The following is an 87,596-nucleotide window of genomic DNA, read 5'->3' as shown; positions in this document are numbered from 1 at the left end:
GAGCCCGCCCGCGCCGGCGCCCCCGTGCCGCCGGCGACGGGCGGGCGAGCCGCCGGGACCAGCAGGAGGGTCGGTAGCAGGAGCAGCGGTACGACCAGCAGCGCCCGCAGCGTGCCGACCCGGTCACCGAGCAGACCCAGCAGCGGCGGTCCGGCCAGGAACGCCGTGTAACCGATCACCGCGACCACGCTGACCCGTACGTGCGCGTGCTTCTCCTCGTCGGCGGCGGCACTCATCCCCACCGGGAAACCGAGCGAGGCACCGATCCCCCACAGCGCCACGCCGACCACCGCGACCGGACCGGACCCGGCGAGCACCGCCAAGCCGGCGCCGAAGATGGCGAGCAGGATGGTCGTGGTCAGCACCGGCCCCCGTCCCCAGCGATCCAGCGCCACCGTGCCGGCGGTCCGGCCCAGCGTCATCCCGACCACGAAGACGCCGAAGACCGCCGCGCCGGAGGCCTCAGTGAAGCCGTAGCCGTCGATGAAGGCGACCGCGAGCCAGTCGTTGGCGCTGCCCTCGGCGAACGCCGCCGCCAGCACCAGCAGGCCGATGAGCAGGGTGCGCGGCTCCCGCCAGGCGGCCAGCAGTCGACCGCGACGCCCGGCCGAGCTGCCGGCCGCCGCCGGCTCGACCGGCAGGAACGCGCGCGCCCCGAGCAGCGTGCCGCCGAACACCACCACGGCCAGCACACCGAGGTGCAGCGCGACCGGGACACCCAGTCGGGCGGCCCCCGCGCCGACGCCCGCGCCGGCCACCGAGCCGAGGCTCCAGGCGGCGTGGAAGCGCGGCATCACCGTCCAACCGAGCCGCCGTTCGACCGCCGCGCCCTCCACGTTCATCGCGACATCGCACGTGCCCGAGCCGTAGCCGAGCGCGAACAGGCCGACCGCCACCCCGGGCAGCCACCCCGCGACACCGGCCGAGACCCCGGTGATGGTCAGCCCGAGCGCGACCAGCAGGGTGGAGGCCGCCACCGCCCGGGCCGCGCCGAGCCGCTGGCTGACCAGGCCGGCGGTGGGCATGGCGAGGATCGCCCCGAGCGACAGGGCGAACAGCAGCAAGCCGAGACGACCCGGGCTGAGACCGAGTCCGTCGCGGACCGCCGGCACCCGGCCGAACCAGGTGGCGACGGCCAGCCCGTTGAGCGCGAAGACGACCGCCACACCGTTGCGGGCGGCCAGGACGGCGCGGGACGGGCCGCCGCTGGTCGGCGGGGTGGCGGGGGTGGTGACGGCGGGGTCCACGTCCGTTCGGGTCCTCTCCTCGGGCAGTACGACGATCACACACCTGGGAGCGCTACCAGCACAATCCATCTCCGGTCCTTACCAGCGGCAGCCACGCACGGCATGATGCTGATGGGCGCCCAGGGGGGCGACAGCGACAACGGAAGAGACGTTGATGACGACGACAGCGCGCCGCCCGGCCACCCTCGACGACGTGGCCCGGATCGCCGGGGTATCCCGCTCGACGGCGTCCCGGGTCCTCGCCGGCAACGGCTTCGCGTCACCGACCGCCCGCGAGCGGGTACGCACCGCCGTGAACCTGCTCGGCTACGTACCGAATCCGGCGGCCCGGGCCCTGGTGCACGGTTCCGGCGTACGGCTGCTGATCGCGGTGGTGGGCACCGGCCCAGATGTCCTCGACGACCCCTACGTCGACCAGGCGGTCGCCGCAGTGGCCCGGGCCTGCGCGCCGCACGGTCTGGGCGTGGCGGTGCAGTGGGTGCCGTTGGGAGCACCGGAGCGGCTGACCCGGTTGACCGACGATCGGGGCGTGGCCGGCCTGGTCCTGCTCAACACGACTCCGGCGCTGCTGGGTCTGGTGCCGCGCCGGTTGCGCGGCCGGGCCGTGTCGATCGGGATCGGTTCGGCCACGGTGCCGTCGGTCGACATCGACAACGGCGGCGGCACCGCGGCGATCGTCCGTCACCTGTACGACGCCGGGCGGCGTCGGATCGCCATGGTCACCGGTCCCCGCTGGCTGGCCTGCGCCAACCGATCCGTCGGGGCGTACCGCAGGCTGCTGAACGATGCCGGCCTGCCGGCCCGCGAGGCGGTCGGCGATTTCAGTGCGGCCCGGGGTTACGCCGCCGCTCGAGAGGTGCTGCGACGCTGGCCGGACACCGACGCGATCGTCGGGATCAGCGACGCGACCGCGCTCGGGGTGATCGGTCGGCTGCGGGCCGACGGCATCCGGGTGCCTGAGGACGTCGCGGTGACCGGATTCGACGACATCCCGCTGTCCGCGACGATGGCGCTGACCACGGCCAGTCACCCGGTACGGCAGATCATCACCGCAGCCACGACCATGGTGCTGGAGCACAGCGAGGTGCTGGAGACGACCGTCTTCCCGTCGGCGTTGGTCGTGCGCGGCAGCGCCTGAGCCGTCAGCCGGTCTCCTCCCGGTCGACGAGGGCACGCAGCAGGTCGCGGTGCGGGCCACGGCCGCTCTGCGCGCCCAACCGGACCCGCACGGTCGAGGCGGATGCCGTTACTGGCCGCGTCGAGGCGCGCGGCGATCTCCCGGACGCCCCGGTGGCGGGGGCCGGATATGGTTGCCCTGTGATCGGGCTCGGCCTGCTCTGGTACCTCGTCGGCGTGCTGGCCGACGTCGGTGCCACCAGCATGTTCTCCGGCACGGCGGCGGTGACCGGCGTGCTGCTGGCCGCCGTGCTCGCTGCCGGGGTCCTGCTCGCCGGGGCGGTGACCGATCCCGACCTGCGGATCACTCGCCGGATGCTGCGGGAGCGCTCGGGCCGTACCGGCGTACCCCGTCACCGTGATCCGGACGCTGCCGGCCGGGCCCGGCCCAGAGCCCCGACCGCCGCGACCCTCGCGGTCGTCTGAGCGTCTCTTCACTCACCCACCTCTGCCGCTCGTCGGCGACCGCTGGTGACCGTTCCTGCTCACATCAGCCGTAGTCGCGTCCGAGGGGTTCTTCATGTCCATGATCTACCGCGCCATCTCCGAGATCCTGTTGTTCTGGCACACCACCTGGCAGCGGCTGCTGGGCGACCCGTCCGCGCTGGGCACCGACTGGTCCTGGGTGCTGGGCATCGTCTTCCTGGTGCTCACCGTCCGGATCATCCTGTTCCCGGTCTTCGTCAAGCAGATCCGGTCGCAGCGGGCGGTGCAGGCGTTGCAGCCGAGGATCTCCGAACTCCAGGCCCGGCACCGCGACGACCGGGAGACCCTACAGAAGGAGCTCGTCGAGCTGTACCGGGTGGAGAAGGCCAATCCGCTGATGGGCTGCCTGCCGATGGTGGTGCAGATTCCGGTGTTCCTCGGCCTGCTACACGTGTTGCGTCACCTCAAACCGTCGATGCCGGAACACCTCAGGACCTTGTACGGTTGGTCGGTCACCCAGTTCGACAGCGCCTCGTCGGCCACGCTGTTCGGCGCGCCGATCGCGGGTACCTTCGGCTCGACCGGGCGGGAACTGGCCCTGCTCGGCGCGGACGGCACGACGGTCAGGATCGTGGCCGCCGTGCTGATCGCGACGATGATCGCCACGACCTACCTGTCCAGCCGTCAACTGATCCTGCGTAGCGGCTGGGCCACGGATCCGCAGCAGCGGCTGGTCCAGCGGCTGATGCTCTACGGCATCCCCGCCTCGCTGCTCGTCTCCGGGCTGATCTTCCCGATCGGCGTGATCATCTACTGGGTGACCACGAACCTCTTCTCGCTCGGCCAGCAGACCTGGGTGCTGCGCCGTTATCCGCCACCGGCCAGCGGCGCCAGCGGCCCGGGGCCGCGAGCCGACACGTCGAAGGCCGTCACGAGCGGAGACGGCGACGAGCCTGGCCGCCCGGCCGCACCGAAGGTCGGGGCGAAGCCGACCAACCGCCGCCGGAGGCGTGCCACCTGAGTCGTGCGCCGTAAGCGCCAGGGCAGTTCCCGATCATCGGGAACTGCCCTGATCGCGCGGTCGGCCACCATCGCGGTGGCCGGCTGTCACGGTGTCAGCTGATCTCGGCGGTCGTCCAGCGGGCAGAGGCGTTGGTGACCGGTGCGACGTCGCCGGACAGGGTGGTCGACGCCGCCACGTCGCGACGCGCGCTGGTGCCGACCCACAGGTCGACCTCACCGGGCTCCACCACCCGGGTGAGCGTCCGGTCGGAGAAGGCCAGCCGGGTGGTAGGCACCGTCAAGGTGACCGTGACGGACTGGCCCGGCGCAAGGTGCACCCGCTGGTAGCCGAGCAGCTGTGCCACCGGTCGGGTCACCGACGCCACCCGGTCCCGGCCGTAGAGTTGCACCACGTCGTCGCCGGCCACCGCGCCGGTGTTGGTCACACGTACGCTCACCGTGAGCGCCCCGTCGGTCGGCACCGTGGCCGGTGCCGTCAGGTTCGTGTATTCGAACGTCGCGTAGGACAGGCCGTGACCGAAGGGCGCCGCGGGTGTCGCCAGCAGGTTGGTCACCTCGTTGCCGTCGCCGAGCGTGGGATGCAGGTACGAGTACGGCTGCGCGCCCGCCGACCGGGGCAGGCTGACCGGCAGCCGCCCCGACGGGTTGACCCGCCCGGAGAGCACACCGGCGATCGCACCGGCGCCCTCCTCGCCAGGGAAGAACGCCTGCACCACCGCCGCGCAGCGGCTCAGTGCCCAGTCGATCGCGTACGGCCGGCCGGTGAGCAGCACCAGCACGACGGGCCGACCCGTCGCCAGCACGGCCTCGACCAGGTCCTGCTGCACACCGGGTAGCTCCAGGTCGTCCCGGTCGCAGCCCTCGCCGACCGTGCCGCGACCGAACAGTCCCGCGTGGTCACCGACGACCAGCACGGCGACGTCCGCCGCGGTGGCGGCGGCGACGGCGGCGTCGAAGCCGGAACGGTCGTCGTCGTCGACCTCGCAGCCGTGGGCCGAGGTGACCAGATCGGCACCGAACTCGACGCGTAGCGCGTCGAGCACCGTCGGCACCTCGATGCCGGTCTCCACGTCGGGATGCTGCACGAGCACGTGGTTGAGGAAGGAATAGCACCCGAAGAGGGCGCCCTGCCGGTCGGCGTTCGGCCCGATCACCGCGATCCGCCGGCCCGCCGGCAACGGCAACGTGTCCTGATTGGCGACCAGGACTATCGACTTCTCCGCGAGACTGCGGGCGATCACCCGGTGCTCGGGCGAGTCGAGGTCGACCACCTGGGCGGGCTCGTCGGTGAAGGTGGCGTCCAGCAGCCCGAGTTCCAGCTTCTGCCGCAACACCCGCAGCACCGCCTGGTCGATCACCGACTCCTCGATCCGGCCGGCGCGCACCGAATCAGCCAAGGTCAGGTACGCGTCGCCGGTCGGCAACTCGATGTCGACACCGGCGGTCAGCGCCTGCACGGCCGCGTCCGCGTGGTCACCGGCGACCTGGTGCAGCAGATTCAGGAACGCGACACCGTAGTAGTCGGCCACCACCGTGCCGTCGAAGCCCCACCGGTCCCGGAGCAACCCGGTCAGCAGCGTCGGATCGGCAGCCACGGGCACGCCGTCGATCTCGGCGTAGGAGTGCATCACCGAACGCGCGTCGCCGTCGAGGATCGCCATCTCGAACGGTACGAGCAGCACGTCGGCGAGTTCACGCGGACCGGCGTGCACCGGCGCGAAGTTGCGCCCGGCGCGGGAGGCGGAGTAGCCGACGAAGTGCTTGAGCGTGGCATGCACGCCCTGCGACTGCAGGCCGCGCACGTACGAGGTGCCGAGGGTGCCGACCAGGTAGGGATCCTCGGCGATGCACTCGTCGACCCGCCCCCAGCGGGGATCACGGATCACGTCGAGCACAGGGGACAGCCCCTGGTGGATGCCGAGCGCCCGCATCGACGCCCCGATCGCGGCCGCCATCTCGGTGACCAGGTCGGGGTCGAAGGCGGCCCCCCACGCCAGCGGGGTGGGAAAGGTGGCCGCCTTCCACGCCGAGAGACCGGTCAGGCATTCCTCGTGCACGATCGCCGGAATGCCGAGCCTGGTCCCCGTCACCAGGTCGGACTGGAACTTCCACAGCCATGACGCCCGCGATACCGCCTCGACGGGCCGGGTGCCGTACGCGCGGGTGAGGTGACCGAGCCCGTGCCGGGAGAAGTCTTCGAGCCGGCTGATGTCGCCGAACTCGCCCTGCAACGGCGCGACGGCCTCGCCCTCCGCCTTCTCCCAGAAGCCGACGAGCTGAGCGATCTTCTCCTCGATCGTCATCCGACCGAGCAGTTCACGCACGCGCGTCTCGCCATCGGACCCGTACCTGTCGGGCCGGTCGTGGCTCGACCCTGTCTGGGCCGGCACGGGCGCCGGCCCGCCCACGACCTCGCGGACCTCAGTCATGCTGTGTTACCCCTTTGTGTTGGTGCCGCTGTGGCTCAGCCCTTGACCGCGCCCTGGAGGCCACCGACGATCTGCTTCTCGGCGAACGTGAAGAAAATAAGTGCCGGCAGCATCGCCAGCGAGGTGAAGGCGAGGATGCCAGCCGTGTCGGAGGTGTACTGGCTGGAGAAGTTCTGCACGCCCAGCGGCAGGGTGTGCAGGCTCGCGTCACCGAGCACGAGCAGCGGCAGCAGGAACGCGTTCCAGCTGGTGACGAAGGCGAGGATACCCACGGTGACCAGCGCAGGCCGCGACAGCGGCAGCAGGATGCGCCAGAGGAAGCCGAGCCGACCGGTGCCGTCGATGGCCGCCGCGTCCTCCAGCTCGCGGGGAATGGCGGTGAGGAACGGTCGCAGGATCACGATCGTCAGCGGCAGCGCGAAGGCGACCTGCGGCAGGATCACCGCGTAGTACGAGTTGATCAGGTTGAGGTCACGCAGCATCAGGTAGAGCGGCAGGATCGCCGCTCCGGCCGGGAACAGCAGACCGAGGGTGAAGAAGGTGTAGAGCACCTCACGGCCCCGGAAGGTGTAGCGGGCCAGCACGAACGCGGCACAGACGCCCAGCACGACGACGCCGATCGTGGTGCCCAGGGACACCACGGCGCTGTTGAAGACCTGCCGCCAGAAGTCGCTCTGGGTCAGCACCCGGGAGTAGTTGTCCCAGACCCACGGGTCGGGCAGCCCGGCCGGATCCGCCACGATCTGCGGCGTGGTGCGGAAGCCGCCGATGATCACGTAGACCACCGGAGTGATCGACACGGCGGCGACCGCGAGCGCCAGCGCGTAGGTGAGCGGGTTTCCCCACGACACCGGGCGGCGCTTGGCGGTTGGAGACAGGACGGCGTTCGCGGCCACGATCAGTTTGCCCTTCTGGTGATGGCGCCCTCGATGTCACGACGTAGGAGGAAGCGCTGGAACAGCACCGCCGCGACGAACGAGATGGCGAACAGGATGACCGCCACCGCGTTGCCGTAGCCCCACAGGCGGGCGAAGAACCCGTTGTCCACCATGTACGTCGCCATGGTGGCCGACGCGCCCAGCGACCGGACCGCGGGCACGGAGGTCACCCAGATCACGTCGAAGACCTGCAACGAGCCGATCATGGAGAGGAATATCCAGATCCGGATCGTTGGCCCCAGCAGCGGCAGCGTCACGTGCCGCTGGATCTGCCACCAGCTCGCGCCGTCGATGGCGGCGGCCTCGTTCAGCTCCTGCGGCACGTTCGACAGGCCGGCCAGCAGGAGGATGATGGCGAAACCGACGTACTTCCAGGTCAGGACGGCCAACATCGTCCAGATAACGATATCGAGATCGGCAAGCCACGCCTGCACGAGGCTGCCCAGCCCCAGCGATTCCAGCATCGCGTTGACCGTGCCGGCGTCGGACAGCAGCAGCTTCCACATGATGCCGACGGTGACCTCGGCGAGCACGTACGGCACGAACGCCAGCAGGCGGAACACCGTACGGCCGCGGAAGTTGCGGTTGAGCAGCAGGGCGACGCCCAGCGCGATGGGTCCCTGGATCAACAGTGACCCGAACACGATGATCGCGTTGTTGCGCAGCGCGTCGAGGAAGATCGGGTCCTGGAAGGCCAGGACGTAGTTGTCGAAGCCGACGTAGTCGGTGGGCGGTCCGACGCCACGCCACCGGAACAGGCTGTAGTAGAAGGCGAAGCCCATCGGGACCAGCACGAACATCACGTAGACGATCACGGCTGGTGTCGTGAGCCCGATGATCTCGTACCACTTGCGTCGCGTCTCGGCGGCCCGAGCGGACGAGCGCCGGGCAGGCCGAGGTCCCGCCGGCGGCGCGGATGCGCCGCCGGCGAGGTCCAGGGTCGGGTTGGTCGACGTCACTTGCGCGCGGCCGCCTTCATGGCCTCGACAACCTGCTCAGGGGTGCCGCTGCCGGCGAAGATGGCGACGATCGCGTCGTTCATCGCGTTACCGACGGTGCTACCGAACGCCGTGTCCAGCCAGAGCTGCACGTAGGTGGCGTTGGTGGTGGCCTCCAGGATGGACTTCAGGGCCGGGTCCTTGACGCCGTCCTCGGCACCCTTGGCGACCGGCAGGCCGGTGCCGGTCTCGGCGTAGCCCTTCTGCACCTCGGGGCTGACGATGTACTTGAGGAACTCGACGCACTCGGCCGGCGCGTTCTTGGCGCAGGCGAAGCCGTCGCCGCCGCCCAGGGCCGCCTTCGGGTCACCGGCGGAACCGGTGATGGCCGGAACCGGGAACCAGCCGATGAACTTGTTCAGCGCCTCCTGGTCCTCGGTCACGGTGTCCAGGGTGCCCTTGTTCCAGTCACCCATCAGCTCCATCGCGGCCTTACCGTTGGCCAGCAGGCCATTGGCGCTGGTCGGGTCGTTCTGGCCCGGCGTGGCGATGAAGTTGGGCTGGAACGGCTCGGTGTCGATGAAGGCCTTCAGGTCCTGACCGGCCTTGACGAAGCACGGGTCGTCGAAGACGAGTTCGAGGGAGGCCTTCCGCAGGGTGTCCACCGAGCAGGCACGCAACGCGAAGTTGTACCACCAGTGCGCGGCGGGCCACTTGTCACCGGCACCGACGGCGATCGGAATGACATTGATCGCCTTGAGCTTGGTGACCGCGTCGTTCAGCTCGTCGAAGGTGGTCGGCGGAGCGGCGATGCCGGCCTGCTGGAACAGCTCCTTGTTGTACCAGATGCCCTCGATGCCCATCCGGTACGGCAGGCCGTACTGCTTGTCGTCCACCTGCCAGATCTCGGCCGCGCTGCCGATGTTGGCAACCTCGTCCTTGACCTGGTCGGTGATGTCCTTGAGGTAGTCGGCCTCCACCTGCTCGCGGATCTCGCCGCCGCCCCACGACTGAAAGATGTCCGGCGGGTCGTTGCTCAGCAGCGCGGCGGGGAGCCGGGTGCGCTGGAGCTGGTTGGTCTCGATACCCTCGATTTCGATCGTGACCGTGGGGTGTAGTGCATTGAAGTCCTTGGCGACCTTTTCCCAGTAGGTCTTACCGGGCCCGTCCTGGGAGGCGTTGTGCCACCAGGTAAGCGTCACCGGGTTCTGGTACAGCTCGCTCTCGTCAGGCGCCTCGTCCTCACCGCCGCCACCGCAGCCGGCGACGAGTAGTGCGGTTGTCATGGACAGCGCTAGAAAGGTGGTTGCACGGCGCTTTATAGCCATCGATGTCTCCTCGACCAGTCAGTCGGGTGCTCGGCCTGAGCGAGTTTTTCAGTCGGGTAACCCAGTGTCAATCGGTGTCGATAACGTTTTCGACTCGTCTCCGTAACCGGCCCGACGGCCCTCTATCATCATCGACGTGGCGTTTCCCCAGCGTGTCAAGATGTCGGACGTAGCCCGCACGGCCGGTGTCTCCGTGGCGACCGTTAGCAAAGTAGTGAATGGCCGTTACGGAGTGGCACGGGCGACCGTGGAACGGGTCCAGCAGGTCATCCGTCAACTCGGCTACGAGGCCAGCCTGGGGGCGCAGAGCCTACGCAGCCATCGCACCAACGTGCTGGGCATTCTGGTCGCCGAGTTCGAGCCGTTCTCGACCGAACTACTCAAGGGCGCCAGCGTGGAGGTCGCCGGCACCGGCTACCAACTGCTGGCATACTCCGGCGGCGACGGCGCCGGGACCGCCGTCGGTTGGGAACGCCGCTCGCTGGCCCGGTTGTCGGGCACGCTCATCGACGGGGCCGTGATCGTCACGCCGACCGTGGTGGAGACCAAGCAGGGCTTCCACGTCGTGGCCGTCGACCCGCACACCGGCCCGTCCGGGCTGCCGACCGTCGATTCCGACAACTTCGCCGGTGCCGTCCTGGCGACCAACTACCTGCTGTCCCTCGGCCACCGCCGGATCGGGCACATCAGCGGACGGGCCGACCTCGAATCGTCCCGGCTGCGCGAGGCGGGCTTCCGCCAGGCCATGGCCGACGCGGGCGTGACGGTGGACGAGCGGCTGGTCCGGGTCGGAGGGTTCCGCGTCGAGAGCGCCGCCGAAACCGCCGCCGAACTGCTCTCGTTGCCCGACGGCCCGACCGCCGTCTTCGCCGGCAACGACCTCTCCGCGATCTCGACGATCAACGTCGCCCGGAGCATGGGCCTGTCGGTCCCCGACGACCTGTCCGTGATCGGCTTCGACAACATTCCGGAATCGGCCCTAGTCAACCCGCCACTGACGACGATAATGCAGCCGTTACAACGGATGGGCGCCGAGGCGCTGCGCCTGCTGGTCGACCTGATCGCCGGCGTCGAGCGGAACACCCACATCCGGCTGCCCACCGAACTTGTCGTCCGCTCCTCCTGCCGTCCACTGCGCGGTTGATCAGCCGCCCCTTTGCCGCTTCTCGCGCCATCTGACGGCGCGCTCCCCCACCGACGGTATTTTCCCGGCCCCGCCCCCGCTCTGTATTTGGCGTAACCAGGTCGACACCGGAGCGTAACGGGCCGGCGTCGACCACGGCTCCGTCGATGGGAGACACCTGTCATGAGCAGTGTAGGGAGACGGCTCCGCCGGGCCGTGTGGGTCGGGTTCGTGGGGGCGGCGCTGACCGGCCTGTTGGCGACCGGCGCAGCCGCCGCCGTGCCGGTCGGGCACGGGTCGGACCGCGCCACCCCGGTGGCCCGCACCGACGTCCACATCCGGGATGTCGCCGCCGACACCGGCGTCCAGCCGCACTCGCTCGACCCGCTGTGGGCCAGCCCCGACATCAAGGTCTGCCCGACAGCGGTGGAGTGCGCCGTGAGCCAGAAGCGGTGCTGCTTCGCGACGGCCGCGCCAGTCTGCACGACCTGGGTCCACTGGACCAGGCGGCCCAGCTGGCGCGCTGGCACCGTTTCGGGCTACGCCGGCAGATCGTCGGCGGGGACTCGGCCGCCGCGCGAGCGGGCGCCGAACACGCCGCCGCGGCGCTCGACCGTCAACTCTTCGACCCGATACGGCGGCAGGTGGCCGACCGTCCGCTGGTGATCGTCCCGGTCGGCCCGCTGCGCGGCGTCGCCTGGGCCGGGTTGGCCACCTGCGCCGGCCGGGCCGCCACCGTCGCCGCGCTGACCTCGGCGATGGATCGGGCCGCGCTGGTGCACATCGCGGCGCACGGCGCGTTCCGGGCGGACAACCCCCAGTTCTCCACCCTGGAACTCGCCGACGGGCCGCTGTTCGCGTACGAGTGGGAACGGCTCACCCGTCCGCCGTCCTGTGTGGTGCTCTCCGCCTGCGAGTCCGGGCTGCACGGGGTACGCCAGGGCGACGAGATCATGGGCTTCGCCGCAGTGCTGCTGGCGCTGGGTACCCGGTGCCTGATCGCCACCGTGCTACCGGTGCCGGCGGAGCCCACCACCGCTCTCATGGTGGACCTGCACCGACGGATGCGAGCCGGTACCCGACCGGCACAGGCGCTCGCCAGCGCCCAGCGGGTGTTCGCCGCGGGCGGCGACGACACCGCGCGGGCCACCGCGGCGGCGTTCGTCTGCCTCGGCGCCGACTGACCTGGTTCGACCACCCGGGGCCGCCAGCCCGGCAGCGGTTTCCGGGTCGAGCCTGCCGTCGGCCACGATCACCTGGTGACGGCCGTGACGGCTGGTGCCGGCCGGGACGGTCACCGTTTGCGCGAAGGCGTAGGCCACGCACACGCCCGGGTACATGGTGGTCCGGACGAACCACCGGTCCCCCGGTCCGAGGCCGCCGAAGATGAGGGTGTACGCCCCGCGCTCGGGAGCCTGTCCGCGCAGCGCCACCCACGGTCGGTCGCAGCCGTTGACCGCCTCCTCGCCGGTCAGTTCAGCGGCGAACACCTCGGGCGGTTCGGTCGCCACCGCCCGCCAGAAGAACCCGCCGTAACCGGCGCCGCCGGGGCGCCCGTTGGTGGCCGGGCTGCCCAGCAGGATGTCCCGCTCGGCGGGTGCGGTGAGGGTGCTGGCGAGGTCGAGTCGCCAGGCGCTCGGGTGGCCCGACACGGCAGAGGCGCTGATGGTGCGCCGTTCGGAGAGCAGCACGTCACCGGCCGGATCACACCAGTGCAGCCGGTGGTCGAGCCGGTCGGGCGTCCGCTCCTCCCACCCCACGTGGACGATGCGTCCGTGGTCGCCACGCCAGCTGTATCCGACGTCGCGGACGTAGGTGCGCCCGCCCCAGAGGTTGGTGCCGTCGACGTCCTGCACCGCCAACGACGCGCCGAGGTGCCAGACATGGTCGGCGGGCAGAGCGTCGGTGACCGGGGTGCCGGCCAGGGTACGCACCGGGTGCAGGTAGGGCCGGGGCCCGTGTTCGACGCCGAGGTCCGGGGCGAGCACGTAACGGGCCACCGGCGTACCGCCGACCAGCAGGTGCGGGTCCGCGCGGCCGTCGGAGGCGTGATCGGTGGCCCGGCCGAGGGCGCCGTCCCGTCCGTTCACGACAGCTCCACCTGGATGATCGGCCGGCGGCGGGCGACGGCGTGCACGGCGGCCAGCGCGTACCCGGCGAGGATCGGCACCGCCACCGGGGTGACCAGCACCGACAGCAGGACCACAGGCACTGTGGTGCCGGCGAGGGCGGCCCAGCGCGCGGGGTGGTCGAGGCAGGCGCGGGCGGCCCGGGTGACCGCCGACCGCCACCCGGTGCCACCGGTGCGCCCCACCTCGACCACGATCGCGGCGGCGTAGCCGAGCAGGGCCGCCGCCACCACGCTGGTGACAGCCAGTCCCACCGTCCCGCCCGGTACCCGGCCGGTGCCCAGCGCCACCAGGTTGGTGACGAGCAGCCCGACGCCGCCCAGTCCCAGCAGGGTGACGGGCAGGCCGGGCAGCAGTCCCCGGCCGAACCGCGACATCGTTCGGCGGGCGGTCGGCCAACTTCCGGTGTCGAGCCAGTCGTGCAGCGCCGCGCTGGCGGTGCCGACGGCGGCGCCGGCGGTCAGCACCGGCGCCGAGGCGAGCACCGTCAGGATACCCAGCAACGCCAGGTCGGCGGAGTCACGTACGGTGTCGCGCCAGTCCCGGCGCTGGTCGCTGCGGTCGTCAGCCCTTGAGTCCACCGGTGTTGATCCCCTCGACGAGCATCCGCTGGAAGGCGACGAAGAACAGGAAGACCGGCAGCAGGGACAGCACCGCCATGGCGAACATCGGCCCGACGGCGCTCTGGCTGGTGGAGTCGATGAACAGGGTCAACGCCACCGGGACGGTGTAGTCGCTCAACTCGGACAGGAACACCAGTTGCCGGAAGAAGTCGTTCCAGGTCCAGATGAACGAGAAGATCGCGGTGGTGACCAGGGCCGGACGGCTCAGCGGCAGGATCACGTGCCGGAAGATGCCGAACGCGTTCGCGCCGTCGATCCGCGCCGCCTCGTCCAGCTCTCGGGGGATGCCGCGTATGAACTGCACCATCAGGAAGACGAAGAACGCCTCCGTGGCCAGGAACTGCGGGATCAGCAGCGGCAGGTAGGGCCACTCCCCGCCGACCAGGCCGAGGGTGCGGAAGAGGATGTACTGCGGCACGATCAGCACGTGCCCCGGCAGCAGCAGGGTGCCGATCATGACGGCGAACCACAGCCCACGCAGCCGGAACCTCAGCCGGGCGAAGGCGTACGCGGCCAGCAGGCAGCTCACCGCGTTGCCGACCAGGGTGAGCAGGCTGACCATCGCGCTGTTGAAAAAGAAGCGGGCGAAGCTGACGTCGAAGTTGGTCCACCCGTCGGGATAGTTGCCCGGGGTGAAGTTCCGGGGCAGCAGGCCGACGTTGTTGACGATCTCCTCCGGCGACTTGACGGAGGTGCCGATCATCCAGAACAGCGGGTAGAGCACGACCGCGACGATGGCCAGCAGCACGAGCAGCCGCAGCCAGGAACGGCTGCGTGGACGTTGCGGGCGGGTCGCCACGGTCGGGGCGACGGTATCGGCCACCATCAGCGTTCCTCCCCGTCGGAGTAGTGCACCCAGAACCGGCCGGTGCTGAAGAAGATCGCCGTGATGATCGCGATGGCGATCAGGAACACCCAGGCCATCGCGGAGGCGTAGCCCATCTCCAGGTTGGTGAAGCCGGTGATGTAGAGGTTGAGCGTGTACATCAGGGTCGAGTCGACCGGCCCGCCGGTGCCGTTGCTGAGCACGAACGCGGCGGTGAAGCCCTGGAACCCGTTGATGGTCTCCAGCACCAGGTTGAAGAAGATCACCGGGGAGAGCATCGGCAGGGTCACGTTGACGAACTGCCGGAACTTGCCGGCCCCGTCCACCGCGGCGGCCTCGTAGAGCTCCGTCGGCACCTGCTTGAGCCCGGCCAGGAAGATCACCATCGGTGCGCCGAACTGCCAGATGGCCAGCACCATCAGCGTCTCCAGCGCCCAGTCCGGGTCGTTCACCCAGGGCTTGCCCTGAATACCGAAGAGGGCGAGGAACGAGTTGAACGCACCGTCCCGGTTGAACATGTTGACCCAGACGATGGCCAGGGCCACGCTGCCACCGAGCAGCGACGGCAGGTAGAACAGCCCGCGGAACAGCCCGACGCCGCGCCAGGCCCGGTTGAGCAGGAGAGCCACCCCGAGCGCCGCGGCCAGTTTCAGCGGTACGGCGATCAGGGCGAAGCTGAGCGTGACCCGCACCGAGTGCCACCACGACGTATCGCTGGTGAACATCCGTTCGTAGTTGGCCAGCCCGACCCACTCCACCTCGGACCACGGGGTCAGGATGTCGTAGTCGGTGAAGCTCAGGTAGAGCGACAACAGCATGGGTATCGCCGTGACGCCCATCAGGCCGATGAGCCAGGGCGACAGGAAGACGTATCCGGCCAGACCTTCCCCGTGCCGGATCCGTCCGGTCCCACGCCGGTTGGCGTCGGGCCGAACGGATCCGGTGCCGCGTCGAGTCGGGTCGGGCGTCGTGGTCAAGGCCACGAACTGCTCCTCTCCGGGTGGTGCGGCGGATCAGGAGGCGATTGCCGCCTTGCACGCCTCGACGAGCCGGGCGGCGGCCTCGGCGGGGGTGGCCCGGCCGTACTGCGCGTTCTCGGCGGCCTTGGTCAGCTCGGCGCGAACCTTGCTGTGCCCCTTGATCGGCACCTGGGGCGCCTCGCCGAACGTCCTGGCCAGCTCGGTCTCGACGGCGATGGACTGCTTCATCGCCTCGTCGGTGGTGCCGTCGCTGACCACCCGGCGCAGGTCCAGGTTGGACGGCAGGCCCCGGTCGGTGCCGAGCAGCTTGACCGCGTCGGCGTCGTTCGCCAGGAAGTTGATCACGTCGACCGCGATGTCCGCGTTCTTGCTGCCCCGGAAGACCGACCAGTACATCGAGGCCCGGGCCCACTGGCCGCTGGGGTCACCCGGGTACGCGATGACACCGAGCTCGTCGGAGGTGTTCTTTTTCAGCTCCGGCATCTGGTTGACCCACACCCAGGAGGTGGCGGCCTTGCCGGTGACCACCAGTTGCTTGGTGATGTCGGTGGCGTTGCCCTCGTGGATGACGTCCGGGGTGGGGGTCGCGCCCCGCTCGCGGGCGTCCCTCCACAGCTCGAACCACCTGGTCACGTCCTCCACGGTGAAGCCGAGGTCGTTGCCGGAGTACAGATCCTTGCCCTGCTGACGCAGCCACACCCAGAACGCCTTGTCGATGGCGCTCGCGTCCATCGTGCCGGGGACGCCTGTCTCCTTGCTGACCTGCTCGGCCCAGGCGATGTGCTCCTCCCAGCTCATCCCGGTGGTCGGCTCGGGCAGGCCGTGCTTGGTCACCAGCGTCTTGTTGTAGACCAGCCCCTGGGTGTTCTCCCCGGCGGCCAGGCCGGCGAGCTTGCCGTCGACCACGCCGTACTGGAGCAGGCTGGGCGGGAACTTGGAGGTGTCCAGGTCACCGGATTCCTGGTACGGCTTGAGGTCCAGGGTCGCGTTGCGGGCCGCGTACTCGGTGAGGAAGTTGTCATCGATCTGGAAGATGTCCGGCGGGTTGCCGCCGGCGGTCAGGGTGGCCAGCTTGTCGAAGTAGCCCTGGTTGGCCTGCCAGACCTTCTCGAAGACGACGTCCGGGTTCTTCTGGGTGTAGAGGTCCAGCGCCTGATCGGTGAGCCCGGCCCGGGCCTCGCCACCCCACCAGAAGATCGAGATGGTGGTCTTGCCGTCGGACCCGGCGTCGTCGCCGCAGGCCGCGGCCGCGCCGACCAGCGGCAGGGCCACGGCCGCGGCGAGCAGGCCGCGCAACAGCCGGCGACGCAACAGGGGGGTACGGTAGGTGCGCCCGTCGGGCGCACTGGCGGTGGGGTGCGTTGCGGGGTGCATGCGCTCACTCCTTGGCGTTAGGAGGCGACCACGTCACCGGCGGCCACGACCGGGTTGCCCGGGTCCGCACGGCGATGCGGACCCGGGTCAGCGGCAGCGGTTCCGGGACGTTCCCGGCCGGCGTAGGGGCCCGGCGCGGTGGAGTCGCGGATGACCAACTCGGTCTGGAGCATTACCTGTGCGGTGGTGCGACGGACGCCGACTGCCACGGTGGCATCGCCGCCCCGCGCGGTGCGCGGAAAATCGGTGTCCTGCTGTAGCAACATGTCGACGGCCGTCCGGCCGGCGGCCGCGGTTGGCGTGGCCACCGTCGTCAGCTTGGGGCGGGTGAGTCGGCTCAGGGAGATGTCGTCGACGCCGACGACACTGACCTCCTGCGGCACCCGCACCCCGAGTGCGTCGAGTCCTTCGAGAAGCCCGATCGCCATCAGGTCGTTGTAGGCGAGCACGGCGGTGACGCCGGCCCGGCGGACCTGCTCCGCCTGGGCCAGACCGCCGGTCTCGGTGGGCGGATTGGGACCGAGCACGGTCAGCTCCGCTCCGGCTGCCCGGGCGGCGGCGCTGGCGGCGCGCCGGATCTCCCGGCTGGTCCACGAACCACGTGGGCCGCCCAGCAGTGCCATCTCCCGGTGCCCCAGCCCGGCGAGGTGCTCGACGGCCGACCGCGCGCCCTGCCCGACGTCCATCAGCACGCACGGCAGCCCGGCCAGCTGTCGGTTCACCACCACCAGTGGCACCTCCCGGCTGAGCTGCTCGATCAGGCTGTTGCTCATTCGGGGGCTACACAGCAGCACCCCGTCGACCTGCTTGGCCAGGGCGTGGACCAGTTCCTCCTCGGCGGCGGCGTCCTCGTTGGTGTCGGCCACGAAGACGTGGTAGTCGCGGTGGCGGGCCTGGCTCTCCGCCGCCTTGATCAGTGGCGGGAAGAAGGGGTTGGCGATGTCGGCGATGATCAGCCCGATGTTGTGGGTACGGCCGGTGATGAGGGCGCGGGCGGCGCGGTTCGGCCGATAGCCCAGATCCTCGGCGCAGGCGAGCACCCGTACCCGGGTATCGGGGTTGACCAGATGGGGCGCCGAGAAGGTGCGGGAGACGGTGGAGATGTGCACGCCGGAGGCCCGGGCGACGTCCCTGATGGTGACTGGCATCCAGGCCCCCTTCGTCGATGTGTCGGCGGTCACGGGTGCCGCCAATTAATGCAAACGGTTGCGCCACTGTCAACGGTGGATGGTTACGGCTTCGTTTCGGTGGGTGACGCACCATGCCCAGTTAAGCCCACCAAATGGGACAGAAGTCGCCGATTTACCGGCCTTCGTTGACGAGAGCCGATCGACCGTGGTTACTTCAATGCAAAGGTTTGCAGATAGATCGAGGAGGGTCGGTCCGTGTCACCGCAATCCGGCAGCCGGGCCCGGTACGCCGTGGTCGGCACCGGCGCCCGCGCCGAGATGTTCGTCCGGGCGCTGGTGCGCGACCACGCCGACACCGCCGAACTGGTCGCCCTCGCCGACGTCAACCAGGCCCGGATGGACGCCCACAACCGGTGGCTCGGCGAGCTGGGCCACCGGCCCGTGCCGACCTACCACGCGGGCGACTTCGCCACGATGCTGACCAAGGAGCACGTCGACGTGGTGTTGGTGACCTCCGTGGACGTCACCCACGACGAGTACGTGGTGGCGGCACTGCAGGCGAGCTGCGACGTGGTCACCGAGAAACCGATGACCACCGACGCCCGGCGCTGCCAGCGCATTCTCGACGCGGTACGCCGCACCGGCCGGCGGGTGACGGTGGCCTTCAACTACCGCTACAACCCGCTGCACGAACAACTGCGCCGGTTGCTGGCCGACGGTGTGGTCGGCGAGATCGGCTCGGTGCACTTCGAGTGGCTGCTCGACGTGCGTCACGGCGCCGACTACTTCCGCCGCTGGCACCGCGACAAGGCCAGCTCCGGCGGCCTGATGGTGCACAAGGCCAGCCACCACTTCGACCTGGTCAACTGGTGGCTGGACGCCACACCCGTGCAGGTCTACGCCGTCGGCCGGCTGTTCTTCTACGGTGACGCCGGCCGCCGGCACGGCTACGCCCGCGACTACGACCGGGCGCACGCGTCGCCGGCCGCCGACGACGACCCGTTCGCGTTGCGGCTGGCCGAGCACCCCCGACTGCGCGAGCTGTACCTCGACGCCGAGGCCGAGGACGGCTACCACCGCGACCAGAACGTCTTCGCCCCCGGGGTCAGCATCGAGGACGACATGGCGGTGCTGGCCACCTACTCCACCGGGGCGACCATGACCTACCACCTCACCGCGTACGCGCCCTGGGAGGGATACCGGGTGATGGTCAACGGCAGCCGGGGCCGCCTCGAACTGGAGGTCACCGAGAGCGACTTCGTCAGCCCGGCCGCCGCCGGTGCGCTCAAGGGCGCCGCGCTGCACGGTGACCGGGCCGCCGACGAGGGTGGCGCCGCCACACTGACCCTGCGTCCCTTCTGGTCACCGCCGCTACGCATCGACGTCGACGGCTACACCCGGCACGGGCACGGCGGGGCGGACGCCCGGATGACCCAGGTGCTGTTCGGCGGCGTACCCGATCCGCTGCACCGCGCGGCCAGCGCTCGCGACGGGGCGCTGGCCCTGCTCACCGGCCTGGCCGCCAACCACTCCTTCGACACCGGCGCCCCCGTGCGGGTCGCCGAACTGCTCGCCCTCGACTGACACCGATCACAGGAGCCGCTCCCCGTGCCCACCTCGACCAGACCCGACCTGCTCCTCCCCGCCGAGCCGGGCCAACGCGCGCTGGCCCGGGAGCTGTACGCGCTGGTGGCGCAGCTGCCCATCATCTCCCCGCACGGGCACGTCGATCCGGCGCTGCTGGCCGAGGACCAGCCGTTCCCCGACCCGTCCCAGCTGCTCATCGTGCCCGACCACTACGTGACCCGGATGCTGCTCAGCCAGGGCGTCTCCCCCGGCGAGCTGGGTGTGCCCAGCCGCGACGGCAGCCCCGTGGAGACCGACGGGCGGCGCATCTGGCGTCGTTTCGCCGACGGGTGGCACCTGTTCCGGGGCACCCCGTCCCGGCTGTGGCTGGAGCAGACCCTCACCGAGGTGTTCGGCGTGCACACCCGACTCGCCCCGGGCACCGCCGACGAGGTGTACGACGCCCTCGCCGCCCGGCTCGCCGAGCCCGACTTCCGGCCGCGGGCGCTGTTCGAACGGTTCAACATCGAGGTGCTCGCCACCACCGAGTCACCCCTGGACGACCTGGGCCGGCACGCCAAGCTCGCCGCCGACGGCTGGGGCGGCCCCGGCGGGCGGGTGGTCACCACCTTCCGTCCCGACAACGTGGTCGACCTGGACTCCGACGGCTGGTCGCGCAACGTCGACCAGCTCGGCGAGATCACCGGGGAGGACACCGGGACGTACGCCGGCTACCTGGCCGCCCTGCGGACGCGCCGGGCCGCCTTCATCGCCGCCGGCGCCACCTCCTCCGACCACGGCCACCCCACCGCCCGTACCCTCGATCTCGGCGCCGACGCGGCGGCGCTGTTCGACCGGGCGCGGCGGGGCGCGGCGGAGCCGGGCGACGCGGAGGCGTTCCGGGCGCACATGCTGCTGGAGTTCGCCCGCATGTCGCTCGACGACGGCCTGGTCATGCAGTTGCACCCGGGGGCGGTGCGCAACCACAACCGGTGGCTGCACGCCCGGCACGGCCGCGACGTGGGCGGCGACATCCCCCAGGTCACCGAGTACGTGCACGCCCTCGCCCCGCTACTCGACGCACACGGCAACGACCCCCGGCTGCGGGTGGTGCTCTACACCCTCGACGAGGACACCTTCACCCGGGAGCTGGCGCCCCTCGCGGGCGGGTACGCCGCCCTGCTGCTCGGTGCTCCCTGGTGGTTCCTGGACTCCCCCGAGGTGCTGCGGCGCTTCCGCGAGTCGGTGACCGAGACCGCCGGCTTCTACAACACCGCCGGGTTCGTCGACGACACCCGGGCGTTCTGTTCCATCCCGGTCCGGCACGACGTGGCGCGCCGCGTCGACGCCGGCTTCCTGGCCCGGCTGGTCGCCGAGCACCGGCTGCCCATGGACGAGGCCGCCGAGACCATCGTCGACCTGGCGTACCGCCTGCCGAAGCAGGTCTTCAAGTTCGGGGAAGAGTCATGACCAGCATCACCGAGGTGACCGTGCACGACGTGCGGTTCCCCACCGCCGCCAGCGGCGACGGCTCCGACGCGATCAACCGCGGCGACTACTCGGCCACCTATGTGGAGCTGAGCACCGACGACGGGCCGACCGGCGCCGGGTTCACCTTCACCAACGGCCGCGGCAACGAGATCACCTGCACCGCCGTCGACGCCCTGGCCCATCACGTACGGGGACGTAGTGTCGCGGAGATCACCGCCGATCCGGTGGCGTTCTGGCGCTCGCTCGTCGCCGACGTGCAGTTGCGCTGGCTCGGCCCGGAGAAGGGGGTCATCCACATGGCCACCGGCGCGCTGGTCAACGCGGTGTGGGACCTGCGCGCCAAGCTGGCCGGCAAGCCGATGTGGCGCTACCTGGCCGAGCTGCCCACCGACGAGCTGGTGGCAAACGTCGACCTCACGCACATCACCGACGCGCTCACCGCCGACGATGCCGCCGCCATCCTGGACAAGGGGCGCGACGGGCTCGCCGACCGGCTGGCGCTGCTGGAACGCGAGGGCTTCCCGTCGTACACCACCTCGGTGGGCTGGCTCGGCTACCCCGACGACAAGGTCCGCGCGCTGACCCGGGAGGCGTACGCGCAGGGGTGGCGGGCGATGAAGATGAAGGTCGGTGGTCCGCCCACCGACGACCTGCGGCGGGCCCGGATCATCCGGTCGGAGATCGGCCCGGACGCGCTGCTGATGATGGACGCCAACCAGGTCTGGGACGTCGACGAGGCGATCACCAACATGACGGCGCTGGCCGAGGTCGACCCGTACTGGATCGAGGAGCCGACGCACGCGGACGACATCCTCGGCCACGCCCGGATCGCCCGCGCGATGGACGAGCTGACCGGCGGACGGTGCCGGGTCGCCACCGGCGAGGTGGCCGCCAACAAGGTCATCTTCAAGCAGCTGTTGCAGGCCGAGGCGATCGGCGTGATGCAGATCGACGCCTGTCGGGTCGGCGGGGTTGACGAGGTGCTCGCCGAGATCCTGATGGCGGCGAAGTTCGGGGTGCCGATCTGCCCGCACGCCGGTGGTGTCGGCCTCTGCGAGTACGTGCAGCACCTGGCGATCTTCGACTACCTGCGGGTGGGCACCGGTCTGGAGGGACGGATGGTGGAGTACGTCGACCACCTGCACGAGCACTTCGTCGACCCGGTACGCACCCGCGACGGGCGCTACCTGCTGCCGACCGCTCCCGGCTACAGCGCCACCATGCGCCCCGAGTCGATCGCCACCTTCCGCTTCCCGGACGGCCCGGCATGGCGGTGACCGTGGGCGCGTCCCGACTCGGGCTGGGCGCGGTACGCCGGTTGCCCGCCGAGACCCGTCCCCTGGTCCGTCCGGGCACCGTGCCGGCCGGTGTGGTGCACCTCGGGCTCGGCGCCTTCCACCGTGCCCACCAGGCCATCTACACCGAGCAGGCGATCGGCCTGGCCGGCGGCGACTGGGGCATCATCGGCGTGGCCCCCCGCAACGCGTGGATGGTGGCGACCCTGGCCGCCCAGGACAACCTCTTCAGCGTCAGCACGCTCTCCGCCGCCGACCAGCACACCCGCGTGGTCGGGTCACTGGCCGGGGTGCGGCTGGCTGCCGCCGACCCGCAGGCGGTGGTGGCCCTGCTGGCCGACCCGGCGATCCGGGTGGTCACCCTGACCGTGACCGAGAAGGCGTACCAACTCGACCCGGCCGCCGGCACGCTGCGCCCCGACACCGACCTGGTCGCCGACCTGACCACCGACCGACCGCCGGCCACCGTGCCGGGACTGCTGGTGCGCGGCCTGCTGGCCCGCGCCACCGCCGACGCCGGACCGATCGCCCTGGTCAGCTGCGACAACCTGCCTGCCAACGGCCGCCGGCTGCGCGGCCTGGTGACCCAGTCCCTGGCGTACGCCGGCACACCGCAACAGGTGCTCGACTGGGTCGAGGGGCAGGTCGGTTTCCCGGGCACCATGGTGGACCGGATCGTCCCCGCCAGCACTCCGGAGACCCTCGCCGCGGCCGAGCGGGCGCTCGGCGTCGAGGATCTCGCGGCGGTGGCGGCCGAGCCGTACACCCAGTGGGTGATCGAGGACGACTTCCCCGGCGGCCGACCGGCGTGGGAGCGCGCCGGGGCGGTGCTCTGCGCGGACGCGGGGCCGTGGGAGCGGCTGAAGTTGCGCGCCCTCAACGGCGTGCACTCGGCGACCGCGTATCTCGGCGCGCTGGCCGGCTGCGAGACGATCGCGGAGGCCCTCACGCTGCCGCACCTGGACACGGTGCTGCGCCGGCTGATCGCCGAGGACGTGGCCGCCAGCTTCGCTCCACCCGACGGGGTGGACGTGGTCGGCTACGGCGAGCAGGTGCTGGAACGCTTCGGTAACCCGGCGATCCGGCACCGTACCCTCCAGGTGGCGATGGACGGGTCGCAGAAACTGCCGCAGCGCATCCTGCACACGGTCGCCGACCTGCGCGCGGCCGGGCGGCCGGCTCGCTGGGCGGCGCTGGTCGTCGCCGCCTGGATCCGGTTCGTCCAGGGCAGCGCCGACGACGGTCGCGCCCTGCCGCTGGACGACCCGCTGGCCGAGCGGCTCCACGCGGCGTTGGCCGCCGCGCCGCAGACCCCGTCGGGGGCGGTGGATGCCGTGCTCGGCCTCGACGAGGTCGTCCCGCCCGCGGTGGCCGCCGACGCGCAGGTCCGCGCCGACGTGGTCGCCTGGCTCACCGACCTGCACCAGCACGGTGTACGCGCCACCCTGGCCGGTTCGGTGTGACGAGTCCCCGGGTGGCGCTGGTGGGGGCGAACGGGCACGGGCGCTGGCATCGCCGCGTGATCGGGCCGCTGCACGATGCCGGCCGGGTACGCCTGGTCGCCCTGGTCGACACCCGGCCGATCGAGTGCGAACCGGCGGCGCCGGTGCCGGCCGGCGTCCCGGTGTTCCCCGATCACCGGGTGATGCTCGCCGACGTCACGCCGGACGTGGTGGTCATCTGTACCCCACCGCACACCCATCTACGGATCGCCCGGGACTCGGTGACCGCCGGGGCGGACGTGCTACTGGAAAAGCCGCCGGTGCTGTCCACCGCCGAGCACCAGGAGCTGTCCGGGGCGGTGGCCACCACCGGTCGGATCGTCCAGGTCGGGTTCCAGGCGCTCGGTTCGGCGGCGCTTACCGCGTTGACGGATGCGGTGTCGGCCGGGCGGTCGGGGGCGGTCAGCGGCATCGCCACGGTGGCCGCCTGGCAACGCCCGGACGCCTACTACGCCCGCGCGCCCTGGGCCGGGCGTCGGCTGCTCGACGGGCGGCCGGTGCTCGACGGTGCGCTGGCCAACCCGCTCGCGCACGCGGTCATGCAGTGTCTGGCGGTCGCCGAGGTGGTCGGCGGCGGACCGGTGGAGCCGGTCAGCATCGAGGTGGAGCGCTACCGGGTGCGGCCGATCGAGGTGGACGACACCGCAGCGCTGCGGGTGCGGCATCGGCACGGCCCGCCGATCGTGGCCGCGGTGACCCTGGCCGGCGAGGACTTCATCGCCGGCGAGGTGATCGTCACCGGCGACGCCGGGCGCGCGGTGCTGGAGTACCCGACCGATCGACTGCTGTTGCCTGGGGAACCCACCGCCCGTGCGGTGCCCGGACGGCGCGGGCTGCTGGAGAACCTGCTGGCCCACCGGGCCGATCCACGGGTACCGCTGATCGCGCCGCTGGCCCGGACCGCGCCGTTCACCGCCGTCCTGACCGCCCTGCAGGCGGCACCCGAGCCGGCGCTGCTCGATGGCGCGCTGGTGGACGCCGTCGGTGCCGGCGCGCAGCGGGTGCTGCGGGTGCGCGGCGTCAATGAGGTGCTACGTCGGGTGGCCGACGAGGGCCGACTACCGTCGGAACTCGCCGTGCCGTGGGCGATAGCGCCTTGGCGGACCGAACTCGGTCGGCAAGAAGAGGAAATGCCGGCATTCCGGGGCCAGTGAGCCTGTGAAGCGGCACATCCTGGATCAGCTCGACCTGGCCGAGCAGCGGTTCAGCGCCATCCTCGACCAGCCCGCCTGAGCCGCACCCGGCCCGCGCGCCGGGCCGGCGGTCACCGTTGGGCCGGGGCTCCGGTGGGTGGGGTGGTTGGCAGGTTGAGCCTGCTCACCAGCAGTTCGGCCTGGGCCACCGACCCGCCGCCGACCCCGAGTCCGCCACGCGCGGCACGGTAGAACGCGTCGCGTGCCTCGTTGGCGCGGTGCAGCAACGTGGACCGGTCGGCATCGGCCTGCCCGTCCCGGGCCAGCCGCTCGACCTCCCAGACGGTGTCCCGCCACGCCCGCGCCGCCGTCACCGTCGGCGCGTCGCCGAGCAGTAGCGTGTTCTCCCAGGCCAGGGTGTGCCGGAAGTCGGCCTCCGCGAGCGCGGCGAGCGCCGCGTCCCGGTCGACGTGACCGCCGGTCAGCCGGCTGGCGATGGTGTGTGCCTCCTTGAGCGCACGGGCGAATTCGGCGTACGCGTCGAGTCGGCGCTCGTCCCAGCGCACCGTCTGGTTGCGTCGCCACCGCGACCGGTCGGCCAGCGAGGTGGCGACGATCGTGCCGACCGTGCCGATCAGCACACCGAGTAGTGCGGGTAGCTGCGCAGCGATACCGTCCATGGCCGGACAGCCTGGCAGCAGCCGACGGCCTTCGTCCACCGTCGACAATCGAGCTGCGATGGGTACGATGCGATGATCTAGGCCCTTTCCAGACGACGACCAGTCCGACAGGAGCGCGGCATGGCCAGCTCAGTGGCCCGCGAGGCTCGACCGACCGTGCCGATGGTGAATCCGCTGACCCAGCTTTCCCTCGCCGAACTGCGCCGCCGCACCAGCGTCAAGTGGCGCCAGTACGCCGATGACGTGCTGCCCCTGTGGGTGGCCGAGATGGACGTGCCGTTGGCCGCGCCGGTCGCCGAGGCGCTGCACGACGCGGTCGGGCGTGGTGACACCGGATATGCCTACGGCACGGGGTACGCCGAGGCGCTCGCCGACTTCGCGGCCCGCCGGTGGGGCTGGTCCGACCTGGCGGTCGACCGCACCGCCCTGGTCCCGGACGTGATGCTCGGCATCGTCGAGGTGCTCCGGCTGCTGACCGCTCCCGGCGACGCGGTCGTGGTCTGCGCACCGGTCTACCCGCCGTTCTACGCCTTCGTCAGCCACGCCGACCGGCAGGTGATCGAGGCACCGCTCGGCGCGGACCAGCGGATGGACCTGGCGACGCTGGGCGAGGCGTTCCGCCGGGCCCGCGCGGGCGGCCGCCGGGCGGTGTTCCTGCTCTGCAACCCGCACAACCCGACAGGTGTCGTGCACCGGCGTGCCGAACTCGAAGCGGTCGCCGACCTTGCCGGCCGGTACGGGGTACGGGTGGTCTCCGACGAGATCCACGCCCCGCTGGTGCTGCCCGGGGCGCGGTTCGTTCCGTACCTCACGGTGTCCGGCACCGAGGACGCCCTGGCCGTGCTGTCCGCCTCCAAGGCGTGGAACCTGGCCGGGCTGAAGTCGGCGCTGGTGGTGGCGGGCCGGCACGCGGTCGCCGATCTGCGGCGGATGCCGGAGGAGGTCTGCCACGGGCCGAGTCACCTGGGCGTCGTCGCGCACACCGCCGCCTTCCGCGACGGCGGTGAATGGCTGGACCGCCTGCTGGCCGGTCTCGACCGCAACCGCGAACTGCTGGGGGTGTTGCTGGCCCGGCATGCGCCGGCCATCCGGTACCACCGCCCCGAGGGCACCTACCTCGCCTGGTTGGACTGCACCGCCCTCCGCATCGACAGCGTCCCGGTCGGCGACGAGCCGGGCGTGGTGACCGACATCGGCGGGCCGGCGAGGCTGTTCCTCGACCGTGCACGGGTCGCCCTCAGCTCCGGGCACGTCTTCGGCACCGGCGGTGCCGGCTTCGTACGGCTCAACTTCGCCACGTCGCCGGAGATCCTGACCGAGGCGGTGACCCGGATGGGACACGCCGTCACCGAACACCACACGTCGCACGCCTGACCGACCCGGAACGGGTCAGACGAAGAACCCTTCACGCAGGTTGATGCCGTGTTCCAGCCACGCCTTCATACAGCAGAGCATGTTGGTCCAGCCCTCACAGTTGCCGTACGAGGCCGCCTGGCCCTCGGGGGTGGGCCGCCACCCCTGCTCGGCGATGGTGACCAGGGTCCGATCGTCATCGAGTGACTCGAACTCCATGGTGACGGTGGTGAAGTAGGAGGCACCGGCGACCGGTGCGTCGTTTGTGGACTGGGCGCCATCGGCCGCCTCCCAGCGCAGCACGATCCGCCGGTCCTGTTCGACCTCGACCACCTCGACCGGGAAGGCCCCGGGGAAGTCGGCGAAATCCCAGCTGACGGTGGCGCCGGTGACCAGTCTGCCCTTCGCGCCACCGGTGGTGAAGTACCGGGAGAGCTGGTCGGGATCGACCACCGCCTCGAACACCTCGTGCAGCGGACGGCTGATCCGCCCGGCGATCTTGAATCGCAGGTCCATGGCGGTCCCCTCTCGCATCGTCAACACGTTATAGTTTTATAACATGTCGAGCCTTCGTGGCGGACGCGTCAGCCCGGAACAGGTCGACGAGGACCGCGTTTTCAAAGCGCTGGCGTCGTCGACCCGGCGGCAGATCCTCGACGCGCTCAAGGACCAGGCCCGGACCACCGGTGACCTCTGCGAACGGTTCCCGCACCTGGACCGCTGCACGGTCATGCAGCACCTGCGGGTGCTGGAGGCGGCCGGGCTGGTCATCGCCCAGCGCAAGGGCCGCGAGCGGTGGAACCATCTCGACCCGCTACCGATCAAGCACATCCACGACCGGTGGATCGGCGAGTACGCCAGCGCCGCGGTGGGCATGCTGGCCACCCTCAAGAGCGACCTCGAAAGTCGTACGCCGTAGTCGCGGCAGCGGTCGGCGACGCGGAGCCGACGGTCCCTCTGGGCACCCGCACACCGGCGAATGTGTGGCCACCCGTGCCGTCTGACCGCCAGAGTCGAGCGGGCCGCCCGAACCGGCAGCCGCCAGTAGGGCCGACGGTCGACCGGAGGCGACGGCGACCGTCCATCGGCCGGGCAGCAGCAGCGAGGCGTCGCGATCCAGGGGCGGGCTCCTGGATCGCGACGTCGCGCCGCCCCTACCCGTTGAACCGCACGGTGCCGTCGGTGACGGTCAGCGCTGGGCCGGCTCCCACCACACCAGATTCGCGGCGACCTGGGCGACCGGCTCGATGATCTCCCACCCTTCGGTGATCAGCCCGTCGTCGATCCGCCAGATGTCGACGACCGCGATCTCCGGCCCGGCGTCCGGAAGCCAGCGCCGTGAGTACACCACGACGTGATCACCGTCGGCCAGCACCTGGTGAATCTGGACCTGCATACCGGCGAGCGGCACCAGCGCGGCACGGACGGCCGCGAGCCATTCCCCCTTGGTCGAGGTGGTCGAACCCGGCCGGTGGTGCACGAAGTCGTCACTCAGCGACTGCGCGAGCGCATCGAGGTCACCCGTCTCGATCAGCCCTGCCAGCGCCCGTTGGACGATGGTCTTGTTCTGCGTGGTCATGGACGCAGTGTTTCCACATCCGCGACGTCTGTCGATGACATCGGATTTCATGGCGCCCGGCCCATCGATGGGTACGCTCCATGATCGTGCACACGGTCGGAGAACTCCTACGGCAGTGGCGACAACGCCGGGGACTCAGCCAACTCGATCTCGCTATCGCCACCGACGTCTCGGCCCGTCACGTCAGCCTGGTCGAGACGGGCAAGTCCAGACCGAGCGCGGACATGATCCTCCGGCTCGCCGCTCAACTCCACGTGCCGCTGCGCGATCGCAATCGGCTCCTGCTCGCCGGCGGCTTCGCACCCCGCTACACCGAACGTCCACTCGACGACAATGCGCTGACGGCCGCCCACGACGCGATCCGCCGGGTGCTCCACGCCCACGAGCCGTACCCAGCGGTGGTCTTCGACCGCCGATGGAACATCGTGATGACCAACCGCGCCGTCGACCCGTTCTTCGCACAGGTAGCCCCCGACCTGCTGCGACCACCGGTCAGCCTGGTACGGCTGGGACTGCATCCACGCGGGCTCGCCCGCCTGGTCGTCAACCTCGCCGACGTACGCGCGGCGTTCCGCACCCGGATCGCACGCCAACTCGCCACCGCTCCCGACCCTGACCTCACCGCACTCTACGAAGAACTCCTGGCGCCCGAACCCGACGACACGTCAGACCAACGGATCGACGCCGACGTCGTGCTCCCGATGATCCTCAACGTCGACGGACGAGAACTGCGGCTGTTCTCCACCATCACCACATTCGGCACCCCGATGGACATCACCATCGACGAGATCGCGATCGAGTCCTACTACCCCGCAGACGCGGAGAGCGCCACCTACTTCACCGAGTAGCGGGCAGGCGGCGGCAGGCGGCTTACGCACCCGCCGCCTGCCGCGTCGCCAGGGCAGACGCTCAGGGTGCCGGCGTACTCAACCCTCGGACGCGACGGCGGACAGCCAGTCCTCGACCGGGGTGAGCGGGACGGCAGGGGGGCGTTCGACCGCCGTCGTCAGCTCGATCCGCCGGCCCTCGGCGGCCGACCGGAGCAGGCTGCTCATGATGTCGAGTACGTGCAGCCCCACGTCGCCGCTGGCCCGTGGTGGACGCGTCTCGTCGGCCCGGACCAGGTCGATCAGGCCGACTCCCCGGGCGGCGGCGACGTAGCCGGCCTGCGGTTCAAGGGTGCGCCACTCGGAGCCGCCGAGCGCGAGGTGGCGGACCTCGCCGTCGAAGTTGTTCGGATCGGGCACGGCGAGGGTGCCCTCCTCCCCCTGTACCTCGATCGGCACGGCCGTCGTGGCGACACCGTCGAAGGTGGTCGTGAGAGTGCTCAGGGCACCATTCGCGTGTTCCAGCACACCGCTCACGTGGGTCGGGACCTCCACCGGGATCCGCTGCCCGAGGCGGGGTCCCGAGCCGATGACCCGGGTGTCCCGCAGCCGGCTCGCCGCTCCGATGACCGCGCGGACCGGCCCGAGCAGGTGGACCAGAGCGGAGAGGTAGTACGGCCCCATGTCCATGAGTGGGCCGCCGCCCGGGGCGTAGTAGAAGTCGGGGTTGGGGTGCCAGCGCTCGTGTCCCGGGGTGACCATGACGGCCGACGCGGAGAACGGGCGTCCGATCAGGCCACCGTCGATGGCCGCTCGGGCGGTCTGCGTACCGGTGCCCAGAACGGTGTCCGGCGCGCATCCGACGCGGACGCCGGCCGACGCCGCCCGGTTCATCAGCGACAGGCCCTCCGGGAACGTGACGGTGAGCGGCTTCTCGACGTAGACGTGCCTGCCGGCGTCGAGCGCCGCGCACGAGATCTCGGCGTGCGCCGCCGGGATGGTCAGGTTGAGCACCGTTTCCACGTCGGGGTGGTGAAGCAGTCGCTCGACACTGACCGCCTCCGCGCCGGGAATCGTGGCGGCGGCTGCGTCGGCCCGGGCCGCGTCCAGGTCGGCCACCGCGACCACGCGCACGGTCGGATGGTCGGCCAGCGTGTTCAGGTACGCACGGGAGATGACCCCGAGACCTACGATGCCGACGCCGTGCGGGTCGCCCACACCATTCCCCTCTCGATGACGGTACGGACGCTCGGGTGCTCCAGCACGTCGAGGCTGTGCCCCGGAGTCGTCACCACGACCCGCCCAGCGCCCCAGCGTCGGGTCCAGATCGCCGGTGAGGTGACCGGCCGGTGCCACGGGTGCCACTCCCGGGTCGGGTGGGTGGTGGTGGCCAGGACGTCGATCAGGTCGTCGTGCAGTACCCAGTACTGCTCGGTGACCAGGTCGAAGTCCTCGATCCCGGCGGTGATCGGATGCTCCCGGCCGAGGTCGGTGATGGTGACCGCGTGGGGCAGGAAGTTGTCCGCCTCGCCGCCGGCACGGTCGCACGGCTGGACCCCCGGATGGGTGGCGAACTGGCCGCCCACCAGGTGCAGGTAGTCCGAACAGACGCGGAACGAGTCGACGATGCCGCCGTGCCAGCCGGTGAGACCCGTGCCGGCGACGACCGCCGCGGCCAGGCCCGCCACCTGCTCGGCGGTGATCTGCGACATCGTCATGCACTGCACGATGAGGTCGGTGTCGGCCAGCTCGGCGGCGTCGGCGTAGATCTCGGTCGACCCCTCCACCCGTACCGCGTATCCGCTGCGTTCGAGGAACGGGATGAACAACTCTGTCGCCTCGACCGGCCGGTGGCCCTCCCACCCGCCTCGGACCACAAGGGCTTTCCGCCGCGTCACACCCACTCCTTCCCGGCCGCCGCACCGGGCCACACCGCTGCCTCCCGGGTCGACACCTGCACATCCGACCGCCGCCAACCGTACCCGGGCCGACAGCCTGACTCAGCCCTTCACCCGAGGCACCGCAATCCGCACCTACCTGCCATGCACCGGAGTAATGGTTCCGCTCCCAGTCTGCGCCCGCTGTTCCCGGGTTCTCCGCCGCGGCCGAGGCGCTGTCCCACGGCGGGGTGGCCCGCGCTGGTCCGACTGGTACCGGCTCCGCGTCGTGCTCGATCGCGGCTGGCGCGGCGCACAATGAGACGATGAAGACGACCCGGGTCGCCCTCTACCGTTTCCGGCTTCCGCTGCCACGCGGCGACATGATTGTCCGCCGGCAGGGCAGGACGATGAGCATCCGATGGGACGACGAGCCGGTCGCGGTGTTGACCGTGGTGTGGGTCGATGACGAGTCCCGGCACCGCTACTTCGTCGACCGCGATCTGGCCGACCGGTTCGACCTACGCCCCGCCGAGCGGGACTGGCAGTTCCTGTGGGTGGACCTTGAACCGGCCACGGCCGCGCAGTGGCGGGCCGCGGCGGAGAACTACCTGACCCTGATCCAGGTTGCCGAGCGCGACCGGCACGCGGCCCGGGATCACCCACCGTGGTTCCGGCGCAAGGCCGCCGCCGAGCGTGCCCTGGCCCGGCACCGCACGGCGCTCGACGCCGCCGACAACGCCTACGCGCCGGTACGGGAAGCGGCCTCGCGAATGCTCGACGAGTGGTACGCCCCGATCGAGGCGCGGGAGCGAGCCATCGCGGCAATCATCGGCAAGCCGCTGTGGAGGTACGTGCGCAGGGGCGACATCGCTCATGTGCACGCGGCCGAGTCAGGCGGGTCGACCGCCGAACAGCTCATCTCGGCGATCACGCGGCAGAAGGGGATCACCGCCTTCCGGTGGGAGCCCGATGCCGTGGCGAAGGCCGTGGAGTTGCTCGGTGAAGACGGATTCGAGGTGTGGTGGCACCGGTTCGCCGGGAATTGGCAGTACCGGCTCCAGCAGAACGATGAATCACGGCGGGCCGGCGGCACCGGCCTCGCCGGCACCGGCGGCTTCGGAATCTAAGCGCGCGCCGTCCCCCGGATCCGCGTCGATAGCGGCACGGGCCAGCGCCGCACCCGCTCCCCTGCCCTCGTACGCCGGCGAGACCTCGGTGTGCACGAACGCCACGAGTTCCGCAGTGCGGATGTACTGCGCGAAACCCGCGACCGTCGACTCTCCCTCGACCCGAGCCTCGTACCGATTGGCCTCGGGGGCCTCGCTCACGTTCACAACCATGTGTCCTCCAGCTCGCTGTGCTGCGCATCGACGCCGCTCCGCGATCACCGGATGCTGCGGATGCGTAGTATCAGCAGCCCGGATGCCACAGCGCACAGGAATCCGAAGACGAACAGCGCCGGGTAACCGCCGAACCAGGTGATCAACGCACCGGCCACCGCTCCGGCCAGCAGCTGCGGCAAGCCGGTGGCCACCTGCAGGATGCCCAGGTCACGGCCCTCGCTGTCGGCATCGGGCAGGACCAGGGACATGACTGCCAGGTCGACTGCGAAGTAGGTGCCGATCGAGGCGCCCAGGCAGGCTGCGTAAATCAGCATTCCGGTCCAGGTGGGCATCGCCAGGGGGATGGTCATCGACGCGGCGACGCCGAGGGCACTCACCCCGACGACCATCTTCCGGCGATCCACCTTGTCGGCGATCCAGCCCGTGAGGCCAGCCACGACCACCCACACCAGGATGCTCAGCGTCAGCATGGTCGTCACCGCCGCCGCCACATTCTCGCCGGGCACGTTCTCGGAGCCGATGTAGTCCTGCAAGGTGTAGTAGAGGTAGCCGCTGACCACGTAGTAGGACGCGAAGAGCATGAACCGGCTGGCGAATGCCAGCCGAAAGTCGCGGGCGGCGAAGGCGGCGAAGAACGAGTGCAGCAGCTCGCCGAGACGCCTGCGCTCACGCACGACGAGCGGCAGGTCCCGCGCCGACCCCTCCCGGGCTCCGACCAACAGCAGCGCGGTGGTGACCAGCAGCACCCCGGCGATGACCGCATAGGCGGTCAGTTGGCTCACCCGGCTGGCGACCTGCACGCCCAGCACGACGCCGGCCGGGGTGCCCATCCCGATGACTCCGGCCGCCAGGCCACGACGGTCATCGGGAACCCGGTCGGGCAGGATCGCGGTGATCGCGCCGGAGTAGAGGTTCGCCGCGAACCACAACACCAGGGTGGTCGCGATCAGCCCCAGCAGGCTGTCGGCCAAGCCCATGAGGATGCAGGCGACAGCCGAGACCACTGCGGCCCCGGCGATCCAGGGCGTCCGACGACCGAACCGGGAACGCGTGCGGTCGGACAGCGCACCACCGAGGGGAATCGCCACCATCGTCGCGACGGCGGCAAGCGTATTGAGCAGGGCGAGGTTGCCGACCTTCGACGCCGGGTCCACCGCCTCGACCTGCGCCGGGAGGATGACCGCCGAGATGCCGTTGAAGAGCGCGTACATGGCCGCCGTGGCCGGAAAGAGCAGGACCAGCAGGCGGCCGACACGTGGTCGGGACGCCGATGCGTGCGGGGGGCGGCGTACGTCGGTCACGAGGTCTCCGGTCAGGTCGAGCGGAGTAAGGATCATGCCAGAATCGCCGGGCTGGCTTCGACAGCGTGGATGGTATCGTCCGCCTGTGGAAGGCGCTCCGTACCGTTTTGACGGGTTCGAGCTTGACACCTCGCTCTACGAACTGCGGCTCGCGGGCAAGCGTGTCCCGCTGGAGCCACGGGCCTTCGACGTCCTGCTGCACCTGATGAGGAATCGCGACCGAGTCGTCTCCAAGGAGGAGCTTCTCGACTCGGTCTGGGGCGACCGTTTCGTGACCGAAGCCGCGGTCACCACGGTGCTCCGGGCCGTCCGGCTGGCGATCGGCGACGCCGGCAAGGAACAGCGGCTGATCCGTACCGTCTATCGCCGGGGCTACCAGTTCATCGGGCCCGTCACCCAGACGCCGGCCAGCTCGGCGGCTGGAGATGCCGGGCCGCTACCCGCACGGTTGGCGATGTCGTCAGGTCTCGGATTTTCCGGACGGCAGCACGAACGTGCGGCACTCACGGACGCGTGGAAGGAGGTGCTCGCCTCGCGGCAGCGTCGGATGGTGCTGCTGAGCGGCGAGGCGGGGATAGGTAAGACGACGCTGTGTTCGGTGTTCGCGGCCTCGGTGCAGCACGAGGCGGTGGTGCTGTACGGGCGTTGCGACGAGGAGTTGTCGATTCCCTATCAACCCTGGCGGGAAGTGCTGACGAGTCTCGACCGCGATGCCCACGATGTCGTCGACGGCCGCCGCGACGCGCTCGCACCGCTGCTGGGCGGCGCGAGCGCGATGAACCTGGAATCGGATTCGGCCCGGTTCGCGCTCTACAACTCGGTCCTCGACATACTCGATGCCGTCTCGGTGCGCGGTCGACCGGCGCTCGTCGTGCTCGACGATCTGCACTGGGCGGACATGCAGACGCTCGCTCTGCTGCGGCACGTCGCCGAGCGGGCCCTGACGACGCCGGTCCTGGTGATCGCGACGTTGCGCGATTCCGACTTCGACGCCTCGCATCCGCTGAACGCGTTGCTGGCCGCCACCCATCGCGAGCCGGGGACCACCCGGCTGGCCCTGCGCGGTCTCGACAACAGCGAAATGCTCGGCCTGCTGGAGACGATCGCCGGCCACGAGATGGACCAGAACGGGCTCACGCTGCGGGATCTGTTGCGCGCCGAGACCGAGGGCAACCCGTTCTTCGTCACCGAGATTCTGCGTCATCTCGCCGAGACCGGGGCGATCAGCCGCCAGCAGGACGGTCGCTGGGCGACTCCGACACGGCTGCTGACCCGGGGCCTGCCCGTCAGCGTCCGGGAGGTCGTGGGCCGCCGCGTCCAGCGCCTCGGATCCGAAACGCGGCGAGCGTTGGACACCGCGTCGGTGCTCGGCCGGGACTTCGAACTCGATCTTCTCTCCGAACTGCTCGGCGAAGCTCCACTGCAAACATTCGAACGGCTGGCACCGGCGGTCGACAACGCTCTCGTCACCGACGCCGTCGGGCGATTCGCGTTCACGCACGCCATCGTCGCTCACACGCTGTACGCCGAGTTGAACCCCACCGCGCGGGCGTTCATCCATCAGTCGGTCGCGAAGGCGATGGAGCGACGGGTCGGCGATGACGCGGGCGAACGGGCGGCCGAGATCGCCCACCACTGGATCCATGCCGTCGCACCTGCGAACCGGGCCAAGGCAGCGGAATATTCACAGCAGGCGGGGGCCTACGCGCTGACTCACGTCGCGCCGGACGAGGCGGTCAACTGGTATCGCCACGCCCTTGGGCTCCTTCCCGCCGGTCCCACGGTGCAACGCGGTGAATGCCTCGTCGGTCTCGGCACCGCCCAGCGTCAATCCGGTGACCCCGCGCACCGTGAGACGCTGCTCGAAGCCGGTCGCCTCGCGATCGAACTCGACCACGACGGCCTTCTCGTCCGTGCCGCACTCGCCAACAACCGGGGCGACGTCAGCGGATTCGGGACGACAGACGACGACCGGGTCCAGATCCTGCGCCGTGCGATCGCCGCGCAGCCCGACCCGGCGGACGGCGCGCTGCTCCACGCGATTCTCGCCATCGAGATCCATGCCACCGCCGCCGAGGACCTGGAAGAGGCCGCCGCCCGCGCGGTGACGCTCGCCCACGAGGCCGGCGACGACCACGTCCTCGCGCACGTCGTGCGGCTCACCGAAAGCGCCCTGCGCACGCTGGACGCCCTTGATCGTCGTGAGCAGTTGTTGCAGGTGGGCATCACGGCCGCGGAGCGAACCGGTGACGCGCGGTTGCGCGGCATCCTCTCGATGTCCCACCACGAGATCGCGCTTGAGCGCGGCGACCGCGAGGCGATGAACCGGGAGAGGGACATCCGCCACGCATTCGCCCAGCGCAGTCCGGAACCCTTCGTCCGCTGGACCGACGCCCAGACGTCCTCGATGCACCATTTCCTGGACGGTGACCTGGCGGAAGCCGAGGCCGCCGCGAACGCCGCCCTCGAACTCGGCGTGGCGACCGGTCAGCCCGAGGCGTTCTTCGGTTACGCGGGCCAGCTCTTCCAGATCCGCCGGGCCCAGGACCGGCTGGCAGACGTGGCCGAGGCCATGGGGCAGGTCCTCCACCAGAACCCGACGCTGCAGGTCTTCCGGGCGGGCATGGCCTACGTGTGGTGCGAACTCGGCCGGGCAGCCGACGCCCGGGCGCTCACCGACTCCCTCGACGTCTCCGCAGGCGGCGCACCCCAGTTCTGGTCGACCTCCCTGATGCTGTGGGCCGAGGTCTGCCACCGGCTCGTCCTTCCCCTCCCCGCCTCCCGGCTCGTGCCACTGCTCGACGGCTGGCGCGACCGGGTCGCCAGCACCGGCGCCACCACCGAAGGTTCGATCGCCTACGGGCTCGGCCTCGCACTGGCCACCGTCGGGCACCGCGAGGAGGCGGCGGCCGCCTACGACCTCGCCCTGACCGTGAACCGGCGGCTGCGCTCCCCTCTGCTCGTCGCCCGCACCCAGATCGCCTATGCCGAACTGCTTGCCGGGACCGAACCCGACCGGGCGCACTCTCTCGTCACCGACGCGCAAGCAGCCGCCAGGCGTTTCGGGCTCGCATTCGTCGACCGTCGTGCCCGGCAACTGCTCGATCGCCCCCGCTGAGACTCACACCCCCAACCGGAACGCCTCGACATGCCGCTGGCGGGCCGGAACCCGCAGCGCGCGAAGGCTGCGCTGCACAGTGGTGGCCATCGCCGCCGGACCGCACAGATAGACGTCCCGCTCGGCGATGTCGGGGACCAGGCCGCGCAGGCTCTCCGGGCTGAACGGCTGGCTGCCGTCGGCGGTGCGACCGGTCAGCAGATGCAGGCGGGCGCCCCTGGCCTGTACGAGATTGCGCAGCTCACCGATCAGCACCGCGTCGGCGGCGGTGCGGGCCCGGTAGAGCACCACGACGTCTCCGGTCAGCTCCGGGTCCTCCAGCAACGCCCGGATCGGAGTGATGCCGATGCCGCCGGCGATCAGCAGGGTGTTCTCCCGGGTGCGGCTGGCGGTGGTGAGGGCACCGTACGGTCCTTCGGCGTAGACCCGGGTGCCCACCGGCAACTGCCGTAGTCCAGCGCTGGTGGAGCCGATCGCCTTCGCGGTCAGCCGCAGCGTGCGGCCGTCGGGTGCCGCCGACAGCGACCACGGGTTGACCTGCCACCAGGAGTTGTGCCCAGGGAAACGCCACCAGAAGAACTGGCCCGGACGGGCGCGCAGCCGGTCGAGGCGGTTGCCGGCAATGTAGACGGACACGGCGTTGTCGGTCTCCGGCACCACCGCGACGACCCGCAGCCGGTGCCGGACGTTGCGCACCAGCGGCACGAACAGGCGGTTGATCAGCAACGAACCGACCGCGAAGGCCCACAACCCCCACCAGTACGCCTTGGTGACGTCGCTGTTGGCGAACGAGGCGCCCTCGTAGATCTGGTGGATCACCGAGAGCACGATCACCACGTACACCACCAGGTGGATGGCGTGCCAGGTCTCGTAGGACATGCGCCGGCGGGCCATCCGTACCGAGGTGAACGCCATGACGCCGATCAGGACTGCGGCGATCATGCCGAGTAGTACCGGCATCTGCTTGGCCAGGTTCGGGATCTCGGCGAAGAACGAGATCCGGTCGAGCTGTGCGTAGCCGAGCATCACGAAGGTCGGATGCAGCACGACCAGCCAGAAGATCGCGAACCCGGTCCAGCGGTGCCAGTTGGTGAGTTTGTCCATGCCGATCCGTCGTTCCAGGAACGGCACCCGACCGATCAGCAGTAGTTGCAGTGCCACCACGAAACCCAGATGCAGGCCGAGGAAACGGCCGATCCCGGTCAGGGTGTTCGGCACCGGCCGGCTCGGGTGGGCGAACATGACCTGGAGGATCACCAGGTTGACCAGGAGAAAGATCCAGAGCAGCAGGTACGCGACCCGGGCCTGGCCGATGCGGCGCACCGGTGCTGCCGGGGCGGCGGTGAAGGTGGTCGTGGACATCGCGAGCCTTCCTGAAGTGGTCCTGTTCGGGCCGGCGTGAGATTTCGTTCGGTGGCCTAGCGGGACGGCGCGGTCGCCGTCACACCGATCTCCGGCAGGCGGACCTTTCCGTCCGCCTCAGCGTGCCAGCGCCACCGCGCGCCCGGAAGATCGCCGAGCACGATCGCGACCTGCCCGGTGCCGGGCCCACAGGCGGCGAGCAGATGCGCTGCCTCGTCGGCCGGCGGCGTCTCGGCGATCACCGCCAGGGCGGTGAGCGAGCGACGGCGGGCGGCAAGGCGCACCATCCCGTCGTCGGTCTCCTGGCCAGAGTCATTTATCCGCAGCTCAGTGACGGATCGCAGGCGTAGTGCGGACTGTGGCAGGCCGGGTGGCTGGCCGCCGAGTCCCGGCACCGACAGCACCGGCAGATCCGGACGGAAGCGGGTCAGGTCGGCCATGAGGTTGGCCAGGACGTCGATGGCGACCCCGGCCGATCCACCGATCGCCAGCACTCCGTCGAGCCAGGTGAGATCCACGAACAGGGTTCCGTTGTCGTCTCCGCCAACCCGCACCAGGCACGGCGTGACCGCGTCACCCCGGGTGGGCCGTCCGGCGGCGGCGTCGGCGGGGCGCGTCCACACACCGTCGGCCTCGGCCAGCCAGGGCGTTCGCGGGGTGTGGTCGGCGGTGACCCAGGCGGTCACCGCGCCAGTGTCCACGCGCAGAGCGTACGCCTCGACCTGATCGGCGGTCAGTTCGGCGGACGCCTGCCAGGCCAGCGCGGGACGATTCTGGTCGGCGGTGAACTCGGCGGACAGCTGCGCGCGCGTACGCATTCGTTCCTGGATCTGGCGGTGCCAACGGGCGTTGTCGGCGTAGGCGCGGCGACGTCGGCGAAGCCAAGAGACGAGCCGGCGGCGGAAGATCACCAGGAGGCTGAGCAGGGCCAGGATCACCGCCCCGAGCAGCGCGGCGGCGACCTTCCAGGTGAGCAACGGCGTGCTGTCGGCGGCCGCGGTGGAGCCGATCCGGCCGAGCCGGACGTCGGGCCCCGTCGCATCGGCCGGCAGCAACAGAACCCATCCAGGGCGTACCTCGCCGGAGTCGGTGAGGGTGCCGCCGTCGCTCTGCGGGCGGGACCGGTTCAGGTCGAGAATCTCGGCGGCGCGGGCCGGGTCGCCGAGCGTTCGCTGGGCGATCTGTGCCAGGGAGTCGGCGCGCCCGCCGTTCTCTCCGGGGCTTCGCACCACGGCGACCTTGACCACCTCGTCGGGGGCTGCCGAGACGGCTGCCGGTACGGCCAGGACGGCGGTGAGCGCCGCGAGCAGCAGCAGGACGGCACGGCGGATCATCGGGCCGCCGTCCAGCCCTGGGTGGCGGCGCTGGTGATGATCGTGTCGGTGCTCTTGTCGGCGACGTTGCGGTAGAGCGGCGATCCGTCCAACGTCACCTGTTTGGTCCCATCCTTGCGGCTCAGCCACCAGACCCGGCCGTCGTCGATGCCCTTGAGCTCGACCTTGCCGCCGTTCCTGGCGACCACGGGTTGCCACAGTGCGGCGCACGCGTCCGTGCAGTTGCTGGCCGGCGGTTCGGTGTCGTCCCCGTCGAAGCGGTAGATCGTCGCGCCGTCGTCGTCGACGACGATCGGGCCGTCCCTGCCTTCCTTCGCGGTCAGCGTGCTGGTGCGGTCCGGTTTCGCGGCCTTCAGCTCCGCCGTCGTGATCAGTGCGTCGATGGCCTCTCCGTCGGACCCGAAGGCGAACCAGGCGTTGTCTACGCCCTGTCCATTCAGGTCGCCGGGCACCGTGTCGCCGCCGAAGCGGTAGGCCGGCCGGCCGACGATGGTGACCTGCACGCCACCATCGGGCCGCCGGATCGCACCGATGTCGTCGGTCTGCAATCCGTCGACGAAGACCCGGCCCCCGGGCTGGACCAGTACCGGTGGCCAGCTCTCGGCGCACGTGCCGGTGCAGGCCGAGGCGGGCGGCTCGGCCGGGTCCCGGGCGAAGCTGTAGAGGGTGAACCCGGTTACGTCCGTCACCGTTTCCCCGATGGTGGCCTTGTTGGTGGAGAGCTGGACCCACTTGGCCGGGGCCTGCGGGCTGGGCGCCGTCGGGTCAGGCGCCGGAGGCGTCGTGCCGGCCGCCGGAGATGCTGGGCTGGCGGCAACGGCATTGTCGCCGCGGCCGTCGCCGGTCAGGCCGGCGCTGGAGGCCGGTGCGTCCACCAGCTTGATCTCACCACCGGCGAGAACGGGCGCCGCCGCCGGATCGGCGGCTTCGTTCCCGGCGCAGCCCGCCAGGAGCAGGGCCGCGGCAAGTGGGGCGGCCAGAGTGCGGACCGGGGTGCGGGACACGATGACACCTCCGTTTCGATCGGGCTCGACAGGTGCGGTCTTCACGACCGGGACACCGATCCGGTTCGAGGCTTGTGTTCCAGGTCACATTCGCCGAACCGTTGCGGGATGTCCGACGTAACGGGCTCATGGCCAGATCAGACATCGTCATCCCGGGTGAAGATCTTCAACAGGCAGCGGACGCGATGCGCCAGGTGCTGCGGACCATCAGCGTCAAGCGCAGCTCGGCGGACTTCAACCGGACCGTCGGACCTCCGGTCCGCGACGCGGCGGAGAACTTCGAGGACCGCTGGGACGCCGGCCGCAAGCAGCTGCGCAACGAGTGCGACGACATCATCGAGGCGATCGACGTGATTCTCAACGCCTTCACCGCAGTCGATGACCAGAGTGGCGACAGCCTCGGCGGTGGCCGGTGACCGCCCCCGTACCCACTGGATCATTTACCTTCGAGGTGCCGGAGGGTTGGCTCGACTACGACCTGGCGGGGCAGGACTTCAGCCGGCAACAACGCGAGCTACGGGCTGCCTTGTCCACCACCGAACAGCGCAGCGCGGTCGACGACGCGCTGCGCCAGGCACGCCGCCTGCTGCGGGCGGCTCGTCAGCAGGGCGCCGCGGCCGCGGCCGGCATGATCGCCCGCGACGACGACGGCGGGCTGCTGATGGCGTTCGTGGCGGCCTTCGGGATCACCGTCCCGGACGGTACGCAACCATCGGTGGCCGACATCGCCCAGCAACTGACTCGCCCCGCCGGGATCAACGGCCATGGGGATCGCACCGTCGCCTCGGCCACCCTGCCCACGATCGGCACCGTCGCCCGGATCACCGGAACCGAGGTCGTCGAGCTGACCGAGAGCACGTCCGCGGTGATGGTCGCCATGCACACGATCATTCCCGTGCCGGGACAGCTCGGATCGTACCTCGTGGTCACCGGAATGAGTCCGAACCTGCCGCTCGCCGACGCTCTGTACGACGTCTTCGACGCAATCACCGGAACGCTGCGCTTCACCTGACCGGCCGCCCGAACACCACGGGATCCGGCGACGCCGAGCCGGCGCCACCGGATCCCGTACTGTCAGTCCGCCTTCGGCACCTGCACAGCCGTCAGCACCCCGTCGCCCAGATGCAGGTAGGCACGCCCTGGCCGGGTGGCCTGCCCGACGATCCCCCGGGGGATCCGCATCCCGATCAGCTCCCCGTCGGTGATGCTCTGCGGTGCGACCAACATGCCAGCCCGGTTGCGTTTGAGCTGAGTCAGCCAACCGGCCAGGCCGAGACTGAGCGCCTCGGCGTTGCCCGCGACCACCAGACCCCACCCATTGCCTGCCGCACCCCGGGCCAGGGTGTTGAGGTCTCCGTCGATGTCCGACTGGGCGAGCAGTTCGGCGTCGTCGATGACCACCGTCCCGGTGTCCTCCGGAATGCTCTTCAGTAGATCCCGGAAGTCCATCGCGGCGATGCCCGCGTCGGTCACCACCGCGGCCACCCCGGGCTGCCCGGCCAGGTCACGCAGTGGCGAGCGCCGCGGCGCCACCACGAGCAGCCCGGTGCCGTTGGCCAGCAGCGTCCGTGCCACCGACAGCAGCGCGGTGCTCCGGCCGGAACGCAGTGGCCCGCCGATCGCAAAGGTCGGAATGTCGGCGAGGTCCGGGCCGAGGGGGACGACCTCGTCGCCGCCGACCCCGACGATCGCGGTCAGGGCACGGCCCGGCTCCGGCAGCATCCGGCGCACCTCGGCGTACCCGATCAGGTCGGGCAACGCCGCGAACCGGCGCGGCCGGGCGGTCCCCGGCACCGTGGCGTCCCGCACGGTGATCTGCCTGGCGATGTCGGTCAATGCCGCCGCCTGTCCCTGCCCGCTGAGGTCCGGACCGAGGACCGCGATCTGCGCCTCCGCGTGGTCGGCCAGCTGGATCGCCCGGCCCGGTGCCTGCTCCGGGGGTACGTCGCGCAGGTTGAGACCCAGCAGGGAGTAGTCGCTGCGGTCGTTGAGGCGCAACACCAGCTTCTCCTCGGTGGCACCGGCGAACCGGCCCGAGCCGAGCACCTTGTCACCGGCCAGCACGACGTGGACACCGACGCCGGCACCGTCACGCAGCAGGCGGGTCAGCCGTTCCAGATAGCTGGCGTTGTCGTACGTCGCGAAGTCTCGCTCGAACACCTCGAAACGATCGACCAGCAGCACCACGTGTGGCAGTCGCCGATCGGCGGCGGCGTTGCGCCGCTGTTCCGCCAGGTCCGCGACGCCCTGTTCACCGAACCAGGCCTGCCGTCTGGTCAACTCACTGTTCAACCAGGTCAGCAGGCGATCGAGGCGCTCGGTCTGTAGCCGGTCCACCACCGCGCCGCAGTGCGGCAACCCGACCAGCGGCAGCAGCGCACCGTTGCCGCAGTCGACGGCGTACAGGTGCAGGTCGGCACTGGAGTGCCGGGCGGTCAGCGCGACCGCCAGGGTGCGCAGCGCCTGCGAACGGCCGCTGCGGCCGGATCCGATGAAGAACACGTGCCCGGTGCGGTCGGTGTCGAACAGCAGCGGCTCGCGGCTCTGCGAAGCGGGCAGATCGACGATGCCGTAGGCGACCGCGCCCAGGTCGCCCGGGATCGTGGCCGGGGGCGGCTGAGGGAGATCCGCCCACTGTGCCACCTCGGTGAGCGCCGGCAGCCACGGGCTCGGCTGCCGCGGCGCCCCGAGCCTGTCGGTCGCCGCGACGACGGCCGCGACGAGTTCCCGCAGGTCGGTGTCGGCCGGTCCACCGGAGGTGGCAGTCGACGAGCGGCGGGCCGGAACCGGGTCACCCAACCGTGACCAGTTCACGTGGCTGACCTCGACGCGCACCTCGTCGGCCCGGTCCCCCAGCACCGGCCGTCGGCCGCCGATGCGGCCGGCCTGGAACGGCAGCAGCGCGGCGTACCCCAACCGGGCGAACGCCCGACCCGGCGTGCGCGGCGACAGTTCACCCGCGTCGGGTGCGTCGATGATGTCCCGGCTCTCGCCCTGGTCGGTGGTGCGCAGGGCGATCCGCAGGTTCGTGTTCGCCCGGATGTCCGGGGTCACCGCTCCGGACGGCCGCTGCGTGGCCAGGACCAGGTGAATCCCCAAAGATCTGCCGCGCTGCGCGATGTTGACCAGCCCGGTGACGAAGTCCGGCAGCTCGCGCACCATCGACGCGAACTCGTCGATCACCAGCACCAGCCGCGGCATCGCGGGCATGCTCGCGTCCCGGGCTCGGCGTTCCTGGTAGCGGATGATGTCGGAGGCGCCGGCCGCGGCCAGCACGTGCTCGCGACGGCGCAACTCCGCGCCGAGCGAGGTGAGCGCCCGCTCGACCAGGTGGGTGTCCAGGTCGGTCACCATGCCGACGGTGTGCGGCAGCTGTTCACACTCGGCGAAGGCACTACCGCCCTTGTAGTCGACCAGCACGAAGGTCATCTCGTCCGGCCGGTTCGCCACCGCCAGCGTGGCCACCAGGGTCTGCAACAACTCCGACTTGCCGGCGCCGGTGGTTCCCGCGATCAGGGCGTGCGGGCCGTCGCGTACCAGGTCGATCGCGAACCGTCCGTCCAACCCGACGCCGAGCACCGCCTCGGTGCTGGCCGGCCGGACCGCCCAACCCGCCGCGATCCTGTCCGGCGTCGGCGGCTCCAGGTCGAGGACGTCGAGCAGCCGTGCCGACGGCGGCAGCACCGCCTCGTCGCCGTCGCCGGACACCCCCAACGGCGCCATCCGCCGGGCCGCCCGCTCGTACCATCCGGCGTCCGGTTCGTCGGCGCGAATGCCGGCGACCAGCGCCATCTTTGCGGTCCGCAGCGACGCGCCGTCCGCGCCGGACACCACCACCGCCCGGCACTCCTCGGGCAGCAGCCGTTCCTCCGGCTCCAGGCACATCACGTAGACGCCGACGGCGGGACCGTCCCGCAGCAGCGGGACCGCGCCGGGCATCGACCGCATCCGCCGCGCACCGTCGAACACCACCAGGATGTCCGGATCGCCGGCTGCACCGCCCCGTTCCGGCCCGCTCGCCTGGTCACCGGCCGACCGCGCCGCGATCACCCGGTTGAGCTCGGCGATGCGCCGCGACACCGACTCGGCGCTGGTGCCGATCCGGACGTACGCCTCCTCGCCGTCGGCCCGGGTATGCGGCAGCCAGCGCAGCCACGACCAGCGCTTTTCACCCGCGGCATCGGTGAGCACACAGATACGCAGATCGTCGGGGCTGTGCAGCACGGCCGCCTGCGCCACCAGCCAGGGAGCCAGCCGGGCCAGGCGGTCCCCGGCCACCCCGACCACACCGCTGTCGCGAACGTCCACGGCCACCGGCACCTGGCCCAGCTCGGGCACGGTGATTCGGCGGTGCTCGTCCAGCGCCGGATCCTCCACCCGCACCCCCGAAGGCATCGAACAGGAACCGACCCGCAGGGCGAGGAAATCGTCGTCACGCCAGCGCCGCTCCCACAGTCGTTCACCCGGAAGGGTCGCGATCCGGCCGGTCAACGCCGGATCCGGGTAGGCGTACCGGCGGGCCCGCTGCTCCTCCAACACCGCCTCGTCGATGTCGGCACAGACCCGGAGAAGCTTCTCCTCGTACTCCTGCATCCGCTCGGCCAGGCTCTGCCGGCCGCGTCGCTTGGCACCGAACTGGGTCAGCAACGCACCGAGCGGAGAGACAAGCGCGAGGAAGATGAATCGCCAGTTGCCCGTCGCGAGAATGCCCACCAGCGCGCCGATCGCCGGGGCCAGCAGCAACGTCACCAGCCCGATCGGGTTTCGGTCGGGTTCGGTCGGCGCGGCAGGGAGCCGGAACTGTCCGCCCGGGACGTTCGGGAAGAACCGCGGCGGACGGTTGAACTCCCAGGTGAAGCCATCCGCCGCACGGGTCACCGGGGCGCGTACCGGCACGCCGGTAGCCAGTTCGAGCAGGATGCCCCCGACCGCCAGTTGCCGGCCGGCCAGCCATTCAGCGCTGCCGTCCAGCGCAACGCCATCCAGCTCGGCAGCGGTCACCGCGGTCACCGTGACCGTACGATCCACGGTGACCAGCAGTCGGGCTGCGACCGGCGGCACAGCACCGGCAAGGCGCACCCGGCACGTGGACGCGCTGCCCACCTCGTACTCCCCAGGTGGGAGGAGCACGATCCCGCCGGCTCCCGGGCCGCCCACCAGGCGCACCTCCACCGCACCCGCCCTGCCGGCCATTGGCCGGGCCGGACGATTCAGGCCCAACTCGGCGCCGGCACCCAGCCGCGCTGCGGCCAGCGAGAGTCCCGGGTCCAGGGGTTGGGCACCGTGGAACAGCGTCCCGGGACGACCGCCGACGGCGTCGGCCAGCTCCGTGGCGAACGTCCCCACCGAGGTCCCCGGTTCCGCCTCCACGACCAGCGGCTCCGCCGCAGGTGAGGCGTCGGAGACCAGACTGACGTTGAGCCGCATCTCGACCCTCCTCCTTTCTTCTCAAGCGGACACGCCCAGCGCTTGCGCACGCCGGGCGTGTCCGTTCCGTTTGAAACGGCGATCAGCCGAGACGCGAACCGAGATCCTGGTCGGTGGAGGCGAATGCCTCGCCGACCGAACGGACGTAGTTGCCGATGCCCTGCAGGCCCTGGTTCACCTGGTCGAATCCCTTGGCGAACTCGTCGAAGAACGGCTGGAACTTCTGCTGGGCGGCCGGGGTGCGATAGCCCTGCGCGAGCAGGTTCTGCACCTTGCCACGTACCTCGACCAACTTGTCCTGAAGCTGCGAGAAGTCGTTCAGCAGCGCCGCCGAGGTCTGGGCGGTCTCTTCACTGTTGACCGCGAAATCCGGCATGGTGACACTCCTTGATCTCTTGAACAGCCACCGGCGGGCAGCCGGTGGGCCCTTACCTGCGGAACTTCCTGGTGATGCCGGTGTCGTGGTCGGACGTTGACGCCCCCGTGGCGGCATCAGCTGCGCCCAACACGAATCCCGCCTTCACTGCCGCCTCGACCAGCGCGTCGGTCGGCGGATCCTCGGCTTCCTCGTTCTCGATGGCGGCCGATGCCGCGTCGCTCGCACCGCTGGAGACGATCCCCGTCACCGCCTCGCCCGCGCGCTCCTCGATGGACTTCTCACCGGCCGGCTCCTCGTCGACCTTGCGGGCGTCCAGTGCGTCCTCGCCGTTCGGGGGCGCGTCCGGCTGTACCGGGCCGGCGCCTACCGGTTTGACCACCGGTTCGGTGACCGCCTCGGGCTGGTCCGATCCCGGTAGCGCATCCGCCGTGCCGCCATCCGCCACCGGTCCCTGCGGCGTTGCTCCCCCGGTGGTCGGTCCGCCGGCGGCCGCCCCCGGCGGTGAAGATCCTCTGGTGCCGGAGAGCGTCCCCTTCGGGGAGCCAGCCTCGGGCACGGAACCCGACGTGCCGGGACCCTGTCCTGCCGGAGCGCCCGTTCCTTGCGGTCGCGTCGGCGCAGGAGCAGAGGTGGCCGGATCGGCAACGCCGGCCCCACCGCCGGCAGCGGGTGCGCCGCTGATCACCGGTGCTGGAGCCGGCTGCGGTGGAGCAGCAGGCGGTGCCGGGACGTCGCCGGCAGAGCCGTCGCCGCCGGAAGCAGACGACGGTGCCGGGCTACTGGTCGGTGTGTCGATGACGGTGGACGCACCCGGCGGCCCGCTACCCGCGGCGACAGGTTCGGTGGCCGATGCGCGATCCCCGCTGGGACCGTCACCGGCGGGCACACCGTCACCACCACGTGCGGTGTTCACCCCCGACAAGCCCTCGGTGCCTCCACCGGGAGAGTGATCGAAATCCGGGTCACCGGTGAAGCCCTTCCGGAAGCCGTCGGCGAGCCCTCCGGCGGCGGCACCCGCCGCCGCACCGCCGAAAATCGAGGCGGCGTTGAAGTCTGCGTCGTTGGCCTTTCCGAGCTTGTTGAGGCCGACGGTTGCGACCTCCTCCACCACGCCCTTACCGAAATCGGTCACCACCTGGTTGCCGAAGCCACCACCGCGGCCACCCAACCGGAGCAGGCCGCTGATGACGGTGTTGCTCCGGCCGATCTGGCCGAATGCCGCGGCTCCGCTGCCGGCCGTCTTCACCAGGCCGGGCGCTACCGCTTTCCCACCTCGCACGAACGGACCGAACAGCTTCGCTCCGGGGACGAGAGCCACCAGGCCCACCACGAGCGTGCCCAACTCGAAGTTTCCGTTCGCGGCCTGGACCGCCACCGTCACCACGAGGGCTACTGCGGCGAGCACGATGCCGACCACCGGCAGCAGCACCCCGACGACGGCGATCGCGATATCGATGATTAAGCGGAGGACTGGATTGTTCCGGAAGAAGTCGCCGATGCGCTGGAAGAAGTTGCGCCGCGGCGGTGGCTTGATTGCCTTCGATGCGGCGTCGTCGAGCGCCCGATTGCATCGCGCTGACGCGGTCTCCCGCAGTCGGCGGGCGTCGGCGGCTAGCCGTTGCGCGGCCGAGAGCTGGTCCCGTGCGCCGGCGATGTCGTCGGCCGACGCCCGCGCCGCCGCAGCCTGCTCCGATGTGGCATCGACGGCCACTCGCGGCACGGCAAGCCGTACCACCTGCACGGCCTCGGTCGCCTGATCCATCGCGGTGTCGATGCGGGTCTGCTGCTCGCGCAGCGCCCGGCTGTAGATGCGGTACGCCTGGGCCGCCGTGTCGAAGGAGTCGACTGCCTGCTGCAGCTTGCGTGGCAGGCTGTCGAGCATGTCCCGCAGCTTCTCCATCGATTCGCCGCGCGCTCTCGACAATGATCCGCCCCGCCCGAGGACCCGCACACCGGTCTGGGCGTCGTCCCGGATCTCCTCGTAGAAGCGGGCCAGCTGATCGATCTGATCCGGGTCTCCGGGGGTCGGATCCCGGTCCATGCCGAGAATGCTGAATCCGGAGGTGTGCCGCCGGCTCATGAAGGGCTTCCCGAACCGGACGAAGCGGCCGACACCAGCTCGGCCCGCAATGCCCGGACGGCATAGTGAGCACGGGATTTGACGGTTCCCGGCGGAATGCCGATGGATCTCGCGGCCTCGGTCACCGTACTGCGACGGTAGTAGAGCTCGAAGATCACGTCACGGTGCTCCGAGGTCAGCCGGCGTAGGGCCGGCATGAGGCAGGCACTGGCCACGACCGCATCGGCATGGTCCGGAACGGGCTGCTGGATACTGTCCCAGACATCACCGCCCACCGGCTGCGACCGTCGTCCACGCAGCTGGTCCACGGCGGCGTTGTGCGCGACCGTGTACAGCCAGCTCCTGATCGAGCCCTCCCGGCCGACCAACCTCTGCCGGTGACGCCACGCCCGTAGCAGGGTCTCCTGATAGACGTCCTCGGCGATGCTCTGGTTGCGGGTCAGACGGAGCAGGTACGCACGAACGGACGGGCCATTCTGTGCCACCAGGTCGGTATAGACCTGCTCGGCGGTCGCTGACTGAGCCGGGGCACGCACGACATCCGGTGACCGCCGCCCGCCCCGGCCCGCCGTGTCACAGCTGTTCCGGATGATCTCTTCGGATCTCTTTCTCCAGCCCCGTCGGCTCTGTTCCTGCGGACCGCCCTGACCCATGCCAACGACATCGGCGGTGCTATGACCCGTGGTCACTGCGGCAGCTCTCCCTCTGCTCCGGGGCCGCCGGTGCGGACCCGGTTCAGAGCCTGCGGGAACAGCCGGGCCGAACCTTTTCGAATGTCTGAGGACTTATTGAGGACACCGGAAGGATCCCCCGGGCGGGTCCGCGAGGTCGCCCCGGCGCCGCAGCGGGAGACACCACACAACCCCTGGCGGGTTGTTCACTGGTGTCGCTCGACCTGCGGGGCGGCGAAACGCGCAGAGGCATGGTCAACGGAGCCGCCGATCGCGCGGGAGCTCTTCGCCGACGTGGTCACCGCGGCCGGTGCCGCCGTGGTGCCGTACAAGTCCGAGTTCGACACGTTCCACGTACCCGACGCCCGGCCGTCAGCGGCGGGCGCCGTGGGTCACCGTACGCTTCACCGTGCCGTCAGGGTTGAAGGTCGTCCACTCACCGACCTTCTTGTTGCTGGCGTAGTCACCCCGGTCGATCAGCTCACCGGCGGCGTTCCACCTCGTCCACGTGCCGTGCTTGCGTCCGTGGTCGAATCCACCTCGCTGCATGATCCCACCGGACGAGCGATACCACACCCACTCGCCATGCACGGTCCCGTTGTCGAAGCCGCCCTCCGCACGCAACCTGCCGTCGGCGAAGAAGTGCCGCCAGTTGCCCTGCCGCTCGCCCTCGACATATTCGCCGACCATCACACCGCCGTGCGGATCCGGGTCGGTCCAGAGGCCCGTCTTGCGGCCCTGCGCGTCCTTCTCGTCCGGAGTCGATGGGGTACTCACGTGCGTTCTCCTATTCGCTCAGTGGCCACCGCTCGATGATCGAGCGCAGTGGTGTGGTGTGGTGTGGTGTGGTGTGGTGTCGAGATGATGGACCTTGGTGCGGCCGACCCGTTCGGACCAGACCAGGCCAGACTCTTCCAGTACGGCCAGATGCTGGGAGATCGCCTGTCGGGTCGAGGTGGTGCCATGCTCCGCGAACAGGCGGCTATGGATCTCGAACAGGCTCAGACCGTCGGCGAGGGCGAGCTCGTCCATGATCCGCCGCCGCGTCAGGTCGGCCAGCGCTCGGTAGAGCACCTGCACCCATCACCATAGGCAATCCGGCGCTTACCTAACAAGGTTTCGTCTTCTCGCATCATGCGCCATCGCAGGCGTGTTCTGTCGAGTGCCCATCAGCCCAGCGCCGTACCGGATCGAGGTCGCAGCTGCTGCCGCCGGCCGGTGGACAGGCGCGGAACCACCGACCATCCGCCGTCGCGGGCGGCGATGTCGTCGGCTCCGTCGCCACGGCCTACGGCTTGCGGGTGAGTAGTCCAACGAAGGTGTGGTAGGTGTCGGTCTGTTTCGGCGCGGGCGTGCCCGGATCGGGACGCCACTCGGCCAGCGGCACCAGGCCCGGCTCCAGCAGCGTCAGCCCGTCGGCGAAGGAGAGGATCTCCTCATCGGTACGCCAGCGACCGGTGCCCAGCGACTCGTTGAAGACCCGTTCGACCTCACGGGCCTTACGGGAGCCCTCCGGATCCCGCTCGCCCGGATCACGGAAGTGTGAGATCGCCACGTAACTGCCCGATGGCAGCGCCTCGATCAACTCGGCCGACACGGCGCGCGGCTCTTCGTCGTCGCCGAGGTGGTGCAGGATCGCGAAGAGCAACAACCCGATCGGTCGGTCGAGATCGAGGATCTGGCGGACGTCCGGATGGTTGAGGATCTCCTGCGGTCGCCGGATGTCGGCCTGGATCACCGTTGCCGTGCCCTCGGCGGCGAGCAGGGCCCGCCCGTGCGTCAGGACGATCGGGTCGTTGTCCACGTACACCACCCGGGCGTTCGGGTTGCGCTCGGCGGCGACCTCGTGCACGTTGCCCTGGGTGGGTAGCCCCGAACCGATGTCGAGGAACTGATCGATGCCGGCCTCGGCGACGAGGAACCGGATCACCCGGCGCAGGAAGGCCCGGTTCGCCTGGCCGGCGGCCGGCCCGTCCGGAGTGATCCGCAGGGCGTGTTCGGCGACCTTCCGGTCGACCTCGAAGTTGTCCTTACCGCCCAGGAAGTAGTCGTAGACCCGCGCCACGCTGGGAACGGTAAGGTCGATTCCGGGGGGTGCGGCCTCGTCGCGGGTCAATGGCATCTCCATCCGATTCCGATCATTGCCGGGTTCTGTGCGCGGCCCCGGACCTCGTCCGGGAGTGTAGCGATCGGACGGTGCAGACCGCCGCCCCAATGATGTCGCTCCCAGCGAATCGGCCCCGCGAACGGGCGACCCGCCAAATGGCGATGGCCGACGTGTCCGACCGAGCGGAACGATCCGGGCGGCATCGACGCGCGGACGCCGCCAGCCCAGCGGTGCGCGGACCGGCTGGAATCGACAGGGCGTGTCTCATCGCGACGTCATGGGCAGGACGGTCCCCTCGGTCGGGCCTGCTGCGAAGTCAACGCGTGAAGAGCCAATTTGATCATGGCGGCGTCACCGCTGGCCTCCTCCATCGTCAGCAGTTCTTGCAGACCTTGCTCGTCGAACCAGCGTCCCTCGGTGAATTTGCGGGCTTCCAGGCGGGGCTGGCCGAGGTCGCCATCGGCGGTCGCCAGGACGTCGACCTCCCTGCGGCGTTGTCCGTCAGCACCGGTCCAATCGAACACGTGAACCACATCGGTGATCCGGCCGAGCCGCCAGCCAGTCTCCTCGGTGACCTCGCGAGCCAACGCAGCGGGTAACGTCTCCCCCGGTTCTACGTGGCCGCCGACGATGTCCCAGCAACCCGGAAAGAGACGGACGTGAGGCGCGCGGCGTTGCAGGTACACCCGCCCGTATGCATCGCCGATGACCGCGCCGACGACACAGGTCAGACCTTCTTGCGCAGCAGTTCTGCCCAGTTGGTCAAGGCTGGTCAGGATCGCGTCCATTGGCGTAGTCCCGCCTCTCGTCCGGTCTGCTGATGGGCGTAGTAGCTGGCGTACAAGTCGGTGAAGTGACCACCCGCGGCAAGAAGCGTGTCGAAGTCACCCTCCTCGACCACCCGCCCGTGGTCGAGCACCAGTAGCCGGTCCGCGTGACGGATGGTGGCGAGCCGGTGCGCGATCACCAGAACCGTCCGGTCGGCCATGAGCCGCGTCAGCGCCTGCTGGATTCCAGCCTCGGTCAGCGGATCGATGCTCGCGGTCGGCTCGTCGAGCAAGAGGATTGCCGGTTGTTTGAGGAAGATGCGGGCCAGCGCAATGAGCTGGCGCTGGCCGGTCGACAGCTCCCGTCCGAGACTGGCCATCTGATCGTCCAGAGCGAAGGGTATGCAGCGGGCCCAGACTTCACCGAGCTGGTCAACCGCCCGTTGCACGTCGGCCCGGTCGGCGCCGGGCCGGGCGTAGGCGATGTTCTCGGCGAGGGTGCCGGCGAAGATGAACGGGAGTTGCGGCACCACGCCAAGCCGGTGCCGATATTCGGCCAGGTCCAGTCGGCGGATGTCGCGGCCGTCGATGAGCAACGCGCCCTGCTGAAACTCGTACCCGCGAAGGATCAGTTTGGAGAGGGTTGATTTGCCCGCGCCGGTGCGTCCCACGACGGCCACCGTCTCACCTGCGGCTATATGCAGGTTGAGCCGTTCGAAAACGGGTGCCCCGACGCCGTACCCGAATCGCAGATCGCGGATCTCGATCTCGCCGCGCAGGTTGGCGGCTGGCTCGGCGGCGGTCTGCCGAACGCTGTCCTCGCTGTCGATGAGCGCGAACACCCGTTCGCTGGCGGCCAGCCCCTGCTGGAACAGGCTCCAGAACGAGGCGGCCTGGGTGAGTGGCAGCCACAACAGCCCGAGCGCGTGCAGCGCGAAGTACCAGTCCCCGGCGGAGAGGCTGCCATCGATGGCAAGGCTGCCGCCGCCGACGAGTAGCGCGGCGGTGCCCAACACCGAGATCATCGTTAGCACCGGCAGGATGACGGTGTAGATCAGGCCCTGCCGGACGTAGACCAGATACGACAGTCGGTTCACTTGCCGGAAGTCCTGGTAGAGGCTCTCCTCGCGGCCGAAGCTCTTGGCTATCAGGATGCCCACCATCGACTCGTGCACGGTCGAGTTGACCTGGGCCATCACCTGCCGGGTGCGCAGGGCGGCGACGCGGGCGATTCGGCGGAACAGCAACGCGACGCCTACCAGGAGGGGCGTCACGACCAGCAGGATCAGGCCGAGACGAAGGTCGACGGCGAACACCACCGACCCGAGTATCACTACCAGCACCAACTGGCTGAAGAAATTCAGCGTCAGCGTCATGACCGCGCTGAAGGACTCGGTGTCGCCGGTCACCCGGCTCAGCACCTTGCCCACTGAATGCCGGTCGTGGAAAGAGGCGTCCCGAGCCAGCGCCGCCTCTGCCACCTCCCGTTGCAATCGCAGCACGAGATCACCGACCAGCCAGGCGATGAGCCGCTGCCGGCCCCAGTTCATGGCCCACGCCGCCGCCGCGGCGACGATAACGAACGCGCCGATCGACCAAGTGAGACGGCTGCCATCACGGACCTGGTCGATCATCCGGGCGATGGCCACCGGAACCGCTGAGGTCAGTACCGAGGCACCCACTGTCAGGACGACGGCGAGCGCGATACGCCGTGAACCCGGGCGCAGCCGGCGGCCGATCCGGGCGATCAACTCGCGGTTACGGTAGACCCGGTCGTAGTCGTCAGGATGCAACCCGGCGAAGAGGTCGCTCATCGGTATATCTCCTGATACAACGCACAGTGATCGATCAGCTCGGCGTGGCTGCCGAGGCCGGCCACCTCTCCCCGGTCGAGCACCAGGATCAGGTCGGCCCGCCGAATCTGGTCAGGGCGGTGCGACACGAGGATGGTGGTCCGCCCGGTGGTCAGGGTGTCGATCGCGTCGGTGATCTCTTGAGCGGTGCGCGCGTCGATCGCGCTGGTCGCGTCGTCCAGCGTGAGGATGGGTGGGTCGGCGATCAATGCCCGGCTGATCACCAGACGTTGCCGCTGGCCACCGGAGAGGGTGTTACCGCCCTCGGTGAGTACGGTGTCGTAGCCCTGCGGCAGCTGGCGGATGAATCCGTCCGCGCGGGCAAGTTGGGCGACCTTGGACACCTCCTCGGAGCTGACTGGTCGGTGGACACCGAAGGCGACGTTGTCGAACACGCTCTTGGAGAACAGGAACGCGTCCTGGTGCACGTTTCCGATCTGCCGACGCAGCGCGCCCGGCTGCCAGTCCGAGATGTCTCGCCCGTCGACGAGAACCCGCCCGCCGGTGACGTCGTAGGTCCGATTGACGAGTTTCGTGAGCATGGTCTTTCCGCTGCCCGTCGGGCCGACCACGGCGAGTGTCCGGCCAGCTGGCAGATGGAAGGACACGTCCCGCAGGATCACCCGGCCCTGGTAGGTGAAGCTCACTCGGTCGAAGGTCACGCTGCCGGTCACCATCACGGTGGTGCCGCCGGTCGGTTCACGCTGGTCGGAGTCGGCATCAGTCAACTCGTGCATCCGGGCGCAGGCCACGTACCCCTCCTGGATCACCGGGACGGACTGCTCCGACATCGCGATAGGCACCGCGAACAGGCCCAGCCAACCGAGGTAGGTGATCACTTGGGCGAGGGCCAGCTCACCGGCGGAGTACAGCGCCAGCGAGTGCACCGATCCTGCCGCCATTCCCAGCCCGAAACCCAGGGCCGGCAGGTACACGGCCTGTGCGTGACCGCGCCGGACATAGGCGTCTCGGTACGCCGTGGCCGCGGTGTCGAACTTCGCGAGCTCGTTCCGCTCTTGCCCGGACGCCTGCACCGTGGCCATGCCGGTCAGGGTCTCGGAGAACTGTTCATTGATATCGGTGAACCTGCGTCGCAGCCTGCGGGTCAACGGATGCAACCGGCGCACGTGGCGCCACAGCGCGAAGGCGAACACGGCGACGAGCAGCGCTGGTGCCAGTAGCAGCTCAGCGCGCATCGTGGCGATGAAGATGATCGGTATAGCGAGCGCGACCACTCCGTTGAAGGCGGTCGCGATGCCGGGACTGATCAGGTAGTCGACAAGTCGGGCGTCGTTGATGGTGCGGGCCAGGATGTCCCCGATGCGCTGCCGGTCGTGGAATGCCTGGCCCTTGTCCAGCAGGCTGCGGAAGAGTTGATCGCGGGCGTCCCGCTTGACCCGCTGCGCGACGATCTCCATCGATCCAGCGGAGAGCAGGTCCGCCAGGAGCCGTCCGACGCCCAGCGCGGCGATCACCAACGCAGCGTTCACCACCACTGTGAGGGCCGGATCTCGACGAGTCAGCTCGTCGAAGGCACGGCCCACGTACAGCGGTATCAGCGTGGCAAGTAGGTGCGCGGCCACCGTGGCAACGGTGAAGAGCAGCAGCAACCAGCCCTGCGGCCGAAGATGGACCGACAGCCAGCCCAGAGTGTCAGCTCTGCCGGTCCGGTCGGCCATGCTAGCGCACCTCCACACGATCGGTTCGGCGGCTCTTTCCATTTCCGCCTGCCGGGGCAGTCAGGTGTGGTGCTGTACCGAGCTGAGCCAGCGCCTGGTCGATGAGAATCGAAGCACCGAGCGCGTCACCGATCATCGGCGCGGCCTTGTCCGTCGGCGCCTCGCCGCGGCAATTGCCGAGGAAGGCAGCGAGTTCCGGCCCGAAGCCGCTGCGCGCCCAGCCATCGTCGAGATTGCGTGTGCTGTGCAGCAACGTTCCGGAAGGACGTCCGGCATCGACGTCGAGCCTGATCTGCTCCAGCGATCCGGCAGTGAACCGGCTGCCGTCGACCGTGTGCACACTGAGCCCCATCAGGAAACTCCTGGTGTGATTGCCCATCCGCAAGGTGGTCAGCGAGCCGTCCTCGTGTCGCAGGGTGACGTTGATGAGGAAGCGATGCTCTCCGTTGCGGATCGCGTGCGCGTCCACCCGCCGTACCCGCGCGGGCGAGAACCAGCGAGCCAGATCGAAAGCATGCACCCCGTTCTGCCGGAGCCAGGATTCCAGGGTCGTGTCGCACCCCCATTGAGGCGCGGACGGATGCCGACTGTAGAAGTCGATGGTTGTCTCGACCGGCGCGCGCCGCGCCGTGGCGGTGAGCGCGTGCAGATGCTGCAGGGTTTCGGCATACCGGAAGTTGAAACCCACCTGGACGTGCAGACCGGAACCCCGGATCACCTCGTCGAGTTTCCTCAGGGTGGAGGTCGACGGAGCCGCCGGCTTCTCCACGAAGCAGTGGACGCCCCGCCGCACGAGGTAGTCGGTGATCTGGAAGGACGGTATCGGGGGGACCGCGATCAGGGCGGCGTCGATGGTGCTCAGATCGAGTTCCTCTACCGCACCGGCCAGGACGGTCGCCCGGGTGACGGCACCCATCGAGGCAGCCAGGTCAGGATCGGGGTCGACGCAGGCCACCGTCTGGTGGGCGGGCAGGCGATGAAGGAACGGTTGGAGATTCTGGCGCATCTGGCGGCCGCAGCCGACTAGCGCGAGACGCAGCGGGTCACTCATCAGCTGCCTCGCCATCAGTCGACCACTGGCGCAGCGCGCGCGTGGCTCGGTCCTCGAGGTCCGCCCAGTCGGTCTGGCCGTGGGCGAGGCAGACGAAGGACGGATGCCCCTCCAGCAGCAGGATTCCGTTGGCCGCGAATGCGGCGAGCAGGTTCTCCCGGCGGATCTTGTCCCCGAGAACGTCGTCGGCATAGACCAACTCGAACATGCCTCCACCGAGCACCGGCTGGGCCCACACCGAACCGGCCACGCCCGCCGACTTGGCCGCCTGGGAGAACGTCTCCGCAACTCTGGTGCCGATTCGCCCCAGTTCGGCCCAGCCGTCGGGAGAATCCCCGATCGGCTGTTCCAGGATGTCCCGGGTGGCCAGGGCGGCATAGGCTGCGAGCATCTCCTTGGAGAAGGTGCCACTGAGCCGGGCGCGTTCGGCGTGGATCAGTAGTTCGGGCCGTCCGAGCAGGACGCTGACCGGCGCTCCGTTCGCCAGCGCCTTGCCGATGACGATGAGGTCTGTCTCCAGCCCGAGATCGTGCGCATAGCCAAGAGGGGAGATCCGGCCACCGGTCTTGGTCTCGTCGAAGACAGTGAGAAGTCCCGCTTCGTGGCACATCGCGAGTGCCTGGGCGAGCACCGTCGGAGTCGTGAACGACGCCAGGTAGGCATCGAAGACGAAGCAGCCCAGCCGGTCCCGATGAGTGTCGATGATCTCGGCGAGGGATTCCAGTCGCAGATCGACCCAGTTGTGCACGGCCTCGTCACCACCGACTCCGCGCATCCCATCGACGTAGCGGAGCTTCTGGCGAAACGGTGAATGCAGCGGCTCATGCCACTTGAGCGAATTCGCGACCTGTGAGTCGTGCCAGCCTATGTACCCACTGCGGATGACACCGAGCCGACCGGTTTCCATCGCGGCGATGCGCAGTGCGCCCGTTATCGCCTCCGAAGCGGTCTTGAAGAAGGCCCCTCGCGCGCCCGGTCGTGGCGCGAGCAGTCGATCCAGATATTCTTCATGAAACCGCGAGTACCCGGGCATCATGACACCGTTGCTCAGGTAGCGACTGAACCGCTCCACAAATTCGGATGTCGCGTGGCCGAGAATGACTGGCCCGTAGCCCATGACGAAGTCAAGGTAGGTCGCTCCATTGACATCCTCGACCTCACCCCCCTTACCTTCGGAGAACAAGAGCTGCTTGTTGTTGGACCGAAATTTCTTGGTGATCTTCGAATGGGCAATTCGCTGGCTCACGATTATGCGACTCCTCCACAAGAGAAATGATCCACGGTTCAATCGAGGTATCGGTGGGCTCAAGATCGTTACGTGGCCACGACACCGAATCAGGTTAACGTACGGTTACTGGGGCGTGACGCTAGTAGAAACATCGGCTGATGTCAACGTTCAAGAATGTTTGTGCATCGACACCATAAGGGTGGTTTTATCGTATTTTGACTACGCATCAACGAAGCCGGCCGCCGCCTGAGCTGCGGCCGGGTTCGTTGATGCGCATAAGTGGCGCTTGGGCGAATCGACGTGATTCGCCTTGATTTTCCTTGTCTTATCGGAAACGTAGATGATCATTGATCTCGGAGCCGATCTCGGATATTTTATCTGACGAGGAGTGTGATATGTTTCGTTATCCCCGGTATGCGCACGAGCTGACCGATGACCATCTGACGATGGCAGCCGATGAGTTGGCAAAGGCTTCCCGCTACCCGCTGACAATCCGCCTAGACACGACCGACCTGTATGAGCGACTTGCCCGAGAAATGGCGGATGAGCTACGCACCAACAATGATCGGGGTGCACCCACCCGGTGGATACTTCCGGTCGGCCCCAAAGCGCAATACCCAATCCTGGCAAACATCTGCAATGCCGAGAAAATCAGCTGGGCCAACGTTTTCGCGTTCCACATGGACGAGTTCCTGGACTGGCAGGGCCGGCCACTGCCGTCCACCCATCCGTTCAGCTTCCGTGGCTTCTGCGACCGCAATCTGTACGACCTGCTCAGACCGGACCTGCGGCCGAGTCCTGACCAGATCATCTTCCCGGACGTGTTCGCCCCGGATCAATTTGCCGCCCGGCTGGCAGAGGTCGGCGGCGCTGACACGTGCTTCGCCGGCTTCGGATACCGGGGTCACCTGGCTTTCAACGAGCCGCCGTCGAGCCGCTGGCACCACTACAGCGTGGACGAGTTCGCCGAGTCCACCACCCGCGTGGTCACCTTGCTGGAGGACACGATCGTCGCGCACTCGCACCGCACCACCGGTGGTTACACCCAGGCCATCCCCCGGATGGCGGTGACTGTGGGGATGGCCGAGATCCTGTCCGCGCGACGGCTGCACCTGATTACCGATGGCGGCGCCTGGAAACGCTACATCGTACGCGTGCTGCTCCTGACCACTGAGCCGGACGTGTCGATGCCGGTCACGCTCGCCCACCGCCATCCCCGGGTCGAGGTCACGGTCGACGCGAGCAGCATCGCACCGTGTGCACTGGGAATCACTCCATGAGCGGGCCGCTGCCGTGACAGTCCTCGCGGTCGGCGGCTACACGGTCGACCTCTACATTTTCGGTGATCGACTGCCGTCGGTGGGCGAGACCGTGGCGGCGACCAGCACCGCGTCCGCGCACGGAGGCAAGGCTGCCAACGTCGCGGTGGCCGCGGCACGCCTCGGCGGACGAGCACGCTTCATCGGCGCGGTCGGCAGAGACCAGGAAGGCACCGAAGCGCTGGCCGCACTGGCCCACGACGGGGTGGACGTATCCGCGTGCGTGCGCACAGATTCACCCACCGCACGCAGCTTCATCTGCCTGGACTCCCGTGGACAGCAGTACATCATGACCTGGGCTGGTGCGGCGGACGGTCTCACAGCTGACGTGGCAGCCGCTGGAGCAGCGCTGTTGCGGCCGGGCGCGGTCCTGGTGCTACAGGGCGAGATCCCGGTGGCGGTGTCGGCAGCAGCAGCCGCAGCCGCGGTGCCCGGCGTCACCGTGGTGCTCAATCCGAGCCCGGTCGAGCCCTTCATCCAGCGAGGGTCCGATCCAGACGCCGCTCGTCTGCTGGCTCGGGCGGACCTGGTGGTACTCAACGCCACCGAGTGTCGACGGCTGGTCGGCAAGCGCGCCGGTAGCGCGCCCAGCTGCCCCTCCGCCGAGGCCGCGCAGTTGCGCCGACAGATCAGGACCCCGACCGCGGTGGTGACCGTGGGCGCTCAGGGAGCGCTGGTCATCCGCGAAGGCAGTGAGCTGCACGTGCCAGCGCCTGAGGTGCGGGTGGTCGATACGACCGGCGCTGGCGACGGCTTCGTCGGTGCGCTGGCCGCCGGCATTGCGGCGGGCATGCCGCTTCCGGAAGCGGTGACGCTGGCCTGCCGCGCCGCCGCGGTGTCGGTGACGCGGCAGTTCTGCATACCGAGCTATCCCCGTGCGAGCGAGTTGAGCCATGCCCCACTGAGTCCGCGACAGTGCTAGGCCCTGCGTCACCTGCGAACGGTATTCGGCATTGGCTTGCCATTTGAATCGGAGGACCCTTGTGACTGAGACCCGGACACCTGCCCGCACCGTGATCATGGATCACGACGGCTCCCTCGACGACTTGCTGTCGTTACTGCTGCTGACCCGCTACGACGTGGACCTGCACGGGGTCGCCGTCACGCCGGCCGACTGTCTGCTGGCGCCCGCGTTGTCAGTCACTCACCAAATTCTCGACTTGGCCGACCTCCCACACGTGCAGGTAGCGCCCGGTACCCTCGCCGGCCCCCACCCGTTTCCGATGGCATGGCGAACAGACGCGCTGCGGGTGGAGGCGCTGCCCGTGCTCAACCGGTTTCCGCCGCGAGAGCGTACGCCCGGACCGGATCTTCCGGCGCACGAACAGCTCGTGAAGTGGATCGAGCAGGCGGCCACCCCGTTGACCATTCTCGTCACCGGGCCGCTCACCAACCTCGCCTGGTGCTTGGACAAGCATCCATGGCTTGAACAGGCGATCAGCGAAATCGTCTTCATGGGAGGCGCGTTCGACGTGGAGGGCAACGTGGACGAACCGGGCCACGACGGTTCCGCAGAGTGGAACGTCTACTGCGACCCGAAGGCGGTCCAGCGAGTCTTCGCCACCCAGATACCTATCACCCTCTTTCCGCTCGACGTGACCAACCAGGTGCCGGTCACCGATGAGTTCGTCCGCGCGTTCGGGGCGCACTACGGCACCCCGGCTAGCGATCTAGCAGGTTCGCTGCTCGCCATGACCTTCGGCACCGTCGAGACCGTTGGCTCGCCGTACTGCTGTTGGGACAGCCTGGCCACGTCGTACCTCGCCGCACCTGAGCTGTTCACCTTCGACCAGATGCGGTGCGCTGTCGTGGTGGATGGCGCAAGCGAGGGGCGCACGGTACGTGCCGACGACGGACGCGTCGTACAGTGTGCGATCGCAGTGAAGCACGAGGACTTCTACCGGCATTGTCTCCAGATGCTGACCTGAAGAGGTCCCACGCGGCACCGGCGAGGTCGCCGTCGCCGGTGCGGCACCCCGGAAGAAGGCGTGCCCGGGGTCGGAAACCATGGCCGATCCGACCGGCGGTCCGACCCCGTGGCCCGTTAACGTGTGGCAGGGGCAAGGCGTGGGCGGGCAACGTCGACGGAGGCGGGGGTTGGCAGTGGTGCTGCGAGTGAGCGGCCGCAATGCTCGGTTCCAGCAGTGGGAAGCTCTCCTCGGCAATCGGACCAAGCGGCAACGACGCGGCGAGTTCCTCGTGCAGGGCGTACGCCCGATCACCATGGCCGTCGCACACGGCTGGCAGATCCGGGAGTTGCTCTACGACACCGGGGTCCACCTGTCCGGCTGGGCACGCGAGACCCTGGACACGGTCCGGGCCGAGACGTTCGCCGTCGCACCTGACCTGATGCACGAGCTCGGAGGTAAGGCGGACATGGTTCCAGAGCTGCTGGCCGTGGTCGCGCTGCCGGAGGACGACCTACGCCGGATCCCGGTCGGTCCGACCATGCTCACCGTCGTCTTCGATCGGCCCACCAGCCCCGGCAATATCGGAACCCTCGTTCGGTCGGCGGATGCCTTCGGCGCCGGCGGCGTCATCGTCACCGGCCACGCCGCCGACGTGTACGACCCGAAGACGGTCCGGGCGAGCACCGGTTCACTGTTCGCCTTGCCCGTGGTCCGGGCGCCCTCCCACCAGGCCGTTCTATCCTGGGTCGCGGACGTCCGCGCCGACGGCATCAGTATGAGCATCGTGGGAACCGATGAGCGAGGCATGCTGGACGCCGCCGAGTACGACTTCACCCAGCCCACCCTGGCGCTGATCGGCAACGAGACCACCGGTCTCAGCTCCGGCTGGCGCGAGGCATGCGACGAACTCGTCCGTATCCCCATGCTCGGGTCCGCCAGCTCGCTGAACGCGGCGACCGCCGCGACCGTCGTGCTGTACGAATCGGCACGCCAGCGGGCCGCTGCCGCCCGGCGATAGCGCACGGTCAGGAGGCTTCGGCCTCGGCCGCTCGCTCCGTGGTGAAGATCCTCTGACGGCACCGCTGAGGAAAGTCGTCGAGTGTCGATTCTTTGGGGTGATTCTGCAGCGCATAGAGTCGTCGGCCTCGGCGGCGTACCGGCGGCCTCCCGCCCGCCGGTGAAGAGTCACCCTGACGCGTGCCAGGCTGTGGTTAGCCGCGGCGAGCGCGATGTCGACGGGACAGCTGGCCGCCGCCGCAGCCGCGTCTCGGCGCCGCGCGGCCGCACAAGGCAGGTCGACATGACGGGCGTGGACGTCACCATCCCCTCAACAGCAGACTTTCGCCTCGGTTGATCGCCGCCAACGCCGCTGCGACATAGTCGGCGATGTCTGACGGCAGCGCCGATGCCGTCACCCAGAGCAGTTCGCTGCATTTGCCGGGCTCCGCGATGAACGGCTCGCCGGTCCAGCGATCCACCTCGAAGAACAGATGGAAGTATTCATTGTCGTCGGAGCGTTCCGGCGCGGAGTGCATGAGCAACGCAAGACGGCAGCCGTGCGGCTCGGCGTCGATCCCGAGTTCCTCCCGCAGCTCGCGTACGAGGCCCGTGACCGCATCCTCACCTCCGTCAAGATGTCCGGCCGGCAGACTGAGCTGACCGTCCCGGTAACCGGTCGCCGCACGGCGGGTCAGTAGCACCCGGCCCCGGTCACGGAGAATGCCGTACACGGCGGCGGCCACCCGGAAAGGTTCAGTAGGCACTCCCGGACCCTACTTTCATCCGGCTCAGGGCCCGCAGCGGACACCGACCAACGCGCCGACTCGTCTCCGGCTCCCACGAGTTTCGCCCCGGGCCGACGCCAGCCGACTTCCGGTCGATGCAGTCGGCCAGATCCGACCCCGGCGCTGTCGAACGCTCTTGCCTATCCGTCCACTTCCGTCGACCCTCTACCCATCGCCGGTTTCCGGAGAATGTCCGGAAGTCCACCGAGTTCGGCTTCCAGGGCGTCGGGACCGCCACCAGCCTGACCCCGGTGTGCACCGCCGCCTGAGCACCACCTGTCCTGGGCGGCCGACGCGCCGGCCGTCCAGGACAGGCAAGACGGTGATGACACTCCGACGCGCGCCGCGATGGCGTGCGGGAGCGCGACCCGGTCAAGCGCCGACGGGACGATCCGGGGCGGCGGGCGGCGGTTGGGCGCTGCCGGAGCCTCACGGCACTGTCGGCGAGCGCCGCCGCGATACGAGGATGGGCCGGGCGCAGCCGAGTTCGCCGGACGCGGTCGGGCCACCGCAGAGCCGAACGAACGATGGCGAGGCCGGGGCGTTGCCTCGGACCTGCCGGTGTTTGCGGCGCCGCGCCGAGGGAACCCGACAAAGGTAGCCCCGGAACAGGAGGATCGTCATGGGTGACTTTATGAAGAAGGCCAAAGACTTCGTGGACAAGCACGACAAGCAGGTCGACCAAGGGCTGGAGCGGGCTGGTGACATGGCCGACAAGCGCACCGGCGGCAAGTACGACCAGCACATCGACAAGGGCGTGGACCAGGCCCAGGCGCATACCGGCGAGGGTGACCAGGTGCGCTGACGGCAAGGCCGGTCCCGGGTCGCCCCCTGCGGGGTGACCCGGGACCGTGTTTCCGACGGTGATACCTGCTCGACTTCGAGTGTCGTACTGCGGGACCTGACGCGGTGCGGGCTCATGGCCGGCGAGCGGGCGGCGTGCGGCAGTGCCCAGGCGACAAGTGCCTGCCCACCCTCATGTGCCGAAGGAGAGCTCAGCGGAGGACGGGCCGACGTGCGCCGCGCTGCCGGACGTTCCGGCTCCGCCGCACTCACAAATTCGCGGCCGATCTGGGTGGGGTCGGCGCTGCGGAAGCCAGAGCGGTTTCGAGGCTGACCCGTTCCTGCTCGAACAGCACAGCCCATTGCGGGTCGTACGGGCTGAGGGTAACCGGTGCGCCCTCCACGAGAACTGCCTCCATCCCGTCTTCGACGTGTTGCCACAGCAGTTCAGAGCGGGCCGTCCCGACGCAGGAAGCACGACAGCAGTTGCCTGAACTCGTGCGGGTACTCGATCGCCGGCACGTGCCCGCACCGGCCGAACACGTGCAGACGGACATCGGCCAGGTGCTCCAGGAGAGGCCGGGCCGCCGTTTCGAGTGGGGTGATCCGGTCCTCGGCGCCGTGCACGAGCAGCACGGGCGCGCGGATCGCTGCCAGCGTTTGTGTTGAGAGGGTGAGGTCGTCGACCCAGCGTGCCCTGGGTGGATTGAACAACGAAGCGTACCCGGCTGCCCCCGATCGCATCGCAGCCGCACGAGCGTCGACGGCCGAATCGGTCACGAGCGCCTGGTCGTGGACGAGGCGACTCAGCATGTCGCGTGCGCCGTGGGGGCCGGCGGGGGCGGCCCAGAGCGCGTCGAGATCGGCGGACAGCGGCGCACCGGGGGCGCCCATGGTCGAGACCGCCACGACCCGGGTGACCTGCTGGGGGCGCGCGGCCGCCAGCGCCAGCGCCACGGCACCGCCCATCGAGTGACCCACCACGGAGTAGTGTTCGATACCGAGGGCGTCCATCAGGCCGGCGGCCTGATCCGTCCACAGCCGGAGCCCACCTGTGGAGCCCGCCGGGACGGGCGTACGGCCGAACCCCGCCTGGTCAGGAGCCACGAGATGCCAGGACGTGCCCAACGCCTGCGCCGTCGTTGCCCAGGCTCCGGTCCCGGTCGTGCCGGGACCGGAGCCGTGCAGCATCAGCACCGCGGGCCCGGTACCGCTTTCCATGACGTGGACGGGCGAGCCCTCCACTGTGACGGTGCGAGGCGTCGTCACTGGAGCGGGCCAGGTGTGCTCACGCCGACGCGGAGCTGACGGACTTCGAGAAGAGCTCCATCATCGCCCGGCCGAACTGCGGCATGTCCGGCCAGCCCCGGCAGGAGACCAGGTTGCCGTCCACCACGTCGGGGGCGTCGATGACCGTCGCTCCCGCGTTCTCCATGTCTCCGGTGATGGGTGGGAAGCACGCCGTCTTCCGGCCCTTCAGCAGCCCGTACACCGCTGGTACCTGCGCGCCGTGGCACACCAGTGCGATGGGGAGGTTGCGCGCGAAGAAGTGCTCGGTGATGCGCCGGACGTCGGCGTCGACCCGGATCCACTCGGGAGCGCGCCCGCCAGGGATGATGAGGGCGTCGTAGCGCTCCACGTCGACCTCGGCCCAGGGCACGTCGACCGGCAGTTTACGGCCGTTCTTCTCCACGTAGGCGTCGGAGTTCGGGTCGAACTCGTGGATGACCAGTTGCACGTCACGCCTCGTCCGTGACGAGACGTCGACGTCCCAGCCGCCCTCCTGCACGCGATAGTAGGGATACATGGTGTCGAGTTCCTCGGCGGCGTCGCCGGTCAGGAGCAGCGCTCTGGGCACCTGCTTCTCCTCGCATCCGGGGGCGGGGGTAGGTAGATCCAATCCGATCCGATCTAGTTAGCATTCCCCGGCCCAGCCCGCCCGTCAAGCTCCCGCCGCCACCGCGTCCGCGTCCGTGGCCTCGTCGAACAATCGTCGGAAACGCCGGCCGGACCGCAAGATGTGCCGACGCATCGCGTAGGCGGCCGCGTCCGGGTCACGGGCGGCGATCGCGGCCACGATCTCCTCGTGCTCGGCCATGGCCAGGTGAGTGACCTGGGTGTCGTGGTGCAGCCGAAAGAGGTGCACATGGCTGTGCAGGCGAGCGAGCGCCTCCCGGATGACCTGGTTCTCCGCGCTCAGGGCGACGAGATCGTGAAAGGCGGCGTCGCGTAGCCCGAAGGCGCCGTAGGCCGCAGGCTCGTTGCCCCCCTCCAGCTCCGCCATCTCCGCCAGCATTCCGCGCAGCCCGGCCACCTGCTCCGCGGATGCGCGTTCGGCGGATCTGCGCGCCGCTGCCGGCTCGAGGAGCAGGCGGACCTCGAGCATGTCCTCGAATCGGCGACGGGTGATCTGGGGCGGGATGCGGTAGCCGGCATGGGGCACCCGCACGACCAGGCCCTCGGCCTCCATGCGGTTCAGGGCGTCTCGGATCGGCGTCTGCGAGACCCCCAGCTCTCGGGCCAGGACGTCGATCGTGACGCGGGAACCAGGCTCGATCCGGAGCGACATCAACTGTCCGAGCAGCGTGTCGTACACCTCGTCGGCGAGCCGGCCGGCAGATCTTCCCGACGACGTTCCGCCCGTCACGGCCCGGCGGCCCCGCGTGATCATTCCTTCGTCGTCCATCGTGACGTGAGGCCCTTCTTTGCGTCTTCCGGAACCTGTTGACATCAGTCACAACTCTGCGACATGCTGACGCCCCAGGCTGGATCGTATAGGAAATGCGGCGGACGACCGCCGCACTGCCCGTCGCGGAGCCACCCGCGATCGCTCTACCTCGATCATCTGGAGCCCCCATGAGCGTGCTCGACGTCCTGCTCGGCGCACTCCCGGACCGCAGCTGGGCCGAAGGACCGCTCGACGGCACGAAGATCCAGTACATCACGGCGTACTCGTGACGCCGGTCCGCGGGTCGGCCCCGCCGGCAGTCAGGCGGGCACGGCTGAACATCCCAGCAACTGCTCGGCCAGCACATAGCGAGGTTCTAGAAGTCCCCACGCAGAAAGCAGGCGACATGCGGTTTCAACGGCGAATAGGACGAGTATCCGTTCCCGGCCGAAAGGTGCAGCTGGTGACGGCGGCCATGCTGCTGGTGGCGACGACCATGGCGGCTTGTGGCGATGGCCAGGACGACGACGCGCAGGCGAACGCGCCCAAGGCGCCGGCGACCATCCCGGAGCTCACCACGGACCCGCTGACCCTCAGCTTCATCTGGTTCGACTGGCCCCCCGCCCAGGCGCTGGAAGCCTTCGCGAACGCGGAGTACAAGAAGGAGCGGCCGAACGCGACGATCAAGGTGAACACCGTGCCGAACGCGAACTGGCACGACGCGATGTTCACCCAGTTCGCCGCGCGCAAGACCGACTTCGACATCGCGATCCTGGACTCGCAGCACATCGGCGAGGCCGTGACGAACGGCAACATCCTCGACATCACCGACTTCGTCGAGAACAACATCGACGTCGAGGCCTACGACCCGTACCTCCTGGCGGCGTACGGCCAGTTCCCCCAGGCGGAAACCGGCAAGCGCGACGAGAACGCCAGCCTGTACGGACTGCCGCTGCTCGGCGACACCTGGACGATGATCTATCGGAAGGACCTGATCGGCGACAAGCCACCGCAGACCTGGGATGAGATGATCTCAGTCGCCGAGAAGTGCCAGGCGGACCACCCTGGCGTCAGTGGGCTGGCTTTCCACCAGGCCAACGGCTCCGACGCCGCGGCCGTCACCTACAACACGGTGAACGGCGTCTACGGCGGCAACCTCTGGGACCCCAAGACGCGCAAGATCGAGGGTGTCCTCAACGACGCTGCGGGCCAGGAGGCGATGGACGTCCTGGTCAACAGGATGAAGCCGCTGACCGCCAGAGGATCCGGCAGCTGGTTCATCGACGAGGTGAACGCGGCGGTCGCCCAGGGCAAGGCGTGCATCGCGTTCAACTGGATCGCCGCGAGCGGCGGCCTGCTCGATCCGAAGCAGTCGACGCTCGGCGCCACCCGGGAGCAGATTCTCGACAAGCTGGGTTTCGCCACCCTCCCGAGCCAGAAGACCAACCTGGTCCCGCTCGGCGGCATGGGGATGCACGTGTCGGCCTACTCCGCCGAGGCGAACCAGGTTGAGGCCCTGAACTTCATGAAGTGGTTCCAGCGGGCCGACATCCAGAAGCAGTGGGCCGCGGCCGGTGGCGTGCCGTCGCGTACGGACGCCCTCGAATCCCCCGAGTTCCTCGATGCCGGGCCGTTCAACCAGGTGTACACCGACTCGGTTCCACGGATGCGGGACATGTGGAACGTGCCGGAGTACGCGCGCCTCGTCGACATCGAGAACACCAACGTGAACGCGGCCCTCAACGGCGCGAAGGCACCGAAGGAGGCGCTCGACGACATCGCCAAGGAGCAGCAGGCCGTGCTCGACTCCAGCAACCGCAAGGGCGGCGGCGGGCTGTGAGTGACCCCGTACCTCTGACGACCGAAGACCCCGGGCAGGTGGCGTCCGCGACGCCACCTGCGCCGGGTCGGTCCCACCGGCTGAGCGACCGGGGGCTCGCCGTGGCCTTCATCTCCCCCGCGATGCTGCTGTTGCTCGCGATGTCGGTGTTTCCGTTGCTGTGGGCGTTGTACCTGTCCTTCACCGACTACTCGGCCACCCGCGGGGGGCCCGCCCGCTTCGTCGGGTTCGGAAACTACACCGCCGTACTGACGTCGGCGCAGGTCCACCAGCGGGCCCTGACGACGTTGATCTACGTGGTCGGCGCGGTCACCCTGCAGACCGTGCTCGGTTTCGGCATCGCCTACCTGATCTCACGCCGCACGCACGGGCGAGGAGCGCTGACCACTCTGTTCCTGGTACCGATGATGCTGTCGCCGGTGGTGGTCGGGCTGTTCTGGCGATTCATGCTCGACGCGCAGTTCGGCGTGATCAACAGCATGCTCGGCTCGCTCGGCCTGGGGCAGGTGGAGTGGCTCACCCGGCAGCGGACGGCTCTGCTCTCCCTGATCGTGGTCGACACCTGGCAATGGACGCCGTTCATCATGCTCATCGCACTTGCCGGCCTGAGCGCCGTCCCGAAGTACCTGTACGAGGCCGCCTCGATCGACCGGGCGTCCGAGTGGTTCCGGTTCCGCACCATCACGCTTCCGCTGGTGTGGCCGCTGCTCCTCATCGCCGTGCTGTTCCGGGCCATCGAGGCCTTCCGACTGTTCGACCTCGTCTACATCCTCACCAACGGAGGCCCGGGCGTCTCCACCGAGACGTTGTCGTTCCACGTCTACAAGGTCGCGTTCCTGGGCTTCAACACCGGAACCGCCTCGGCGTACGGGATTCTCATGGTCCTCGTCGTCATCATCCTCACGCAGCTCTACCTGCGCTACCTGAACAAGCTCAAGGAGGGCTGATGGCCGTCTCCGTCGACGAGGCCGTGTCCACAGGTCCTGACCGGAATCGCACGCTCCCCGCGCGTCGCCTCGGCGGCCGGGGCCGCTCCGTGCTGGAGGTCGCGCTGCTGACCGTGCTGGCTGTCGTGATGCTCTTCCCGGTGCTGTGGATGATCGAGACGTCCATCAAGGAGAACCGCGACGTCTACGCCATCCCGGCCGAGTTCTTCGGCTTCACGGTCACCATGGAGCACTTCAAGGACGTGTTCGTCGCCCCCGACGGCGGTCGCTCGGCCTTGTCCGTCGCGTTCCTCAACTCGGCCGTGGTCGCCGGGGTCTCCACGGCGCTTGCCACCGTGCTGGGGGTCCCGGCGGCCTGGGCCTACTCACGCTTCGCCGTGAAGGCCAAGAAGGACCAACTGTTCTTCATCCTGTCCACCCGCTTCATGCCGCCCGTGGTGGTCGTGATCCCGATCTTCCTCATGTACCGCCAGGTCGGGCTCATCGACAGCAAGCTCGGCCTGATCCTCATCTACACCGCCTTCAACGTCCCCTTCACCATCTGGATGATGAAGGGGTTCGTCGACGAGGTGCCCGCGGAGTACGAGGACGCCGCCATGCTCGACGGTTACACCCGCTTGCAGGCGTTCCGGCGGTTCACCCTTCCCCTGCTCGTGCCCGGCATCGCCGCCACGGCGGTCTTCGCTCTCATCTTCTCGTGGAACGAGTTCGTGTTCGCCATCTTCCTCACCTCCAGCGACAACGTGCGGACGGCCCCGCCCGCCATCGCCGGCCTCATCGGCGGCACCACCACGGACTGGGGTCTCGTGGCCGCCGCCTCCGTGGTCTTCGCCCTACCGGTACTCGTCTTCGCCTACCTGGTGCGCAAGCACCTCATCGCCGGTGTGACGCTCGGGGCGGTGCGACGCTGATGGCGGGCATCGAGGTGACCGCGCTGCACAAGCGCTACCCGGACGGGACGGTCGCGGTCGACCACGTGGACCTGTCCATCGGCGACGGCGAGCTGTTCGTCATGCTCGGCCCGTCGGGTTGCGGCAAGACGACCACGCTGCGGGCCATAGCCGGCCTGGAGCGGCAGACGAGCGGCGTCATCCGCATCGGCGACACACTGGTCAACGACCTGCCGCCCGCCGAGCGCGACATCGCCATGGTGTTCCAGTTCTATGCTCTCTACCCGCATCTGAAAACCCGCGACAACCTGGCGTTCCCACTGCGGGCCGAAGGACTACCCAAGGCGGAGGTACGCGAACGGGTCGACGAGGCCGCCCGGCTGATGCGGCTCGGTCCGCTGCTCGACCGGCGACCACGCCAGCTGTCCGGCGGGGAGCAGCAACGCGTCGCGCTGGCTCGCGCCCTGGTGCGACGACCGCGCGCATTCCTGATGGACGAACCGCTCACCAACCTGGACGCGGAACTGAGAGCGGACATGCGCACGGAGATCAAACACCTGCAGGGGGAACTGGGGACGACGATGGTCTACGTCACCCACGACCAGGTCGAGGCGATGTCGCTCGGGCACCGGATCGCCATCCTCAACAAAGGCCGCGTCGAGCAGATCGGCACCCCGCTGGAGGTCTACGACCGACCGGCGAGCCTCTTCTGCGCCGCCTTCATCGGCTCCCCGCCGATGAACCTGGTTGAGGTCGAGGTGGCCGACGGGAAGCTGAGCAGTCAGGGCGGGCTGGTCCTCACGCCACCGCCCGGCCTGCCGCGCGACCGTCGCCTGGTTGCCGGCGTCCGTCCGGAGGCGCTGGAGGTCACCGAACCGGGGGCTAAACGTTCGGTCCCGGCCCGCGTGGTCTCGGCGGAGTGGCTGGGCGACGAGATCATCTACGTGGTCAACCACGGCGGCCAACACGACGTACGGGTCCGGATGCCCCCGACTGTCCGTTTCGCCGCTGACGCACCGGTCGGGCTACGGCACACCGGCGGGACCCCGGCGGTCTACGACGTGAGCACGGAAGAACTGGTGGCCTGATGGGAACCGTGGCAGTGCACGGGTTGTGCAAATCCTTCGGCAAGGTCCAGGCCCTGGACGGGGTGACGCTGGACGTGCCGGACGGCTCGTTCTTCGTCGTGCTCGGACCCTCCGGGGCAGGCAAGACGACGACCCTACGAGCGATCGCAGGTCTTGAGAAACTCGACGCCGGGACGGTGCAACTTAACGGGCGGGACGCGACCGGTGACGCCCCGGCCGCGCGCGACCTGGCCATGGTCTTCCAGAACTACGCCCTCTACCCGCGACACACGGCGTACGAGAACATCGCTTCGCCGCTGCGGGCACGCCGCTGTTCTTCGAGCGAGATCGCCGCTGCCGTCGAGCGGATGTCGAACCTGTTGCACATCGAGCGGCTGCTGCAGCGTCGTCCCGCGCAGTTGTCCGGCGGCGAGATGCAGCGGGTCGCCCTGGCCCGGGCGCTGGTCCGTCGCCCGCGCGCGTTTCTCATGGACGAGCCGCTGACAAACCTCGATCTCAAGCTGCGCGTCGAGATGCGCACCGAGCTCACCCGCATCCACCGCAGCCTCGGAGCAACCTTCATCTACGTGACCAACGACCAGGTCGAGGCACTGTCCATGGCCGACCAGGTCGCGGTCCTCAAGGAGGGGAAGGTGCAACAGGTCGGGACGCCGACCGAGGTGTACGAGCGTCCCGCCAACCAGTGGGTCGCGGGCTTCGTCGGGAGCCCGCCGATCAGCCTGCTCGCCTGCCACGCCGACGGAGACCGCCTGGTCGGTGCGCAAGGCTGGACGCTGCCGCGGCCCCGCTGGACCACGGCTGAGGACGGTCGTGCGCTGCTGCTGGGCGTGCGGGCCGAGGACCTGTCCGTCGAGCGGCGCGGGGACGCGTCGTTGTCCGGGAAGCTCTACGGCCTTGAGCCGCTCGGTGACCGGACGGTGGTCGACGTCCAGGTGGGGACGGAGATCCTCAAGGTCAAGGCACGACCCACCGTCACCGGAACGCCGGGCGAGCGGGTGCAGGTCACGGTCGACCTGGACCGTGCGCACCTGTTCGATGCGGGCACCGGGCTGTCGCTGTCCGAGGCTGGGCGATAACCGCACCGGGCGGCGACGACCATGTGCCCGTACGCGGCAATCGAACCTCGGCCGACCGCCGCCACTGAGCACGGCCCGACGACGCTGGGACGGCCATGGCCCGAGGAGTCGATCGATGGCGCGGGGTGGCGCCCTGCGAACCAGGCCACTGCCACGTTCGACCCGCTCGGCGACCTCACCCCCCGGGCGAGGGCGGGTGGCCCGTCCGGCTACCCGCACAGCGTGATCGCGCAGGCATGCCAGACAACACCAAGAGGATCAGAGGAGGCGACGCAGTGAGTGACCCGATGAACGTCCTGGCCCCCGAGCACCGGCGGCTCCGGATCGGCGACGCCTGGCGCGACGCCGCAAGCGGAGCCACGTTTGCCATCGAGGACCCGGCCACCGGCAAGACCATCGCCGAGGTGGCGGACGCCGATGTCGTGGACGGGCTCGCCGCTCTGGACGTGGCGAGCAAGGCGATGGCGGAGTGGGCCGCGACCCCGCCGCGGAAGCGGTCGGAGTTGTTGACGGCGACGTACCGGGCACTGACCGAGCGATCCGAGGAGATCGCCCGGCTGATAACGCTCGAGATGGGCAAGCCCCTCGTCGAGGCTCGGGCAGAGGTGGCCTACGGCGCCGAGTTCTTTCGCTGGTTCGCCGAGGAGGCGGTGCGCGTCGAAGGGCGCTACAGCACCGCTCCCGCAGGTGGATATCGCATCCTCACCGTGCCGAAGCCGGTCGGCCCATGCGTCTTCGTGACGCCCTGGAACTTCCCGTTGGCCATGGGCGCCCGCAAGATCGCTCCCGCGCTGGCCGCCGGCTGCACGACGATCACCAAGCCAGCAGCCCAGACGCCACTCACCATGCTGTTACTGGCCCGCATCATGGAAGAGGTCGGCGTCCCCCCGGGCGTCGTCAACGTGGTGACCACCAAGCGGTCCGGCGAGGTGGTCTCGGCGCTGCTGGCCGACAGCCGCACGCGCAAGCTTTCGTTCACCGGATCGACAGAGGTCGGGCGCGTGTTGCTACGACAGGCCGCCGACAACGTGCTGCGTACCTCCATGGAGCTGGGCGGCAACGCGGCCCTGATCGTCTGTGCGGACGCGGACCTGGATGTCGCGGTCGACGGTGCGATGGTGGCCAAGATGCGCAACATCGGGGAGTCCTGCATCGCGGCCAACCGGATCTACGTCGAGGAGCCGGTGTGCGAGGAGTTCACGGCGCGCTTCGCCGAGCGGATGGGCGCGCTCTCGATGGGCCATGGTCTCGACGACGGTGTGGACGTCGGCGCATTGATCGACGAGACCTCGGTCACCAGGATCGACGAGCTCGTCGCCGACGCGGTCGATCGCGGCGCCCGGGTCTTGGTGGGCGGCGAGCGTCCGAACGGGTCGGGCCACTTCTACCCGCCTACGGTCCTGGTCGACGTGCCTGAAGACGCGCGGATGCTCAGGGCGGAGATCTTCGGCCCGGTCGCGCCGATCATCTCGTTCACGTCCGACGACGAGGTGACGGCGAAGGCCAACGACACCGAGCACGGCCTGGTCGGATACGTCTTCACCCGTGACCTTCAGCGGGCGCTCCGCTTCACCGAGGGGCTGGATACGGGAATGGTCGGCATCAACCGTGGTCTGATATCGGACCCGTCAGCTCCGTTCGGAGGCGTGAAGCAGTCCGGGGTCGGCAAGGAGGGGTCGCACGAGGGCATCCTCGAGTACCTCGACCTCACCTACGCGGCGATCGACCTCCCGTGACCGGCCTGCTACTCCGAGCGTCCGCCGAGAATCACCCCGCCCTGCGCGCCCGAGACCTGACCGATCCACACCCGGCGGGCGGACCCCGGGCCGTGGCCGGCACGAACCCGCTGGCATCCGAGACGCCGGCGACTCCGCCTGCGTGCGCCCCACCGCCCGGCGCGCGCCTGCGCCACCCGGGCGGGCAACCTCGCCGGCGCCGTCCAGGTGACCTGGACGTCCGCCCCGCAAATCGCCGCCGACGCTCCGGAGAGGCACTGACATCATGCTTGAGACCGTCCGCGGACCACGCCAGTTGATAGTGGGCGAAGGGGTCGCACAGAACATCCCACGAGTGGTGGCCGAGAGCGGCTCACGCGTCCTCATCCTGACCGACCAGGTTCTTCTGGGGCAGCCGGGCGTGGCCGAGATCGTGGCCGCCGTGCGGGAACAGGTCGAGGCCGTCAAGGTGTTCTCCGACGCGACTCCCGACGTGCCACTCGCCGATGTCGACCTGGCCGTCTCGGCCGCCGCCGAGGTGGACGCCGACGTCATCCTGGCCATCGGGGGTGGCACGGTGATCGACCTCGCCAAAATCGTCGGCGTCATCCGGCGCCACGGTGGGACGCCGCGCGACTTCTACGGCGAATCGAAGGTGCCGGGGCCGACGATTCCTCTCGTCGCGGTCCCGACGACGTCAGGCACCGGCTCCGAACTCACCCCCGTCTCGGTGCTGACCGACCCGGACCGCCAGCTGAAGGTGGGGGTCTCCAGCGTTCACATCGTGCCCGACTTCGCCATCGTCGACCCCGAACTCACGTACACCTGCCCGGCGACCGTCACCGCGCACTCCGGCATCGACGCGTTCTGTCACGCGGTGGAAAGCTACACCGCCCGACCCCGGGCTCACGGACCACGCGACCCGGTGGAGCAGGTGTTCCTCGGCCGCAACCCGATCACCGACCACTACGCGCTCCTGGCCGCGGAGCGGATCGCCCGTAGTCTGCGTCGGGCCGTCAGGGACGGCGGCGACACGGACGCGCGGGCAGACATGTCCTATGGGTCCATGCTCGCCGGGATCGCCTTCGCCCACGCGGGCAATGCGGCCCCACACGCTCTCCAGTACCCGATCGGCGCAACCACGCACACGCCGCACGGCCTGGGCGTCGGGCTGCTACTGCCGTACGCGCTGGAAGCGGCAAGGGACGCCATCGCCGACCGGCTGGCCATCCTCGCCGGGGTGTGCGGGCTCGACGTGACCGATGCCTCGGATGCCGAGGCGGCAGAGGCGTTCCTCAGCTGGCTCGACAGGCTCCTGGCCGACATCGGCATCCCGCCCACCCTGGCGGACATCGGCGTGGCCCGCGCCGACCTGCCCCGCTTCGCGGAACTGGCCAGTGGCGTGACCCGCCTCATACAGAACCATCCAGGGCCGACCGACACCGCCAGCCTGACCGCGATCCTCGAAGCGGCCTGGGCCGGGGACCGGGCCACGTCGAGCTGGGCGACGTGAACTCGGGGTACCGGCAACCATCCCCCTGCGGCATCCACCCGCCGGTGTCGCCGTACAGGTCGAAGGCGAACACCTGGGCGCCGTAGGCGGTGTAGGCGGCGGACGTGGCTGGTGCGGGTCGTGGGGTCCGGAAGGTCCGACCCGGCGGACCACGGCCCGGCGTACGCCGTCCCGTACGTCGGACACTCCCGACCGGTCGGCGCGCTCCGGCCCGTACGATGGCCGGTGGTGCTGGTGCGTCCCGGCCACGCGGGCGGGACGTCGTAAGAGGGAACCCGGTGGGAATCCGGGGCTGCCCCGCAGCGGTGAGTGGGAACGACCGCCGTCAACAGAGCACTGGACCGTGAGGTCTGGGAAGCGACGGCCAGTAGGCGACCTGGTGTCATGCCCGCGAGTCCGAAGACCTGCCAGTGCTGCGCACGCCGCCGGTGTGCGCCGCCGGCGGCCACGCGGGAGGGTAAGGGCGGAAGCCGGTACCTGAGGTGTACCCGCCTTCCCCTCCCCCTGCCCGTCGGACACTTCGAGGGAAGGACCCCCTGGTGAGTACCGCATTCGGGCAGAGCACTGTGCTCGGCTACCCACGCATCGGTGCCAGTCGTGAGCTGAAGAAGGCAGTCGAGGCGTACTGGGCCGGCACCGTCGACGCCGAGGCGTTGGAGAGCACCGCCGCCGGGCTGCGGGCGCAGGTGTGGCGGACGCTGCGCGACGCCCAGCTCGACGCGATCCCGTCGAACACCTTCTCCTACTACGACCACATGCTCGACACGGCCGTCGCCGTCGGCGCGGTGCCGAGCCGGTTCGCGCGGCTGGGCCTGTCCACGCTTGACACGTACTTCGCCATGGCCCGTGGTGTCGACGCCGAACCGGCGCTGGAGCTGACGAAGTGGTTCGACACCAACTACCACTACCTGGTGCCGGAGATCGCCTCCGACACCGTCTTCACCGCCAACCCGGCGAAGGCGCTCGGCGAGTACGCCGAGGCCCGAGAGCTGGGCATCACCACCCGGCCGGTGTTCGTTGGACCGGCCACGTTCCTGCTGCTGGCCAAGGGGGAGGATCCCTTCGCCCGCCTCGACGACCTGGTCGAGACGTACGCCCGGATGCTCGCCACCCTGGCCGACGCGGGCGTCGGCTGGGTGCAGCTCGACGAGCCGGCCTACGTCGCCGACCGGACCGCGACGGAGATCGACGCCCTGCGCCGCGCCTACACCCGACTCGGTGAACTCGCACACCGACCGCAGATCTTCGTGGCGACCTACTTCGGTGATCTCGGCGACGCGCTTCCGGCGCTGCTGGACACTCCGGTCGAAGCCGTCGGTGTGGACCTGGTCGCCGGACCGGGCAACCTTCATCGGCTCGCCGCCGCCGGCCCGCTGGGCGGCAGGACCATCGTCGCCGGTCTGGTCGACGGCCGTAACATCTGGCGTACCGACCTGCGGGCCGCCGTGGCGGCTGGCGCGACGGTCGCCGGGCTCGCCGATCACGTCGCCGTCTCCTCGTCCTGCTCGCTGCTGCACGTCCCGGTCGACCTGTCCGCCGAGACCCGCCTCGACTCCCGGCTGTCCGAGCGGCTGGCGTTCGCCCGGCAGAAGGTCGACGAGATCGTCGTCCTCGGCCGCGCGCTGCGCGACGGCACCACCACGCTCCCCGCGCCGTTGCCGCCCACCCCGGCGGACTGGCGCCACGACGACGTGCGCGGCCGCCTGGCCGCGTTGCGCCCCACCGACCGGCAGCGTGGTGAGTACCCCACCCGGGCCGCCCGCCAGCAGGAAAGGCTGGGGCTGCCGGAGCTGCCGACCACCACGATCGGCTCGTTCCCGCAGACCGCCGAACTGCGCAGGGCCCGCGCCGCGCACCGGGCCGGCAACCTCGACGACGCCGGCTACGCCCACCGGATGCGCACGGAGGTGGAGCAGGTCATCCGGTTGCAGGAGCAGCTGGGCCTGGACGTGCTGGTGCACGGGGAACCGGAACGCAACGACATGGTGCAGTACTTCGGCGAGCAACTCGACGGCTTCGCGGCCACGCAGCACGGCTGGGTGCAGTCGTACGGCTCCCGCTGCGTACGCCCGCCGATCATCTACGGCGACGTGTCTCGCAAGGCCCCGATGACAATCGAATGGTCCACCTACGCGCAGTCACTGACCAGCAAACCGGTAAAGGGCATGCTCACCGGCCCGGTCACCATCCTGGCCTGGTCGTTCGTCCGCACCGACCAACCCCTCGCGGACACCGCCGACCAGGTCGCGCTGGCCCTGCGCGACGAGTGCCGCGACCTGGAGTCCGCCGGCATCCGGGTCATCCAGGTCGACGAACCCGCGCTACGCGAGACGCTGCCGCTGCGCAGCGCCGACCAGAAGGCGTACCTGGACTGGGCCGTCGGCGCGTTCCGGCTGGCCACCAGCGGCGTCGCCGACGACACCCAGATCCACACCCACCTGTGCTACTCGGAGTTCGGCGAGGTGATCCACGCCATCGACGCCCTCGACGCCGACGTCACCAGCATCGAGGCATCACGGTCCAAGATGGAGGTCCTCGACGACCTGGCCGCGATCGGCTACGGCCGGGGCGTCGGCCCCGGGGTGTGGGACATCCACTCGCCCCGGGTGCCGCCGCGCGACGAGGTGGTCGAGGCACTGCGCCGGGCCGTCGCGGCGGTGCCGGCCCGCCGGTTGTGGGTCAATCCGGACTGCGGCCTCAAGACGCGCGGCTACCCCGAGGTCGAGGCGTCACTGCGACACCTGGTCGCCGCCGCCGCCGAGGTCCGCGATATCTGACACCTGAGCCGGGCGGCCCACCACACCGGGGCCGCCCGGCTTGCCGGTCAGCGTGGCGCTGCCGCCCCGTCCCGGAGGAAGACGAGCTGGTGGTGGACAGCGGTTGTCACCCGGTCGTGGTCGCCGCGGCTGCGGCCCGATCGACCTTCGGCGGCGAAGTACTCATCGCCGATGACGACCTCGTTGTCCCACTCGACCCGACCTGATTCTCGGCCCCTTCTCGACCCGGAAGCAGATGTCCGTTGATGGCCGCCGATCGTGCGCGCCGACAACCTGCGAGGCGTCTGGTTCTAGTGCGGACGCGGTGGCGAGACGTCGGCCGATCCAGTGGGCTGTCGGCCGCCGAAGCTGCAGGTTCGACGACGGGTCCAGGCCGGGCCGGGGCCAACCCACGGGGTGAGAGCAGATCAAGGTCGCTTCCCGTGGCCGTTCGCGCCACGGCTCAGGTGTCGTGGCGCGAATGAGCGCAGTCCGGGATAGCCTTGACGAATATGGCTACCTATCGCAGCGCCTCAGTGCTTGTCTCCTCGGACGGCACCAGGACCCCCGGCACCGCCGCGCTCTTCGCCGAGCCCGCCCGCAAGGGTGGAACCCCGCCGTGGGCAGGCGACTTCCGGCCCGCCAACAGCGCCGGCAATGGCCCCAAGAACGCGGTCGGAAAAACCTTCACCCTGGAACTGCCCGACGGCAGCACCGGCAAGGTCGTGATCCAGAGCCTCAAGAGCGGGAAGGGCGGCGTCGTGCTGGCGTTGATGGGCGAGGACGCACCCCCCTTCTGATCAGAGAGACTGATCGCCGCCGACGCCATCGGCTGGAGACGGCCGCTGGCGTCCCTGCCGATGCGTGTACGGCTCATTGGGCCCCGCCCGGCCAGCAGGATCGCCTGATCGTCTCGCTCCTTGCCCTGCACGCGTCGCACCAGGCGGCACACTTCCCGCAGGCCGGCGGGGCTTGACCCTGATTCTGGACACGGGCCACTCGCGGACGCTTCGCAGGCGGACACCGACGCGTTCGGCGGTGCGGGCCGCGAGGATGGGTCGGCCTGCGCACAGGTCGGCGATCTCGTCGAAACTGTCCAGTCGGCGATGAGCAGACGGACAACACGTCCGGCGTCATACGCGGCGAGCACCCCGTACGCGTCCAGCGATCCGGGCAGCGACTCCTCAGGTGCGTACCGTTCGAGCAGGTCGAGTGCCTGCGCCGAGGCAAAGCGCAACACCCCCGCGGCGGCCTCACCCCAGATCCGCTGCCGCATCACAGGTGAGGCCGCAGCAGGGGCCTCACCTGTGGGACGTGCTGACCCCGTCACCTAATACCCGCCGCAGACGGGCCGGACCGGACATATCGACCTGGTCGAGGTGTGACCTCTACGGTCTTCGAGCTGGTGAACAGGCGCGGGATGCGTCGGAGGCCGCGCGGTGCGTACAGTTCCGGGTCGGACTTGGGGTGGGCCGGACATGTTCCGGCGCAGGAAACGGGACGAGACAGCGACAGCATGACGGCGGACAAAAATACGGAAACCGGTCAATACCGCATTGAGCCGGCCCGGCTGGAGACCTGCCTCAGCGTCTTCGAGGCGTTGGAGGACCTGCCTCCCGATCACCCGGACGTGGTGCGGGTGCAGCGGGCCACCGCGAAGCTCTACAAAATGATCAAGCAGCGGCGACGCGAGGAACGGCGGGATGCCATCGCGGCGGCCGACCGCACAGTGACGGCTGCCACCGCCACCGGCGCCCCAGGCCGGATCGACGACGAGACCCAGGGCAACCCGCTCGCCTCCCCCACCGCAGGTCCCACGGCCGGCGTCCTACACAAACCGCGCGGCTGCTACATCTGCAAGCAGCGCTACCGCGAAGTGGACGCCTTCTACCATCAGCTCTGCCCGCCCTGCGCCGCACTGAACCGGGAGCGCCGCAACGCCCGCACCGACCTGACCGGCCGGCGCGCGCTGCTCACCGGCGGCCGCGCGAAGATCGGCATGTACATCGCGCTGCGGCTGCTGCGCGACGGCGCGCACACCACGGTGACCACCCGGTTTCCCCACGACGCGGTCCGCCGATTCGCCGCGATGCCCGACAGCGGGGAGTGGCTCCACCGCCTGCGGATCGTCGGGATCGACCTGCGCGACCCCGCCCAGGTCATCGCCCTCGCTGACTCGGTCAGCGACCAGGGACCACTCGACATCCTGATCAACAACGCGGCGCAGACCGTCCGCCGCACGCCTGCGGCGTACGCGCAACTCAACGCCGCGGAGGCGGCGGCCCTGCCCGACGGCCCACTGCCGGAGATGATCACATTCGCCAAACCGGCCGGCCCGGGCGACCCGGCGGGCAACCTGACAGCCCCACTGAACTCGCCCACCATCACCCCGCACGCGCTCACCGCGCTGGCGCTGACCAGCGGCTCCGCCTCACCGCAACGGATCGCAACAGCCAGCGCCATCGACGCCGGCGGTCTGGTCCCAGACCTCGACCCGGTCAACAGCTGGGTGCAGCGGGTGCACGAAGTGAACCCGGTCGAACTGCTCGAAGTGCAGCTGTGCAACGTGACCGCGCCGTTCGTACTGATCAGCCGACTGCGACCAGCGATGGCCGCAGCGACCGCCCGCCGCAAGTACGTGGTGAACGTGTCAGCGATGGAGGGCCAGTTCGCCCGCGGCTACAAAGGGCCAGGGCACCCACACACCAACATGGCCAAGGCCGCGCTAAACATGCTGACCCGCACCAGCGCCCAGGACATGCTGACCGACGGCATCCTCATGACCAGCGTCGACACCGGCTGGATCACCGACGAACGGCCACACCCCACGAAGATGCGCCTGGCGGACGCCGGCTTCCACGCCCCACTGGACCTCGTCGACGGCGCGGCCCGGGTCTACGACCCGATCATCCGCGGCGAACAGGGCGAAGACCTGCACGGCTGCTTCCTCAAGGACTACACACCCTGCGCCTGGTGATCGCTGCCGCCCTGCCGAAACCTCGACCAAGCAGGGGCCGGGAGCACTGAGCCTTTCCGAGTAAGGGTGTAATCACTTGGAGTAGCCGGCTCGGTCAGTGGTCCAGACGCGCCCGGATCCGTTGCGGTGCAACGAAAAGACGCAGAATCCCGGTATGAAGGTGGTCCTTCCCGGGATCACCGTCATCGGGGTTCTGCGTCGCTGTGAGTGTCACAGACACCGCCACCCTGAAGGCCACCGCCGCCAACCACCGCGATGCGCTGCTGCCGGTCCGCGCCCGCCTTGCCAGCAAGCCACTCCAGGACGTCACCGAGGCTCTGATCGACTGGATGCGGACGGAGGGGCCGGAAACGTGGTGGCAAGCCCGGAACGGGGCTCGGTGTCCGGTCAGTGCGCCTGACGCTCGGCCGCCTTCGAACCGCGCTGAACGTGGCCGTTCGGCGTCAGCTCGTGGTCCGCAACGTCGCCGCATTCGTCGCCATCCCCAGAGCGGCCGCGAAGGCCGCAGTCGAGGCACAGGCTGAGCGCAAGCCCTGGACCCAGGAGGAGGTGAAGGCGCATCTGCCTTGCTCTCGACATCGAGCCACTACCGAAACACGTCGAAGGCACCCGCGCCAAGCTGAAACGCATGGTCAGCCGCCATGTCCTCATCGAAAACGAGCCCGGCATGTTCGCTTTGACACCGAAAGGGACACAATCTCCGTAACCGCCCTCTGACAAGCACCGGGGCGCCCACCGCAGCGACCTGGCGCTCGAAGGTGCTGACAAAGAACGCCACTGGCTGGCGTTGCCTCGCGCGCCACCGGCTCCCTGTGTGGGCGGGGCCGTCGCCGTTACCGGGTCCGTTACGGCGAGGACCCGCCCTGCCACCTCATCCAGACTGTACCGTTGATGAGAAACACAGCCTGAAGAGCGTCCTAGGATAAGAGCTTGGAGGCATTCAGCGCCTTCTGCTTCCACAACAACCCGGATTCGTCGAGGAGCTCGCCACCGATTTGCTGACGCTGGCTGGGCTCACCGAGCGGTGGGGGCGGATCCGATGGTGACCACGCGCGCCCACTCGGGCGGTGAGTCCGGCACATAGTTGGGGTCGTTCTCGTCCCACCGGCCGAGTCGAGAAAACAGTCCCACGACGGTCCGACAGCGCGGTCGTGAGGTCGGCCAGGGCGTCTGCCCATCGGTCAGCACGACGATGACATCCGGGCTGTCTCGCAGCGCTCGGGCGAAACCGGCGCGCAGGTCGGTACCCCCACCACCGACTAGTGGGATGTCCTCGGCTCGGCACAGTGGACGTACGACTTGGGCTGCCGCGTCGCAGGGCAGCACGGTGACCAGGTCGCGGCGGCCACCCACGGCCCGGGAGATCGCGGCGACCTCGAGCAGGGCGCTGCCGAGTTCGGCGTCGCTGACCGACCCGGAGGTGTCGATGATGACGCAGACCCGCGGTGGCCGGCGTCGCAGCGCCGGCAGGACGACGCCGGGTGCGCCGGCGGAGCGCCGTGACGGCCGGCCGTAGGTGTAGTCCTCGCCCACGCCGGGCGCGGAAACCGCCGAGCGGACCGCGGCTCCCAGGAGTTCTCGCCACGGCTGCGGTGGATGGAACGCCCGTTCCGCCCACCGTCGCCAGCCCTGGGGGACGTTTCCCGGTCGGCCGGTGATCCTCTCGGCCACCCGGAACCGCACCGCATCCCGCTCCTGCGGGCTGAGGGCGTGCGCGCCGTCGGGTCCGAGGTCCCACTCTCGCTGCAGCCCGTCGGCGCCGCTGCCGCAGTTCAGCCAGGCCAGATGCTGGGTGCGCGGCCCGAGCCGGAACTGCCGCAGGTAGTCCTCCATCAGCTGGCCCTCGGGCAGCAGCAGGGAACTCGGCTCGACCGCGCCTTCCGGGCGGGCCAGCCCGTCGCCGAAGACGTCGTCGTTGATCTCGCAATCCGCGGCGATGTTCATCCGCAGTCGCTCCCCCGGCCCGGTCAGCCCGCGTTCCCGCGCGATCCGGTCGCCGCGCCCGTGGTGGTCACGCAGTAGGTGCGAGACCTCGTGTACCCACACTCCGGCGAGTTCCTCCACAGGTGTCCGGTCCACGAACGCTGGCGAGACGTAGCACCGCCAGTGCGGGTCCACCGCCATCGTCGGCACCCACCGGGACTCGACCACATGCAGGGCGAACAGCGCCGTCGCCAGGTAGGGCCGGACCCGGGCGGCGTGCAGCCGGGCGGTGAAGAGCTTGTCCCGGTCCAGCGTCCCGGAGTGTTCGGTGCTCATCGGCCGGTCCCCGCAACCGCCGCAACCCGGGCCGCCGTCTGGTCAGCCCGTCGAGACAAGGAGACTGCCCCGGCGAGCTGCTCGATCGAGGCGGGCACGTCCCAGTCTTCCTGGCGCAGCCGGGCGAGGGTGGACGCGGGCACGACCACCAGGTCCGGGGCACCGGTCTCCAGGGCCCGGACCCGCAGTGCCCAGGCCGCGTCCCAGCGGGACTGATCCGGACGCCGGCGTACCGCCTCCACCACACCGTCGAGCACGGCCTGGCGTAGGTCGCCCCGCTCGGGCAGGACGGCGGTGGCCGGGTCGGCGAGCAGCACCTCGGGGTCGGGGAGGTCCATCCGGTCCAGGCTGGCCAGCAGTTCCAGTCCGGAGCCGTCGCCTACAGTGCCTCTGACCAGCATCGACAGGACCTCCCGGGAGACGTCGGCGGCAGTGGCGAAGGCGATCAGGCGCAGGGTCATCTCCCAGCTGCGCGGCGACGGCCACGGACCACCACGGCTGGCCTCACTGGTAGGCAGCCGGTGCACGAGCCCCGGGCGAGCCGACAGCAGCCCACAAACCGCACGGCGGGCGAGGGCAACGGCCTCCGGCAGCCGCTGCGGGTCGAGCCGGGGCAGCACAGCCCGGGGCCAGGTCCCACCCAGACCGCGTACGACGACCTCATGGTCGTGGGTCCACTGCAGGTGGACGAAGCGGTTGGCCAGCGGCGGGCTCAACTCCCAGCCGTCGGCGGCGGAGGACCGTGGATTGGCGGCGGCCACGATCCGGACCCCGGCCGGCAGGCGCAGGCTACCGATCCGCCGTTCGAGCACGAGGCGGAGCAGGGCGGCCTGCACGGCGGGCGGGGCGGTGGACAGTTCGTCCAGGAACAACAGTCCGCGACCGGCGCGTACCAGGCGCACGGCCCAGTCCGGCGGCGCCATCGGCACACCCTGGGTCGCCGGGTCGTCGCCGACGACGGGCAGTCCCGAGAAGTCGGACGGCTCGTGGACACTGGCGATCACCGTCGTCAGCGGCAGGTCCAGGGATGCGGCGAGCTGCGTCAGCGCGGCAGTCTTGCCGATTCCCGGCTCGCCCCACAGCAGCACCGGAAGGTCGGCTGCCACGGCCAGGGTCAGCGCCTCCAACTGCGGGTGGCAGCGGGTTTCTGTGGTGGTGTCGGAAAGCAGCGCGAGCAGGTCGGCGGCGACGTCGAGCTGCGGCATCGGGGTGGGGTCGATTGAGGTACGGGTGGAAGACATCTGAGATCACCTTTGAGATCGTGGTGGGCCGGCCTGGGCCGGGCAGGGGTAGCGGACCGCTGGTCAGCGGGCGATCGCGTGACGTGGGTGGGAGCGGCGGTCACGCTTGGGCTGCCAGTGCCGGGAGCAGGGAGCAGGTCCGTGTCCGGTCAGCCCGGCTCGGAACAGCCCGTACGTGACCCGCCGCAACGCGGCGTTTTCCAGTTCCTCCCGCAGATCCCCGCGGCGCAGAAGCGCATCGGGTCCGAGCAGGGCCTCGACAGTGGCCAGCGCCCCGGCGGTGTCCCCGTGGTCCAAGCGGGCACGGATGTCCGGAAGGCACTCCGGGTTGCGGTGCGCCTCGTCGATCGCCCGCAGGCAGGGAAGCGGGGTGCCGGTCAGCGCGGCCAGCAGTTCCTCCCGGCGGATCTCCGCTGGGTCGTGGTCCAGGGGTGTGAGCGCACCATTCACCAGGCCGATGCGGTGCCAGGCTCCCCGGCAGGCAACGAGACGTGGCGTTGCCGCCGGGTCCGGCGACGTCGGGGTGCTGGCCGGTAGGTGACCAGGCGCGAGCGCGGAGGCGACCAGCGGGTGCAGCCGGTCGATTGCGATCAGCCCGCGACGCAGCAGCTCCACATCAGGTGGCGTCCAGGTCGCCGCGTCTGGCAGCATCGGTCCCCCGGTGACACCACCAGCCCGCGGGGCCCCGGCGATCCGCGCCGCGGGTGGCCGCAGGTCCGTGCTTGCCGGAGCAACGTCTAGGACCAGACGACGTCGAGGGCCGAGCCGCACCACCACCGAACCGCTGGTCCGGCCCTCCTCATGGAGCAGCAGCGTCGCTTCGGCCGCCCACCGGTCCACCGCGTAACCACATTCCCGCAACGCGTCCCACAGCGGATCAGGGTGCACCGCGGCGGCGTTGTCGGAGGGCAGCTGCTCCAGGCCCGAGCGGCTCCGCAACTCGTCGGCTCTCCGCGCATCCCACAAGTGGCGGTGCAGGTCCAGGCGGAACCGACGGTCGGGACGCGGATGCGGATGAGGGCCGTCGTCCTTGTCGCGGGATTCGGCGGCCCACAGCGCCAGGCTGATCCGCTGGTCCGCATCCGCCCAGGCCGGTGGAGTCCGGGCCACGAGGTGCACCGGCTCAGCGCCGTCGTGTTCCGTCAGGCCGTACCGCGTCAGCGAGATAGTCAGGCCCGGGCGCAGCAGCCCGTCAGGAGCGATCCTCGGCATATGCCAGCGCAGCAGGTCTGGCGCGAGGTACCGGAGATCGGACCGCAGCCGGGCGGCCAGTTCCCGACCGTGGCCGCGAGCCACGGCGCGCAGGTTCAGGTCGACATCGACGCGAGCGGCCGCGCATGCACCAGCCCAGTCACCAACGCGACGACGATCTGTTGCGGCTTCGATCATGGACGGCGGCACGGCGTACTCACGCACGCGCCGCCAGAGGGAAAGGCGGGAATCCGCATTCGCGGCGAGGGAGCGCATCAGCACTCACCTTGCGCGAACCGGACCCCCAATCTGAGTAGAGGGTTCATCGCGGCGTAGCATAGCGCCCCGCCGCGAGCTACGCCAAGGCACAAAGTCGAGAGCCTTCTGCCGGCCCGGTCGCCCGTCCGCGATCACGGTCCCGCCGCCCCCGGCGACGAGACGGACCAGCCTACGAAACTGCGCGGGGAACTTGAGCGATGCGCCAACCCGGCCGGGAAGTCGTCGTCACCATGGAGGCCGGCGCCACCCACTCGGCCGGACGATCCAAGGACTGCTGCTCGACCGGCACGCCGCAGACCCGCGATCGGTACGAGCCGAGGCGCTGCTGTACGCCGCGATGCACTTCACGCCGCCGTACGTTCATCGTTGCCACCTTCACCAACCCGGTCGTCCGAATGGCCCGCACCGGATCACGGGCAGTCGGCGCGGCCGTGTTCGGATGCCAGCGGCAGGTAGACACGCAGACGACGTGAGGGCGGTTTCGGCTACGCGCTGTCCCCCGCCACGCCGGCCATTCCCCTGGGCAACCTCGCCTGAATCAGCTTCTCATCGGCGCTGTCAGCCATGCGACACCATTCGCCCGTCTCAACGGCCAGCACCAACCAGTAGCCGCCTGCATCATCGATCGGATGCGTACCCGAACCAGCATCCTCGCTATGGTCGCCGCCGCCGTGCTCGGCGTCGCTGGCTGAGGCGGTAGCAAGCCCAGCGCGCCCCAGGGCTATTGCGTAGCCGGGTTGGGCCGCATCGGCGGCGTCCGGATCCGGGGACTGCTCTGTCAGGTAGCGGCCAAGCTGGGCGGCGGCGAGGAGGTAGTTGTAGCGGGTGGTCTCCGGATAGTTCCCGGCCCGCAGGGACCGGTCCCAGTCGCGGAGGAACCCGGCCCAGGTCCGGGAGAGCCCGACGGTGAGTTTCTGAAGATCCAGTAGCGGCATGACAACCTGCCCGAGTCAAGGAGTCCAACAGCGGCGTGCTAGACCAGGCATCCATGCCGAGCAATGAAAAGAGGGCTCCCGCAAGTCTCTGAACTGCGGAAACCCTCTCGCTGTCGGGACGGCCGGATTCGAACCGACGACCCCTTGTTACCGTCCGTAGCCACCTCAACCTTGTCATTGGCTGTCAGCGGTAGGCGCTGAGCTGCGCAGACATGATCAAGCGATGATCGCTACTTATCACTGGTTGTCAACCACGTGCGGGGGTTTTCGGGGGGTAAACGGGGGGGCCGACAGGGCGTCGCCAGTCCAGCGCGTCCCGCTCCCTCATCAGCAGAACACCCGTCACCTACGGAACGGCGCGCCCCTACCCATCGCTACACGCTGGCCGCAGGCATGGGGTTCGTGTCGGTGGGGCGACACGAACCATTGCCCCACCGCCGATGACCATCGGCAAGACTTTGAGGCTCACGCAAGTGTAGCCGCCGTGGGACCTCTTCAGGCCCGCCGAAGGGTCACCAGCCAGAAGTGGCTGTTCAAGGCGTTGCCCGCGGGATCCGCGTCTCAGATGACGGAACCGCGACCGACTCTGCTCCCAACCCGCTCCCCCGATCCCCCAGGGCTATTGCGTAGTCGGTTTTCGCCTGGTCATGGTCGGGTTGCTGGTGGTCACGGCGTCGATGAGGTCGTGTGGGCGGTGGTTGGCGCGTCGGGTGGCTGCGGCGATG

72 protein-coding genes, 2 pseudogenes and 1 riboswitch are annotated in these 87,596 nt (G+C 69.7%); of the genes and pseudogenes, 32 read left to right on the top strand and 42 right to left on the bottom strand.

The features are described from left to right. The coding region (locus AC2CHE_RS11075) for an MFS transporter (RefSeq protein WP_484504817.1) at window positions 1-1,316 on the bottom strand (1,316 nt) is incomplete at its 3' end. An 85-nt stretch (window positions 1,317-1,401) separates the two neighbouring features. Here AC2CHE_RS11075 and AC2CHE_RS11070 point away from each other — a divergent pair. From AC2CHE_RS11070 to yidC, 3 genes are all read left to right on the top strand, one after another. Next, entirely contained in the window at window positions 1,402-2,385 is a 984-nt protein-coding gene (locus tag AC2CHE_RS11070) for a LacI family DNA-binding transcriptional regulator (protein WP_484504816.1), read from the top strand. Window positions 2,386-2,564: 179 nt separating this feature from the next. Then, complete coding sequence (locus tag AC2CHE_RS11065; RefSeq protein WP_484504815.1) at window positions 2,565-2,849, top strand: DUF6412 domain-containing protein; 285 nt, start codon at window positions 2,565-2,567, stop codon at window positions 2,847-2,849. Window positions 2,850-2,943: 94 nt separating this feature from the next. After that, the gene (gene yidC / locus AC2CHE_RS11060; RefSeq protein WP_484504814.1) at window positions 2,944-3,870 is read left to right on the top strand and encodes a membrane protein insertase YidC; all 927 of its coding nucleotides are present in this window, start codon (window positions 2,944-2,946) and stop codon (window positions 3,868-3,870) included. A gap of 94 nt (window positions 3,871-3,964) precedes the next feature. Here yidC and AC2CHE_RS11055 read toward each other — a convergent pair whose 3' ends face one another. From AC2CHE_RS11055 to AC2CHE_RS11040, 4 genes are all read right to left on the bottom strand, one after another. Then, window positions 3,965-6,196 carry a beta-xylosidase/alpha-l-arabinosidase gene (locus AC2CHE_RS11055; protein ID WP_484504813.1) on the bottom strand — a complete coding sequence of 744 codons (2,232 nt, stop codon included), beginning with the start codon at window positions 6,194-6,196 and terminating at the stop codon, window positions 3,965-3,967. 140 nt (window positions 6,197-6,336) lie between these two features. After that, window positions 6,337-7,203 (bottom strand): carbohydrate ABC transporter permease, encoded by an 867-nt coding sequence (locus AC2CHE_RS11050; protein ID WP_281566966.1) that lies wholly within the window; start codon window positions 7,201-7,203, stop codon window positions 6,337-6,339. After that, window positions 7,200-8,198, bottom strand: a complete 999-nt coding sequence (locus tag AC2CHE_RS11045; protein WP_484504812.1) for a carbohydrate ABC transporter permease — start codon at window positions 8,196-8,198, stop codon at window positions 7,200-7,202. The genes AC2CHE_RS11050 and AC2CHE_RS11045 overlap by 4 nt, the downstream gene beginning before the upstream one ends. After that, window positions 8,195-9,463: an ABC transporter substrate-binding protein gene (locus AC2CHE_RS11040; protein ID WP_484504811.1), complete on the bottom strand. Its 1,269-nt coding sequence runs from the start codon at window positions 9,461-9,463 to the stop codon at window positions 8,195-8,197. Before AC2CHE_RS11040 ends, AC2CHE_RS11045 begins: the two co-directional genes overlap by 4 nt. Window positions 9,464-9,665: 202 nt before the next feature. Here AC2CHE_RS11040 and AC2CHE_RS11035 point away from each other — a divergent pair, with 202 nt between their 5' ends. Both AC2CHE_RS11035 and AC2CHE_RS11030 read left to right on the top strand, forming a co-directional pair. Continuing rightward, window positions 9,666-10,649 carry a LacI family DNA-binding transcriptional regulator gene (locus AC2CHE_RS11035; protein ID WP_484504810.1) on the top strand — a complete coding sequence of 328 codons (984 nt, stop codon included), beginning with the start codon at window positions 9,666-9,668 and terminating at the stop codon, window positions 10,647-10,649. A 410-nt stretch (window positions 10,650-11,059) separates the two neighbouring features. Beyond that, window positions 11,060-11,812 (top strand): CHAT domain-containing protein, encoded by a 753-nt coding sequence (locus AC2CHE_RS11030; protein ID WP_484504809.1) that lies wholly within the window; start codon window positions 11,060-11,062, stop codon window positions 11,810-11,812. A gap of 33 nt (window positions 11,813-11,845) precedes the next feature. On the opposite strand, the pseudogene AC2CHE_RS11025 reads toward AC2CHE_RS11030, so the two are convergent. The 6 genes and pseudogenes from AC2CHE_RS11025 to AC2CHE_RS11000 form a co-directional block, all read right to left on the bottom strand. Beyond that, window positions 11,846-12,718 (bottom strand): annotated as a pseudogene (locus tag AC2CHE_RS11025) (DUF6807 domain-containing protein); the annotation flags it as partial. After that, on the bottom strand, window positions 12,715-13,338 hold the full coding sequence (locus AC2CHE_RS11020) for a hypothetical protein (RefSeq protein WP_484504808.1): 624 nt from the start codon (window positions 13,336-13,338) through the stop codon (window positions 12,715-12,717). The gene AC2CHE_RS11020 and the pseudogene AC2CHE_RS11025, both read right to left, overlap by 4 nt. After that, window positions 13,322-14,206 (bottom strand): carbohydrate ABC transporter permease, encoded by an 885-nt coding sequence (locus AC2CHE_RS11015; RefSeq protein WP_484504807.1) that lies wholly within the window; start codon window positions 14,204-14,206, stop codon window positions 13,322-13,324. Before AC2CHE_RS11015 ends, AC2CHE_RS11020 begins: the two co-directional genes overlap by 17 nt. Further along, the gene (locus AC2CHE_RS11010; RefSeq protein WP_484504806.1) at window positions 14,206-15,189 is read right to left on the bottom strand and encodes a carbohydrate ABC transporter permease; all 984 of its coding nucleotides are present in this window, start codon (window positions 15,187-15,189) and stop codon (window positions 14,206-14,208) included. Before AC2CHE_RS11010 ends, AC2CHE_RS11015 begins: the two co-directional genes overlap by 1 nt. Window positions 15,190-15,219: 30 nt before the next feature. Then, the gene (locus AC2CHE_RS11005; RefSeq protein ID WP_484504805.1) at window positions 15,220-16,560 is read right to left on the bottom strand and encodes an ABC transporter substrate-binding protein; all 1,341 of its coding nucleotides are present in this window, start codon (window positions 16,558-16,560) and stop codon (window positions 15,220-15,222) included. Between the two features lie 17 nt (window positions 16,561-16,577). Then, window positions 16,578-17,708 (bottom strand): LacI family DNA-binding transcriptional regulator, encoded by a 1,131-nt coding sequence (locus tag AC2CHE_RS11000; protein WP_484504804.1) that lies wholly within the window; start codon window positions 17,706-17,708, stop codon window positions 16,578-16,580. Between the two features lie 237 nt (window positions 17,709-17,945). On the opposite strand from AC2CHE_RS11000, the gene AC2CHE_RS10995 reads away from it, so the two are divergent. From AC2CHE_RS10995 to AC2CHE_RS10975, 5 genes are read left to right on the top strand one after another with little or no spacing between them, the layout of a single operon-like run. Next, complete coding sequence (locus tag AC2CHE_RS10995; protein ID WP_484504803.1) at window positions 17,946-19,274, top strand: Gfo/Idh/MocA family protein; 1,329 nt, start codon at window positions 17,946-17,948, stop codon at window positions 19,272-19,274. Between the two features lie 24 nt (window positions 19,275-19,298). Next, complete coding sequence (uxaC, locus tag AC2CHE_RS10990) at window positions 19,299-20,726, top strand: glucuronate isomerase (RefSeq protein ID WP_484504802.1); 1,428 nt, start codon at window positions 19,299-19,301, stop codon at window positions 20,724-20,726. Next, window positions 20,723-22,024 carry an enolase C-terminal domain-like protein gene (locus AC2CHE_RS10985; protein ID WP_484504801.1) on the top strand — a complete coding sequence of 434 codons (1,302 nt, stop codon included), beginning with the start codon at window positions 20,723-20,725 and terminating at the stop codon, window positions 22,022-22,024. Before uxaC ends, AC2CHE_RS10985 begins: the two co-directional genes overlap by 4 nt. Then, the gene (locus AC2CHE_RS10980) at window positions 22,015-23,505 is read left to right on the top strand and encodes a mannitol dehydrogenase family protein (protein WP_484504800.1); all 1,491 of its coding nucleotides are present in this window, start codon (window positions 22,015-22,017) and stop codon (window positions 23,503-23,505) included. The genes AC2CHE_RS10985 and AC2CHE_RS10980 overlap by 10 nt, the downstream gene beginning before the upstream one ends. An 11-nt stretch (window positions 23,506-23,516) precedes the next feature. Then, window positions 23,517-24,698: a Gfo/Idh/MocA family protein gene (locus AC2CHE_RS10975; RefSeq protein WP_484504799.1), complete on the top strand. Its 1,182-nt coding sequence runs from the start codon at window positions 23,517-23,519 to the stop codon at window positions 24,696-24,698. 110 nt (window positions 24,699-24,808) lie between these two features. Here the strand turns inward: AC2CHE_RS10975 and AC2CHE_RS10970 are convergent, their stop codons facing one another. Beyond that, window positions 24,809-25,357 carry a hypothetical protein gene (locus AC2CHE_RS10970; RefSeq protein WP_484504798.1) on the bottom strand — a complete coding sequence of 183 codons (549 nt, stop codon included), beginning with the start codon at window positions 25,355-25,357 and terminating at the stop codon, window positions 24,809-24,811. A 120-nt stretch (window positions 25,358-25,477) separates the two neighbouring features. On the opposite strand from AC2CHE_RS10970, the gene AC2CHE_RS10965 reads away from it, so the two are divergent. Then, window positions 25,478-26,731 (top strand): MalY/PatB family protein, encoded by a 1,254-nt coding sequence (locus AC2CHE_RS10965; RefSeq protein WP_484504797.1) that lies wholly within the window; start codon window positions 25,478-25,480, stop codon window positions 26,729-26,731. A gap of 15 nt (window positions 26,732-26,746) precedes the next feature. Here the strand turns inward: AC2CHE_RS10965 and AC2CHE_RS10960 are convergent, their stop codons facing one another. Then, on the bottom strand, window positions 26,747-27,244 hold the full coding sequence (locus tag AC2CHE_RS10960; protein ID WP_484504796.1) for an SRPBCC family protein: 498 nt from the start codon (window positions 27,242-27,244) through the stop codon (window positions 26,747-26,749). Window positions 27,245-27,269: 25 nt separating this feature from the next. On the opposite strand from AC2CHE_RS10960, the gene AC2CHE_RS10955 reads away from it, so the two are divergent. Next, the gene (locus AC2CHE_RS10955) at window positions 27,270-27,629 is read left to right on the top strand and encodes an ArsR/SmtB family transcription factor (RefSeq protein WP_484504795.1); all 360 of its coding nucleotides are present in this window, start codon (window positions 27,270-27,272) and stop codon (window positions 27,627-27,629) included. Between the two features lie 270 nt (window positions 27,630-27,899). On the opposite strand, the gene AC2CHE_RS10950 is transcribed toward AC2CHE_RS10955, so the two are convergent. Further along, entirely contained in the window at window positions 27,900-28,289 is a 390-nt protein-coding gene (locus AC2CHE_RS10950; RefSeq protein ID WP_484504794.1) for a nuclear transport factor 2 family protein, read from the bottom strand. 80 nt (window positions 28,290-28,369) lie between these two features. Between AC2CHE_RS10950 and AC2CHE_RS10945 the strand changes: the two genes are divergently transcribed. After that, on the top strand, window positions 28,370-29,137 hold the full coding sequence (locus tag AC2CHE_RS10945) for a helix-turn-helix domain-containing protein (RefSeq protein ID WP_484504793.1): 768 nt from the start codon (window positions 28,370-28,372) through the stop codon (window positions 29,135-29,137). A gap of 78 nt (window positions 29,138-29,215) precedes the next feature. Here AC2CHE_RS10945 and AC2CHE_RS10940 read toward each other — a convergent pair whose 3' ends face one another. Both AC2CHE_RS10940 and AC2CHE_RS10935 read right to left on the bottom strand, forming a co-directional pair. Then, window positions 29,216-30,334 carry a Gfo/Idh/MocA family protein gene (locus AC2CHE_RS10940; RefSeq protein WP_484504792.1) on the bottom strand — a complete coding sequence of 373 codons (1,119 nt, stop codon included), beginning with the start codon at window positions 30,332-30,334 and terminating at the stop codon, window positions 29,216-29,218. After that, window positions 30,304-31,014 carry a ThuA domain-containing protein gene (locus AC2CHE_RS10935; RefSeq protein ID WP_484504791.1) on the bottom strand — a complete coding sequence of 237 codons (711 nt, stop codon included), beginning with the start codon at window positions 31,012-31,014 and terminating at the stop codon, window positions 30,304-30,306. Before AC2CHE_RS10935 ends, AC2CHE_RS10940 begins: the two co-directional genes overlap by 31 nt. A gap of 305 nt (window positions 31,015-31,319) precedes the next feature. Here AC2CHE_RS10935 and AC2CHE_RS10930 point away from each other — a divergent pair, with 305 nt between their 5' ends. Continuing rightward, window positions 31,320-32,123 (top strand): hypothetical protein, encoded by an 804-nt coding sequence (locus AC2CHE_RS10930; RefSeq protein WP_484504790.1) that lies wholly within the window; start codon window positions 31,320-31,322, stop codon window positions 32,121-32,123. Here AC2CHE_RS10930 and AC2CHE_RS10925 read toward each other — a convergent pair. Next, complete coding sequence (locus tag AC2CHE_RS10925) at window positions 32,070-32,324, bottom strand: GNAT family N-acetyltransferase (RefSeq protein WP_484504789.1); 255 nt, start codon at window positions 32,322-32,324, stop codon at window positions 32,070-32,072. The genes AC2CHE_RS10930 and AC2CHE_RS10925 overlap by 54 nt on opposite strands. Window positions 32,325-32,380: 56 nt before the next feature. After that, complete coding sequence (locus AC2CHE_RS10920) at window positions 32,381-33,676, bottom strand: MFS transporter (RefSeq protein ID WP_484504788.1); 1,296 nt, start codon at window positions 33,674-33,676, stop codon at window positions 32,381-32,383. A gap of 49 nt (window positions 33,677-33,725) precedes the next feature. Here AC2CHE_RS10920 and AC2CHE_RS10915 point away from each other — a divergent pair, with 49 nt between their 5' ends. Beyond that, window positions 33,726-36,758 (top strand): AAA family ATPase, encoded by a 3,033-nt coding sequence (locus tag AC2CHE_RS10915; protein WP_484504787.1) that lies wholly within the window; start codon window positions 33,726-33,728, stop codon window positions 36,756-36,758. 3 nt (window positions 36,759-36,761) lie between these two features. Here AC2CHE_RS10915 and AC2CHE_RS10910 read toward each other — a convergent pair whose 3' ends face one another. The 3 genes from AC2CHE_RS10910 to AC2CHE_RS10900 are packed head-to-tail and all read right to left on the bottom strand — an operon-like array spanning window position 36,762 to window position 40,458. After that, window positions 36,762-38,120: a ferredoxin reductase family protein gene (locus AC2CHE_RS10910; protein ID WP_484504786.1), complete on the bottom strand. Its 1,359-nt coding sequence runs from the start codon at window positions 38,118-38,120 to the stop codon at window positions 36,762-36,764. A 56-nt stretch (window positions 38,121-38,176) separates the two neighbouring features. Further along, on the bottom strand, window positions 38,177-39,454 hold the full coding sequence (locus tag AC2CHE_RS10905; protein ID WP_484504785.1) for a hypothetical protein: 1,278 nt from the start codon (window positions 39,452-39,454) through the stop codon (window positions 38,177-38,179). Beyond that, window positions 39,451-40,458, bottom strand: coding sequence for a hypothetical protein (locus AC2CHE_RS10900; protein WP_484504784.1), 1,008 nt, complete (start codon window positions 40,456-40,458; stop codon window positions 39,451-39,453). The genes AC2CHE_RS10905 and AC2CHE_RS10900 overlap by 4 nt, the downstream gene beginning before the upstream one ends. Before the next feature lie 128 nt (window positions 40,459-40,586). Here AC2CHE_RS10900 and AC2CHE_RS10895 point away from each other — a divergent pair, with 128 nt between their 5' ends. Beyond that, window positions 40,587-40,874, top strand: coding sequence for a hypothetical protein (locus tag AC2CHE_RS10895; RefSeq protein ID WP_484504783.1), 288 nt, complete (start codon window positions 40,587-40,589; stop codon window positions 40,872-40,874). After that, window positions 40,871-41,470, top strand: a complete 600-nt coding sequence (locus AC2CHE_RS10890) for a hypothetical protein (RefSeq protein ID WP_484504782.1) — start codon at window positions 40,871-40,873, stop codon at window positions 41,468-41,470. Before AC2CHE_RS10895 ends, AC2CHE_RS10890 begins: the two co-directional genes overlap by 4 nt. A 62-nt stretch (window positions 41,471-41,532) precedes the next feature. On the opposite strand, the gene AC2CHE_RS10885 is transcribed toward AC2CHE_RS10890, so the two are convergent. From AC2CHE_RS10885 to AC2CHE_RS10830, 12 genes are all read right to left on the bottom strand, one after another. Next, window positions 41,533-45,885, bottom strand: coding sequence for an FtsK/SpoIIIE domain-containing protein (locus AC2CHE_RS10885; protein ID WP_484504781.1), 4,353 nt, complete (start codon window positions 45,883-45,885; stop codon window positions 41,533-41,535). 82 nt (window positions 45,886-45,967) lie between these two features. Continuing rightward, window positions 45,968-46,261, bottom strand: coding sequence for a WXG100 family type VII secretion target (locus AC2CHE_RS10880; RefSeq protein ID WP_093402533.1), 294 nt, complete (start codon window positions 46,259-46,261; stop codon window positions 45,968-45,970). 52 nt (window positions 46,262-46,313) lie between these two features. Beyond that, window positions 46,314-48,344 (bottom strand): hypothetical protein, encoded by a 2,031-nt coding sequence (locus tag AC2CHE_RS10875; protein ID WP_484504780.1) that lies wholly within the window; start codon window positions 48,342-48,344, stop codon window positions 46,314-46,316. Further along, complete coding sequence (locus tag AC2CHE_RS10870; protein WP_484504779.1) at window positions 48,341-48,829, bottom strand: sigma-70 family RNA polymerase sigma factor; 489 nt, start codon at window positions 48,827-48,829, stop codon at window positions 48,341-48,343. The genes AC2CHE_RS10875 and AC2CHE_RS10870 overlap by 4 nt, the downstream gene beginning before the upstream one ends. Before the next feature lie 558 nt (window positions 48,830-49,387). Continuing rightward, window positions 49,388-49,792, bottom strand: a complete 405-nt coding sequence (locus AC2CHE_RS10865) for a toxin-antitoxin system YwqK family antitoxin (RefSeq protein WP_484504778.1) — start codon at window positions 49,790-49,792, stop codon at window positions 49,388-49,390. Between the two features lie 18 nt (window positions 49,793-49,810). After that, on the bottom strand, window positions 49,811-50,095 hold the full coding sequence (locus AC2CHE_RS10860) for an ArsR/SmtB family transcription factor (protein WP_484504777.1): 285 nt from the start codon (window positions 50,093-50,095) through the stop codon (window positions 49,811-49,813). A gap of 208 nt (window positions 50,096-50,303) precedes the next feature. Then, window positions 50,304-51,137, bottom strand: coding sequence for an SAM-dependent methyltransferase (locus AC2CHE_RS10855; RefSeq protein ID WP_484504819.1), 834 nt, complete (start codon window positions 51,135-51,137; stop codon window positions 50,304-50,306). A 260-nt stretch (window positions 51,138-51,397) separates the two neighbouring features. Further along, the gene (locus AC2CHE_RS10850; RefSeq protein WP_484504776.1) at window positions 51,398-51,910 is read right to left on the bottom strand and encodes an NUDIX hydrolase; all 513 of its coding nucleotides are present in this window, start codon (window positions 51,908-51,910) and stop codon (window positions 51,398-51,400) included. Further along, the gene (locus tag AC2CHE_RS10845; protein WP_484504775.1) at window positions 51,895-53,703 is read right to left on the bottom strand and encodes an ABC transporter ATP-binding protein; all 1,809 of its coding nucleotides are present in this window, start codon (window positions 53,701-53,703) and stop codon (window positions 51,895-51,897) included. The genes AC2CHE_RS10850 and AC2CHE_RS10845 overlap by 16 nt, the downstream gene beginning before the upstream one ends. Beyond that, on the bottom strand, window positions 53,700-55,421 hold the full coding sequence (locus tag AC2CHE_RS10840) for an ABC transporter ATP-binding protein (RefSeq protein WP_484504774.1): 1,722 nt from the start codon (window positions 55,419-55,421) through the stop codon (window positions 53,700-53,702). The genes AC2CHE_RS10845 and AC2CHE_RS10840 overlap by 4 nt, the downstream gene beginning before the upstream one ends. A 1-nt stretch (window position 55,422) precedes the next feature. Beyond that, window positions 55,423-56,472, bottom strand: coding sequence for a Gfo/Idh/MocA family protein (locus AC2CHE_RS10835; RefSeq protein ID WP_484504773.1), 1,050 nt, complete (start codon window positions 56,470-56,472; stop codon window positions 55,423-55,425). Beyond that, complete coding sequence (locus AC2CHE_RS10830) at window positions 56,465-57,718, bottom strand: aminotransferase class III-fold pyridoxal phosphate-dependent enzyme (RefSeq protein WP_484504772.1); 1,254 nt, start codon at window positions 57,716-57,718, stop codon at window positions 56,465-56,467. Before AC2CHE_RS10830 ends, AC2CHE_RS10835 begins: the two co-directional genes overlap by 8 nt. 428 nt (window positions 57,719-58,146) lie before the next feature. On the opposite strand from AC2CHE_RS10830, the gene AC2CHE_RS10825 reads away from it, so the two are divergent. The 4 genes from AC2CHE_RS10825 to AC2CHE_RS10810 all read left to right on the top strand — a co-directional run bounded on the left by AC2CHE_RS10825 (window position 58,147) and on the right by AC2CHE_RS10810 (window position 61,947). After that, window positions 58,147-58,980: a sugar phosphate isomerase family gene (locus AC2CHE_RS10825; protein ID WP_484504771.1), complete on the top strand. Its 834-nt coding sequence runs from the start codon at window positions 58,147-58,149 to the stop codon at window positions 58,978-58,980. Window positions 58,981-58,993: 13 nt separating this feature from the next. Continuing rightward, window positions 58,994-59,941 carry a PfkB family carbohydrate kinase gene (locus AC2CHE_RS10820; protein WP_484504770.1) on the top strand — a complete coding sequence of 316 codons (948 nt, stop codon included), beginning with the start codon at window positions 58,994-58,996 and terminating at the stop codon, window positions 59,939-59,941. 61 nt (window positions 59,942-60,002) lie between these two features. Further along, window positions 60,003-60,947, top strand: coding sequence for a nucleoside hydrolase (locus AC2CHE_RS10815; RefSeq protein WP_484504769.1), 945 nt, complete (start codon window positions 60,003-60,005; stop codon window positions 60,945-60,947). A gap of 169 nt (window positions 60,948-61,116) precedes the next feature. Then, the gene (locus tag AC2CHE_RS10810) at window positions 61,117-61,947 is read left to right on the top strand and encodes a TrmH family RNA methyltransferase (RefSeq protein WP_484504768.1); all 831 of its coding nucleotides are present in this window, start codon (window positions 61,117-61,119) and stop codon (window positions 61,945-61,947) included. 298 nt (window positions 61,948-62,245) lie between these two features. Here the strand turns inward: AC2CHE_RS10810 and AC2CHE_RS10805 are convergent, their stop codons facing one another. Then, entirely contained in the window at window positions 62,246-62,692 is a 447-nt protein-coding gene (locus tag AC2CHE_RS10805; RefSeq protein ID WP_484504767.1) for an NUDIX domain-containing protein, read from the bottom strand. Window positions 62,693-63,335: 643 nt separating this feature from the next. On the opposite strand from AC2CHE_RS10805, the gene AC2CHE_RS10800 reads away from it, so the two are divergent. Further along, entirely contained in the window at window positions 63,336-63,518 is a 183-nt protein-coding gene (locus tag AC2CHE_RS10800; protein ID WP_484504766.1) for an antitoxin, read from the top strand. 425 nt (window positions 63,519-63,943) lie between these two features. Here AC2CHE_RS10800 and AC2CHE_RS10795 read toward each other — a convergent pair whose 3' ends face one another. From AC2CHE_RS10795 to AC2CHE_RS10785, 3 genes are all read right to left on the bottom strand, one after another. Then, a complete protein-coding gene (locus AC2CHE_RS10795; protein WP_484504818.1) occupies window positions 63,944-64,687 on the bottom strand; it encodes an alpha/beta fold hydrolase in 744 nt (247 codons plus the stop codon). Window positions 64,688-64,784: 97 nt separating this feature from the next. Next, window positions 64,785-65,354, bottom strand: a complete 570-nt coding sequence (locus AC2CHE_RS10790) for a DJ-1/PfpI family protein (RefSeq protein WP_484504765.1) — start codon at window positions 65,352-65,354, stop codon at window positions 64,785-64,787. 84 nt (window positions 65,355-65,438) lie between these two features. Then, window positions 65,439-66,167, bottom strand: coding sequence for a GntR family transcriptional regulator (locus tag AC2CHE_RS10785; protein WP_484504764.1), 729 nt, complete (start codon window positions 66,165-66,167; stop codon window positions 65,439-65,441). A gap of 460 nt (window positions 66,168-66,627) precedes the next feature. Here AC2CHE_RS10785 and AC2CHE_RS10780 point away from each other — a divergent pair, with 460 nt between their 5' ends. From AC2CHE_RS10780 to AC2CHE_RS10735, 10 genes are all read left to right on the top strand, one after another. After that, window positions 66,628-68,004 (top strand): extracellular solute-binding protein, encoded by a 1,377-nt coding sequence (locus AC2CHE_RS10780; RefSeq protein WP_484504763.1) that lies wholly within the window; start codon window positions 66,628-66,630, stop codon window positions 68,002-68,004. A 38-nt stretch (window positions 68,005-68,042) separates the two neighbouring features. Further along, entirely contained in the window at window positions 68,043-68,951 is a 909-nt protein-coding gene (locus tag AC2CHE_RS10775; protein WP_484504762.1) for a carbohydrate ABC transporter permease, read from the top strand. Further along, the gene (locus AC2CHE_RS10770; RefSeq protein WP_484504761.1) at window positions 68,951-69,862 is read left to right on the top strand and encodes a carbohydrate ABC transporter permease; all 912 of its coding nucleotides are present in this window, start codon (window positions 68,951-68,953) and stop codon (window positions 69,860-69,862) included. The genes AC2CHE_RS10775 and AC2CHE_RS10770 overlap by 1 nt, the downstream gene beginning before the upstream one ends. Further along, window positions 69,862-70,929: an ABC transporter ATP-binding protein gene (locus tag AC2CHE_RS10765; RefSeq protein WP_484504760.1), complete on the top strand. Its 1,068-nt coding sequence runs from the start codon at window positions 69,862-69,864 to the stop codon at window positions 70,927-70,929. Before AC2CHE_RS10770 ends, AC2CHE_RS10765 begins: the two co-directional genes overlap by 1 nt. Further along, complete coding sequence (locus AC2CHE_RS10760; RefSeq protein WP_484504759.1) at window positions 70,929-72,005, top strand: ABC transporter ATP-binding protein; 1,077 nt, start codon at window positions 70,929-70,931, stop codon at window positions 72,003-72,005. Before AC2CHE_RS10765 ends, AC2CHE_RS10760 begins: the two co-directional genes overlap by 1 nt. A gap of 275 nt (window positions 72,006-72,280) precedes the next feature. Further along, window positions 72,281-73,741: an NAD-dependent succinate-semialdehyde dehydrogenase gene (locus AC2CHE_RS10755; RefSeq protein ID WP_484504758.1), complete on the top strand. Its 1,461-nt coding sequence runs from the start codon at window positions 72,281-72,283 to the stop codon at window positions 73,739-73,741. Between the two features lie 265 nt (window positions 73,742-74,006). Continuing rightward, a complete protein-coding gene (locus AC2CHE_RS10750; RefSeq protein WP_484504757.1) occupies window positions 74,007-75,233 on the top strand; it encodes an iron-containing alcohol dehydrogenase in 1,227 nt (408 codons plus the stop codon). A gap of 215 nt (window positions 75,234-75,448) precedes the next feature. Further along, window positions 75,449-75,659: riboswitch (cobalamin riboswitch) on the top strand. Window positions 75,660-75,772: 113 nt separating this feature from the next. Next, entirely contained in the window at window positions 75,773-78,010 is a 2,238-nt protein-coding gene (gene metE / locus AC2CHE_RS10745) for a 5-methyltetrahydropteroyltriglutamate--homocysteine S-methyltransferase (protein ID WP_484504756.1), read from the top strand. 491 nt (window positions 78,011-78,501) lie between these two features. Continuing rightward, on the top strand, window positions 78,502-78,789 hold the full coding sequence (locus tag AC2CHE_RS10740; protein ID WP_484504755.1) for a hypothetical protein: 288 nt from the start codon (window positions 78,502-78,504) through the stop codon (window positions 78,787-78,789). A 716-nt stretch (window positions 78,790-79,505) separates the two neighbouring features. Continuing rightward, on the top strand, window positions 79,506-80,966 hold the full coding sequence (locus AC2CHE_RS10735; RefSeq protein ID WP_484504754.1) for an SDR family NAD(P)-dependent oxidoreductase: 1,461 nt from the start codon (window positions 79,506-79,508) through the stop codon (window positions 80,964-80,966). 1,014 nt (window positions 80,967-81,980) lie between these two features. Here the strand turns inward: AC2CHE_RS10735 and AC2CHE_RS10730 are convergent. From AC2CHE_RS10730 to AC2CHE_RS10710, 5 genes and pseudogenes are all read right to left on the bottom strand, one after another. Next, entirely contained in the window at window positions 81,981-83,225 is a 1,245-nt protein-coding gene (locus tag AC2CHE_RS10730) for a vWA domain-containing protein (RefSeq protein WP_484504753.1), read from the bottom strand. Beyond that, complete coding sequence (locus tag AC2CHE_RS10725) at window positions 83,222-84,466, bottom strand: AAA family ATPase (RefSeq protein ID WP_484504752.1); 1,245 nt, start codon at window positions 84,464-84,466, stop codon at window positions 83,222-83,224. The genes AC2CHE_RS10730 and AC2CHE_RS10725 overlap by 4 nt, the downstream gene beginning before the upstream one ends. Before the next feature lie 63 nt (window positions 84,467-84,529). Continuing rightward, window positions 84,530-85,933 carry a hypothetical protein gene (locus AC2CHE_RS10720; protein ID WP_484504751.1) on the bottom strand — a complete coding sequence of 468 codons (1,404 nt, stop codon included), beginning with the start codon at window positions 85,931-85,933 and terminating at the stop codon, window positions 84,530-84,532. Between the two features lie 96 nt (window positions 85,934-86,029). Next, window positions 86,030-86,122: pseudogene (locus AC2CHE_RS10715) on the bottom strand (IS5/IS1182 family transposase); the annotation flags it as partial. A 299-nt stretch (window positions 86,123-86,421) separates the two neighbouring features. Further along, window positions 86,422-86,871 (bottom strand): hypothetical protein, encoded by a 450-nt coding sequence (locus AC2CHE_RS10710; protein ID WP_484504750.1) that lies wholly within the window; start codon window positions 86,869-86,871, stop codon window positions 86,422-86,424. Window positions 86,872-87,596 lie beyond the last annotated feature (725 nt).

It is taken from the genome of Micromonospora sp. ATLC16, assembly GCF_057196645.1.
This window is presented reverse-complemented; position numbering and strand designations above follow the sequence as displayed.

What these genes read in the sequence shown, in the direction of transcription:
- AC2CHE_RS10985 (WP_484504801.1), top strand. Translation starts at nt 20,723, where the DNA reads ATGACCAGCATCACCGAGGTGACCGTGCACGACGTGCGGTTCCCCACC.
- AC2CHE_RS11005 (WP_484504805.1), bottom strand. Translation starts at nt 16,560, where the DNA reads ATGCACCCCGCAACGCACCCCACCGCCAGTGCGCCCGACGGGCGCACC.
- AC2CHE_RS10770 (WP_484504761.1), top strand. Translation starts at nt 68,951, where the DNA reads ATGGCCGTCTCCGTCGACGAGGCCGTGTCCACAGGTCCTGACCGGAAT.
- AC2CHE_RS11015 (WP_484504807.1), bottom strand. Translation starts at nt 14,206, where the DNA reads ATGGTGGCCGATACCGTCGCCCCGACCGTGGCGACCCGCCCGCAACGT.
- AC2CHE_RS10960 (WP_484504796.1), bottom strand. Translation starts at nt 27,244, where the DNA reads ATGCGAGAGGGGACCGCCATGGACCTGCGATTCAAGATCGCCGGGCGG.
- AC2CHE_RS10920 (WP_484504788.1), bottom strand. Translation starts at nt 33,676, where the DNA reads ATGATCCTTACTCCGCTCGACCTGACCGGAGACCTCGTGACCGACGTA.
- AC2CHE_RS11000 (WP_484504804.1), bottom strand. Translation starts at nt 17,708, where the DNA reads ATGCCAGTCACCATCAGGGACGTCGCCCGGGCCTCCGGCGTGCACATC.
- AC2CHE_RS10875 (WP_484504780.1), bottom strand. Translation starts at nt 48,344, where the DNA reads ATGAGCCGGCGGCACACCTCCGGATTCAGCATTCTCGGCATGGACCGG.
- AC2CHE_RS10845 (WP_484504775.1), bottom strand. Translation starts at nt 53,703, where the DNA reads ATGAGCGACCTCTTCGCCGGGTTGCATCCTGACGACTACGACCGGGTC.
- AC2CHE_RS10910 (WP_484504786.1), bottom strand. Translation starts at nt 38,120, where the DNA reads ATGTCCACGACCACCTTCACCGCCGCCCCGGCAGCACCGGTGCGCCGC.
- AC2CHE_RS10885 (WP_484504781.1), bottom strand. Translation starts at nt 45,885, where the DNA reads ATGCGGCTCAACGTCAGTCTGGTCTCCGACGCCTCACCTGCGGCGGAG.
- AC2CHE_RS10825 (WP_484504771.1), top strand. Translation starts at nt 58,147, where the DNA reads ATGGCAGCCGATGAGTTGGCAAAGGCTTCCCGCTACCCGCTGACAATC.
- AC2CHE_RS10765 (WP_484504760.1), top strand. Translation starts at nt 69,862, where the DNA reads ATGGCGGGCATCGAGGTGACCGCGCTGCACAAGCGCTACCCGGACGGG.
- AC2CHE_RS10965 (WP_484504797.1), top strand. Translation starts at nt 25,478, where the DNA reads ATGGCCAGCTCAGTGGCCCGCGAGGCTCGACCGACCGTGCCGATGGTG.
- AC2CHE_RS10710 (WP_484504750.1), bottom strand. Translation starts at nt 86,871, where the DNA reads ATGCCGCTACTGGATCTTCAGAAACTCACCGTCGGGCTCTCCCGGACC.
- AC2CHE_RS10785 (WP_484504764.1), bottom strand. Translation starts at nt 66,167, where the DNA reads ATGATCACGCGGGGCCGCCGGGCCGTGACGGGCGGAACGTCGTCGGGA.
- AC2CHE_RS10930 (WP_484504790.1), top strand. Translation starts at nt 31,320, where the DNA reads ATGAAGACGACCCGGGTCGCCCTCTACCGTTTCCGGCTTCCGCTGCCA.
- AC2CHE_RS10950 (WP_484504794.1), bottom strand. Translation starts at nt 28,289, where the DNA reads ATGACCACGCAGAACAAGACCATCGTCCAACGGGCGCTGGCAGGGCTG.
- AC2CHE_RS11070 (WP_484504816.1), top strand. Translation starts at nt 1,402, where the DNA reads ATGACGACGACAGCGCGCCGCCCGGCCACCCTCGACGACGTGGCCCGG.
- AC2CHE_RS10735 (WP_484504754.1), top strand. Translation starts at nt 79,506, where the DNA reads ATGACGGCGGACAAAAATACGGAAACCGGTCAATACCGCATTGAGCCG.
- AC2CHE_RS10905 (WP_484504785.1), bottom strand. Translation starts at nt 39,454, where the DNA reads ATGATCCGCCGTGCCGTCCTGCTGCTGCTCGCGGCGCTCACCGCCGTC.
- AC2CHE_RS10840 (WP_484504774.1), bottom strand. Translation starts at nt 55,421, where the DNA reads ATGGCCGACCGGACCGGCAGAGCTGACACTCTGGGCTGGCTGTCGGTC.
- AC2CHE_RS10795 (WP_484504818.1), bottom strand. Translation starts at nt 64,687, where the DNA reads ATGCTGCACGGCTCCGGTCCCGGCACGACCGGGACCGGAGCCTGGGCA.
- AC2CHE_RS10850 (WP_484504776.1), bottom strand. Translation starts at nt 51,910, where the DNA reads ATGGACGCGATCCTGACCAGCCTTGACCAACTGGGCAGAACTGCTGCG.
- AC2CHE_RS10945 (WP_484504793.1), top strand. Translation starts at nt 28,370, where the DNA reads ATGATCGTGCACACGGTCGGAGAACTCCTACGGCAGTGGCGACAACGC.
- AC2CHE_RS10740 (WP_484504755.1), top strand. Translation starts at nt 78,502, where the DNA reads ATGGCTACCTATCGCAGCGCCTCAGTGCTTGTCTCCTCGGACGGCACC.
- AC2CHE_RS10730 (WP_484504753.1), bottom strand. Translation starts at nt 83,225, where the DNA reads ATGAGCACCGAACACTCCGGGACGCTGGACCGGGACAAGCTCTTCACC.
- AC2CHE_RS10725 (WP_484504752.1), bottom strand. Translation starts at nt 84,466, where the DNA reads ATGTCTTCCACCCGTACCTCAATCGACCCCACCCCGATGCCGCAGCTC.
- AC2CHE_RS10855 (WP_484504819.1), bottom strand. Translation starts at nt 51,137, where the DNA reads ATGCCATTGACCCGCGACGAGGCCGCACCCCCCGGAATCGACCTTACC.
- AC2CHE_RS10835 (WP_484504773.1), bottom strand. Translation starts at nt 56,472, where the DNA reads ATGAGTGACCCGCTGCGTCTCGCGCTAGTCGGCTGCGGCCGCCAGATG.
- yidC (WP_484504814.1), top strand. Translation starts at nt 2,944, where the DNA reads ATGTCCATGATCTACCGCGCCATCTCCGAGATCCTGTTGTTCTGGCAC.
- AC2CHE_RS11035 (WP_484504810.1), top strand. Translation starts at nt 9,666, where the DNA reads ATGTCGGACGTAGCCCGCACGGCCGGTGTCTCCGTGGCGACCGTTAGC.
- AC2CHE_RS10750 (WP_484504757.1), top strand. Translation starts at nt 74,007, where the DNA reads ATGCTTGAGACCGTCCGCGGACCACGCCAGTTGATAGTGGGCGAAGGG.
- AC2CHE_RS10720 (WP_484504751.1), bottom strand. Translation starts at nt 85,933, where the DNA reads ATGCGCTCCCTCGCCGCGAATGCGGATTCCCGCCTTTCCCTCTGGCGG.
- AC2CHE_RS10895 (WP_484504783.1), top strand. Translation starts at nt 40,587, where the DNA reads ATGGCCAGATCAGACATCGTCATCCCGGGTGAAGATCTTCAACAGGCA.
- AC2CHE_RS10800 (WP_484504766.1), top strand. Translation starts at nt 63,336, where the DNA reads ATGGGTGACTTTATGAAGAAGGCCAAAGACTTCGTGGACAAGCACGAC.
- AC2CHE_RS10955 (WP_484504795.1), top strand. Translation starts at nt 27,270, where the DNA reads ATGTCGAGCCTTCGTGGCGGACGCGTCAGCCCGGAACAGGTCGACGAG.
- AC2CHE_RS10880 (WP_093402533.1), bottom strand. Translation starts at nt 46,261, where the DNA reads ATGCCGGATTTCGCGGTCAACAGTGAAGAGACCGCCCAGACCTCGGCG.
- AC2CHE_RS10760 (WP_484504759.1), top strand. Translation starts at nt 70,929, where the DNA reads ATGGGAACCGTGGCAGTGCACGGGTTGTGCAAATCCTTCGGCAAGGTC.
- AC2CHE_RS11040 (WP_484504811.1), bottom strand. Translation starts at nt 9,463, where the DNA reads ATGACAACCGCACTACTCGTCGCCGGCTGCGGTGGCGGCGGTGAGGAC.
- AC2CHE_RS10980 (WP_484504800.1), top strand. Translation starts at nt 22,015, where the DNA reads ATGGCGGTGACCGTGGGCGCGTCCCGACTCGGGCTGGGCGCGGTACGC.
- AC2CHE_RS10970 (WP_484504798.1), bottom strand. Translation starts at nt 25,357, where the DNA reads ATGGACGGTATCGCTGCGCAGCTACCCGCACTACTCGGTGTGCTGATC.